Genomic DNA, 115,343 nt, shown 5'->3' on the forward strand with positions numbered 1-115,343 from the left:
TACAACACCAGACCAATTAATAATTGAATGTGAGTTACAATTAGGGTAAATAAAGCAATTCTAAAATCGTTATTTCCGTATTCCTTTTTACCAAAAAACTTAACGAGTGCATTTACTGTTCCTACCACTACCATGATTACCACTAAATAGGCCCAATACGAGTGAAGATCTTTTACTACTGTATACATATTTTTAAATTTTGATTATGTTAAGCAAATGTAATAATTATTAGTCATAAAAAAACCGCTTCATAATAATGAAGCGGTTTTTTATAAATACGATTATAATCGTTAGTTATTAAGGTATCTAACCCATTCGCCATCTTGCTTAATAAGATGCATACTTTCTTCTGCATTTCCACCAGAATAAATATTATATGTCAATAAGTATTTTTGACCTTCTTCTGCGTCAGGATACAGGTTATCTAATAAAATTGCCATGGCATTTAAAACCATATCATCACTCCAACCTGAGGCTCCTGTTCCTCTATTAAAATTACCGTAAGAATCCAAATTAGCTGCAGCCGCCTCATAACCTTCAGTTGTTAATAACTGAGAAGCAATATAAGAGTAATTAGCTCCAACTAAAGTGTATTTAACAGTATTATCTGGAACCCATACTCCATTATCAAAACCAAATTGAATAGAAGCAACACTTGGTGTCCAAACTCCGTTAACCACAGTATATAAATTTCCTTTTGTAACCGTACCAACACTACTTCCTCCATAGTATTTAAACAATACATAAATAGAATCTTCTTCTTGAGCAAAAGGATAATTAATATCTAAAAACGTAGGTAAGTAATCATTAGGTGAAACAGACCCACTGAAGTTGTTATATTGTCCTGGTTGCCCTGAATTTTCTCCCATAGAGTCATAATCTGCAGAAGTTAAATACTTCACATTATTTACAAGTTCCCATTCACCACCTTCAGTAAACTGATAGAAATCAGATAATGACAAGGTGTCTCCCTCTATACCAATGGTCTTAATAGCTAAAGATCCTACTCTCCATCGTCCTGAATCAGTAATTGTTGACTCGTATTTTAGTGCAATATTTACTGTCTGACCATCATAAGTCGAGAAATCATAATCTTCAGAAGGATCTAAAGTATCTACTCCTGGCGCTGTTGCTAGTGTAATTTCATCCCATGTTGCGGTTAAAACATCTCCTGAATAATCTGTAGAAACAAGAATTTTAAGCAACGAAGGATCGTCTGCATATTTAACAGCGTGAGCTATTTGAAATTTAACACCGGTTTCTGATGTTAAATCTATTTCTGGAGATACTAACCATTCTTCGTTAGCGGTAGAGACTCCTACATAGCCATTTCCTTGAACATATTGCGTATTTGAAGTCCAAACATCCTCAACCCCAGACTCTTCTTCTATTGTCCAACCTTCAAATGAGTCTGCAAACGTATACTCAATTATTGGCGCAAAGCCAACAACTGGTTCTTCAGTAAATTGTTTGTATTGTACTCGAATGACATCTCCTACTTCAGGAGAAGGTATTGCATTAAGTAAAACGTTTCCTACAGTTTCATCTGGATTTTCATTAGGATAAAAGGCGTTTGCATCAGCTGTTGGATAATCGTTGGATTCAAATTCATAAGTATCCGCATTAACGTAAGTTGACACGTCTGAAGGGTTACCATCATATAAATTAAAGTTAACTAGAACAGAAGATCCTTGCCCCCATAGCGGATATTTATTACTTAAAAATGGAGGTAACATTATTTCAGCGTCTTCAACAGAGCTAAATGCTTCAAAAGTCTCGTAATAATCAACTTCTTCACCTGCCCCTTGCTCTACAAGTCCAGCATAATCTTCAGAAACCAAAGTATACTCGTCGTCTCCAACTACCGGATTTGCTTGTGCATCGATTTCAGCATTAATATCATCTAATGGGTTACATCCAGTTAAAACCGAAACACCCACAATTGCCAATAAATAAATAATTTTCTTCATTTTATTTAATTTTTTTTTTAAAATTCTAGTTTCAGTCCAACACTAAACGTTCTTCCGTAACCATAATATACTGTAGAAGTTTGAGCATCTGAATTAGCACCGTCAAAAGCATCGGACACATATTCAGTATCAAAAACATTATTTACTCTACCTGTTAGTTTGGCATCAAAACTTCCAAATTCAAACCCGTGACTCAAAGCAGTATCAAAAATACCAAAAGCAGGAACCTCCCACGCATCTTTAGTATAAGTAATATCATTTCTATCGCTAGGGTCAAAATCTGCATATAAGTTTGCGAAATAATTATAATCTATAATAAATCTTGTTTTTGGAGCAAGTTTATAATCAGCACCTAAAGCAAAAGTTGTCTGAGCAGCATCCCCAACATGTAAATCTTCAATATATAGATTTACTGTTTGTACAAGTTGTTGGTCATCATTAAATATTTGAACATTTTCAATATTATTATCCCATTTCCAATCTCCTAAAGAAGCCACTCCGCTTAAGGTTAATTTATCTGTAGCTCTATATTTCACGTCTATTTCTACTCCTTGATGTATTGCGTTTACTCCTAAAACATTTGCCGATGCAAACGTACCATCTGGCTGATCAAACGATACCGTTTCCGACCTGTCTTTCCACATCGTTCTATAAACATTAATATTTGCAGTTATTTTTTCAGATCTAAACCCATATCCTAACTCAAAACTAGTAATTTTCTGATTTTCTGCATCATCAATAATATGTTCGTTATCAAACTGTGTAAATACCGCATCAAATAGTGGCGCTTTTTCAAAATAGCCTACGTTAGCAAATACATTATGATTATCATCGATGTTATAGTTAGCTCCACCTTTTACACCATAACCAAAAAAGTTATAACGGTCAGTTTCTTGTAATGGATCACTGTCCAAATAATTAAAATAATCAACTCTTCTATATGAAGTGTTTGAAGCAGAAAGCGAAATAAAAGTTGATAATGCATCCTTAGAGTATTCTAACTGTGTAAATGCTCCATACCATCCTACTAAACCTTCATTGTAATAACTTCTTTTATCTCCAACTTGCAATGCTGCATTAGGATTATTCACGTTACTATCATCTGCTAAATACTGCCCACCTAATAAGTCTGTTACTTCTTGAAAGTGAATTCCTTTATAGTTTCTGTAGTCAAGACCACCTAGAAGTACTAAATTATCATTTAAGTCTGTTTTTAATGTCGATAATACACCGTACCAAACATGGTCATTTCTTGACGCCCTTAACGCTGCTGTAGAACCATTAGCTCCATTAGCAATATTTTCATCAACAATTTTATCTAAATCGATAGGACCTAAATTTCCAATTCTGTAATCTGAACTTGATAAATCAAATTTAGACCTAGCATCTCCAGCAGTTCCACCACCACCTCCAGAACCGAAAGAAGCGTATGCTGCTGTAGAAACAGATGTTTTATCGTTGACTGACCAATAGTGGTTTAAAGAAATTTGCGGTTTATGATAAAAGTTATCCTCAACATGAGTTACCTCTCCATTTTTATAACCCCAATCTGGGTTAAATTTTTTACCTCTTTCACTTTGCTTATACGTCTCAATTGTGTTTCTATTTTGTCTTTGACCATGACGTTGTTTTGCTCCAAAAGCAGTAAAAGACAATTTATGATCATTATTTATTTCTTTAGATACATTTAAAAAATAAGAAGCTGCATTAAACTGTGTACCATCTACATAACCTTCTCCATCAGTTTTAGATCCCGATACTGTAGCGGCAAAACCATTTTCCATTAATCCTGTAGAATATGTAAAACCGAATTTTTTATAACCGTCATTTGCCAAGGTTGTATAAATATTACCTCCTTCTTCCGCATCTGTAGTTTTACTAATAATATTAATTGTTCCTCCTATAGAAGGCACCGCAACTTTAGAAGCTCCAAGCCCTCTTTGTACTTGCATAGAACTCGTAACATCACCTAAACCAGCCCAATTACTCCAATACACACGTCCATTTTCCATGTCATTAACTGGAACACCGTTAATCATAACGGCAACATTTTCAGATTGAAAACCGCGTAAGTTAATACGTCCATCTCCATATCCACCTCCTGATTTAGTCGCGTAAACCCCAGGTGTAGATTTTAAAACTTCAGGAAACTCTTGAGTTCCTAGTTTTAATTCTATATCGGCTGCTTTAATTGTAGATACAGCTACCGGCGTTTTTCTATCTACAGCGACAGAGGCCATAATATTTACTTCTTCTAATCCGAATTCACTAGGAGACAATACTATGTTTCCTAAATCTGTGCTTTCAGATACCGTAAACTCTTGAGTTAAGTAACTCACATAAGAAATAACTATTTTAGCTTCCTTTGCCTTAGTAACAATGTTAAAATACCCGTCGAAATCCGTAGATACTCCATTGGTTGTACCTGCTTCAATAACATTTACCCCAGGTAAAGGTTCGTTGGTCTCAGGGTCTAGAACAGTACCTGTTACAATACTCTGAGCCATTGTGTTAGCAGACAACATTAGCGTCACTGCAAAAAACAAAAATTTGATTGTGTTCTTCATTTTGTTAGATTGATTGTTGTTGTTTTTAAATTTTGTGCAAAATTACGGTTTATCTTAAAGTTATACTATTAACTTAAGGTTAACATTAATAATATTAATCAAAAATAATTCAACAATCTGTTAATCAATAATTTAAATGATTAACATATCAACAAAGTTTTCAACAAACTGCTATTTAAAGGACTTGTAGTGGGCTAAAAGCTGACTTGTAGACGTGTCATGAACGCTAGTTTTCTCTTCTTTTATCTCCGAAAGAATGGTATTCGCTAATTGCTTACCTAATTCTACACCATATTGGTCATAACTATAGATGTTCCATATAATACCTTGAACAAATATTTTATGTTCGTACATGGCTAACAACTCACCTAAACTTCCTGGTGTAAGTTTATTAATAAAGATAGAATTTGTTGGTTTATTACCTTTAAACACTTTAAAAGGAAGAATTCGCTCTATTGTCTCTTGGGCTACATTTTTAGCCTCCAAATCTTTAATAATATCCGCTTTCTTTTTGCCGTGTAATAAGGCTTCGGTTTGCGCCACATAATTAGAAATTAACTTATCGTGATGCGCTTGATTTCCATATAGGCTTTGAGCAAAACCAATAAAATCGACAGGTATTAACTTTGTTCCCTGGTGTATTAGCTGAAAAAAGGCATGTTGTGAATTGGTTCCTGGCTCTCCCCAAATAATAGTTCCCGTTTGATATTGAATGGGTTTACCCGTGCGATCCACACCTTTACCATTACTTTCCATAATACCTTGCTGTAAGTAACTCGTTAACTTATTTAGGTATTGAGAATACGCAATAACAGCTTCCGTTTCAGATTTAAAAAAGTTATTATACCAAACACTTAGCAGTGCTAAAACTACAGGGATATTAGATTTAAAGTCTTCAGTTTTAAAATGGGTATCCATTTTTTGAGCTCCTAGTAACAGCTTTTCGAAGTTTGAAAAGCCTAGAGACAAGCTAATTGTTAGCCCTACAGCGCTCCATAACGAAAAACGACCTCCAACCCAATTCCACATTGCAAAAATATTATCCTGGTGGATACCAAAAGCTTTAACTTTTTTAATATTGGAAGACACGGCAACAAAATGCTTTTCGATATCTTGCTGCGTCCCTGTTTTTAGAAACCAACTTTTCACAGTATTTGCATTGGCTAAAGTCTCTTGAGTAGAAAAACTTTTAGAGACAATAACAAAAAGTGTTGTTTCTGGGTTGAGTTCCTCTAGGGTTTCATTAATATGATCACCGTCTATATTACTTATAAAATGAGCGTTCAGATGGTTTTTATAATAGCGAAGTGAATCGACTACCATAGCGGGACCTAAATCGCTACCACCAACACCAATGTTTACCACATCGGTAAAAGGTTTACCTGTAAACCCTATTTGCTTTCCACTAACGATGCGCTGCGTAAAGTCTTTAATTTTTTCTTTTACCTGATTGATTCCAGGGATAACATTTTCTCCTTTAACAAAAACTTCAGACGAAGCACTAGCTCGTAAAGCGGTATGCAAAACGGCTCTGTTTTCGGTATGGTTAATAGCATCACCTGAAAAGTAAGACGCCATAGCTTCTTTTAATTTAACCTCATCGGCTAAATCTAAAAGCAATTGCATCGTTTCTTCGGTAATTCTATTTTTAGAATAATCGACATAGAAATCCTCCCATTTGATCGTAAACTTTTCAGCACGACTTGAATCTTCAGAAAACAAGGTGCTCATTTCAACCTCTTTAATAGCGTTAAAATGGTTTTCTAAAGCTTTCCAAGACTTTGTTTGGGTAGGGTTTACAGCGGGCAATTTCATTTTTTGGTTATTCTAAATTAGCAACAGTATCTGTACTTAAGGTTTCACTAAGTGCATTCTCTATGGTTTCAGTCTGCTGAATAGGAATGTACTCGATAGCCTCTAATTGTTGCTTTATTGGCTGAATATATTTTAAGAATTTAGTTTTTAAACTATCAGAAATAGGCTCTGCATCTGGTAAATCTTGTTTAAAAGGATCGACTTGCTTTCCATTTTTCCAAAAGCGATAACACACGTGTGGACCTGAAGTGTTTCCAGTCATTCCAACCCAACCGATAACATCACCTTGTTTAACATAATCACCAACTTTAGATTTTCGCTTACTCATATGAAGGTACTGCGTGGAGTAGGTTGCATTATGCTTAATTTTCACATAGTTACCATTACCACCACGTTTTTCTGAGGCGATTACCGTTCCATTTGCCGTGGCCATAATTGGAGTTCCGACAGCCGCAGCGAAATCGGTACCTTTATGCGGGCGCACTCTATTTCCGTATAAAGCAATACGTCTGTTTAAATTATAACGCGATGAAATACGCTTAAACTTTACAGGTGCCTTTAAAAAAGCACGTCGTAAGTTTTTAGCCTCATCATTAAAATAATCTTTTATTCCTTTAACACTATCTGTTTCAAACTCGAAAGCATAAAACGGTTGCTTGTTATGTTCGAAAAAGGCCGCTTTAATATTTTCTATTCCAGCATAAATAGAATCGTCAATATATTTCTCGGTATAAATAACTTTAAACTTATCATTTTTTTGAAGTCTAGTAAAGTCGATGGTCCACGCATACACATCGGCCATTTTATATGCTAAGGCAATACTTTTTCCTTGCGCACTCAAGGCTTCTGATATATTTGATGTAATCACACCAGAAATCTCTCTCTCGACATATTTTATAGGCTTAGAACTTGTATAAGCATGTATAGAATCTTGAAAGTTTATAACCACATAATCTGTTTTATTGGGCTGATAAATAAAACATTTTGGTTGTTGTAAAGAGTCGTTAGAACACAAAATAGTATAGGGCTTCCCGACCTGTAGCTTCCTAATATCGAAAGTGTCCCTAGCGCGTTCAGCGATTTTAAAAATCTCTGAATACCCCAATTGATTACGTTCTAATATCTGACCAAAACTATCGCCTTTCTTAACCGTATCTCTTTTAACTATATAATCATTAAGATTAAAACCGAATTCATAGACATCTTCTGGTTCTTCTATTAATGCTGTTTCTAAAGTATCTACGTGTTGCTCCTCCTTTTTACAACTGTAAAAGCTTATAAAAAGTACAACTAAAATTATACACCTTTGCCCCAATCTTCTTGCTCTTGTTCGCTCCATAAATCTGGAAAAAATATTCTTTTTTGGTATTTAGGGTGCATGTATTTTACCCATTCACTTCCTCCTGTTGCCTCTGCTGTTTTACCACCAATATTTAAATAGTGATTCGCCGTATTGTAGTGTGCCATAACCCAGGTAATATTAACCGTGTAATCTAAATGACGCATCGCTTTTACGAGCTTTTCATCTTCTCTAACCGCTTGAGGTAACCCTTTAAAGATAGACCACAAATTGTGCGTGTTATAGAATTCGACAAATCTAATAAATTCATCTTTGTATTTCTCTTCGAAAACTGTTAATGTATAGGATTTTTTTCCTGTTTTATAATCTTTTCCTGCTGCTTGCCAATACAAGTGCTCGAAAGCGTGTTCAAAAGAAGTATTGCGATCTATAGTTGCTCTAAATCGGTTATCGATTAAGTTAATTAACTCTGTAGAAGCAAATTCTATCTTTCTATACTGTGCACTTTGAAATCCGCTAGCCGGCGTTAAAGTGTTTCGAAACTTATTGTACTGCGCCACGTCCATACCTTCTCGCATGACATTAAAAGACGAAGTTAGCATATCAAAATAACGACTTACCCGCATAAGTTTATCCTCGAAAAATGCAGCATCTATAGCTTCATTTTTTGCGACCTGCTCAATTTCCCAAAGAATCATTTTAAACAACAATTCATTCACTTGGTGATACATTAAAAACACCATTTCATCTGGTAAGGTGGTGCGCTGATTTTGAAGACTTAAAAGGGCATCTGTTTGAATGTACTCCCAATAATTAATTGGCTTAGAATGTAGCAAGCCCTCTAAATGAACGTCTAAATCTTGATTTAATGCTTCGTATTTATCTTTAAGTTGGTTGGTTATATCTTTCTTGGTATTCATTAGTTATTTACTAAAATTTTAAATGGATGCTTAAGACCTCTAAAAGCGTCTAAATCTGCTCTTAAAGAACCTACAGCTAAATCTGCTTTGATGCGTAAAGGTACTTTATTTTTATCTTTTGATACCCATAGCGTTAAACTTTCTTCTTCTTTAAAAACACGGCCTGCCATAACATAAGGTCTAAATTTAAGGGATTCAATCTCACCAAATTCGGTATTTATTGTTTCCTCTCCTAGATATTGCAATTTAAAACCATAATTCTCTTCATCAAAAAACATATCGAGTTTTATTTCATCTCCAATTCTAAGGGTTGAAATATCTAGCTTATTACGTAAATAGTAAAAAGTAGAAACCATATCTTGAATATTAGGCTTGGTGGCAATGGTCTTTTTTGTATTGTGTTTTTTATTGTGTACTAAGGCTTCATTTTTCGCCTGATTAAAATCAATTTCTAGATTTTTTTTATGTCCGCCTTCGTTTATATCTCTAATAAACTTGTAAGGTAACATTGTACGCCTATCGAAAAAACTTTCATAACGGTCTTTCACTTTAAAAAACCACTTTGCCATTCCTGTGGTCCATCCTTTTCCCACAACATGATAAACATCTTTACCATCTAGAGCCGTTTCGCTAACAGACAAGGTGGCGTTTCCTGCTTTAAGAAAACCACTGTAGCTCATTTTAAATCTAAACCACTCACCTTCGCCAAAAGCACTTTCTTGAGAGACCGCAAACTGAATCGTTAGAACTGCAGCGATTAATAATATTATTTTTTTCATATCGATTGGATATTGTATTAAACTGTATTTAAAACTATTATACTCTAGAATACAATTACTATTCCAAAAGTATAAAACAAAAAAATGCCACCGACAAATGTGGTGGCATTTTTTAATCTATTTTTAATACTACTGTCTTAAAGAGTTCCTCTTAATTCTTGTTCTCTTTCTATAGATTCGAACAATGCTTTAAAGTTACCTGCACCAAAGCCTTTAGCCCCCATTCTCTGAATTATCTCAAAGAACAATGTTGGTCTATCTTCTAATGGTTTTGTAAAAATTTGAAGTAAATACCCTTCTTCATCGGCATCAATCATAATACCTAATTTCTTTAGGGCTTCTATATCTTCTCTAAGCTCATGACTATGCTCTTCTAATCGTCCTGGCACAGCATTATAGTACTCTTCTGGTGGGGTTGATAAAAACTCAATACCACGAGATCGTAAATCGGCTACAGTTTTAATAATATCATCTGTTGCCACAGCAATATGCTGCACTCCTGGGCCTTCGTAAAAATCTAAATACTCTTCAATTTGAGAGCGTTTTTTACCTTCTGCTGGCTCGTTAATTGGAAACTTAATTCGTCCGTTACCATTACTCATCACCTTACTCATTAATGCTGAATATTCGGTGTGGATTTGCTTATCATCGAAAGATAAAAAGTTAACAAAGCCCATAACGTCTTCGTACCATTTTACCCAAGTATTCATTTCGTTCCAACCCACATTTCCAACCATATGGTCTATAAATTTTAAACCTGTTGGCTCTGGGTTATAATCTGATTTCCACTCGACAAAACCAGGCATAAATGTCCCTTTGTAGTTTTTACGTTCTACGAACATGTGTACCGTTTCTCCGTAAGTATAAATTCCTGAACGCACGACCTCTCCAAACTCATCTTTTTCTACGGTTGGCTCCATATACGATTTTGCACCACGCTTTGTTGTTTCTTCGTATGATTTAGTAGCATCATCAACCCATAAAGCAACCACTTTCACACCGTCTCCGTGCTTAACAATATGATCGTTTATTGGAGACTTACTGTTTAAAGGTGTTGTTAATACTAAACGGATTTTATCTTGTTTTAATACATAACTCACAGAATCTCTAGATCCTGTTTCCAATCCTTTATAAGCATACGATTGAAAACCGAATGCTGTTTTATAAAAGTGAGCCGCTTGTTTTGCGTTTCCCACATAAAACTCTACATAATCGGTTCCTAATAAAGGCAAGAAGTCTTGTGCGCCTTCAAATATTTTCTCTAATCCGTATTCTACTGATTGTATTTCTTTTTTACTCATAATATATTTTAAATTTAATGATGAATTAGCAAACACCGAAATCATTTTGATGCTCTGATTGCGTTTGTAATGCCAATTTCATCTGTAATTGTGTTTTTATTTCTATGTCTAGCCCTGATTGATGCGACATCCTTTTTTATTTTCAAAAAAGATATAGCGGAAAGCAGGATCTAGCTCCTAATTATTTTATTCTAACCATGATTTAAAGTAATCTTCATCGGCAATTTTCATAGCTTCTTCGGTTACTTTTAAAGGCTTAAATGTATCTACCATAACAGCAAGCTCATCGGTTTTTACTTTACCAATACTGCGCTCGGTTGCTCCCGGGTGCGGACCGTGTGGTATCCCTGCGGGGTGTAACGAAATATGACCAGCATCGATATCGTTTCGACTCATAAAATCACCATCGACATAATACAACACCTCATCACTGTCGATATTACTGTGATTGTATGGCGCTGGAATACTGTCTGGGTGATAATCGTATAAACGCGGCACAAAACTGCAAACTACGAAGGCATCGGTTTCGAAAGTTTGATGTACTGGTGGCGGTTGGTGAATGCGCCCAGTAATGGGTTCGAAATCGTGGATTGAAAAGGCGTAAGGGTAGTTATACCCATCGTAACCTACCACATCAAAAGGATGTGTGGCATACACCATTTCGAAAATATCGTCCTGTTTTTTCACCTTGATAACAAAATCTCCGATTTCGTTATGTGTTTCTAACTCTTGTGGTTGGCGTAAATCGCGCTCACAAAACGGAGCATGCTCTAATAATTGCCCAAACCAGTTGCGGTAACGCTTTGGTGTGTAAATAGGACGTCGAGACTCGACAATAAACAAACGATTATCTTCGGTATCGAAATCTATTTTATAAATTATACCTCTTGGCACCAATAAATAATCGCCATATTTAAAATCCAAATTCCCTAAGTGCGTACGTAACTTACCCGTTCCTTTATGGACAAAAATAAGCTCGTCGGCATCTGAGTTTTTATAGAAGTACTCGGTTTGCAATTGTTTAGGGGCGGCTAAAATTATACTACAATCGCTATTGGTTAAAACCGTTTTACGACTTTCTAAGTAATCGTTTTCGGGCTTAACTTGGAATCCTCTTAATCGGTAGGATTGTATATGGTTTTCCTTCGCTATTTTAGGAGCAACACTATATTGCTTTCTAATTTCTTTAACTTGTGTTGGCCTGTGTTCGTGATACGAATTTGTAGACATCCCATCAAAACCTATGGTTCCAAATAGTTGCTCGGCATATAGGCTACCATCAGGTTTTCTAAACTGTGTATGGCGCTTGGGTGGGATTTTTCCTAACTTGTGATAAAAAGGCATGATAATCTAAATTAATAATTAAACAATGATTTGATTGTTAATTATATAGCGTCACTCAGGATTTCTTTTTATAAGAAATTTTAAATGCGAAAGTAAGTCTTGCCAAAAGTGTTTCATTACGAACAAATATCGTCATTTTTTTGGAGTTTATAAAATGTAATTCAAAAACCCTGACTTAGATTATACAAATCTGCTGATTTAGAATTACATATTAGACGATTCTATTTAAGGGCTATCTTAAAACCAGAATCCTAAATTAAAAAACCAATAGCTTTCTTTGGTATCTGGAGACCAAGTGTAACGCGCTTCTATGGGACCTAAAAACGACTCCATACCATAGCCTACAGCATAACCAGAATACTTAGGCCAAGAAAACCAATCTGCAGTTTCAAAAAGATCGTTTTCGACATTCGCGAAATTGGCAGCTAATAAAATATGATTTTTCCTAAACACCTCATAATCGGTTTGAATGGTAGATTTAATATAACTATTACCACGGATAGATAAAAAATCATAACCGTAAAAAGAAGTGAAATTATTTACGAAGTTTTTAGCATACCCTCCAAGAATAAAATCGAATGAAGAACTTTCATTAGAATTTATACTCAATCCTGCTTCTGTTTTTATGGATGCACTAAAGTTATTAGTAATACTATGGGCATAACCCATCTCACCGCTTAACACTGAAAATTCTGAAAAGTCTTTATTATAATCTGACGAATAGAGATAAATATTAAAATCACCATTAAAATAAAACCCTCTTGTAGGATAGTACTTATTATCGAAAGAATCATACCTTAAATTTCCATATAAACTTAGATAATCGCTCTTATCGAAAAATGTTTTTTTATTAGGGTCTAAAATCACTGTTTCTGTACTCACTTTTAAGCGTTGGTGTTGCGTTCCTAAAGTAACTTTTAAATCATTCTTATACTGTGTTTGCACAAAGAAACGATTGCTTAAGTCGGTTAATTTTGTATTTAATTTATTAACACCAGCTTCTGCGTATTGATCTGGGGTTAATAAACCCGATGCGGACACATTGGTCTGAAATTCGGAATATTTAGAACTCACCCCTATACTCCAATAATGTCCTTTATCTATATAATAATCAAAATTATACCGCACATTATCACCAGCAATTAAATCGAACGACAGCACATCACTTTTAAACAGTAATTGTTTACTGGTAATATTAGCTAAAACAGCACTCTTATATAAGCCGTCGTAGTGCAAGCCTAATTTTAAGGCGGTTGTTTTCTTAGTCTCTTTTAACTCTGCATATAAATCATAACCTTCCACTCCGTTTTTATTTGAGGGTTTTAATTTATAATTAAAACTATCAAAGTTGTTTGTTCCCACCAAGTTATTAGTACCGCTCACAAAGGCATTATAGCTTATTTTTTGATCGGGTCTAAATTTAAACTTACCTAACACATAAGAAATCGTATAATTATTTAAGCCTTCAAAATACACGTCATTAATCTGAAGACTATCCGGGACTTTGTGATCGGTAAATTCTAAAGGTGCTTTGATTTGTTTTTGCGCCAAGGCTTCTAATTCCGGTATTTTTAAAACCGCTGCAATCTTACCGTTTTCAATAATTTTTTCTCCCAAATCGAAAGACACTACAGTAAAATTAGTAATATCGGGTTTGATATAAATATCGGTTTTTTTAGATTTCACCTTCATATCATTAATGGTACGAAAGTTATTGATTTGAAACAGAATGGCTGCTGCTGAAGACAAATCGTTCCTATTCGCAAGACCATCTTGTACGTCGACACCGATAATTACATCCATACCTTTAACCTTTAACTCATCTAAAGGATAATTATTAACCACACCACCGTCTATTAATAACTCATTATTTATTAGTACGGGCTGAAATAAAGAAGGAAAAGCACCACTAGCTTTTACTGCTAAGGCTAAATTTCCTTTGTCTAAAACAACAGGTCGTCCGTTTTCTATATTTGTAGCGATACAGAAAAAGGGTATCGGAAGCTTGCTAAAATCTTCAACATCTGAAACATGAAGTGTTAATTTAGACAATAAATTAAATGTGTTTTGACCGCGAGACAAAGCCGATGGTAATTTTACCGAGAAGTTATCAAAGGGTAGGGTAACAGCATACTTTTCACTGTTTTCACGCTCATAAAAGGTTTTAGCTTCTCGAGGTATATTATCGTTAATAATAGCTCCAAAATCGACCTCTTTAAAAATAGAATCCAATTGTTTTCCAGAATATCCTGAAGCGTATAAAGACCCCACAATAGCCCCCATACTTGTACCAGCAACATAATCTACACGAATACCCAAGCTATCCATTACTTTTAACACTCCTATATGAGCTAGTCCTTTTGCTCCACCACCACTTAAAACCAAACCGACTTTAAGCTCTTTTTTCACAGGCTCTTGGGCATAAACACGACCGGAAAACACAACTAGGAATAGTGTTAAAATAAGTAATTGCTTCATGGGTTATTCTTCGTTTTTATGGTAATAATTATAAATTTTTTCTGCTCGTGACACACTAATAACAGCTTCTAACTCATCTAATTTAGCATTAGCAACGCGTTTCGCCGATTTAAAAACTTTTAACAAATCTACGATTGTTTTCTCACCAATACCCGGAATCGTTTCCATTTCTGTATTTAGCGCAGCTTTACTTCGTTTATTTCTATGGTGCTCAATTCCAAAACGATGCGCTTCGTTTCGCAACTGCTGAATTATTTTTAAAGTTTCACTCTTTTTATCTAGGTATAAAGGCACAGAATCGCCAGGATAAAACAGCTCTTCTAAACGCTTCGCAATACCAATAATAGCAATCTTACCTCTTAAATCTAAGGCCTCCAAACTTTTTAGTGCCGATGACAATTGCCCTTTCCCTCCGTCAATAATTATAAGTTGTGGCAAGGGTTCATTTTCTTCGAGCAACCGCTTATAGCGTCGGTAGACAACCTCTTCCATAGAAGCAAAATCGTCTGGACCTTCCACTGTTTTAATGTTAAAATTCCTGTACTCTTTTTTACTCGGTTTACCATTTCTAAATACCACGCAGGCGGCTACCGGATTTGTGCCTTGGATATTAGAATTATCAAAACACTCTATATGTCTTGGCTCTACACTTAATCGCAAGTCGGTTTTCATTTGTGCCATTATACGCTTTACATGGCGATCTGGATCGGTAATTTTCACTTGTTTAAAACGCTCCATTCGGTAATATTTCGCATTGCGAATAGACAAATCTAAAATATGTTTTTTATCTCCAAGTTGCGGAACAGTCACTTTTACCTCATTTCCTATATTGACGTTAAAAGGTACATATATTTCTTTAGAATTAGAATTAAAACGCTGCCTAATTTCAATGATTGCAAGCTCTAAAAGCGCTTTATCAGATTCGTCTAATTTCTTTTTAATCTCCAAGGTATGAGACCTAATAATCGAACCATAAGATATTTGAAGAAAATTAATATAACCGTAACTATCATCACTAACAATAGAAAACACGTCTACATTACTAATTCGCGGATTAATTATCGTTGATTTGGCTTGATAATTTTCTAAAACTTCTAGTTTCTCTTTTATTTTCTGCGCCTCTTCAAACTGCATATTCTGAGCAAACACCTGCATTTGTTCGCGAAACACACCTATAGAATCTTTAAAATTACCCTTTAGAATTTCTTTTATAGCTACAATATTTTCCTGGTAGTGCGCCTCTGATTCTAGTCCCTCACAAGGCCCTAGACAATTACCCAAATGATACTCTAAACACACTTTATACTTGTCTGCCGCAATTTTTTCTGACACCAAATCATAATTACAAGTACGCAACTGGTAGAGTCCTTTTATTAAATCTAAAAGTGTTGACACCGTTTTCATACTGGTATAAGGTCCGAAATACTGACTCCCGTCTTTAATAACACGACGGGTAGAAAAAATTCTAGGAAAGCGCTCGTTTTTAATACAAATCCAAGGATAGGATTTATCATCCTTAAGCAAGACATTATAACGCGGTTTGTGCTTCTTAATTAGGTTGTTTTCTAGTAAAAGGGCATCAGTTTCCGTAGCTACCACGATATGTTTTATACTTGCTATTTTTCTTACAAGCACCCGCGTTTTGCCACTATCGTGGGTTTTTGTAAAATACGAACTCACTCTTTTCTTTAAATTCTTAGCTTTTCCCACATAAATAATAGTCCCATCCGCATCAAAGTACTGGTATACACCTGGTGCGTTTGGTAAGGTTTTAAGCTGTAAATCTAAGGTCGTTTCACTCATTTTGTAAAGGTAATTATTTATCTGTTTTTAAAACGTATATTAAAACGCGTAGGACGTTAATTTTTTTTTAAAAATTAAATATGAAGCACTAACTATTTTACTACATTGCAACACTTTATTATCTTATAAAGATGGAAAAAAAAATTATTGGTCGCGTAGACAAAGTCGATTTCCCAAAACTTAATTTGTATTGTATTGACGTTAAGATAGATTCTGGCGCTTATACATCAGCCATTCATTGCTCAAAAATAAAAGAAGAAAACAACCAACTTAAATGTACTTTCTACAGTAAAGGGCACCCTAATTTTAGTGGTAAAGAGGTTATTTTTGACAGTTATTCTTTTACTAATGTGAAGAGTAGTAATGGCCAAGTAGAAACTAGATATAAAATTAAATCGGAAATTGTACTGTTTGGAAAAACATATAAAATTAATTTAACCCTAAGCACACGAGCAGAGATGAAATTCCCTGTTTTAATAGGAAGGCAGTTTATAAGTCGCAAATTTATGATAGATGTAGACAAAGAAAATCTATCTTATAAAAAATCACAAGAATGAATATTGTAATATTATCAAGAAACCCACATTTATACTCTACAAAACGCTTAATTGAAGAAGGCGAAAAAAGAGGTCATAAACTTGAAGTTATAGACCCTTTACGTTGCGACATTATTATTGAAAAAGAAAGACCTCGTATATATTACAAAAACAGATACCTTGATTATGTAGACGCTGTCATTCCTAGAATTGGAGCTTCTGTAACTTTTTACGGTTGTGCTGTGGTACGTCAATTTGAAATGATGGGTGTCTTTTCGACAGCCTCATCGGAAGCTATTTTACGATCTAGAGACAAACTAAAAAGTCTTCAGATTTTAAGTAAGGCGGGAATTGGCATGCCAAAAACAGTATTTACTAACTATTCTAGAGACGTTGAAGAAGTGGTTGCTCATGTTGGCGGAACACCTTTAATTATAAAACTTTTAGAAGGCACCCAAGGTTTAGGTGTGGTTTTGGCTGAAACCAAAAACGCAGCAGAATCTGTACTAGAGGCTTTTAATGGCCTACAAGCTCGCGTTATAGTACAAGAGTTTATTAAAGAAGCTAAAGGCGCTGATTTAAGAGCTTTGGTGGTAGATGGTCAAGTGGTAGGCGCTATGAAACGCCAAGGAAAGGAAGGTGAATTTAGATCCAATCTACATCGTGGAGGCTCGGCAAATATTATTACGCTAAGCGACGCCGAACTTGCTGTTGCCATGAAAGCTTCGAAAGCTTTAAAGCTTCCTGTTTGTGGGGTAGACATGCTACAATCTGCTCGTGGTCCACTTTTACTTGAGGTTAACTCGACGCCAGGATTAGAAGGGATTGAAATCGCAACCGAAAAAAATATCGCTAAAAATATTATTAGCTACATCGAAAAAAACCACAAACACTAATATGAAAGATAGCGCTACTATTTTAAAGATTCTTGGGGAAACTATAAAACCTGGGGAAAACAAAGAGGCGGCGCTAAATATCGCCAAACTCCACACGCAAACCCCTGTCGATGTTCCGGTAATTATTTCACGCTCTAAAAAACCAGGGCCTACCGTACTTTTTACTGCAGGCATTCATGGCGATGAGGTGAACGGTGTAGAGATTGTACGTCAGCTCATTGCCAAAGGCATTAATAAGCCTAAAAAAGGAACCATTATTTGTATTCCGGTAATAAATATTTTCGGATTTATTAATATGAGTCGCTCGTTTCCGGATGGCCGAGATTTAAACCGCGTGTTTCCCGGTGTAAAATCAGGCTCCTTAGCGAGCAGGCTGGCAAATGAATTGATTACGGAAATAATTCCGCACGTCGATTTTGTTTTAGACTTTCATACTGGTGGTGCCTTGCGTTTTAATGCTCCACAAATACGTATTGAAGAAGGCAATCCCGAATACGATGCGATGGCCGAATTATTTGGAGCGCCTTTTATCGTGTATTCAAAAAACCTAGGACGCTCATTTAGAAACACATGCAACCAAATGGGAAAACCTATTTTATTGTATGAAGGTGGCAAATCGCTACATATTGATGCCAATGTAACCAATACCGGTGTTAATGGAGCCAAGCGTATTTTACACCATTTTGGTATGTTACGCAGCAATTTTAAAGTCTCAAAACCTAAAAAAGATCCGATATACGTTACAGATAGTAAATGGATTCGTGCAAAATATTCTGGAATGTTCAAATCTATTACACGCATTGAAAAATTAGTTAAAAAAGGGGAAGTTTTAGGACACATTACCGATCCTTATGGTAAGTTTAATCACTTTGTAAAAGCGCCAAACACCGGGTATATCATCAATATTAACGACGCCCCATTAATTTATCAAGGAGATGCGTTATTTCATATTTCATTAGAACACGAAAAGCAATGAGATTATGACTAAAGCAGCATTACGAAAAAAGTATAAAACATTACGAAATCAGTTAACTGAAGACCAGATAGAAGCCTTTAGCTTAGAGATAGCCAATCAATTGCTTTCGCTTCCTATTTGGGAAAAAGATTTCTACCACCTATTTCTTTCTATTGAAACACAACGGGAGATAAACACCGATTACATTTTAAATATTTTATCTGGCAAGGATAAAAACATCGTCATTTCAAGAAGTAATTTTAAAACAACCACTTTAGAGAATGTACTATTAACCGATAGTACTCGAATAAAACTAAACGCTTATAACATTCCCGAACCTATAGGAGGCATTCCCATAGCGACTACTGCTATAGATGTTGTTTTTATACCCTTACTAGCCTTCGACGTAAAAGGGAATCGCATTGGATACGGAAAAGGCTTTTACGATAATTTTCTAGCAGATTGCAAAGCTGAAACATTAAAAATTGGACTTTCATTTTTTGACCCTGAACCCGAGATAAAAGACGTATACTCTAAAGATATTCCTTTAGACTACTGTATCACACCAAACAAAATTTACAGGTTTTAAACAGACTGCTCTACACCGGCCTCTTGCACAGGGAACGCTTTTTTATTAAAGAAGATAAGGAGGATAAACCCGATACTTATCGCCACATCGGCAATATTAAAAACCGGTTCGAAAAAAGTAAAAAATTCACCACCATAAAAGGGAATCCATTCGGGCAAATACCCTTTCCATAAGGGGAAATACAACATATCTACAACCTTACCGTGAAACAAGCTATCATAACCGCCTTCTTTAGGCAAAAAGCTTGCTATTTGAGCGTAACTATGATCGAAAATCACACCGTAAAACACAGAGTCTATAATATTCCCTAACGCCCCAGAGAAAATAAAAGACAACGCAATAATAAGCACACGAGAGCCTGCTTTTTGAAGTGTTGAAAACAACCAATAGCCAATACCAAAAATGGCTAATATTCTAAATAAAGTTAAGCTTAACTTGGCTAAACGATCACTAATAAATGGAAATATATCACTTAATTTTGTTCCCCAAGCCATACCGTCATTTTCGATAAAATAAATTCTAAATTTATCGAAAACAGTCAGACTTTCCCCCAGTTGAAAATGGGTTTTAATATACACCTTACTAATCTGATCGATAAGCAAAATTAAAAGGATAAGAAAAGTGGCTTTTTTAAAAGTCATACGAGGGATTTACAACAAAAATAAGGTTATTTTTCGATTTTTATTAGCTTAATATCACCGTGAATACTATTGAGTTCGATGGTATTGGCACCATAAACTAGTGGAACTTTAGTTAAAGTCCCATATTTTGAATGCGCTTTAACTCGGGCATAGTTGGTATGCACTTCGACATCACCATTAATTGTATTAATTAGAGCACTCCCAAAAAAGTCTGTTAGCAGACAATTTCCTTGAGCTAATTCTACAGTAAAAAATGTATAATCCCCTTTTGCTTTTACCGACCCAATATCACTTTTCACATACACTTTTAAATGTTTTGGAATTTTCAATACCACCTCTATAGACACTACTTTATGCGCGCTTAGTTTATCATTATGATTTGCAAAAGAAGGCTTGAATACGCTAGAAATATATAGCGTGCTGTCGGTAATTTGTTGGAAAACCGCAATTTCCGGAGTATACTCCCCTTCAATTTTAGTTAGCAATTGAACCATTTTAGAATCTTGAGTTTGTATGTCTATTTTAAACATAGAATTCCCATCAACTACAACACTATTCACTTCCGAGGCATCAAAAGTCTCATCTACTTGCTTTTGAGCTACAAGATACGAACTAAAACACAGACATAATACAATTAAAAAAGCCTTCATTTAGATGTTAAAATAGGAATGTAATATAAGGATTCAAAACACAAAACGCTTCAATTTAGAGTTGAAGCGTTTTGTAATGGTGTAAATTTAAAACAACGGTGCTGTATTACTTCTGCAAGTTTTTAGCTTCTATACTAAGCGTTGCATGAGGTACGAGCTCCAAACGTTTTTTATTAATAAGCTTACCTGTAACTCGGCAAATACCGTAGGTTTTATTCTCAATTCTTATTAATGCATTTTTAAGATCGCGAATAAACTTCTCTTGTCTAATAGCTAATTGAGAGTTAGATTCTTTACTATTAACTGCACTCCCTTCATCGAAGGCTTTAAACGTTGGCGAGGTGTCGTCCGTTCCGTTATTCTGATCGTTAATATAAGCACTCTTAATAAGCTCTAAATCGTGTTGTGCTTTTTCAATTTTATCTAGAATTAATGTTTTAAATTCTAATAAATCTTTATCTGAATATCTCGATGTGTTTTCTATTGTCATAATTTCTAAATTTTTTGAATAAACAACTTGGTATGTACTGTATCGAATTCAACATCTATACCGTTATTTAATTCGTCCATAATTACAAGCTCATTGGTTAAAGTTTCTGCTTTTATGTAAGCTTCATTCGCTTTTACCGCCTCATTAACTTGCTCGTCCTTTAGAAGTTTCACATTAATTCTATCTGTAACTTCAAAACCAGAATCTTTTCTTAAGTTTTGAATACGATTTACGAGTTCTCTTGCGACACCTTCTTTTCGTAATTCGCTAGATATGGTAACATCTAAAGCAACGGTGTAAGCGCCTTCATTTGCAACTAACCAACCTGCTATATCTTGTGAGGTAATCTCTACATCACTGACTTCTAAAGTAATAATTTTTCCGTTACAATTTACATCATGTTGCCCTTTTTGCTCAATATTTTTAATATCCTCAGCAGTCATTTTAAGTATCTCGCTGGCAATCAACTTCATATCCTTCCCAAAACGTGGCCCTAAAGCTTTAAAATTTGGCTTTACTTGCTTCACTAATATGTCTGAAGCATCGTCTAACAGCTCTACTTCCTTAACATTAACCTCGTGTTTTATTAAATCTGCTACCGCCAAAATCTCCTCACGTTGCTGTTCGCTATCGATAGGAATCATAATTTTTTGTAATGGCTGGCGTACTTTTATCTTCTCTTTAGCTCTTAATGACAACACTAAAGATGAAATGGTTTGCGCAGCTTCCATTTTACGTTCTAAAGCTTTATCAATAAACGCAGAATCACTTTCTGGGAACCTTGACAAATGTACACTTTCAAACGCTTCTGATTGTGTCGTTTTTGTTAAGTCTAGGTAAAGTTTATCCATAAAGAAAGGAGCTATTGGCGCACCTAGCTTCGCAATGGTTAACATACACGTATATAGGGTTTGGTAGGCCGATATTTTATCTGTTTGATAATCACCTTTCCAAAAACGCCTTCTACTTAAACGCACATACCAGTTACTTAAGTAATCTTGAGTAAAATTAGATATTGCTCGTGCAGCCTTTGTAGGCTCGTATTCGGCGTAGAAAGCATCTACTTTTTCAATAAGCGTATGTAACTCTGAAAGAATCCAACGGTCTATTTCAGGGCGTTCTTCTAGAGGCACATCGTCTTCAGCATACGTAAACTTATCGATATTTGTATATAATTGAAAGAACGAATAGGTATTGTATAAGGTTCCAAAAAACTTGCGTTTCACTTCTTCTATACCATCCACATCAAACTTTAAGTTATCCCACGGATTAGCATTTCCAATCATATACCAACGTGTCGCATCGGCACCGTAAGTCTCTAAAGTCTCAAAAGGATCTGTAGCATTCCCTAGACGTTTCGACATTTTTTGACCGTTTTTGTCTAACACTAATCCGTTAGACACCACATTTTTATAAGCCACAGAGTCGAAAACCATAGTTCCAATGGCATGTAGCGTATAAAACCAACCACGTGTTTGGTCTACCCCTTCCGCAATGAAATCGGCAGGAAAGGCTTTATTATCATCTATATTCTCTTTGTTTTCGAATGGGTAATGCCATTGTGCATAAGGCATAGAACCAGAATCGAACCATACATCTATTAAATCACTCTCACGACGCATTGGTTGTCCCGATGCAGAAACTAAGGTTATCTCGTCGACAATATTTTTATGTAAATCTAGTTTCGCATAGTTTTCTTCTGAGTTATCACCCACCTGAAAATCTTCAAAAATATCTTTTTCTAAAACGCCCGCAGCAACTGCTTTAGCCATTTCAGATTTTAGCTCTTCTACCGAACCAATACAAATTTCTTCTTTACCATCTTCGGTTCTCCAGATAGGCAAAGGAATTCCCCAATATCTAGAACGCGATAAATTCCAATCGTTAGCGTTTGCCAACCAGTTTCCAAAACGTCCTTCACCTGTAGACTTCGGTTTCCAGTTAATGGTTTTATTAAGCTCGTGCATACGATCTTTAACATCGGTAACTTTAATAAACCAAGAATCTAACGGGTAGTATAATATAGGCTTATCGGTTCTCCAACAGTTAGGGTAACTGTGTTTATATTTTTCAACTTTAAATGCTTTATTCTCTTCTTTTAATTGAATAGCAAGCTCCACGTCTACAGAACGCTCGGGTGCTTCACCATCGGCATAGTACTCATTCTTAACGTATTTACCGGCATACTCCCCCATTTCCGGTCTAAATTTACCTTGTAAATCTACTAAAGGCACCAGATTATCGTTTTCATCTTTAACTAGCATTGGTGGAATTTCTGGAGAAGCTTGTTTTGCTACCAAAGCATCATCGGCACCAAATGTTGGTGCGGTATGTACAATTCCTGTTCCGTCTTCGGTAGTTACGAAATCACCAGAAATCACTCTAAAAGCATTCTCAGGATTATCGTTTGGCAACGCATACGGCAGTAACTGCTCGTATTTAATACCTACAAGATCTTTACCTATAAACTCTTTAACCACGAAGTAAGGTATTTTCTTATCTCCATTGTTATAGTCTAACAATTCAGCTTTGGTTTCTACCCGCTTAAATTTACCGTCAAACTGTTTATTCACTAAGGGTTTTGCCAAAATCACATTCATAGGTTTAAATGTGTATTGGTTATAAGTTTCTACTAAAACATACTCTATTTTAGGCCCTACAGTCAAGGCTGTATTACTCGGTAAGGTCCACGGTGTGGTCGTCCACGCTAAAAAGAAAATATCGCCTTCATTCTGTAAAAAATCTGGTAATGTATTTTCTACGGCTTTAAATTGAGCAACCACAGTAGTATCGGTAACATCTTGATAAGTTCCCGGCTGATTCAGCTCGTGAGAACTTAAACCTGTACCCGCTTTTGGCGAATAAGGCTGAATCGTATAGCCCTTGTATATTAAGTTTTTATTATAAATTTCTTTAAGCAACCACCATACACTTTCCATGTATTTAGGCTCGTAAGTGACGTACGGATTATCCATATCAACCCAATATCCCATTTTCTGGGTCAGGTCATTCCACACATCGGTATAACGCATTACGGCTTTACGGCACGTTGCGTTATAATCTTCAACAGAAATTGTTTTCCCAATGTCCTCTTTAGTAATACCGAGTTCTTTTTCCACACCAAGTTCTATAGGTAAACCGTGAGTATCCCATCCGGCCTTACGCTTCACTTGAAACCCTTTCATGGTTTTATAACGCGGAAAAATATCTTTAATAGCACGTGCTAGAACGTGGTGCACACCTGGTAATCCATTTGCAGAGGGAGGTCCTTCAAAAAACACGTAAGGTTGGCTACCTTCACGTGAAGTAACACTCTTTTCAAAAATATCATTCTCCTTCCAGTAACTTAGAATTTCTTCTGCTACATTTGGTAAGTTAAGTCCTTTATATTCAGGGAATCCTGTGCTCATTTTTTCTAATTTCTGATTCGAGTTGCGAAATTAAGGAATTTTACGAAAAAAAGATGTGTGTTCCCGCTTAAAAACAGTCTATTATAAAAATTATAAATAGAGACCTAACGCGCTGATTTAAATTGTTTTTTAAAAAGTTTGGCTTTATTGAGTAGGATTTTCTCATAAGACTTGCTCAGATTAACTCGAGACAAGGTCGAACCCTTTTTAACATATAACTTTTTCGCAGCTTCCGAATTTGTATTTACAGTTATAAAAACCAATCTATTATCTTTATAGTAATAGTTTTCTGTAATGGTCCGGTCTGTTTTTTCAACATTTTTTATATGAAATAACTCCCGTCCATCCGGACTCATTCTTTCTTGATAACTAAAAGTTCCTACGTCATTAAATCCTGAATCGTCGGTTAATACCCCCTGGCTTAGGTTAGTTTTCAAACGCGTATCTGCAGCAAGTTTAGACACATATCTATCAATATCCTTGACATAGGCATCATTATTTATTTTGGGCCCACACGCGACGATACTTAAAGCTACAAGAACTAATAAAATAGAGTTTACTTTCATTTGTTGGTTTTTGAATGATTCTAAAAATAACATCTTTTTATGTTTTTGAAATAGTTATTATGATAATCTTAAGTTTTAATACGCCATAAACCCATCACATTCTCTTTCTTTTACCCTAGCCACCCTAACACACTCACAAAAAAATCACTGCTAAACCAAAAAATGGGTCCTAATTTAGTATCTTAAATGACGAAAACAATAGTCTAAAATCTACGCAATGCTTATACTCAATCTGGCATCTCAAAATTTCTCAGAAACCATCACACAATCTTTCGCTAATTTTTATACGGAATTTACCAACCAACTCCCGGGAATTGGAATGGGGATACTAATAGTCATTATTGGTACTTTAATAGCTACCTGGCTTGGTCAATTTGCAAGAAAGCGTATCGCTTTTAGAACCCAAGACCCTTTAATGAGCCAGTTTTTAAGTAAAGCTTTAAAATACACCTTAATAACAATTGCCATTATTTTAGCTTTAAAAGCAGCGGGCCTAGGTGCGATTGCTTCGGGGATATTTACAGCCGCAGGTGCTAGCGCCGTTGTTTTAGGGTTCGCCTTTAAAGATATTGGACAGAATTTTATTGCAGGAATCATCTTAGCTTTTAGCCGACCTTATGATATTAATGACACAGTGGAGATTGGGGAGAACTTCGGAAAGGTAAAAGCCCTAGAATTTCGATATACTAAATTAAAAACTTTTGATGGTAAAGACGTTTACATTCCAAACAGCGACGTCTTAACAAAACCTGTAACTAACTACACTGAAGACGGTTTTTTTCGTTGGGATTTTGTAGTTGGAATAGCTTATGAAAATAACATTACTGAAGCCAAGCAAATCATTCTAGAAACCTTAAAAAAGGAGCCGAATGTTATTACCGATGCCGATCATCAAAATTTTGTTGTAGAAGATGCTTTAGACACAAGCACCGTAAACTTAAAAGTCTATTTTTGGGTTGACACCAAGGACTTTAGAAAAATGGCGCTAACTACTAAAGGTTCGGTAATTAGAAGCGTAAAAGAAGCACTAATAGCCGGTGATTTTTACATGCCTGCCGATATTCAAGAAGTTAAAATCTATGGCGCCGAAAAAGATTTCCCTATCCGTATTTCTAGAGATGAAATTGAAGATATAAAAAACAACTAATCGATTTTTACTAATCTACAAACCCATACTAAAACTCTTAAAGCATAGTTATTCTAGCTCAGGTAATCGACTAAGTCTTCTACTTTAGAAATCAATTGTATTTTTATCGCGGTATTTTTCAGGGCTATCTTATTATATTTAGACACAAAAATGGTTGAAAACCCTAATTTTTCAGCTTCTAGAATCCGCTGTTCCACGCGTTGCACAGGTCTAATTTCTCCAGACAGCCCTACCTCTCCTGCAAAGCAGTAATCACTAGGCAGCGCATCGTCTTCATTAGACGATAAAATAGAAGCTACCACTGCCAAATCAATCGCGGGATCATCGACGGTTATTCCCCCAGTAATATTTAGAAACACATCTTTAGCCCCTAGGCGAAACCCTGCACGCTTTTCTAGGACAGCCAATAACATATTAAGACGCTTTGCATTAAACCCTGTTGCACTACGCTGAGGTGTACCATAAACTGCTGTACTTACCAATGCCTGAACTTCAATCATTAAAGGACGCATACCTTCAAGCGTTGCAGCGACCGCGTTACCAGAAAGCTCTTCATCTTTTTTAGAGATTAAAATTTCACTCGGATTAGTAACTTCACGCAATCCAGAGCCTTGCATTTCATAAATCCCCAATTCGTTAGTAGAACCAAATCGATTTTTCTGCGCTCTCAATATGCGAAACACGTGATTGCGATCGCCTTCAAAATGAAGTACCGTATCGACCATATGTTCCAAAATTTTAGGACCTGCTATATTACCATCTTTAGTAATATGACCTATTAAAATCACTGGTGTCGCGGTTTCTTTTGCGAATTTTATTAGTTCGGTAGTACATTCTTTAATTTGAGAAATACTTCCACTCGACGACTCGATATAATCACTATGGAGGGTCTGGATAGAATCTATAATCACAATATCGGGCTCTAATGCCTCAATTTGCTTAAAGATATTTTGCGTTTTTGTTTCGGTTAAAATGTAACAACTTTCATTATCAGGATTAATCCTATCGGCACGCATTTTAATTTGCTTCTGACTCTCTTCACCAGAAACATACAACGTTTTATAGGGTAATTGTAACGATATCTGCAGCAGCAGTGTACTCTTTCCAATTCCCGGTTCTCCTCCTAGCAAGGTTAATGAACCCGGTACAATCCCACCACCCATCACACGGTTAAACTCACCATCACGGCTGTCTAATCGGGCCTCCTGAGAGGCATCGATATCTTTAATTTTTAAAGGTTTTGATGCGCGTTTATTTGTACGTGAAGGACTTTTCCAACTGCTTTTTTCGGGCGTCTGAATCACTTCTTCCACGATAGTATTCCACTCTTTACACGCAGAACATTGTCCTTGCCATTTAGAGTATTGCGAACCGCAACTCTGACAAAAAAATGTTGTTTTTACCTTTGCCATAAATATAATTCCTTAAAACGAAAATTTTATAGGTTATAATCCGAAATCTACTTTTAATTGCTGAGAAAGCTCTAGCATTTGATCTTTAGTAATACCACCGACCTCTTGAAGCACATAGCCCGATTGATAGGTTTTCATCGCCTTTTTAGGATGCCCTGTAGTTTCATAATAGCGACCTAAATAATAATGACCTAGAAGTGTTTCCGGATATTGTTTCCTAGCTAATTTCCCTAAGTCCTCGAAGTAATCAAACTGCTCTGTTTTATTAATTGTAGCCGCAATAGCTCTAAAATCATTAATTGAAATTTGCTTTTTAATACCAAACAACTCCTCGATAGTTTCATACTTTTCTATCAAATAATCGACAGGGGAGCTATCCAACTTCAACAGGGTATTTTGATACTCTTCTTTTGAAATAGGCTGAAAGACTAAAAAGATACTTTCTAAAGCTTTTGGAAGCGCATAAGCCGGTAATGAGTAATGTGAAGGACCGTCGAAATTATCGTAGGCCTTTAATACATTTTTATTATCTATTGCCGCTAACTTTACTTGTAAGGCTTCAGTTTTTTCTTTTAAACTTTTTACATCGTTAGAAGACGTTGCTAAGTAATAAAAGATTTTAGACTCGATACCATTTAATCGATCGCTTAAAAAACTCTCCATATCGGGAGCTAAATCTGGACTTAAAGCAATATAAGCCTGAAATAAAGGGTCTTCTTTAAATAAAAAATAATTTATAAAGTTTGCAGTTTTATCATGACCAATAGCCACTTTAAACTTTTCGGTTCTGTACGTTTTATTTATGTAAGGCATCAACTCCTGACCAACAAAATTAAAAAAAGCTTCCCCTTTATCTATAGGTAAGGAATTTAACTCTGAAAAAGCAGTGTCGTCATCTCGCTTACTAAATTGGCTCACCCCAACAACGATGCACTCTGGAATATCATCCCAATAGGCATAGTAGTCAACAGTTCCTGCAACCAATTCAAATAAATAATCACCATCGAAAGTAAATACAATAGGATAGCTTTTATCGCTTTTATCGTAACCTCTAGGCAACTGAATTTTTAACTGTCTCGACTCCCCTAAAATTTGGGATTCAAAATTTTTATAACTTATTTGAGCTGTTATTTGTTGAAAAGAAAATACAACTATAAAAAGGAAAATGAGTTTTCGCATTAATCGTATATTTTTTGAATTTAAGTACGCAAGGTACAAATTATTTCTTTCGATTGTAGATCGGCAAATACAATAACGATGCTCCTCCTAAAACTATAATCATTAAGGTTTGTGAGGTCCACATAATCCAACCAAATGCGCGACTTGGATCTTCTGAAAGTCCGAATAATAAAAAGGCAATTACTATAGCTTCTGGATACGACCCAATACCGCCATTTGTAGCAGCAATACTAAAAGTCGCTAATATAAAACCCACTAAAATAGCTCCTACAGGCACCGCATTAAGCCCTGCAACAGATAAACTTGTAACATAAAACATTAACAAATACATCCCCCAAATAAAGAAGGTATGAAAAATGAACGCCCCTTTTTTCTTCATTTTAAAAATACTAAGAGCTCCTTCTATTATACCATTAACGAATTGCTTGATTTTTAACCCAATACCTGCTTTACTTCGTCTAATAAAGAAAAGAAACACCCCCATTAAAAGCAACAGTAAAACACCGCCGACTATTAATTTTGAAGAATCAAATTTTTCAATAAAAAAGGCATAGATAAAATCGAATTGTAAAAATAGAGTTACAGTAATAATCAATAGTAGAACAATTAAATCAGCAACGCGCTCGGCAACAATAGACCCAAAGCCCTTATCAAAAGGCACATTTTCGTAATTGGTTAAAATACTTGCTCTAGCAACTTCTCCTGCTCTTGGTATGGTATAATTTACGAGATATGTAGCAAAAACGGCCATTATACTATTTCCTAATTTCACTTTATACCCCATAGGCTCCAGCATAAACAGCCAGCGATAGGCACGAGACAAGTGACTTAACAAGCCTAAAAACAGACCTAAAACAATATAAGTGTAGTTGGCAGTTTTAAAGTAACCCAACAGGTCTTGAAAAGATAATTTTGACAACGAATAGCCTATTAAAAAAACTCCCAAAAGAATTGGGAGTAGTATTTTAAGTATTTTTAATAGGCTTTTATTCACGTATCTAATTTAATAGGTTAGTCTCCTCATTAGGAAAGACTAACGACGGTTTAAACACTTTAGCTTCTTCAATATCCATAAACGCATAAGTTATTAAAATAAGCACATCGCCTGGCGACACTAGTCGCGCTGCGGCACCATTTAAAGTGATTTCTCCAGAGTTTCTAGGTCCAGGAATAGCGTACGTTTCTAAACGCGCTCCGTTATTATTATTTACAATTTGAACTTTTTCGCCTTGAATAATATTTGCGGCTTCCATTAAATCTTCATCAATAGTAATACTGCCAATATAATTAAGATCAGCACCTGTAACTTTTACTCTGTGAATTTTAGATTTTACTACTTGTATTTGCATGTTGCAAAGATAATTAATTAAGTGCTAGATTATCTATTAATCTTATGTCGTCTGCGTATGCCGCAACAAAAGCACGATAGTTAGTATTATTTTCTTTTGTTTCAATAGGTTTTAAGGTCTTTACATCGGCTATTATAAAATATTCTAAGTCTAATAACTCATGCCTAGCAAACTCATCTTCAACCCATTTCACTATGTCATCAGCATTTTTTATGCCAAACTGCTCTTTGGCAGCCATTAGTGTTTTATAAATAAATGGAGCCTCTTTTTTATAATCGGGCTTTAGTCGCACGTTTCGAGAACTCATAGCTAAACCAGAAGCTTCCCGATGAATTTCACAACCTACGATATTGACAGGTATTTGGTGTTTCTCGACTAATTTTTTAATGATTGCTAATTGCTGGAAATCCTTTTCTCCGAAATACGCGTTATCGGGAGTAACAATTTCAAACAACCGTTTAACAATGGTACCAACACCGTCAAAATGACCATCGCGAAATTTTCCTTCCATTTCGTGTTCTAGACCATCAAAATCAAACTGCTCTGCTTTTGTTTGTCCTTCGTAAACATCTTCTACAGAAGGAGCATAAACGATAATGTTTTCAGATAAAGTTTTCAAAAGATCAACATCGCGATCCAATGTTCTAGGGTATTTTTCAAGATCTGACGCATTATCAAATTGTGTCGGATTGACAAAAATACTTACCACGGCAAAATCATTGTGCGATAACGCTTCATTAACCAACGACAAATGCCCTTCGTGTAGCGCCCCCATAGTCGGTACAAAACCAAACGTAAACCCTTCATACTTAAGTTTGTTAATATGGTTTTGTATTTCGACTTTATTATTGTAAACAGTCATATTTAATATAAAATTAACGGGTGCAAACTTAATATATTAGTGGCAATCTGCATAAAATTTTGTACTTTTGCGTGTTTTTTATTTTGAATTTCAAAAAAAACCATACAATTTATGAAAGATAAGAGAATATTATATGTGTCGTCTGAAGTGGTACCTTACTTACCTGAAACAGAAATTTCTTCAATGTCGTTTGAAACACCAAGAATGGTTAACCAGCAAGGGGGACAGATACGAATATTTATGCCTCGCTATGGTAACATAAATGAAAGAAGACACCAGTTACATGAAGTTATTCGTTTATCTGGAATTAACTTAGTTATTAACGATCTTGATATGCCACTAATTATAAAAGTAGCCTCTATACCAAAAGAGCGTATTCAAGTCTATTTTATTGACAATGACGAGTATTTTAAGAGAAAAGCAACTTTAACAGACGAGGACGGCAAACTGTTTAGCGATAATGATGAACGTGCTATATTTTTTGCGAAAGGCGTTATTGAAACCGTTAAAAAATTAAACTGGTCTCCAGATATTATACACATCCACGGATGGTTAGCTTCATTATTACCTTTGTACTTAAAGCAATTTTATAAAGACGAACCTTTATTTAACGAAAGTAAAATTGTAACCTCTGTATACAATCAAAGCTTCGAAGACACGTTAAATAAAGACATGATTAACAAAATAAAGTTTGATAATATCGCAGACGAGGCTATAAAAGTATTAGAGAAACCCACTTATAATAATATAATGAAAGTCGCTATAGACAATTCTGATGCCTTAATTATAGGGTCGGAAACTATACCTGATGAATTAAGTGATTACCTAAAGGACTCAAATAAACCGGTATTAGACTTTAAAGAAAAAGACGAGTTTGCGGAAGCTTACACTGAATTCTACAACACTAGTGTTTTAGATTAATTCGACCTCATTTACATTATGAAAAAAATAAAATTTAGCTATAAATCTTTAGCTTTTCTAAGCTTAATTTCAGTATTTACAACATCCTGTGACAAGGACTTTACTAATATAGAAAGTGGTTTAGAAGGTATTAAGAATTTCGATGGTTTAAGCCAGTCATTCCCCTTGGTAACATACACAAAATCAGCAACTCCTTTTTCCTCGAGTCCTAATGATTTAGTTGGTATTCAAACAAATAATTTATCAAGTGGCTTTTTAGGTGTTTACGCTGACCCAAATTTAAACGAATTTGGAAGAACGACTGCCTCAATAGTGACACAAATAATTCCTAATCAATTCAATCCTACGTTTGGAACAAATCCTGTTATAAAGTCGGTTGTATTAAACATTCCTTATTATTCAAATGCTTTAGAAACCGATGAAGACGGAAACACAACTTATGAACTGGATTCTGTAGTAGGTGACACTTCAGTAGCATTTAAAGTTGCTGTTTATAAAAATAATTATTTATTAAGAGACTTAGATCCTTCAACCAATTTTGAAGATCCTCAATCTTATTTTTCTAATCAAGAAGATCTATTTTACAGTCAACAAGGAGAATTGTTATTTGAGGACAATGCTTTTAAAATATCAAATTCAGAGACTAAGGTCATGAACCCGAATGACACTTCTCAAATTCTTGCCCGTTATGCCCCATCATTTAGAGCGGAACTCCATGATCCATTTGGAGCAAATGGGTCATTTTGGAACGATGCCATAATTGCTTTAGAAGGCGGATCAGAGTTAACCAACGCTAATAACTTTACCAACTATTTTAGAGGTTTAATCATCAAGATAGACCCGGATGGAATCGCGACAAATGGTAGTTTAGCTCTTTTAGATTTTAGTAAAGCAACCTTAACATTAGATTACACTAATGATGAAGAGATCGAACAAGAGATACAGGATGAAAGTGATGATGTAACACGTCTCATATTTAATTTAAATGGTAATCGCGTTAATTTATTAAAGACAACAAATAACACTGTCGACCTAAACGGAGACCCTAATGCCGGTGATGACAATTTATACCTTAAAGGTGGTGACGGTACAATGGCAGTAATCGATTTATTTAACGGTTATACTGAAGATGAAGAAGGCAACCTAATTCCTTCTCTTGAGTATTTTAAAAGCAAAAAAAATAAATGGATAATCAATGAGGCTAATCTTATATTTTACGTCAATCAAAATGAAGTGCTAGGTGACGAACCAGACCGTGTAACACTCTTCAATTTAAAAAATAACGAACCTATTATTGATTTTTATTTAGACGGAGGTATAAGCACAACATCTCCTATAGACTCAAAAACAAGTTTTTCTGAAGTTCTAGATAGAGACAGTAATGGCAATGGAGTAAAGTACAAGTTTAGACTAACTGAGCACATTAATAACATTTTTTTAAAGGATTCCACTAATGCTAAATTAGGTCTATATATTGCTTCTAATATAAACATAGCACAAACTTCAAAAATCCAAGGGAGTATTACTGATGAAGAGGATGAAACTGTATTAACGAAAATACCATCGACTTCTGTTTTATCTCCCAAGGGAACTATATTACATGGAAGTAAATCAACTTTACCTGAAGGGCAACGTGCAGAATTTGAAATTTATTATACTAAACCAAAAAACTAAATTAAGCTATTATGTGTGGAATAGTTGGATATATTGGCCATCGCGAGGCCTTCCCAATCGTACTTGAAGGGTTAAAACGATTAGAATATAGAGGTTATGATAGTGCAGGAATTGCAGTATATAACGGAGAGAACATTGAGCTTTGTAAAACCAAAGGCAAAGTTTCAGACTTAGAAAACAAAGTTAAGGCAGAGATGAATACATCCGGAACCGTTGCCATAGGTCATACAAGATGGGCTACTCACGGTGTACCTAACGATGTTAACTCACACCCACATTACTCAAACTCTGGAGAGTTAGTAATTATTCACAATGGTATTATTGAAAACTATGCGTCTCTAAAAAAGGAATTAATTGCAAGAGGCTATACCTTTAAATCGGATACGGATACTGAAGTTCTTATTAATTTAATAGAGGACGTTCAGAAGAACGAAAACGTAAAGCTTGGTAAAGCAGTACAAATCGCATTAAACCAAGTTATTGGTGCTTATGCTATTGCTGTATTCGACAAAAAGAAACCCAATGAGATTGTTGTTGCCAAACTAGGAAGCCCACTGGCTATTGGTGTTGGTGAAAACGAATTTTTTATTGCTAGTGATGCGACTCCATTTTTAGAATACACGAAAAAAGCCATTTACCTTGAAGATGAGCAAATGGCCATTGTACGCCTTAAAAAGGGTATTAAAATAAGAAAAATTAAAACAGATTCTGTTGTTGCACCTTACGTTCAAGAATTGCAAATGAATCTAGAGCAAATTGTAAAAGGTGGCTACGAGCATTTTATGCTTAAAGAAATCCATGAGCAACCAAATGCAATTAAAGACACCTACCGTGGACGTCTAAATGCAAAAGAAGGTTTAATTAGAATGGCTGGGATTGATGATAATATCGAAAGATTCCTAAATGCTAATAGAATTATAATTATTGCTTGCGGAACGTCGTGGCACGCAGGATTAGTAGCCGAATATATTTTTGAAGACTTAGCTAGAATACCTGTAGAAGTGGAATACGCTTCTGAATTTAGATATAGAAATCCAGTTATTACAGAAAACGATGTCGTTATTGCGATTTCTCAATCTGGAGAAACTGCTGATACCTTAGCCGCTATTAAATTAGCTAAATCTAAAGGAGCCTTTGTATTTGGTGTATGTAATGTGGTTGGATCATCAATCGCAAGAGAAACACATGCTGGTGCTTACACACATGCCGGTCCAGAAATTGGAGTAGCATCAACAAAAGCCTTTACGACTCAGATTACTGTATTAACACTAATCGCTTTAAAATTAGCTAAAGAAAAAGGAAGTATTTCACATTCTAATTTCCATTATCACTTACAGGAACTAGAGCTAATTCCTGCTAAAGTAGAGAAGGCTTTACTACAAGATGATCATATTAAGAAAATAGCAGACATCTATAAAGATGCTAAAAACTGTTTATATTTAGGAAGAGGGTTTAATTTCCCTGTTGCATTAGAAGGTGCATTAAAACTTAAAGAAATTTCTTACATCCATGCCGAAGGTTACCCAGCTGCAGAAATGAAACACGGCCCTATTGCTTTAATTGACGAGCATATGCCTGTATTTGTTATAGCTACAAAAAAGGGTCACTACGAAAAAGTAGTGAGTAATATAGAAGAAATAAAAGCACGTAAAGGAAAAATTATTGGTATCGTTACCGAAGGTGATGAAGCAGTTAAATCTATAGCTGATCATGTGATTGAGGTTCCTGAAACCTTAGAATCACTATCACCACTATTAACAACAATACCGCTACAACTCCTTTCCTACCATATTGCAGTTCTATTAGATCGCAATGTAGATCAACCAAGGAATTTAGCTAAATCGGTGACGGTGGAATAACCCCCTTAGATTTACAACTTATAAAAACCTCTAATTAATCATTTTAAAAATGATTAATTAGAGGTTTTTTTTTATTTGGAATTAGTATGCAAGCATAATTATATTAACTTTTTTTTAAGATAATGTTAAAAAACGTATATTGTTCTAATAATTTAACTAAATCTATATCATGAAAACAATTTTATCACTCCTTTTTATGCTTTTTTGCGGGGTCAGCTTTTCGCAAACAACACTCACTGGAACGGTTCTCGATAGTAACAGCCAACCCATACCAGGGGCCAATGTTATAGTGTTAGGATCTTCGGTGGGTACCGTAAGTGACTTTGATGGAAATTTCACATTAAAAGTCAACCAAGACCCTCCATTTACAGTGCAAGCAAGTAGCGTAGGTTTCTCTACAGAGAACATCGCGGTAACCTCAAGCAGTCAAACCTTAGACTTTATATTAAGCGAAGGTAGTATACTAGATGAAGTGGTAATCTCCGCATCACGAACACCAGAGCGTATTTTCGAATCGCCAGTAACCGTGGAAAGATTTGGTTTAAAAGAAATAAAAAACACGGCCTCGGCAGATTTTTACGATGGACTAGAAAACTTAAAAGGCGTAGATGTAAACACCAACAGTTTAACCTTTAAATCGATAAACACTCGTGGATTTGCAACTTTTGCAAACACACGTTTTATGCAATTAGTGGATGGTATGGACAACTCATCTCCAGCACTTAACTTTCCTATTGGTAACCTAGTAGGTATGATAGAAACCGATGTTCTTAGCGTCGAGCTTCTTCCAGGAGCATCATCAGCACTATATGGTGCCAATGCCTTTAATGGTATTTTATTTATGAGAAGTAAAAACCCCTTTGAACACCAAGGTATAAGTGCTTTTATTAAAAAAGGAATCACTTCACAAGAAGCTTCTGGAGATAATGATTACACCGACTTAGGGATTAGAATGGCACATAAGTTTACAGATAAATTTGCTGTTAAAGTTAATTTCGGATATTTAAAAGGTACAGATTGGGCAGCGACTAATGAAACCGACAAATTTTCTCCAGGCCGAACGCGTGCCGCATATAACTATGACGGTATTAATGTTTATGGAGATGAAGTTTCTACAAACATTCGCGCTGCTTCTGGTTTAGGAATTATACCTGATGTAGAAGTTTCTAGAACAGGTTATAACGAAAACGTCTTAACCGATTATAAAGCAGAAAGTATTAAAACCGACTGGGGACTTTACTTTAGACCTATTACAGATAACAGCTTAGAATTATCCTATGTGGGTAAATACGGTACGGGGTCTACAATCTATCAAGGAACTAACCGATATAATATTGATGGTTTCTCTCAGCAACAACATAAGCTAGAAGTTAAAAATGACAATTTTACTCTACGAGGCTATGTGGTTTCTGATAAAGCAGGAGATTCTTACGACATGGTATTTACTGGAATTAATATAAACCGCGCATGGAAAAGTGACAAACAATGGTTTCAGGAATACATCCAAACATTTGCAGGAATTAACCTTAGTGGAAATCCTTTAAATCTAACTGAACAACAAAAACATGATGCTTCTAGAGCCGTTGCAGACACCGGCCGCTACCTACCAGGAACTCCTGAGTTTAAAAACGCATTTAACAAATCCATTCAAGACCCTGATTTATCTACAGGATCACGATTTCAAGATCAATCAAAGTACTATCACGCGGATGGAAATTACAACCTCAGTCATTTAATTGATTTTGCTGAAATTCAAGTAGGTGGATCATACAGACGCTACAGTTTAAACTCTTCCGGAACTATTTATACCGATAAGGATGGTGCAATTGACTATTCTGAAGCAGGAATATACACTCAAATTCAAAAAAACCTTGATCTTAACGACACTATGGAGTTAAAACTAACAGGGTCGGTACGCTATGATAAATCAGAATTTTTCGACGGTTTCTTCTCTCCTCGTCTTTCTGCAGGTTTAACAGTTAACCGAGACCACAACATTAGAGCCTCGGTACAAACAGGTTTTAGAAACCCGACTACTCAAGATTTATTTATAGGATTAGACGCAGGTAGAGCTGTTCTTATTGGATCGGCACCAACAAATTTAGATCGCTATTCTAGAACATACGATGTTAGTACTGAAGGACAAATGGATGTCTCTAATGGTGGTGCAGGACAACCTTCTACACTAATCCAAACCGGACGAGCAGCATACGAGAATTCGTATTCAGCATCATCTGTTGAAGCCTTTGCTTTATCTGGAAACACTAATGATTTAAAAATTGGAAATTCAGCAATAGTAAAACCGGAACAAGTTACCTCTGCCGAAGTCGGATATAGAGGAAAACTTAACAAGGTCATCGCTGATGTTAGTGTGTACTACAACACTTATAAGGATTTCATTTCAGGAGAAAACGTTGTTGCGCCATTATATGGTAATGTTGACGCCAATGGTGATGGTGTTGTAGACTTAGACCCGATGGCACTTAAAGCTTTACAAAACGCAGATTTTAATGCTTACCAAACGTACACCAATTCTAAAGCTAATGTTAATTCTTATGGTGCCTCTTTAGGTTTATCGACTAAAGTATTAGGAGATTTTGATTTATCTGGAAATTATACTTTTTCAAAACTAGATTTTGATGAAAATGCATTTCCTGATTTCGAAACTAGCTTTAACACGCCAGAACACAAAGTAAAAGCCTCTTTTGGTCACACCAATTTATTCGAAAACTTCGGATTTAACTTGGCGTGGAGATGGAGTGATAATTATGTATGGCAAGCTACATTTGGTGACGGAGAAGTTCCTGCACACAATGTGGTCGATGCTCAAATCAACTATAAGATTCCTAGTTTAAAATCTACTTTTAAAGCCGGTGCTACAAATATACTAGGTGATGAATATTTCACAGCTTTTGGAACCGGATTTATCGGGTCTCAGTACTATGTATCTTGGACAATTAATAATTTATAATAGAAAATGACTATGAAAACTAAATATATATGGCTTCTTGCCGGAATTATTAGCTTTACAGCATGTAGTAGCGATGATGATGCTGCACTTTCTGTACAACCCCTACCAGAATTAACTCGCGGAAGCGCAAATTTCTCAACTTATGTTTCCTTAGGAAACTCGCTAACTGCAGGCTACTCTGATGGCGCCCTATTTAAAATAGCACAAGAAAACTCTATGCCACGCATTCTAGCCTCACAATTCGCACTTACTGGAGGTGGTGAATTCACACAACCATTAACCAATGATAATGTTGGCGGCTTATTAGCTGGAGGCTCACCACTCCCTGGCTTTGGTCCGCGATTGGTTTTTGATGGCGCCGGACCCGTGCCCATCACAAATCTTAACCCTGGGGCAACTATTACAACAGACATTGTATTAAATAATCCGACAGGTCCGTTTAATAATATGGGCGTTCCTGGAGCTAAAAGCTATCATTTATTAGCACCTAATTACGGTGAGTTATCGGGTTTATTTGCCTCACCACCAACAGCCAACCCTTATTTTGTAAGGATGGCTAGTTCATCATCAACCTCTGTGCTTGCCGATGCTATGGCTCAAGCACCAACCTTCTTTTCATTATGGATAGGAAACAACGACGTATTAGGTTACGCGGTATCTGGTGGCGATGGTACTAACCCAATTACAGACCAAGCGACTTTTGATTTTGCATATAACACCTTAATAAGCACACTAACCACAGGAGGTACAAAAGGCGTTGTCGCAAATATTCCAAACGTAGCTTCTACACCGCATTTTACTACGGTACCCTACAACCCTCTTTCGCCTTTAGACCCTAACTTCGGACCGCAAATTCCAACATTAAACATGGTATTTGGAGCTTTAAACCCAATATTTAGTGCGGTAGATCCGGATCGTGTGATTATTTTTTCAGAAACAGATGCTAGTGCAGTTGTTATTAAAGACGAATCGTTAGCAGACATATCAGGGATCATTACTCAACAACTAAATAACAGCCCGACATTTCCTGCGTTTTTAGCACAGTTTGGATTACCACCATCAGCAGCTCCAACGGTAGCCGCTTATTTAGGTAATGCTTACGGACAATCCAGACAAGCAACTCCAGAAGATTTATTTGTGTTACCAAGTTCTAAGGTTATAGGTACAATCAATACTTCATCGGTAGCCGCATTAATGCAGCAAGGCTTTTCTCAAGCACTAGCAGCTCAGTTTTCGGTAGAAGGCGTTACGCTTCCGCTAGAAGACAAGTGGGTGTTAATTCCTAGTGAGCAAGCAGAAATATCGGCAGCGACAGCAAGTTTTAATGCCACCATTCAAGCAGCAGCAAACAATGCTGACCTTGCTTTTGTAGATGCTAATAACATATTAAATCAACTTGCACAATCGGGATTACAATCGGGAGATTATATTTTAACATCCGATTTGGTAACTGGTGGCGCTTTCTCTTTAGATGGGGTTCACCTAACGTCTCGAGGCTATGCTGCGATGGCCAATGAATTCCTAAAAAGTATCGATGCAAAGTACAATTCCAATTTTGAAGCCTCAGGTCATTTAGTAAATATAGCAAATTTCAACACAAACTATTCGGCTGGATTGCAATAATTTACAATAAAATCCAAGCATTTTAAAGGCCTTTAACCGTGTAAAACAGTTAAAGGCTTTTTTGCTTTCAAAAAAGGTTTAAAAAACCACTTTATTTTTAAATTAAATCCACTATCTTTGCACGCGAAAACAAGTCGTGTTTTCTGTTAATTAAACAGCATAATATTAAATAGATAAGTAATGTCAAAAGTTACAGGTAAAGTTGCACAAATAGTAGGTCCAGTTATCGATGTTGAATTCGAAGCAGGTTCTGAACTTCCAAAAATTTACGATTCATTAGAAATTAAAAGACCTGACGGTTCTATTCTTGTATTAGAGGTACAGTCTCACATTGGTGAAGATACTGTGCGTACTATCGCAATGGACTCTTCAGATGGTTTAAGTAGAGGTACTGAAGTTCACACTACAGGAGCGCCAATACAAATGCCAATTGGAGGAGATGTTTACGGACGTTTATTTAATGTTATTGGTGATGCCATTGACGGTTTAGGAAATTTACCTAAATCTGGAGATAATGGTTTACCAATTCACAGACAAGCACCAAAATTCGAAGATTTATCAACATCTACGGAAGTATTATTTACAGGTATTAAAGTAATTGACTTAATTGAGCCTTACGCAAAAGGAGGTAAAATTGGTTTATTTGGTGGTGCCGGAGTAGGTAAAACTGTATTAATCCAAGAGTTGATTAACAATATTGCAAAAGGACACGGTGGACTTTCTGTATTCGCAGGAGTAGGTGAAAGAACACGTGAAGGAAACGATTTACTTCGTGAGATGTTAGAGTCAGGAATTATCAAATATGGTGATGACTTTATGCATTCTATGGAAGAAGGTGGATGGGATCTTCAAAAGGTTGACAAATCTGTAATGAAAGATTCTAAAGCAACTTTCGTATTCGGACAAATGAACGAACCACCTGGAGCACGTGCGCGTGTTGCCTTATCTGGTTTAACAATTGCTGAGTATTTCCGTGATGGTGCTGGTGAAGGACAAGGAAAAGATGTATTATTCTTCGTTGATAACATCTTCCGTTTTACACAAGCCGGTTCTGAGGTATCTGCATTATTAGGTCGTATGCCTTCTGCGGTAGGTTACCAACCAACATTAGCAACAGAGATGGGTGCGATGCAAGAGCGTATTACATCAACAAAAAGAGGATCTATTACTTCTGTACAAGCGGTATACGTACCTGCGGATGATTTAACCGATCCAGCTCCAGCAACAACGTTTGCTCACTTAGATGCAACAACAGTATTATCTCGTAAAATTGCAGAGTTAGGTATTTACCCAGCGGTAGATCCTTTAGATTCTACATCTAGAATTTTAGCTGCAGATATTTTAGGTGATGAGCACTATGATTGTGCAACTCGTGTAAAAGAGTTATTACAACGTTATAAAGAATTACAAGATATTATTGCCATCTTAGGTATGGAGGAATTATCTGAAGAAGATAAATTAGCCGTGAATAGAGCAAGACGTGTACAACGTTTCTTATCACAACCTTTCCACGTAGCTGAGCAATTTACAGGTATCCCAGGAGTTTTAGTAGATATCAAAGAAACTATTAAAGGATTTAATATGATTATGGACGGTGAATTAGATCACTTACCAGAAGCAGCATTTAACCTTAAAGGTTCTATTGAAGAAGCTATCGAAGCAGGAGAAAAAATGTTAGCTGAGGCATAATTAGTAGTGAGAAATTAGTACTGAGACTTATTAATCTCAATATTTCAAAATGACTAATCGCTCAATACACAATACTTAAACACTATGTATTTAGAAATTGTATCACCAGAAGCAACATTATTTAGCAGCGACATCGATTCTGTTACTGTACCAGGTATCAACGGTGAATTTCAAATGTTAAATAATCACGTTCCTATCGTATCGCTTTTAGCTCCAGGAACTATTAAAATTAGTACGCATAATCAAGGTCAAATCGCATCTGATAAATTACATGCTACTATTGTTCCGCATAAGGATGATAACAAAGTGCTTACCGTAGCTATACAGTCGGGAACACTTGAATTAAAAGATAATAAAGTTATTATATTAGTAGAATAATAATCCCATTATAAGGTATAAAAAACGCGAAGTTCTAAGCTTCGCGTTTTTTTTGTGTTTATATTTTAGTATTACAAACTATACTTTTTTAATCACATTCGTAACAATTCCCCAAATCACAAAATCGTTAGCATCGGTGATTTTAATTATCGGATAGTCTGGATTCTCAGGTTGCAACCAGACTTCCCCTCTCTCGACACGCAAACGTTTAACCGTAAACTCACCGTCTAAAAAACACACAGCTATTTTATTATTCGCTGGTTGTAAACTGCGATCAATAACCAAAAGATCGTTATCATCGAGCCCTGCTCCCACCATCGACTGTCCGCTAACCTTCGCATAAAAGGTCGTTTCCTTATTTTTTACTAGGGTTTCATCTAATGACAATCGGTTTTCAACAAACTCATCAGCAACCGATGGAAAACCAGCAGAAATACCTGCATCGACAAAATGAGCACCCAGCCCTTCAATATGGTCGGGTGTAAAAAATGTTAGGTGTTCTGACTTGTGTAAAATCATATAACAAGGATTTTTGGCGTATTAATGAAAAATTATCTCCTAAAGATACGGTATTTTAATACAGTTCTAAAAATGTAGAACAAAGATAAACAAAATAAGACTCGGCAAACCCATCTATAACCCCGCTATACTAATCTGCTACGTATTCCATAATATCACCGGGCTGGCAAGCCAAAGTCTCGCAAATCGCTTCAAGGGTAGAAAATCGAACAGCCTTTGCTTTACCCGTTTTTAAAATAGAAAGATTAGCCGTTGTAATCCCTATACGCTCCGCCAATTCGTAACTTTTCATATTCCGCTTCTCCAACATCACATCTAAATTAATACGTATAGGCATAATTAAATAGTTAGTTGATTTTCTTCTTTTGCTAGTTTCGCAATTTTGAAGGTTTCACTTAAGATTAAAAAAAACAGTCCTAAACAGATTGTAAATAAATACGGAATTATTCCTAGGTTAATTTGTAGCTCACTTTTTACTAATAAATGAAATAAAAAGAAAAATACGGCACTTAAAATGCCCGAAACAATAAGTAAATTTCCTATTTTCTTATAGGTGTTTATAACATAAGTGTCAAAAGGTTTAACCTGTTGAAAATAACGCAAAGTCTTCCTAAACAAATAAAAGCTATATATTAAAACATACAGCATTACCAATAGAAATACCGTCACCAGCTTTAAATACCATGGCGTAATAACAACACCTTGCTCTAAAACATTATAAATTTTTAGAGCCTCTACATCAAAAAAGATATATACGCTAAAAAATAAACCTAAAAGCAAAAAGGGTATACAGGATACAAACCAAATAAAGTCTACTAACGATTTTAAAATAATAAGTTTTCTCATACCATACCGATTTAAAAATTAATACTGACCAATTAAATTGACAGTCTAGGGGGAATAGAATAAAACAGCTAAGATCAGGTCGCTGTTATTCGGAACCTAAAACTTATCGTTTAACGATAACAAATATACATAAATTATTGTAAAACGATAATTTCCTATAAAAAATAGTTTACAAATTTTTAATTTAAGCCAGAACAGTCCTTCATTTAAAATATGAACCCATAAAAACTGATGCTTTATTATATATTTACTACATGGAAAAACGACCTGTAATTATTTCTGAAAGAAAACGTCCTTTTTGGCGATTAATACTTGCCTCTATTTGTTTTACATTGGCCTTTACCTATATTTTAGATTTTATTCTCCTTGTTTTTTTCGACTTATCCTTCCTAAATCATTCAACGCCACAACTTATTTCCCCATTGTATTTAATTGGTTTTGGGGTATCCCTAAGTATACATCAGCGTATTTACATTGACATAGAACATTCTAAATTTAGAACCACAAAAGAAATAGGCCCATTAAAAATTGGACGATGGATAACCATAAAAAATTATGAGTACGTGTCCTTATTCACCGAAAAATTACGTGATGGATCTACCACCTTTAGCGTTAATTTATGGTATGACAACAATTGCCATTTCTCCTTATACAGCGAACCTTATTTTGAATCGGCTTTAGAGATTGCCTATCATCTCTCAGAAGAATTAAATATTGATTTACTGGATGCTACAATAGCTCATGACTTCAAATGGATAGATAAAGAGGCGCTAAAAGCCCAAGAAACCACACCCTAAACACTTATGATTATAAACCTATAATTCTCCAATAGAAAGCTATTAAGTTATCACGCTCTTCGCTACCTTTGTAAAGCAACCGTTCTACATGTGGGACACAAGCCATTAATAAACAATCTAATATGAGTGACCTCTTCAAAACCATAGCGCGATTTCAATACTCCTCGGAAGCCCAGATTATTAAAGGCCGTCTAGAATCTGAAGGCATTCAAGTGTTTTTAACCGATAATTTAACTATTGACACCGACCCCTTAGTTAGCAATGCTATTGGCGGTGTAAAACTTAAAGTTTATGCAACGCAAGCATTAGAGGCTCAACATATTTTAGAAACCATAAGAAAATACGCCATAGACGATGAAGGTGATGTTATAACATGTCCCCAATGCCTTAGCAAAGGTATTTCTAAAATTTCAACCATTACCGACTTGAAGTCATTTACCTCCTTTTTATTAGGTTTTCTCACTGGTAAACTTCCATTTTATGCTAAAGACAACTATCAATGTGACAACTGCCATACCGTAGTTGACATTCATTAATACACTAAATTTATTTTATATGCAGTCCTTATTTAACACTTTCCTCGCAGTACTTTTACTTAGTAGTATTTCTACTATAGCGCAACAAGATCCTACTATTTTTGAAAAATTTGACTCTAAATATTACACCATAGATGGTTATAAAATTAATGTAGAATTAAAGGGCAGCGGTGATCCTATTTTCTTCTTACCTGGAGGTCCCGGGAATTCTCACGACTATATGCAAGGTAATTTTGGTCACTATTACAACACCAACACTGTCGTGTTTTTTGATTGGTTGGGCAGAGGGTTAAGTGATGATGCCAAAGAGCGTTCAGAATACACCGTAGAAAACGACGTTTTACTAATTGAAAAACTTAGAAAACTATTAAACTTTGATAAAATATCTTTAGTCGGACATTCTTATGGCACTGTTCCGGCACAAGCCTATTCACTACAATACCCTAATAATGTAGACAAAATGGTATTGATAAATGGCTTTCATTCCGGCGCGATGTGGCAAGCCAATTGTGATAGTTACAACCATTATGCAAAAACCCATTTTCCAGAAAAATGGAAAAAAGTAGACTCATTACGCGCTTTAGGTTATGTATCTAGCGAAGAGCCTTTAAAAACAGTTTACGGGAATTTCCCTACCAAATATATCTATTATCACAACACCCAATTAAAGCAAAATACACCTAAAAAAAGATTTAGAGGTTGGGCTAATGATGTGTATACTACAATTATTGGATTAGATGGCGACTTTCATGTGGCAGGGAGCATGATAAACCAAGATTACAGACGTCAATTAAAAGATATAAAAGCAAAAACGTTAATCATTGCTGGGCGATATGATGGTGTATCGACTCCTGAGTTTGCCGTACAATACAAAACCTTTATGCCACAAGCACAATTTGAAATGTTTGAAAAAAGTGGTCACAATCCCTATTTAGAAGAACCTGAAAAATTTTACTCGATATTTAATGTGTTTATGGGCATTAAATCGTTCAATTAGACTAGCAATTCATTATAGGCCATTTTTAAAATCTCAACAACAGTTTCTATTTCCTCTTCGTTTAAATGACCAAATCCCAAGCGAATGGCACAGATGCTCTTATTTTGATACAGTATAGTTTTAGGTAAGAACAAGTTTTTTTGTTTCGCGATTTCAGCTAGTTTTATCAGTGATATGGTAGGATAAAAATGCAACCAAATAGCTAAGCCTCCCGAAGGAACCTGCCAAGATGCACACCCTTTAAAACACCTTGTTAAACTCGCACACAAAACGTCTCGTCGTTGCTTGTAGACGGTGGTGTTTTTTTTAATTAATCGATGTATTTCGCCCTCTGTGATTAACTCTTGCAGGATTTGTTTCTGAATTAAATCTCCTTGTTTATCTAAGATTTGCAAGTAGTTTTTGGCTTCCTTAATTATATTCTCGGGGGCAACCACAAAACCTATTTGAAAGCTTGGAAAAAACGACTGTCCCAAACGGCCTAAGTAAATAACAACACCCTCACCATCGGCACTTGCCATAGGTAACATGGCAGAACTATCGAACTGGAAATCGTAATCAAAGTCGTCTTCTATTATAGCAAATCCATAAGCCTTTGCTAGTTTTAATAGCTTTAATCGGCGTTCGGCAGAAAGCGTAACCGTTGTAGGATATTGCCTATGTGCGCAAACATACACACAGCGAATACTATGTCGCGTAAAATTCTGCTCGATAAAATCGACATCAATACCCTGCTCATCAACAGGAATAGTAATAATGTTAGCCCCTGCCTGTTGGAAAATCATATTCGATTTATAATGACTTAAGCGCCCCACCAAAACAACATCATTTTTTTTCACCAAAAGCTGAGATACTATATATAAGCTCATTTCTGTACTTCGCGTACTTACACTATTTTGTGGTTTGATATGAAAACCACGGGTTGCATTTAAATAGTTACATAAAGCCGCACTAAATGAAGAGTAGGAGTGCTCTTGGGGTTGATTCCATTTAGAAATTAATGACGCGCGTTTCATAGATGCACTATACCAACGCGAAAACTGATGCGTAGGATGTAATCTCAAATCTGGCTGACCGTCATTAAGTACATACTTACAAGTAGACTCTTCTTCGGTAGACGCTAAATTAAAAGACGGTTGAAACGGAAATCCAGCCGTACTAGGATAAGCGTTTAATAATTCTAAACCTTGGGTACTTCCTTTTATAGCCGCCGTTTTCTTCTCAGGCTTTAAAATATAAGTCCCTTTATTTGCTACAATTTCAACCCAACCTTGCGAAGCCAACTCATCATAAACCGCAACAGCCGTATTTCTATTAATAGAAAATAGAGTACTAAACGTTCTAGTTCCAGGTAAAGCCGTACCTTCAGGGAGGTAACCTCGTTGAATAGCATTAATGATCTGTTGTGCTATTTGAATATAAATTGCCGTATTTGGCGACTTTTCAAAGTGTACAAGTGATTTCAGCATGGCATTAACCGGACTATCTATCATTTTAAAACTGGACTATTTTAATGATCCGGAAAGTTAGTAGTTTTGCCGCTCTTAAAAAAACAAGAATACTTAAAATTATGAAACGTCATCCCTTATTTATCTTGCTTGTACTACTTTCAATAACAACGCAAGCCCAAAAGCTAGACCAAGAACAGGTTTTAGATTCTGTAATAATCACTTCCAATAGAATTGATTTACCATTTTCTGAAAACTCAAGAACCATAACCGTTATTACCAAAGAGGATATAAAAAGAAGCGCCACTAATACTGTAGCGGACTTATTACAACAGTTTGCTGGCGTAGATGTAAGACGTAGAGGAACTGCAGGTATGCAAGCCGACTTATACATACGCGGTGGTGGATTTGATCAAACTTTATTATTAATTGATGGGATAAAAGTAGATGATGCTCAAACTGGTCACCACACCCTAAACATGGCTTTACCCATAGAGTTAATCGAACGTGTTGAGATTATTAAAGGCCCCGCAGCACGTGTATTTGGACAAAATGCATTTACAGGAGCCGTTAATATTGTAACCAAAAAGAATACTGGAGATCAAGTTTCGGTAAAGGCCCAAGCAGGTTCCTTTGGTCAACTTCACGGTTCTGTTTTAGTCTCTAACCAATTCGAAAACTCCTCACATATTGTACAGGTCTCTAGAAATACTTCGGAAGGGTACCGACATAATACAGATTATGACAACCAAAATTATTTTATAAAAAGTGCTTTCAATACGAAACACACGCCTATAAATTTAATTGCGTCATTTCAAGAAAGAAAATTCGGTGCCAATGGTTTTTATGCCAGTCCATCTGCTATAAACCAATACGAAGAAACACAAGCCAGTTTAGTTGGTGTTTCCACCGAAATTAGATCTAAGAATCTAATTTTAAGACCAAAACTTTATTGGAAAAGAAACCAAGACACCTACGTCTTTGTAAGAGAGAATCCGTCTATATACAGAAACTTACACCAAACCAATAAGGTGGGGGCAGCTGTAGATGCATCATACACTTCAAATATTGGTGTTACTGGTTTTGGTGTAGATGTTGCAAAAGTGTATTTATCTAGTAATAATCTAGGAGATAGAAACAGATTTATGACCACTCTATTTTTAGAACATCGCTTTAAAGTATTAAATAATAAATTAGATATTACGCCTGGAGTAGCTCTAAACTACTTCTCAGATTTTAAATTTCATGCGTTCCCAGGGATAGATTTAGGATATAGATTAAACGACGATTTAAAAATCTATGGAAACATAGGTTACACGTACAGAATCCCTACCTACACTGATTTATATTACAGTGATCCAACAACTATAGGAAATGAAAACTTAGACCCAGAAGAAGCAATAGCTGAAGAATTAGGAATAAAATATAACCACGGAAAATTTAATGCTTCAGTAGCCTTTTTTAACAGGGATTCTAAGAAATTAATTGACTACGTTAAGGAAAACGAAACCGATTTATGGGAAGCAACCAATACGAGAGATTTAAACACAAAAGGGGTAGAAATTAACACCTCATACGGCTTTAAACTTGGTGGCTTTAATCAACATATAAAAGCGGGATACACCTTTTTAGAAGATGATTTAAAAGCCTTTAATAATTTCTCTAAATACTCAATAAATTCATTAAAACATCATGCTACTGCCGCTTTACAAACGCAGTTTCTAAAAAACATTACTCACAATATTGTTTATAAATATGCAGAAAGAACCTCGGGAGAAAGCTACACTGTAGTAGATGCTGGCGTAAATTACACACTAGAAACACTAGAATTTTCTATACTAGCTAACAATATATTCAACACAGAATATACGGAAACCAATTTAGTTCCGATGCCAAAAGGGAATCTGCTATTTGGTTTGAAATATAATTTTAAATAAACAGCATCTTACTATTCTCTAGCCCTAAAGTTATAGTAACTCTAGGGCTTTTTACATACAACCTAGCTTTATATTCCCATGAGTAAACCAAAACACAATTGGTCCACCCAAGACATTCTAGATATTTATAATAAGCCAATGATGGAGCTACTTTACGAAGCAGCTACAATTCACCGTTTGCATCACGACCCCAATACTGTTCAAGTAAGCACCTTATTATCCATTAAAACTGGAGGGTGTTCGGAAGACTGTGGATATTGTCCGCAAGCAGCACGTTACCACACGAATGTAGAGGGAAACAACCTCATGACTGTACAACAAGTTAAAGCACAAGCCTTACGTGCAAAATCTGGAGGAAGTTCTCGCGTTTGTATGGGTGCCGCTTGGAGAAATGTAAAAGATGGTGAGGAATTTGATCAGGTATTAGAGATGGTGAGAACCATTAATAAACTGGATATGGAAGTTTGCTGCACCTTAGGAATGATTACAGAAAACCAAGCCAAAAGGTTAGCTGAAGCTGGTTTGTATGCTTACAATCATAATTTAGATTCCTCGGAAGACTACTATAAAGAAGTTATTTCTACCCGTGGCTTCGAAGACCGCTTACAAACCATAGATAACGTTAGAAAAACAAATGTAACCGTTTGTTCGGGCGGTATTATTGGAATGGGCGAAAAAATTGAAGACCGCGCCGGTATGCTAGTCGCACTTTCCACTTTAAATCCTCAACCCGAATCGACACCTATTAATGCCTTAGTGGCGGTAGAAGGGACGCCATTAGAGAACCAAGAGCCTATAGCCATTTGGGATATGATTAGAATGGTGGCTACCACTAGAATTGTTTTACCAGAAACCCAAGTTAGATTGAGCGCTGGTAGAACACAAATGACAAAAGAAGGACAGGCTTTATGCTTTTTTGCTGGAGCGAACTCCATATTTGCGGGAGACAAGCTACTAACAACTCCTAACCCAGACGTCGATGAGGATATGGAATTATTTAGAGCTTTAGGATTAACACCACAAAAGCCATTCACAAAAAAAACACAACCACAAACGGTAGAAGCTTCAGATTCTGAATACGAATCATTAGGCGAAAAACCGAAATGGACACGACCAAATCATAAAATAGAACGTAACGAGTTAGCAAAACATAAACATAAGACCCTAAAATAGTTAAAGTATTATTATAAGACTTTTGGTTTAATAACGTTTTCATAACTTTGTAGGCTAAACTTATAACACTTTAAATTTGAACCTTAAAAATATACCACGTGTAGAGACTATTTCGAAAGATGACTTTATACGTCATTATTTTAAGCCTCAAAAACCGGTAATTATAGAGCGTTTCATAGAAGATTGGCCAGCTTATTCCAAATGGAATTTAGACTATATGAAACAGGTTGCGGGAGAGAAAACTGTTCCGCTATACGACGATAGACCGGTAGATTACAAAGACGGGTTTAACGAACCTCACGCCACTATGAAAATGAGTGAGTATATAGATTTACTAAAAAGTAAACCTACGAAATACCGTATTTTTTTATGGAATATTTTAAAAGAAGTCCCCGAGCTGCAAAAGGATTTTAACTTCCCCGATTTTGGCCTAAAGCTAATGAAAGGCTTACCCATGTTGTTCTTTGGAGGAAAAGACTCCTATACCTTTATGCATTACGATATTGATTTGGCCAATATTTTCCATTTTCATTTTGAAGGTAAAAAAGAAATTATCCTTTTTGATCAAAATCAAAACAAGTACTTATATAAAATTCCTCATTCACTAATTACCAGGGAAGATATTGATTTCTCTAATCCTGATTTTGAAAAATGGCCAGCTTTAAAACAAGCAAACGGCTGGCACGGCGAATTAAATCACGGTGAAATCTTATACATGCCGGAAGGGTATTGGCATTATATGCGTTATATAACCCCCGGATTCTCTATGAGCTTAAGAGCCATTGCAAGACGACCTAAAAATTTAGGAAAAGCCTTATATAATATAATTGTAATGCGTAATTTTGACAACTTAATGAGACGTTTAAAAGGTCAGCAATGGATTGATTGGAAAAACGAAAAAGCATTAACTAATATTAATAAATCATAATTTAAACATGAAAAAAATACTACTTATAGCCCTGTTATTTTCTGCATTTATAGCAAATAGCCAATCGTTTACCGGTAAAGGTGACCAGAAATTTTTTATTGGAGCAAACTTACAAAATAATGCCTCCGGACTTAATATTGGGTACGATTACGGACTGGGAGAAAACTTCTCGATAGGTATGAATTCTACCTACGCTTTAAACGTATACAATGGTGTTGACAAAGCTTTTATTGAACGTTTCGATTTAAAAGCAAGGTTTAATGCAAACCTAGGAAATGTTGTAAACATTAGCGAAAACCTTGATTTCTATCCAGGATTAAGCTTAAGTTTAAAGAATTTTGGTGGGCATTTTGGTATGCGTTATTTCTTTACTAGTGGTTTCGGAATTTATTCAGAATTCAACACGCCATTAGCAAAATATGACACCGACCGTTTAACACCAGCAGAAAAAATTCACAATCAATTTACAGTAAATATTGGCGCTATTTTTAATCTTTAAGAAAGCCCCACTATAAAGCATAAAAAAAGTCTTTCAAGAGCATCTTGAAAGACTTTTTTTTTATATCCTTTACTTAATGAGCTCATTCACCTTATCAAATACCAAATGAGACTCCCAACCACGGTATAACAAATAATCAATTAGCTTTTTCTTTTTCTTATACACATCCTTTTCTTCTATCAAAAGTGCTTTTTTTTCGGCGAGTTCATTAAAGACTTTATAGTATTCGTCTTCATCGATTTCTTTCATTGCCTGTGTTACATTGTACTTAGAAATATCTTTCTTCTTAAGCTCTCTTGTTAGCCGATGTTTGCCCCATTTTTTTATATTAAACTTTCCGCGGACAAAGGTTTTAGCAAAGCGCTCTTCGTTAAGAAAATTGTGCTCCAATAAATGAACGATAATAAGATCGACCGCTTCTGGTATCATATTCATACCGTATAACTTTTGCTGTACCTCCTGGTGACAGCGCTCTTGATAGGCACAGTAATGCTCTAGCTTTCTTTTAGCCTCCTCTATGGTATAGGTCTTAGGGTTATGAAACATAGGGTAAAAATAAACTATTAGAACAAAACAACACGAAGTAGTAAGCCTGCTCTTCTTTTTACAGTGTGTATTTTAAGGATAAAATAAGATTTCTACCTGGAGCAGCAATTCCTGACGAATACGTTTTGTAACGCTCATCGGTTATATTCTCTAAACTAGAGGTTAACATAATAGCCTCGTTAACTTGGTACTGCAATCTAAAATTAAGTGTATACCACGATGGCGAATAGGGCTGACCATTAGCATCTAAGGCATAGATATAGTCTTTATTTATTTCTGAAGGTGCTAACTTGTAAAACGACAGTTCGCTATTGTATTTTAAATAGGCATCGGTAGTCAATTTATTATTTTGCCATATAAAGTGTGTATTTCCAAAATTGGGAGCAACGTGTCTTACAGGTACCTCAACAGTATTTGTAGTTTCAGAACCACTTACGACTGAGTACTGAGAGGTTATTTTAAAAGCTTCTGAAATATTAATTTTTGTCCCCAGTTCGAATCCGTAAATACGGGCCTCAGAAGCATTTTGAAGGGATTGTACTGTACTTAACTCGCCATTATACATAATCTCTGTCTCTCCGTTTAAATCACCATCTTTACGCACTAAAGCATCATCTAAATAGGTATAATACGTAGCGGCATCAAGTACCACCTTATCACTAAAGTTTAAAGTTAACCCCAACTCCCCACCATAGGCATACTCCGATTTCAAATTAGCATTTGGCACAACAACAGCACCAGGCTCAGAATCGAATACCTTACCTATATCATCAATATTCGGTGCTCTAAAAGCAGTCGATAAATTAAAGCGCCATTGCAGCGTTTCATTAGGCAACCAACTAACCCCTGCCGACCCTGTTAAGGCATCTGCCGTATTTTTAGACTCTGAAAAGGGTAAATTTAAATAAGCGTTATTGGCTTTAAAATCGGCAAAAGAAGTGATGTAATTATACCTCAAGCCCGTTTGAAAAACAAAGTTAGTATTGGGTTTGTATTTTAAACTCGAATAAATTGCTGCCGATTGCCATCGTGCACCATTAGGATATCTAGATACCGTGTGTGCCGTTTCGCCTGTTAGTATATTCTCCTTTTTAGCACTAGACCCCACGTGGTTATAAATATATTCTGCACCGTAATGAAATACGGTCTTATCGCTTAATCTTTTCTCTAAATCTAAATTAAAAGACAAGGCATTGACAGCTTCCTCTTTAATGGATCGTGAAATCGAATTAAAATTTCTATCTACCCTACTTTCTTGAAAATTTTGGAACGCCACAGTAGCCTGAATTTTATCGTATAAATTTGAACCACTACTTAGTTTCGTCACGTTTAAATTAGTCATAAACCATCGTTGAGGCCCATAATACCACTCGGCAGATTTTAAAACATCTCCCTTATAGCGAATCAAGCGATCGTATCTTGGAGTATTTGACGTTGTGGTATAAAACACTCCCAAATCAAAACTTAAATTTTCTTTGGGCTCAAAACGCACTTTTTGCATGAGATTGATTTGCTCGTAACCCGTTTGCTTTTGAAGTCTAGGGTTTGCATTTTTAATCACCACATCTTCTCCTTGTTGCGTCACAACATACTCTGGTCTTAAATAGTCCGTAGGTCCGTTTGTACCCATTCGCAAATCATCGAAATAGCTATAACTCACATGAGATAAAAACGCCCATTTTTCTTTTCCAAAATTAAAATCTACATGCGCTGTTTTTTCCTGATTTGCACTGGCATAGCGTATAACAGCTTGGGCTTTTGTGTATAGTTTATCTGAATAAGAGAGTTGCGGCTTTTGTGTATAAAAACTCATAACACCCCCGATAGCATCACTACCATAAATAATAGATCCTGCACCTAAGGTTACCTCCGTTTTTTGTATTGAAAAAGGATCGATAGCAATCACATTTTGAAGGTTGCCTCCTCTAAAGATAGCATTATTCATACGCACACCATCTACAGTAATCAAAAGTCTATTGGTCGAAAACCCTCTAATTATAGGACTACCACCACCCAACTGACTTTTCTGAATATACACTTGTCCGGTATTCTCTAAAGCATCAGCACTAGTTTGCGGATTACTTAAGGCTATAGATTTAGCATTTAAACTAATAATTTTATTGGGAATATCGCGCTTGTCCTGCTTAAATCGAGAGGCAGAAATAACTATTTCGTCTAGAGCTTCATTATTCGCTTCAAGAACGACTACTGACTTTTTAAGTGTTGATTTTTTAATTTTTTTTAGCTGATATGCTATATGCTTAAAATAAACTTTATCGTCAAAATTAAAACGTGAGAGATTAACTTCTCCCTTAAAATCACTCACCTCGCTTAATGTTTTCTCTTTATTAAAAACAGCAACTCCGGCTATAGGCTCATGGGTGTCGTGATCTACTATTTGAATCGTCTGTCCGTGTACCAAACATGAGAGTAACACTGCACATAACACACTAAAATATTTTTTATTTACACACTTAGCTAAATACTTCATTGAAGACTTGTAGAGATTTTGGTTTTTTAAATGCCCCTAAATGCAACTCAAAATACAGCAACATAACCCCTAAAAAGGCTTGCCGTTGAGACCCATTTATTTTCACTAATTCTAAAGCATCAAAATTTGTGCCCAATAGCTGTTTTAAAAGTATTAAGTTTTCTCCCGAAATGCAATACTTACTTTCTTTCAAATATTGGAACTCGCCATCATACAAATTAAAGTACGGTGCATCTATCGCTGTTTTATCGGGATAAAACCCAAGATGCTTAGATAGGTTTAATAGAAATAGCAGATGAAAATTAGCGTAAGTTTCATTAGTATCAAGCCATTGCAAGGTGGCCTCTAAAAAGTTAAAGAGCGTATCGTTTTGCTCTTCTTCTTGTAAAGAACTGGATAGCACTTCAGCTAAAAACATCACAATAGCACTTTTTAAAACATGCGTATGCAAAGTACTGTACAAGTAACTCGTTTTAACTTCTTTAATATATTGTAATCCGCGTTTCTCTTTGTGGTCGGTAACCAAATGAAGTTGTGATAACTCCTGAAAATAAGCGACTTTAGAATAGGCTTTTTTTGATTTGAAAACACCGCGTAATAAATAACTAACAATGCCCTCCTTTTGAGTATAGCATTTAACAATTAAGTCATTGTCTTTATACTTAATTTTCGATAGCACTATTGCTTTTGTGGCCGTAAACATTAGCGTACCACCATTATTTTTAGCACTTTGGTTTCAAAGCTATCTAAATCTGATAATAAAATGAGGTAAACTCCAGACGCCACGGTTTTACCGGCTAAATTTTTACCATTCCATAAGGCTGTTCCCCCATCAACTTCTAAATTATAGCCTCTAAATTTAGTATTCGTTCGCGATTCAGCTTCAGTCACTAAATTCCCTTCAATATCCGTGATTTTTATATTTACATTTTTGGTAAGACCTTTAATTTTTACTTTTTCTTGATTAATATTAAAGGTAGGACGTACTGGATTTGGATAAACAAATGCGTTTTCTAAACTTTCTTGTGCCTTGGAAGTATCACTCTTAAAGGACACAACACCTTTATCGGTAGCCATATAAACTATACCATTAACCTCATCTAAAGCAATATCTACTATGTTGTTTGATGGTAGTGGTGAGTTATCCATAGTAAAATGGTAAATGGTTTTCTGTCCATCGGCAGATAAATAGTACACCCCCGTTCCTAATGTTGAAATCCATTTATTATTAGATCCATCCACTTCGATACTCGTTATAAACTGCTGGTAAAGTAATTCGCTTGCCGTACCATTATCTAAAACAATAATTGAAGACACCTTAAAGTTAGGATTGCTAAAAAAATCTGATCCACTATAAATTACTCGCAATCCCTTTCCCGTACCTATCCAAACGGTGTTACTATTATCTACAGCAACACTATACACCTGGGCTATAGGCATGTTTAAGTCTTCTGTAGAAATATTTTTTAATAGGTTTTCACCTCCAGTATTATCGAAACCAATAATTCCTGATTTATAACCACCTATCCATTTCACTCCATTATCGTCCACATCCATATCGCCATATCCAAACTCCGAGTTTGCCGTAGGAAGTATCGCACTAAAATTATAACTCCCCCAAGCTCCAGTACTCATATTAAAGGACTTTAAAGGACTAGTCGTTTTTGCATTGGTACACCACAAAACACCGTCTTTATCGATTACCGAAGCACTATTGCGTATATCAATTACGGACGCGCTAGAGGATTGAAAACTACTATTATTCACACTGTATAATACTTCTGGAATGTCATTATTAACTTCCAACAAGCCATGTACAAAAGAGTTGATAAAAACCTGATTATAATTTAAAGGGTTTACATTAATCTTATTTAAATTCACTGCTCCTAACACACTATCGAACGGGATATTAACCCATTCGTCTTGTTTTAAATGACTAAATCCTCGTGTTCTTAAAGGAAAAGGATTAAAAGACACGGAATAATCACCATACGTTATCCATAGATTTTTATCTGCAGCAGCTATAGCAAAAGCATTATTTGAAATTGGGCTATCAGGATGAACTTCTTTATACTCTAAAGGCGCATTAAATGAAGCTTTTAAAACACCAAATCCAATACGTCCAGTATCAAAATCACCTTTTGTTCCAATATATGCATAGTCTCCGATACTAATTCCTGAAGTAAACTCTGTATTAAAGTCACTCACCACATCAGACTGCGATAGAAGGCTTAAATTTTCATCATAAACATAAAAGGATTTTAAGGTTGTAATTTGTAATCTATTTTCTTCAGATTGTATTTGAACAGACGTTGTATTATACGACACACGCTCAACGAATGTAGTATTTACCAATTCATATAATTTATTCACATTTCGCAATGCATAGAGTTTATTATTTAAAGACTCCACACCAACCCAATTAAAAGCATTAATTAACTGCCACTCTTGAAAATTAACCAAGTTAGGACTGGATACATCTGCTCTTCGCATTCCGGAAGTTGTAGCGGCATAAATAAAACCATCATTTATTGCCGTTTGATTCACCTTTAATTGCGCTCCGCCATTTCCAATAAAATAAGTGTCTCCAAACTCTAAATTTTGAATGTCGTATAAGGAAATTCCATAATCTGTAGAAATATAGGCAAAACCATTATACACTCTAAAATGGTTTATTTTTTTATCTATGGGAGGAATCGACGGTTTATTTAAAATATCGACAACCGTAGTAAATTTATTTGTAGACTCGCTATAGACTTGCACTAAACCATTATCAAAACCAATTAATAAAACACCTTGATTCTCGGCATATTTAATTGCAGAAATAGGCTCTCCAGACAACCCATTAATGGTAGAAAGCTTATCCATTTCATTGGTTTGAGTATTGTAAATAAAAATAGCATTATCTGCTGCACCAAACACCAGATTAGCGCTTTGAGAAATATCCTTAATATCTAAATAACTGAAATACCCTTGCCAATCTCTAGTAAAATCTTGAGCATAGTTTAATGCAGGAATTAAAAATAAAAGTATAAGTAAGGTTTTAATTTTCATGCGTTCAATATTCGATATATCTAGTATAACGTTAATTACTACAAAAATATATACAAAAAACAATAAAGCCCCTTAGAAGGAGCTTTTTATTACAGTTTAAACATGATCCCTATACCACGCCTTGTGCGATGATCGCATCGGCAACTTTTACAAACCCTGCAATATTAGCTCCTTTAACATAGTCTACACCTCCTATATCATTAACCCCATAAGTTTCACAAGAAGAGTGGATGTGCTTCATTATATCTTTTAGCTTGTTATCGACCTCCTCTTTAGTCCAACTTAACCGTATAGCATTTTGGCTCATCTCCAACCCCGATGTTGCTACCCCTCCAGCATTCGCTGCTTTTCCTGGAGCGAACAATACATTAGAATTCTGAAAAACCGCAATTGCATCGGGGGTTGATGGCATATTTGCACCTTCGGCGACCACCAGCACCTTATTCTTAACCAACACCTCAGCTTCTTCCTTATTTAATTCATTTTGAGTCGCACAAGGAATAGCAATATCACATGGAACAGCCCAAGGGCGCTCGCCGCTAAAATATTTAGCCTGTTTATACGTATTAAGATAGTCTTGAATACGCCCTCTATTTTCATTTTTTATGGTCATAATGACCTTTAACTTTTCAGTGTTGATACCTTCCTTATCATAAATATATCCCGAAGAATCAGACATTGCAACAACCTTCCCTCCTAACTCTGTTACTTTTTCACAGGCATACTGAGCGACATTCCCAGAGCCAGATATGACAACCGTTTTATTTTTTATGGCGTCATTTATCCGCTGTAACATACTTTGAATAAAATACACACAACCATAACCAGTAGCCTCTGGCCGAATTAAAGACCCTCCATAAGACAAGCCCTTGCCGGTTAACACACCTGTAAATTCATTTTTTAATTTTTTATAATACCCAAATAGAAAACCTATTTCACGAGCACCTACTCCCATATCTCCTGCTGGAACATCTGTGTTTTCGCCAATATGCCTATATAATTCACTCATAAATGACTGACAAAACCGCATCACCTCATTATCACTCTTTCCCTTAGGGTTAAAATCACTCCCTCCTTTACCGCCTCCTAAAGGCAGACTGGTTAAACTATTTTTAAAAACTTGTTCGAATCCTGAAAATTTTAGAATACTTAAATTAACAGAGGGATGAAATCGTAAACCACCTTTATACGGTCCGATAGCAGAATTAAACTCAACTCTAAACCCGCGGTTGACTAGCACTTTCCCTGAATCATCCACCCAAGATACACGGAACATAATTACTCTTTCGGGCTCGACCATCCGCTCCAAAAGCATCCTATTTTGATACTTAGGTGTTTGCTCAATAAAAGGAATTACTATTTCGGCTACTTCATAAACCGCTTGCAGAAACTCATCTTCATTACGATTCTTATTCTTAACCGCATTAAAAAAGTCTTTAATTTTAGAATCCATAATTAAAAAAGTTTAAATTAATTACCAGTAACACCACTAATTTATAGACCAAAACTTAAATTTATTGTATTACATTTCACCTTACATCAATTTAAAGCTTTTATTATAATAATGTGATAAGATCAATAACTTTATGAGTTATATTATTAATAACCTTTAAGTTACCATAATTTTAAATCTTTGTACTTTAAAGTACTCTAAATTTCTCATTTTTATGTTTCGAGATTTGTTTTTTCACAAATCAGAATTACCCATGAAACAGGTGTAATTATAGGTCCGGTCGCTTTTAAATCGGATTATGGTGTGCGTACCAACTGGGATACGAATGCTGGTAACGTAGGCTTAGGAATAGGGATTGTACACTTTTTAGAGTTCGCCTATAGATCTAATCGAGGTAGGTATACTGTCGATTATTTTTATGACCATTTTAAAATTAGAACAAAGTCATCCTGTAACAAAACCAATTTAGCAGGTTTCGGAATATTTGTAGATCCCTCAAAAACGAGTGATGAAGCGCAACGCTTACGAGACCACAAAGGGGAAGCGAATAATTTTAATGTCGGGATGCAATTAGAATATTTCCCATTAAACATTAGGGATTTTCAAGCCTTTTCAAGTCGTTGGGACCCATTTATAACTGCTGGTTTCATAATGTTTCTTAAAACCCTAAAGTAAGTACTTCATATATGGGGGAAGGTAACCCGGGTAATATTAAAAATCTAAATAACTTTTATACCCCTTGGTCCGCTCCTGGATTACCAAATCCAATTAATGTAAGCTCAGCAACCACATGGTCTACTGTAACCAGTGTAGTACGCTATAAATTAAATACCATGACGGATTTAATGATAGATCTGCGCGGTCAACATTACCTTAGCGATTGGGTTGATGGTTTAAACTATGGATTAAGCTATAATAAATACAACGATTGGTTGGTTTGGTTAAATTTTGACTACATTCTTTACCTGGATGAGTACTTATAAAACACTATCCTAAAGCTTGTTTTAAATCCTTTATTAAATCTTCTATATCTTCGATTCCTACACTAAGGCGAATTAAAGAATCTACCACACCTGTTTTTTCACGATCTGCTTTTGGAATACTTGCATGTGTCATACTCGCTGGGTGTCCGGCCAAAGACTCTACACCTCCTAAGGACTCGGCAAGAGTAAACAGTTTAAATCGCTCTACGGTTTTAATAGCTTCTTTATAATTATTGCCTTTCGTTGTAAATGAAAGCATCCCACCAAAACCAGTCATTTGTTCTTTTGCAATAGGGTGATTAGGATGTGTTTCGAAACCAGGCCAATACACGCTCTCTACTTTAGGGTGGGCTGCCAGATACTCCGCTACTGCTTTACCATTTTCACAATGGCGCTGCATTCTAATATGCAAGGTTTTAATTCCTCTTAAAACAAGAAAAGCATCTTGAGGTCCACAAATTGCACCACAAGCATTTTGAATAAAATATAACTGCTTCGCCAAGGCCTGATCTTTAACTACCAAAGCACCCATAACAACATCACTGTGCCCACCGAGATATTTAGTCGCAGAGTGCATCACAATATCGGCACCTAACTCCAAAGGTTGTTGCAAATAAGGCGTGGCAAATGTATTATCGACAGCCAATAACACCTTGTGTTTTTTAGCTATGGCCACAGCGGCCTTAACATCAATAATATTCAGCATCGGATTTGTAGGCGTTTCTACCCAAATTAGTTTTGTTTTCGCGTTTATATACTGCTCGATAGTAGATGGCTCTCCCATATTCACGAAATGAAACTTAATACCAAAACCTTCAAAAATAGAGGTAAACAAACGGTAAGACCCACCGTATAAATCGCTAGTTGAAATCACTTCATCTCCTGGTTTTAATAGTTTCATAACCGCATCTATCGCGGCTAAGCCAGAACCAAAAGCCAATCCGAACTCCCCATTTTCTATACTTGCTAAAGCATTTTCTAAAGCCTGACGTGTAGGGTTGCTACTTCTAGAATACTCAAAACCTTTGTGTCCACCAGGAGTAGATTGGGCATAGGTCGTAGTTTGATATATGGGTGGCATCACTGCTCCGTAAGCTGGATCTGGAGATTGTTTGCCATGAATTGTTTTTGTATTAAATTTCATCCTAATATTTTTTGATTACAACTAAATTAACGCTTAATTCGTTCTATTCAAATTCCATTAACATCTTTAAACTATGTTTAACAGTTTCGCATTAAAGCCATTTCAATACCTTTTAATCCTAATGCTTTCAATTAGCTTGTTGAGTTGTGAAAAAGATAACACACTCGTATTTATAACAACTGAAATCATTTCAGAAAACGAAACGATTGTGGAGATTAACATCCCCAAAGCTGAAGGGAATACGGAAGCTGCTAAAGCAATAAACAACGCACTAGCAAGCTACACCAATACTGCATTAACAGTCGACTCCGCAAATACCGCTCACCCAACAATAGAGGAAAACATTTCTGCATTTAACAAGTCTTATACTGCCTTTAAAACTGAAATCGGAAAAACACTTTTAACCGAACTTCCCTCTTGGGAAGCCTTAATCGATGGTGAAATAATATATCAAAACGAAGCATTAATTTGCATCGTAATGAACTCGAGTATTAATACCGGTGGGGCGCAAGGTGTTTTTAATATGAAATTCTTTAATTTTGATACAGAAACCGGTAAAGAATTGGAAACTACCGATTTAATAACCGACATTAACGCTTTTAAAACCCTGGTTAAAAAGTATTATGATAAAGAGTTAGAAACAGGGTATAAAGAAAGTAATTTAGAGCTTAACGACGATCCGTTTTCTCTTCCTGACCATTTAGGGTTTAGCGAAGAAGGCATAATTATTTTCTACGATCGCTTAAGTAGCCCTGCAAATGACCCTTTAGAATTTACAATTCCTTATACTGTTGCCAATTCATATTTAAAATTCTAAAGTGACTTTTTAAGCGCTAAAATATAGCCTAAGTGAATGCCCTCATGGAAGTTATTAAACGCTATTGCATCTTCTACATTACGAAGTGTACTATTTGTTGACACCGTATAAGCTGTATACGTTTTAAAACGTTGGTTGTTATAGTCCGTTGCCATTTGCTCTACAGTAGAAAACAACAAACTTTTAATATCGTCAACTTCTTCTTGGGAAGCCACATGCTCGGTTTTTGTTCCTTTTTTGTATTTGGCAACCATATCATCCGACACATTCATTGGTAATCCTGATAAGTTATACACCAATAACTGTTGGGTAACAACGGTATGTGCTATATTCCAAATAAGATTATTCTTAAACCCATCGGGTACTTTATTTAAATCCTCTAAGCTATAGTTTTCTAAAATACTTTTTAAAAGGGCTCTATTTTTTAAAGTAATATCGAATGCAAATGTCATAATTATAATTTTAGATAAAAGTACTCCTTTTTTGTTAAATTAAATTTATTTTGCACTCACAAACCCACCTGAAAGATGAAAAAAGTATACTATTTAAAAACGTGTAGTACCTGTTCTAGAATTTTAAAAGAATTGAATCTTCCTTCAGATTTTGTTTTACAGGATATTAAAAGCGAACCCATCACCGAAAAGCAATTAGAACAGATGGGAGAATTAGCAGGAAGCTATGAAGCGCTGTTTAGTAGACGAGCAACCTTGTACAAAACGATGGATTTAAAAAACAAATCCTTAACCGAATCTGATTATAAAAACTATATTTTAGAACATTACACCTTTCTAAGCCGCCCTGTTTTTATTATAAACAATACCATATACATAGGAAATTCTAAGAAAAATGTAGAAGCTGTTAAACAGGCTTTAAATGAAGTTTAGGGTTTGGGCGCTCATTGCTGCCTTTACAGTACAGCTGCTTTACGGGTTAAATTTTACCTTTGCTAAAGATGTTATTGCTGGAGGTTATGTAACGCCATTTGCCTTTATTATTTTTAGAGTTGGCGGGGCTACTTTACTGTTTTGGCTCTTTAGTAGCATGGGGCCTAAAGAAAAAATTCTTCGGAAAGATTTTCTTACCTTATTTTTCGCCGCTGTTTTTGGTGTAGCCACCAATATGCTACTATTTTTTAAAGGTTTAGAATACACCACCCCAATTCATGCCGCCGTAATTACCACCATTGTACCTATTATAGTTTTAATACTGTCCACTTTTTACTTGAAAGAACGTTTAACAGCGCTTAAAATTACAGGGGTTATTCTCGCCTGTATTGGTGCCATTGTTTTAACTGTATATGGTAAATCAACACGTATAGCCGACAATGTGCCACTTGGGAATTTATTGGTTTTAATAAATGCAATTTCTTATAGTATTTATATAATAATTATTAAAAAATTAACCGATAAATACCATCCTTTCACCTTTATAAAATGGGTGTTTCTATTTGGGTTAATCCTTGTAACGCCCTTTGGAATACGAGACTTTTTGGCTATAGACTACTCGTCATTCCCTTCTTATATTTACTTCTCTATTGCATTTGTAGTGGTTGGTGCTACGTTTGGAACCTACACCTTAAATCCGTTAGCACTACGCCATTTAAAAGCTTCAACAGTAAGTATATTTATATACATCCAACCCATAATTGCCGGACTATTTGCAATTATAATGGGAAGCGATAGTTTAAGTAGTGTAAAACTTATCGCTTCCGCTTTAATATTTTCGGGAGTCTATTTAGTGACTAAAAAACCAAAAGTAGAAGGTTAAACTATAGCTCCAAATTTACGGGTCTGCGTCCTTTAGCTCGCGCATCTTCTTTGGTGAGTATTTTAAAATCTTTCGACTTTGGGAAATGGTTGGCTATGTCCAGTAACTCCTGTGGTAGCTCTGTTATTTTTCGTTCTTTTAAATCGATCCAAGAGCCAAACATTTCACAAAATGCTAAATTTTCTCCTTTATGGTTGTAAAAATTATGATCAAATTTAAAAAACGAACCATCTTCACTCAAACCTGAAACTTCAAGACTCACCGTTATTGGCTGCCCCATAAACGCTTCTTTAAAATAAAACATATGCTCGTAAAAAACTACAGGACCAATATTATGTATTGCCAATTCTTTCATGGTAAACCCTTTCTCTATTAAAAAAGCCATACGCGTATGACTCATAAAGTTCGTATAAGCAGAATTTGCTAGGTGCCTATTCGCATCCACATCACTCCATCGTATTTCAAATTGTTTCGTGTACATTATCTTTTTTATTTTAGTTCAAAACTACATAATTTTACTGTGCATGCATAATAAATTAAAAGGTTTTCTATACACTCTGTTTTCATTACCTTTGCACAACTTTATACATAAAGCTTATGATACATTCCATGACAGGCTACGGTAAATCTGTAGTGCAGTTACCAACAAAAAAGATATCGATAGAACTCAAATCGCTAAATAGTAAAAACCTGGATTTAAATGCCAGAATGCCTTCTATTTATAGAGAAAAAGAACTCCCACTACGCAAATTAATTGCCCGAGAATTAGACCGTGGAAAGGTCGATTTTTCTATTTATGTTGAAACTACTGCCGAAGACACCTCAGCAAAAATTAACACGCCTGTTGTAAAGCAGTATATCGAACAATTAAAAGCCGTTGTAGATGGTGATGAAGTGGAGCTTTTAAAAATGGCGGTCCGGTTTCCTGATGCTTTAAATACAGAGCGTGAAGAAATCGACGAAACCGAATGGAAGACTATAGAAGCTGAAATTAAAAAGGCTATTGAAAGTATTAAAACCTACCGATTGGATGAAGGTAAAGTATTGGAAGCCGATTTTAGAAATCGCGTAGCATCGATTGCTAGTGTATTAGAGGAAATCATCGCAATGGATCCTGAACGAATCGAAGGCGTTAGAGAACGCTTAAAAAAAGGCGTTGAAGAACTCAAGGAGAAATACGATGAAAACCGCTTTGAACAAGAGTTAGTTTATTACATCGAAAAATTCGATATAACCGAAGAAAAAGTACGCTTAAAAAACCACTTAGACTATTTTTTAGAGGCTTTAGACTCTGAAGATTCTAACGGAAAAAAATTAGGGTTTATCTCTCAAGAAATGGGCCGAGAAATTAATACTATAGGCTCAAAAAGCAACTTTGCACCAATGCAACAATTGGTCGTGAAAATGAAGGACGAGTTAGAAAAAATTAAAGAACAATTACTAAACGTACTGTAATTAGCACGTACCAAAATTAAAATCTGTGACCACAGCAAACAACACAAAACAAGGTAAATTAATCGTTTTTTCTGCTCCCTCAGGATCCGGAAAAACAACAATTGTTAGACATTTATTAAATAACGACGCTCTTAACTTAGCGTTTTCTATCTCTGCCACCTCTCGCGAAAAACGCGGTGAAGAAGTAGATCAAGAAGACTACTACTTTTTATCGACTGAAGAATTTAAAAGCAAAATTAAAGCTGATGAATTCCTAGAATGGGAAGAAGTTTATAGAGATAATTTTTACGGAACTTTAAAAGCAGAGGTCGAAAGGCTTTGGGCTTTGGGTAAACACGTGATTTTTGATATTGATGTGTCTGGAGGATTGCGTATTAAACGAAAATTTCCTGAACAGTGTTTATCTATTTTTGTTAAGCCACCAAGTATCGATGAGCTAAAGATTAGATTAAAAAATAGAAAAACAGAAAGCGACGATAAAATTAATATGCGTGTAGCAAAAGCATCGGCAGAACTTGCCACTGCACCTCTTTTTGATGTGATTATAGAAAATGATAATTTAGACAAGGCGCTTGCAGAAGCAGAAACTACAGTTGAAAATTTTATAAACAGTTAAAATTAAAACACCGTAATTATGAAAATAGGTCTGTTTTTTGGCTCTTTTAACCCCATTCATGTTGGCCATTTAATTATCGCCAATCAAATGGCAGAAAACAGCGACTTAGATCAGGTTTGGTTTGTTGTCACACCTCATAGTCCGTTTAAAAAGAAAAGCACCCTACTCGATAACTACGACCGTTTAGAAATGGTGCATCTGGCAACAAAAGACTACGACAATCTAAAACCTAGTGACATCGAGTTTAATTTACCTCAGCCTAACTATACGATCAACACACTCACCTATTTAAAGGAGAAATTTCCAAATCATGATTTTTCCCTTATCATGGGAGAAGATAATTTAAAAGGGTTTCATAAGTGGAAAAATTACGAGCTCATATTAGAATACCATTCTATTTATGTGTACCCTAGAATCGCTGAAGGCACTGTTGATACCCAGTTTAATAGCCACCCAAAAATTCAACGGGTAGATGCGCCAATTATGCAATTGTCTTCAACATATATTCGCAACGCTATAAAAGAAGGTAAAAACATAAGGCCGCTAGTACCAGAACACGTATGGAAGTATATTGACGACATGCAGTTTTACCGCTAAAAGCACCTTCTAGCAAATGGTTTTATTCAGGCTTTAAATGCCTAATCACTATTGGGTGAATAACCATTAAATAGGCTGGGGAATCAGAAAAACAGCTCGTCTTATGAAAACGAAATTACAAATTTTTAAAACCGTTGCTAATCATTTAAGCTTTACAAAAGCCGCCGAAGATTTGTATATTTCTCAACCTGCGGTTTCTAAAGCGATTAGAACTTTAGAATCTGAATATAAATCCACCTTCTTTTTAAGACACCGCAATGCCATTGAACTTACAGAAAACGGCAAAGCCTTTTTAATTTATGCGGACAGAATTTTAGCCATTTATTCTGAAATCGACAATCAGTTTTTAAATTTAAGAGAAGACCTACCAAAACAAATCACTTTTGGTGTGAGTACCACCTTGGCCAATTATATCATTCCAAAAATAATTGCTAAGTTTAGACTACAATATCCGGAAATAACTTTTAAAATTAAAAGTGGGAACTCGGAAGATATCGAAGCGCTAATTGTAAACCAACACTTAGATTTTGGGATTACCGAAGGTAAAGAGTCGAATAGAATACTTCAGTTCACGCCATTTATAAAAGATGAAATTGTACTGGTCACCCATGCTAATAATCCCGATTTTAAAAACGGAATTATTAATCGTGAAATCCTACAACAATTACCTATAATAGAACGTGAGTCTGGCTCTGGCACACGAGATATTATGTATGACTTTCTAAACAAAAATGGTATTTCAAACCTCAATACTGTGGTCACTTTAAACAGTACCGAAGCTATTAAAAACTACTTATATTACTCTAACAACTATGCCTTAATCTCTATAAATGCTGTTAGTGAAGATTTAAAAAATAATAAACTTCGCATAATAGATATTTCAGATTTAACTATGGAACGCTGGTTTCATTTTGTCTGTCGCACTGGTTATCAGTCAAGAGTCATGGATACCATCGAAAAATTCTTCCGCAACAACCATTCATAACTTATAGTTATCCCACATCACTTTTTAATGTGCATAAAGGTTATAACAGTAGTGTAAATTTGCTGTTTTAATAATTTAGTCACAATGAAAACCCTGTTACACAAAACCCTTTTTTTTGTCCTTGCCGCTATTGCAATATTAGGTTTTATCGATAGTGTTATGGCCTTAGTTTTAGGTTTTAGCTTTGCTATACTTCTCAAAAACCCATTTAAGTCTCAAAGTAAAAAAGCGGTTGGCTACTTATTAAAAATAGCTATTGTAGGTTTGGGGTTTGGCATGTTTATAAAAGAAACCTTAGTAACGAGCACAGAGAGTTTTACGCTCACCCTCCTTTCTATTTTACTCACAGTGAGCCTCGGAATACTACTAACACATGCCTTTAAAACAGACCGGAAACTGGGGCATTTAATCACCTCTGGAACGGCTATTTGTGGAGGTAGCGCTATAGCGGCAATTTCACCCGTAATAAAAGCTAAGAGTGAAACTATTAGTATGGCTCTAGCAATCATTTTCTTATTAAACTCGGTTGCGCTACTGGTGTTCCCTCCTTTAGGGCATTATTTTGAACTCTCCCAAGAGCAATTTGGCCTTTGGTGCGCCATTGCCATTCATGATACAAGCTCGGTAGTGGGCGCTGCGTTAAGTTATGGCGACGAAGCGCTGCGCATTGCAACAACTGTAAAATTAGCGCGAACACTTTGGATTATCCCATTATCACTTTTTTCTATGCTCCTCTTTAAAACAAAAGGCGAAAAAATAAAAATCCCTTATTTTATACTTTTGTTTGTTGGGGCCATCTGTATTAATAGTCTACACCTCATTCCTGAAAATATAACCAACAGTATAGTTACGGTCTCAAAACGCTTATTAGTTCTGACCTTATTTTTAGTGGGTTCTACTATTTCAATTCAAGACATTAAAACAACAGGCATAAAACCAGTAGCATTAGCGATACTGCTATGGATTTCTATTGCCCTCTTTACTTTAGTGTATATTTTACATTAATGTGTCGTTACTTTTAAATATTATTTAACACAAACGAATTTTGACACAACAAAAAAAAGAGCGAGATTCGAGGTTCGATATAAGCACCTAATTAATACCGCTTTAATGGTGGCAACACCGATTTAAAAATGCAGTCGCAAAACTCAAAAATATTAAGCCTAAAGCTCCTAACACTTCCGTTACTCGCTTTGCTATTATTACTTTCGCCATGCTCGGTTAAAGGTGCGGTACAAAGTGCATTAGACCTTGAAGTGTCTCGATCACTCAATAAAAACAAAACAACTGCACCCCAATTAATTAGTTGTTATGTTTGGAATGATCAATCGCAATTAGAAACTGTAATCGCGACAAAGAAAACGCTTGATAAGAAAGATTTTAAAGCCTTTTCTCAGCAGTTTTTAGCAACGCATACAACTCGCAAACCATCATATTGGGTAGAACAGCATATTAAACGCTACTCAGAACTCCCACTATATATTTTATATAAAAGATTGAAAGTCTACGATTTAAACACGCTACATTTCGTTTAAATCTCAATTTTTTTAATATATAATTTATAGCAATGCAAGATCAAAAAATACTGCAGTCATATAATATGGCTGGCCTTTTTACTATGTCCCTACGTTTGGTAGTAGGATGGACTTATTTCTCTGCCTTTTGGCGTCGTTTAATTTTAGCGGACAAACTAGACCCTGAAGGGGTGGGGTATATTGGCGAAAAATTCAATCACTTTTTACCAAATGCCTTAGGAATAAAACCCCTTATAGAATACTTAGTTACCCATCCAGAAGCCCTATGGTGGTCTATGGCCATTTTTACAATTGTAGAAGCTATTGTTGGCTTATGTATGATGTTAGGGTTATTTACACGCCTTATGAGTATTGGCGTTTTCGGACTCGCTATGGGTATTTTGTTAGGTGCAGGATGGATTGGAACAACCTGTTTAGACGAATGGCAAATCGGGGTACTCGGTATCGCCACCGGATTTACCATTTTCCTTACCGGTAGCGGTAAATACTCATTAGATTACCTCTTGCTTAAAAAGGAGTCTAAAATCACCAAAACAAAAGTTTTTAGCTGGTTAGGATCGGGAGTACTTCCCATTAAATTAAACCTATTACATAAAATCGTTTTTACAGGTTCATTTTTAATTTTAGGACTCACCTTATTCACAAACCAGTATTTTCATGGTGGCGTATGGGGGACATTACACAACAAATCTGTTAAACCTAAAATAGAACTTAGTGGAGGTGTTATAAAAGACAACACCTTATCGTTTCAAGTTTTTAGAGTTGAAGGTGTCGATGTGTATGGTTCATTTTTAATTGGAATCGATTTAAAAAATGAGGCTGGAGAAACACTTTTAACTTTAGACGGCACACGTTTATCACAATTTCCAGAAGAGCAAATAAACAACGCCTATGTTGCCAAGGTAAAACCGGGAAAACACAGTATGATTATTCCTTTGGGCGCAAAAGCGACACTTTCTATTAAAGATCGTGCACTTGCGAATTTACCTGCCGGGAAGTATACCGTATACCTCACGGATATTAGCGGAACAGTTTGGCAAGAAACCATAAACATTTCTATTTAGTTTATAGTACAAGTAGCAAAGCTCAACCCTAACAGGTTGGGCTTTTTTTATGAGCAACGCGAAGTGCTAAAACTAGGATAAATCCTACAATTACGGTTTTTGCCGTAATGCAAAAACTCAAATAACAGCTGTTTTAGACGAAATGCAATAAATATCGATTAACGGTTGCCGGTAACTCGTAGGAATCCAATATTTTTATTCAAAATAGATAGATATGACGGTAGTAAACCCCTTAACTTTACTTCTAATGTTTGCTTTTTTATTTGGATACATTGCGTTAAGCATATGGTTTATCCTTAATAACGAGCAAAACACAACAAATAGAACATGCTGGATTTGCATTATTTTAGCGCTTCCATTTATTGGTTCTACTTTTTGTTTTTTAAAGTATTTTATCGACAGTGATTTTAAAGAGTTAACCACCAATAAAACCAACTGATTTTTTTATATTTATTTAGTTAATTAAAAAAAGCCAACTCAAATTGAGTTGGCTTTTTTTTTAATTGTGGTTATGTATACTTACTAATCTAACGTTGGAATACGTAAGACTTGACCTGGATAAATTTTATCTGGATCTGAAAGCATAGGTTTGTTCGCATCAAAAATAACTGGATATTTCATTGCATTTCCATAAAACTTCTTAGCTATTTTACCTAAGGTATCGCCACTTACAACCGTATGAAATTGCGCTTCTGGTTCTTTGTGCTCTACCGTCATTAAATCATCTACTGTAGCAATACCATCACTATTACCAACAACTAAAATCACTTTTTCGCGCGTTGATTGGTCTGCAGCCTTACCTGAAATAGTTGCTTTATCATCGTCAATTAAAATAGTCAGTCCTTCCACCTCTAATCCAAGATCTTGTACTGTTTCTTTTAATTTGTTAGCAGCCATTACTTCTAACTTTAGTTCTGCTGCTTCTGCTTCAGCTTTTTCTTCTTTATCAGTTTTACCTATTCCAAAGACTTTTGCTCCAGCATTTTTAATAAATGAAAATAATCCCATAATTTTTATTGGTTTTTAATATTAATAATTAATGTGTTCTATTCTTGTAAAGTTTAAAAAAATCCTATTCAATTCCTACTAATTTTAACACTTTATGGCGTTAAAATCTTATTAAAATTAACAAAACTACTCAACCTGTTAATGCGAAGTAGTTTTGTTATTATTATTAAAGTACACGAGAGTTCGTACGACTGTTCTCTTTTTTATCCGTACGTTGTTTTCTTTTCTTCTCTCCCGACGATTTAGATTTGTCTATTGTTGTTCCTTCCTTTAAATATTCAATATAGCCACGCCCCTTAAATCTATAAAGTGTACCAGAATCGGCGTGAAAAAGCTCTATAGTTTGATCGTTTCTAACATCAAGTTCAAAAAACTCATTATCAAAATAATCGTAGTCTAAAGTCAAAGTTTTTAAATACATATTACCTACAACATCACCTACTCCGTAATTACCTATATAATCCCAATATAACGCATAGGGTGCGGTACCTACTATATCCTGAGAACTTCTAAATGTGGCATCATTACCTCCCCCTAAAAACTGTAAAAAGTTTTCATCATCAAAGGCATTCAGTGCCCCGTAATTACTCGTATACGTTTTTTCCCAAGCTTCATATTCTTGTAAGAAATAATGAATATTGTCATAAAACACATAATCATAGTCAAATGTAGAGCGCTGAGATCCATTTAAAAAATAAGACGTATCGTTATATGGATTATAGAGTTCTATAGTATTATGGTCTATTTGATAAACGTCAAACGTATCAAGACCATCAATATCATGATCAACATCCAATACCATATTATAAGCGTTATAGTCCCCAATAGGGATTCCAAAACCATTACCTTGACTTCTAATACCTACTAAATTATTATTAGCATATAACACGCCATTTCTAAATGAAATGGTAAATGCCATTTGCAAGAAAGGCGTTTCACCATACCCTACGGTTTCGTTAATATCAACATACCACAACTCGTAGGCGTTTAACAATTGATTCACACTTAGTGGAGGCGGTGTGGTATTAACGTAATCATCGTGAACAATTACATCTGTATGGCAAGACGATACAACGACTGCCAAAAGCAGGAGACTTAAAATGTGTTTTAATTGTTTCATAACTGTCGATTTTAAAGATTGATAGTATACGTTTTCCAAAAGTTGTGCCAAAAACGTTAAAGCTCTTGTATCAAGGGGTTAGCGATCATTAATATTTTTGTATTTTTGAAGCCTACTTTAAAGACAGTATAGGTTTTAAAAAAGAGACTATGAGTAACGAATTGAAATATGCCGTTTTTGGATCCGGAAGCTGGGCCACTGCCATTGTAAAGATGTTATGCGAGAATCAGACCGAAGTTGGATGGTACATGCGCAGCGTGTATACCAAAGAACATTTAATAAAAGAACAACATAACCCGAGCTACTTAAGCTCTGTAGAATTTAATATAGAGCAATTAAAAATAAGCAACGATATTAATGAGATCGCTAATTATGCCGATGTTTTAATTTTTGTTGTTCCGTCGGCTTTTATTTATTCTGAATTAGAAAAACTAACGGTCGATATCACCAATAAAACGGTTGTTTCGGCGGTAAAAGGAATTGTTCCTGAAACCGGTTTGTTACTCGGAGAACATTTTCATGATATTTACAAGGTCCCTTTTCAAAACATTGCTGTTATTGCAGGCCCTTGCCATGCCGAAGAGGTCGCTTTAGAGCGTCTCTCTTACCTTACTATTTCTTGCGACGACGCTAAGAAAGCACAACATATTGCGAATGCCCTATCGAGCGATTATATTAAAACAAAAATTAGCGACGATGTTATTGGTACCGAGTATGCCGTTATGCTTAAAAATATTTATGCTATAGCAGCTGGTATTGCCCATGGTTTAGGTTATGGCGACAACTTCCAAAGTGTGTTAATGAGTAATGCTATTCGCGAAATGAAGCGTTTTATTAAGAAAAAACATAAAATGAAACGCAACATTAACAATTCGGCCTATTTAGGCGATTTGTTAGTCACTGGTTATTCCCTGTTTTCAAGAAACCGCATGTTTGGAAACATGATAGGAAAAGGCTACACGGTTAAATCGGCACAAATGGAAATGAGTATGGTTGCCGAAGGTTATTACGCTACAAAAAGCGCTCATTTAATCAACCAGAAAAATAAAAAGAAGACTAAAATGTATATTATAGACGCTGTTTATAATATTTTATACGAGGGAAAAGACCCGAAAAAGGAATTTATAAAACTAGCCGAAAAACTCGATTAGCAGACCGTTTTTTTTTCTTTTTCAGAACTTACTTTTTATGGGCGTTCCCCAAAGGGTCGGGCTTTACGCTACAATCTTTTGATGCGGGACGCTCCAAAAGGATTTCTGCTGCAATCCCTATCGCAAAACAGAGCTACAACAGTACGTTTAAAACCTTATATTAAACCTAAAGATTTCGTTTTAACTGCCCCAAAATTAATAAGGCAAAACCTGCTCCCATAAATAATCCCGTAACAAAATCGATACTGTCATTCTCCACAAATAAATGGAGCACAACCCCAACTACTAATAAGATAAACCCAATTGCTCGTATTTTTTTCATAGTCTATTTTTTAAGTAATATACTACAAAAATTAGGGTTTACATACTACTTTACTAAAACACCTCGTGCTTCCATTAATGGAACAGGCTGTAAGGCTTTTAAATTGATCGTGTTTTTTCTAAAGGTATACACCTTATCATACATCGTGTTACCCTTAAAATACGTGACTTTAAATTGATTGTTTACCGCAAATAATTCCTCTTGCATCAATTCAATTTTAGCATAACTCTTTTTAGGTAATACATCTATTTTCTTACGAAATTTAGAAGTTATCTTGTCTTCAGAATAACCGTCGGTAACAATAATTACCATCTCTAAAGCGTCATCATTATCATTAATAATGTAAGCGTTCCAGTCTTGAGTTTTATAAATGTCGTTGTATTCATTTACGATCGCCACGTAAACACCTTCAACTTTTGGGATATCAATATCTTGTTTCATACTGCAAAAATACAAATCTATTCAAAATAAGAATTAGAATAATTCATCGTTGTTATTCCACGCAAATTAAATATAACAACATGCTCCAAAATGCTGTTTAAAGAATAGGTTTCAAAAAGCGCATCCGATTTAAAAGCAATCGCATCCATTCTTAAAAAATACAACTCACAAATTAATCTAATATCCACTTCTGGTTTAATACAACCTTCAGATTTAGCTTGCTCTAATAAGCTAAATATCGTGCTAAAAACCAACGTTTTTCTAAAAGCCTCAAAAATTTGGTTGGCATTGGGGTAGTACTTTTTAATTTCAAACAAAAAAGAGGGTTTGAAGTATTTTAAATACTCAAACCCTTTTTTATAAATTAAGATAATGGTTACGATACTATCACCAGCATTTTGAGCTATAATCTGCTGTATTTCGCTATTAAAATCATCGATTAAAAACTGTATACTCTGAGCCACAAGATCCTCTTTATTCTCAAAGTGTTTATAAATCGTTTTTTTAGAAATCCCTAAAACTTTAGAAAGTTCGTCTAATGTAAACTGCTTGCTTCCAAACTTCGTGAAATTAACAATAGAACTTTCTATAAGGGTGGTTTTCGTAATCATTTTAAACGACTAAGTTATTTCCAGCCACCACCTAAAGCTTCATAGAGATTTACCATAGCAATAAGTTGTTGCAGCTTACTGTCCACTTTATTCAGCTCGGCACTCAATGCACTTTGTCTAGCCGTTAATAAGTCTAAGTAGTTAGCATAACCGTTTTTAAGTAATTCTTCAGAATTAGCTTCGGCATTCTTTAATGCCGCTGCTTCCAATTCTCTAAATTCTATTTTTTTAGTTTCAGAATCGTAAGCATATAAAGCATTAGACACTTCCGATCCGGCTACTAGTAGCGTTTTCTTAAATTGTAATAACGCTTGCTCCTGTTGCGCCTTAGCAACTTCATTTTGTGTTTTTATTTTACGCTGGTTAAGTAAGGGTTGGGTTACGCCACCAATAAGTGTTGCGAAAAGCGAGTTCGCGCTTAATAATTTATCTAATTCCAAACTCTGGAAGCCACCAGTCGCCGTTAATTTTAATGACGGATAGTAATTACTACGCGCTACGTTTGCTAGCTCAAAGGCTTGTATCAGTCCGTATTCGGCAGCCATAACATCCGGGCGATTACGCAATAGCGTTGCCGGAACACCTAAACGAATATCGGCATCTATATTTTGAAGATCCAACGCACTTCTTTCAAACTGCTGTGGCCCTTTACCCAATAAAATACTTAAGGTATTCTCCATTTTAAAAATAGCCATTTCTAAATCGACCTGTAGCGCCTTTGCATTATTAAATTGTGCAATATTTTGGTCTACAGCAACTTGAGTGACTTGCCCAGCATCTTTTAATGCCTTAATAGTCACCACACTACTATCGCGAGTAGCTATTGTTTTTTTGGTTATCTCTAACTGAGCATCTAAAGCCAACAGGTTGTAATACACGGTTGCGATACTAGAAATCAACTGTGTTTTCACCGCTTGATGCCCTGCAACACTTTGCAAATAAGCCGCTTGGGTAGCACGCTTATTACTTCTTATCTTTCCCCAGATGTCTGCTTCCCATGATAAACTAGCCGATAAGTCAAACTGATCTATAGAACCACCAGAAGATAGCGCTCCAAATTGGCCGTTTTCAGACAATTCTTGATGTGTGGCATTGGCTCCCGCATTTATAGTTGGTAAATACCCTGCTTTACCTTGCTTAGCATAGGCTTCTGCAGCAACCAATTGCTGTAGCGCAATACGCACATCGATATTGTTTTGTAAACCTTCATCGATGTACTGTTTTAAATACGGATCTGTAAATAGCGTAGTCCATGACACCTCGGCCATCGACAGACTATCGGTAGGCAAATTATCGGTGCGGTATAGCGCTTCTGTTTCTTCTAAAGTCGGTCTTTCATAATCTTTTGCTACAAAGCAAGAGGTTAACACCAAAGACATCCCTATAATAAGGGCTATATTATATAAACTTTGTTTTCTCATAACTAATTAATTTCTTGAGGAGTTTCGTTAGTATCTACTTCTGGAGCGCCAGAAACACGTTCTTGTAACCATTGGAAAACCACAAACAATACTGGAATGACAAACACCCCAACTACAGTACCTATTAACAACCCACCGGCAGCACCAGTACCAATAGAATTATTTCCTGCTGCACCTACACCTCTTGCTAACACTAAAGGCAATAGCCCTAAAATAAAGGCAAAAGAGGTCATTAAAATCGGACGTAATCTTACTTTTGCCCCATCAATTGCAGCATCAACTAACGATAAGCCTTGTTGGCGGCGTTGAATCGCAAACTCCACAATTAGAATCGCATTCTTTGCTAATAATCCTAATAGCATGATTAATGCAATCTGGAAATATATATTATTTTCAAGTCCTGAAAAATAGGTGGTTAAATAAGCTCCCGCAACACCAATTGGCAGAGAAAAAATAACCACTAATGGTAACAAGTAACTTTCGTATTGTGCCGATAAAAAGAAATATACAAACAGGATACTAATCATAAAAATAACCGCCGATTGTCCTGAAGACGCAATCTCCTCTCTAGTAATTCCTGAAAACTCTACTTTATAACCTTCCGGCAGACTTTCTTTTGCAATAGCGTTTATTTTAGCAATAGCATCCCCAGAACTATATCCTGGTGCTGTCGATCCGTTTACGGTTACCGCATTAAATAAGTTAAAACGGTTTACGGTTTGCGGACCATAAGTTCTATTTAATGTTACAAACTGCGAAATAGGCGTCATGTCACCACTAGGCGTTTTTACAAACATACTATTTAAACTTGCCTCGTCTGTTCTATCCTCTGGTAACGACTGCACAAATACACGGAACTGTTTACCGAAGCGACTAAAATCGGCTACATAATTACCACCTATATACCCTTGTAAGGCAGATAGAATTGCACTTGTTGAAATACCTGCTTCTTTAGCACGCTCAATATTAATATCTAATTCCAATTGCGGATAATTCGTACTAAATGAGTTCGATGCGAATCCGATTTCAGGTTGTTGGTTTAACAGGCCAACAAATTCGGTTGCTGTAGCATCCAATTCTGTTAACGGATTAGCCCCACGGTCTAATAATCGCATTTCAAAACCATCGGCACTACCAAATCCTGGTACACTTGGCGGGGTAAAGAAAATAATATTAGCATCAGGAATAACAGCTGCCTTAGCAAATAACTGTCCGATAATAGCATCAACAGATTCTGAATCAGAGGTGCGTTCCTCCCAGCTATCTAGAATAAGGAATCCCATAGCATTCGAACTCCCTTCTCCAGAGAAAAAGTTTCGACCGCTAATAAAGGTTGCTCCTTTAACACCTTTAATTTCTTTTATACTCTCATTAAGGATTTCAGTCACTTGGAACGAACGGTCTAATGAAGAACCTGGAGGCAACTGTGCATTCATAAAAATAACCCCACGGTCTTCAGCAGGTACAAATCCTGTACGAATGTTATTACTCATCCAAAAAATACCAAACACACTAATACCTAATATGGCAACAGTAACCCATTTATGTTTGATTAAAAAGCCTAATGAGGCCACATATTTATTAGTGGTTGCATTAAAACCAGTATTAAAAGCGTCGTAAAAACGCTGCATAAAGCTTCTCTTTTTATTCGGATCGTCATTATGTGGCTTTAAGAAAATAGCACATAATGCTGGCGTTAAAGTCAAGGCATTAATCGCCGAAATAAATATGGCAATCATTAAGGTTACACCAAACTGCTCGTAAAATACTCCCGAAGGTCCTTTTATAAAGGTAATAGGAATAAATACCGCCATCATCACTAAAGTAATGGATACAATAGCTCCACTAATTTCGCTCATGGCAGAGATCGATGCTTTTTTAGCATCAGTATATCCTTCTTCCAATTTAGCATGTACGGCTTCTACGACTACAATGGCATCATCCACCACAATACCAATGGCCAGAAGTAATGCAAAAAGTGTAAGTAAGTTTATCGAGTAACCAAAAAGATTTAAGAAAAAGAAGGTACCGACAATAGATACTGGAACAGCAATTGCTGGAATTAAAGTCGATTTAAAATCTTGTAAAAAGACAAACACCACAAGGAATACCAATAAAAAGGCTTCAATCAAGGTTGTTTTTACCTTACCAATAGAAGCTGTTAAGAACTTATTAGTATCGTAATTTACGATATAATCAATCCCTTCAGGGAAATCTTCTTTTAACTCGTCTAAGCGCTCATAAATTTCATTAATAATATCCTGAGCATTAGATCCTGGTGTTTGAAAAACTCCAAAACTTAATGAAGGATACCCTCTAGAACGAGATAAAGAAGAGTAAGAAAAGGCATCTAGCTCTACTTTGGCTACATCTTTAACTCTTAAAAACTGACCGTTTCCTAAGGCCTTAATAACAACATCCCCATATTCTTCAGCCGTTTTATAACGTCCTTTATATTTAATAACATACTCGAACGACTCACCAGCATTTTGCCCTAGAGACCCCGAAGCCGCCTCTAAACTTTGCTCGTTAATAGCCTGTGTGACTTCTCTAGGCTCTAATTTATAAGCCGCCATTTTAGCAGGATCTAACCAAATACGCATCGCGTAATTTTTAGCTCCAAAAGCATTTACAGCACCTACACCATTAATACGCTGTAGTTCTGGAATGACGTTAATATTTAAATAATTCTGAATAAAGGTATCGTCGTACTCAGGATTTGTAGAATATAATCCCGCATATAACAAGGCCGAATTTTGCTGCTTCGCTGTAATCACTCCCGCTCGTATTACCTCCGAAGGTAATAAGGCATTAGCACGAGACACACGGTTTTGAACGTTTACTGCCGCAATATCAGGATCATAACCTTGCTCGAAAAACACCTGTATAGATGCCGAACCAGAGTTACTGGCTGTAGAGGTGATGTAAGTCATCCCTTCTACACCATTAATTTGCTCTTCGATAGGAACGATAACACTTTCTAATATCGTTTCTGCATTCGCCCCTGGATAAGAAGCGTTTACTTGCACTGTTGGAGGTGCAATATCAGGGTATTGGGTCACCGGTAATTCGGCAAGTCCTAAAACCCCAAGAATTACGATGATAATGGATATGACCGTTGATAATACCGGTCTTTCAATAAATTTTTTGAACATACTTTTATTATTTAAAAACGGTATTAAACGATTTTACAATACTATCCATAGAAATTGGCATAGGCTTAATTTTACTTCCAGGTCCTAATTTATTAATACCCTTTGCTAAAATAGTTTCTCCTTTTTCTAATCCGCTTTCAACGATATATAATCGGTTTGCAGTTGCTTTAATTGCAATTGGTCTTGTAACTAACGAATCACCTTGTACTCCATAAACATAGTACTTACCTTGTCTTTCAAACGTAGACTCGGCTGGTACAACTAAAGCATTTTTAAAGGTATTTGGAACTAAAACCGTACCACTACTTCCGTTTCTTAACACACCCGATGCATTCGAAAACTTCGCTCTAAAAGTGATTGTACCTGTTTGCTGATTGATATCACCTGTAATTGTTTCTATAGTTCCTTCTTGTTCATAAAACGCATTGTTTGCCAATTTTAATTTTACTTTTGGAAAATTCGCGATTTTATCTTGATACGTTTCGCCTTCAGCCTCAGCAATAAAATCGATAAATTGCTTTTCGTTCATTGAGAAATAAGCAAACACATTATCTATAGACGACACATTGGTTATAGGTAAAGGATCTTGAGCACTTACTAACGCACCTTTTCTATAATTTATAGATCCTACAACACCATTTACCGGACTTTTTACATTAGCATAGTTAATATTAGCAGCAACACCATTATAGGCACTTTTTGCTTGTGCTAATCTTGCTTTAGCAGTTTCTAACTGCACTTTGCTAATAATGTTTTTTTCTACTAACGGTTTAAGTTTATCAACCTCAACTTGTGCAGCATTAACATTCGCTTTTGAAGCCTCTGCATCTTGACTTAAAGCAGCCGTTTCTAATTTAAATAATAGTTGCCCCTGTTTTACAACATCACCCTCGTCCACTAATACATTTTTAATATATCCTGATACCTTAGGTCTAACATCACTATTAACTTCTCCTTCAATACGTGTTGGAAAACTATTATACGATGTAATGGTTTGATTTTCGACTTTCACCACTGGGTAAGGCATGACACGAGGTGCTTGTTGTTGTGGTTCCTTTTCGCCACAACTTGATAAAATAAGCACTAAACTTAGCACAAACAGACTATGTATTGAGTTGATTTTCATTGATTTGGTGTTTATAGTTAAGATTTATTATTCTTGTTTTCTAATTTTTGTTTTAAATGTTTCATGGTTGCCGATGCTTCTTCGATAAATTTTAAATAATCGTTATGAAAACTTAAATCGAAACGCTCCTCTTCGGTACTTGACTCTAAAGCATTAATAGACTCTTTATAGCTTTTAACTTCCAAGTGCAGTTGTTTTTCTTCATCCCATCCCATTAACATTTCGTCTATATTTCGGATGATATTATCATGATTAACCACAAAATATTTTTTGCGATCGCCCACTTTTGTGAAGTATTTTATACGATTTGCATCTTGTAAGTGGTGTAAATGTGTAGAAATTGTACTTTTACTCGCTAATAACCGGTTTACTAAATCTTCGAAAGTAGTTCCTACTTTGCCTGTTAGGATAATATAGGCTAAAACCCGAGCAGCAACCGGAGCTAAATGCTCTTTGTTCTCAATATGAACTCCCAATTTCTCGACGAGTTCTGTTTTTTTCTCACAAATAGGTACTGCCATTTTTATATACTATTATAAAATTTAAAAGTACAAAAATACAATACGTTCGGTTTCATCCGAACCAAACGAAGTTAAAAAAACGTTAAATAAAAAAAAAACCGATATCGCTATCGGTTTATAAGGTTATAATAAAACGTAACTAAACGTTATAAAGCACTTTTAAATTGTTTTAAGAAACGCACATCATTTTCGCTTAACAGTCTAATATCGCTAATTTGATGTAATAGCATCGCAATTCGATCTATACCTACTCCAAATGCAAAACCAGAGTATACCTCAGGATCGATATTACAGTTTGTTAACACATTAGGATCAACCATACCGCAACCTCCAATTTCTAACCATCCAGTACCTTTTGTAATCTTATAATCGGTTTCTGATTCTAGTCCCCAATACACATCAATTTCTGCACTAGGCTCTGTAAATGGAAAGTATGACGGACGCAATCTAATTTTAGATTTCCCAAACATTTCGGTTGTAAAATATTGTAGTGTTTGTTTTAAATCGGCAAAACTCACATCCTTATCTATATATAAACCTTCTACTTGGTGGAAAAAACAATGTGAACGCGAGGAAATAGCTTCGTTTCTATACACGCGACCTGGAGAAATAGTACGAATAGGCGGTGTATTGTTTTCCATATAACGCACTTGTACCGAGCTGGTATGCGTACGCAATAATATATCTGGATCGGTTTGAATAAAAAACGTGTCTTGCATATCACGTGCCGGATGGTATTCTGGCAAGTTCAATGCTGTAAAATTATGCCAATCATCTTCTATTTCTGGCCCTTCACTAACGTTAAATCCAATATTAGAAAAGATATCGATAATTTGATTTTTAACAAGTGAAATAGGATGTCTCGCTCCTATAGAAATAGGATCACCAGGTCTTGAAAGATCGCCATTTAGAGACGCTTCCTCTGTACTTTCCAACTCACTTTTTAAAGCATTTACTTTATCTTGAGCTGTATTTTTTAGCTGATTAATGGCTTGACCAAATTCTTTTTTCTGATCGTTAGCAACATTCTTAAACTCTGCAAAATACGTATTAAGCAGTCCTTTTTTACCTAAATATTGTATTCTAAAGGCTTCTACTTCTTCTATAGATTGCGCTGTAAAAGCTTCTGCTTCTGCTATAAGTTCTTTTATCTTATCTATCATAATATCTTGTGATTACCGATCACTTAGTAATTAAAACGGCTGCAAATTTACTGTTTTTTTTGTGATTTTTGCGTTAAGGATAGCAGCGATATCCTTTTTGCGCTTTTTGCAAAAAGATTTAGCGCATAGCCTGACCCTTTGGGTAACGCCCTAATATTTATTGTATATAATCGTTTTCTACAAAGTAATTAACCAAGGCTTCTTTCATTAAAACACTCTGTTCACCAGCTTTTAAATGTGGCAATTCTTCTTTAATAGTGTAATGTGGCCAGCCTTCTTCGTCGACATAATCCAGTTCATAATAGCCGTAAGGGCTGAGTAATTTGCAGATGGCAATATGCATTAAATCGAGTTTGTGGTCTTTTTTAAAACGACGGTGTAGTTGCCCTAATTCCTGAACGCCAACCAAGTAAATAATTGCGTCTAAGTCTAGGGGGTCTCCGTCGGCAAACTGTGCAGAAAGCCTATCTACAAGCAATTCCCAACGTTCTTTTAATTGTGTGTCTCTTGACATATATGAATCCTGATTTCAGGAGGTCTTTTTAATTAGTGATATTTTATTGATAATTAAACCTAAAACAGTGGTTTTTGAGTCTAAATCATGAATTTACAACGTAAAACACAAAGGTATTTGGTTGCAGTGGCAAAGTTAATTTATATTTGTTAAAATTCTAAAGTATTATGAGTGTTATTGATATTGTACTAGCGGCCTTATTACTATTTGGTTTGGTGCGTGGTTTTATGAAAGGGTTATTTGTAGAGATAGCCTCCTTGGTTGCGCTAGTCGCCGGGGTTTATGGAGCCATCCATTTTAGTCACTTTGCGAGTACGTATTTAGAATCTAAAACAGAATGGAACGAGCAAACAATTAGCATTTCCGCTTTTGCTATAACCTTTGTAGTGATTATTATTGCCATTTCTCTGGCCGGAAAAGCACTGACTAAGCTCGCTAGCTTTGCCGCTTTAGGTATTTTAAACAAATTACTTGGAGGGGTTTTTGGAGCTTTAAAAATAGCACTGATTTTAAGTGTTGTATTGAGTGTTTTTAACACCATGAATAATACCTTGCCTTTTTTATCTGAAGAAGAAATCGAAGACTCAATGCTTTACGAACCCGTAAAAAGTATAGCGCCCTTAGTACTGCCTACTATTATTAAATCTTATGAAGACCAACAAGAGGATGACAGCTTAAAAGCTGGAGAAACGATAGAACCAGATGCTGACCTAAATACAGAAAAGGATTTTACAAACTAACAGTCTTGATTTTGAGTTTACTTCTCAGTTAAATCACCTTTAGTTTAAAAAAAACCTATAATCGATATCATCTACAGTTAAAAATCTGCTACTTTTTTTATTCAGGATTAAGTCCTTTAGTTCTTCAATTTCGAACCGATTAAACATAAGTACCAAATTCTCTTGCTCCGATGGTATTGGAATTTTTCTATTAATATCGGCATTGGCGTATTCCGTTTCCCAATACGTACTATCTACTTTCAATAAAAAACACCTAAACTGTTTAAACTGCTCGTTATTAAACTCAAAATAAAGATTATTAAATTCTAAGTAGTAAATATCGCAATCTTGGCAAACAGAAAGACTTCCACTTTTCCCTTTTGATAAAATTTTTAGTCTATGGCACATCACGATAATTTTTAGATGATTAATAACAATCCATTTTTAATTGCTTTTTGCTCTGGTAATAGCGCAATGGCTTTTGGTTGTACTTCTCGCAAATCACATTTAAGACTTGTAAAACCCCCTTTTGCATCGCTAAGGAGCCACAAAGCATTACAACCCCATTATTTTTAAGGGTTTCGGCTACAAAAGGAGCATCTTCTAGTAATAAATCTTGCACATATTGTTTGTTTTCTACTCTAGAAAATGCCAAATGCAATTGTGTTAACTGCTTTTTTTGTAAAGCGCTATCCAAATCTTTTTTGTACACATTTAAAGACTGTTTTTCTCTCAATCCGTAATACAAATGAGTTTCAATTTTAGAGGTGTTTTCGTGTGTCATCCCTATAAAAGGTGCTATACCAGTGCCATTTGCCACTAGAAGAACTCGTGTTGTTTTTGACGGAAAATGGAAGGCTGAATTTCTAATAATTCGTGCTTTAAAAACTGCGTTTTCCTGAAGCGAATTAATATAATTAGAACCAAAACCATTTCTGTAATGCTTGACACTTAACTGGACATTCCCGTTTACTTTACCAATTGAATATAAACGTTCTCGATAATCGTTTTCTGGATATACCGCCAATAAATCGCCCGAATTAAAACGCTGTTTTCTGGATGGTTTTAGTGTAATAATAAAGGTATCGTCTGGATTAGATACAACATCTGTTTTACTTATGACCTGTAAAGCTTTAGTCTGTTTTGGTGGTGATACTAATTTTTTCTGCGGAATTTCTAATACTAAACCAGAGGCTTTGTTAAAGGAATAAATCCATTGATTAAAAGCTTCCAAAGAACGATCGTTAATTTTAAAAGGTGGTAAAAACTGATGCGCTTTCTTGGCTTTAAAACCTCGGTCTACATCTAATGCAAATTGGCAAAAATCTGGGTAGGCATACGACCCAAAACCAACTACCGAAAAAGAAATAGGATACAATTGCTCGGTACTTTTTAATTGTTCTAAAAAAGTGTTCGCATTTGTTGGCGGCTCGCCTTCTCCATAAGTTGCAGTAAACACAATAATATGTTTTACTTTTTTAAACGTTTCGTACTTATTAAGCTCGGTTATATAAACTTTTTTTCCTGCTTTAATTAACTGTTTGTAAAAGGCATTAGCGAAAGGAATGGTACTACCGTTTTCTGAACCTACCAAAATAATATACTCACATTTGTGTTTTTTAAACTTGTTTCTCAGTTTTGCCTTTTGGCGTTTTAGCGTCATTGCAAAACCAGAATAGATAAAAAACAAAATATTTAAACAAGCGAATGCTAAAATTAAAGACCAAATAATGCTGCCTTTTCCGGTGTGGAGATTAAGACTTAACGCTGAAATAAGTGTGACTAAAGGATATTTAATCTCACTTAAAACCTCACCGGTAAATTGGTTAACAACAATTTCTTTGTCTTTTAAATAAATGGTGTAGTAATCTTCAACATCACTAGAAAACGGAAATTCAACGGATTTAACATCGGCAAGAGGAATGTTTTTAAAAACAGTAAATGCTTCAATTTCTTGTATTGGAGTTTCCGAAATAGCTTCGAAATCTACAGTATGCGAAGCTTTACTTTCGGGCAACAGATTAAATTTTAACAGCGATAAATACACACCAGTAATCGTGATTACTATAATAGGAATTAAAGATAATCGACCTAAGACCACGTGCCAATATTGCGCAAAATTGTCATTCACAATTTTTGAAAAAAACTTTTTAAAACTCCGTTGTCGTTTAATAATTAAAATAGCACCAGAAACGGCTATTAAAAAGAGTAAAAAAGAACACAATCCTACAAAAAAGCGCCCGACCCCTTTTAAAAATAAAGAACGGTGCAGTGTAGTTGCAAATTGAAAAAGTTTTGAGGGTTCTACTTTTTCACCGAGATACTCGGCTGTAATGGGATTAAAATAACCATTCAAATTTTTGTTATCTTCGGTAATTACCGAAGCAGAAACAAAATCATTTTTGTCTATTTCTAAAGCTGTTACTTCAGGGTATGTTTTTTTAAACACCGATAAGGTCTCAGCTAAAGAAGCGGTATCAAAACCATCACTTTTAAAAGGCTGAAGTTGTTCTGATATTGGCTGAAAAGCTAAAACGATTCCAGTAACGGACGCAAGAAAAACAAACACAAAAGAAGATACAGCTAAAGCAAGGTGGCTGTATCTCCAAATTGAAATAGTCATATTAAATACCGTATAATTTAGTGTTATTAATTAGGCATCATACGTACGTAACGTATAAATCCGGTGCCCTGTTGTTTACTTTTTACGGTCTCTGAAGTTAAAGGAAACTCGACATCTTTAGTATAGTATTCTTGATCTTCGACTGCGGTTTCAAAACGAATACTATAGCCAGAATCAATTTTGGAATCCTCGATATCGACAATACTTATATTTCGAGCACCACCTGCTATTGTTGCGCCAGTAATAGCATCAATATTAGTGCGCTTTTTTCCGTAGAATTTCCACCATTCGGAAATATCGTGGTACCACTCTTCATCATCCCCCTGCACATACAACGTTTTTTCGTATTCCCCATTCGGGTTGATTAATGAAACGACCACATACGCAGACTCACCTGTGTAATTTATCATCTGAATCATACATTTATATTTGGTGCTTTCCGATGCTATCGTAAAAGAAAGGAGGCCGAATAATACCACTCCTAAATTGAGTAACTGCTTAAAAGCTTTCATTATTTATTGTTTTTTAAAAATTCGATTGCAATATTTTTCGTCTTTAAAATTTCATTCTCGGACGCTAAGTCGTAAGCCGTTTCTCCAAAATCGGTTACAGCTTCTTTTTTAGCACCTATAGATACCAAATACTTAATCGTTTTAGTATCTTTAGCTAACATAGCGGCTTTATGCAATGGCGTTAATCCTTCGTTATTTTTAGCATTTACATCGGCATTAAGACCAGCTGCAAACTTGACTAGATCAAAATTATTAGTATTTAGAGCTAAGTGAAATACAGAATCACCATTTTTTTGAGTTTTTGAAACCTCTAACCCATTTGCCGATAAAACGTTCAGTTTACTTTCAAAATCATTTTTTCTTGAAGCTTTATATGAGTTTAATAAATACGGTGTTAACGAATTTCCATTGGCATCGGTTACCATAACATCAGCTTTATTAGCGATCAAAAACGCTACGACTTCTGGTGCATTGTATGCCACAGCCAAAGTTAAAGCAGACTCTCCTTTCTTATTTTTATGATTAATGTTTCTGACTTCTTTAAAAAGTGTTTGAACAATCTCAATATTATTACGTTGGGCTGCATTTAAAAAAGCCGTAGCACCCGATTTATCTTCTTGATTTACATCCACTCCCTTATCGATAAAATAAGAAATGGTAGCTACATCTTTTGATCTTGAAGCCAAGGCGTGCAATGGAGTTTCTCCATTAACAGAAGTTACATTTGGGTTTAAGCCAATACCTTCTAAATACCTAAATACGTCTAAACCGTTTATTTTAGAACGCGTACCTTGACTTGCTGTAATAAAAGCATTATCGGTACCGGTTAAGCCTTTATTTGCTAATTGCTTTAACAGCTCTATATTTCCGCTTTTAGCAACATAATTAAAAAGACCGTTACCATTTTCGTCAACACTATCTACACTTAAACCCTTTTGTATAAAGTAATCGATTAAAGTAAAATCTTCTGTAGACTGACCTACTAACAGCAAGGCGTTTGCGCCATTTGGTGTGAGATCTTTCTGAAGATTTGCTCCGTTAGCTAAACAGATATCGTACACTTTAGTGTCTCTCTGCCCTGCTCCAGCAGCAAAATTAAGAACCGTATTTCCTTTATCGTCACGTATATCTGTTTTCGCGCCGCGACTCAAAAGAAACTCCATTATTTCTGTATTCCCTTTATATGCTGCCCAAAAAATATAAGTTCGTCCATCGTGTGTTAACTTATTAACAGCATTACCTTCTTTAGAAATGATGTGTTTAATGGTTTTGTTTGAGACCCCTTGTAAAATAGCAAATACTACAGCATCAAAATTATTACTATTGGCTTCTGCTATATTATTACCTTCTCTAATTTTTAAATCTATTATATCTATTGAGGGGTTTCCCTTCCAAAAGTCGCGATTTAAAAAAATATTTTCTTGTGCTTGCGCTGTAATCCCAAATTGAAGAATTAAAGCAATAACAAGTCGTTTTATATTTTTCATTTTACTTTTTTTACAAATGATTCTATTACTGGATATATTTGTTCTGCTGTTTTATAATTCTCGTCGTCGAACAAGTATTTAAACAATACTTTATTATCCACTTTCTCTGCTAATATTAAGTCTTTATTTCTTGCAAAAATAGCGTCCCATGTATTACGAACAACAGCCCATTTTCCGGCATTCTTTTTCCAATATTCTTGTGCAGCAACACATTTACTATCTGCTACTTTTACATATTTATTATATCCTTTCTCTTGAGCGATAATAACATCTTTCTTTCCTGTTTCACGTAAAACCTTGTCATTATCTTGGTCGTGAACCCAGCCTGAACCTGTTATCTCATGTCTATTTGTTCTTACTGTTACATTGTAATCACTGCGTTGTGTATACTCGCGTCTTGGTAATGGTGCGGAGGTCGTGTTTTCCCAATAACTTTTTCCGTCCACGTGAACCCAGGAAGCCGAACCTTCGTAGCGCGGACTATCGTCTACTTGAAATACTTTTTGGGTCCATTGCCCTTTTACATCTTTCTTAGGACGTTTTTCAAAATGCCATTTGTTATTGTGGTCGTAGGTATATAACTCTGTGTTTTCGAATAGCCAATCTTGCCTCCAATGTTTTACTATATATGGCCCTTGCTTAGTTTCTACAATTAATAAATGTTGCATTACAATCTCATCTTTATCATCTTTTACCAACTCAACCCATTCTAATCCACGGTCGTGTTTTACCTTAGAAGGCACATACGTAGAGTCTGTATCATAATTAAACGTTTCTGCGAAATTAAAGGACACTTCATAGCAGCCACACATATCCTTTATGGCTTTGTGGTCTTGTTTTTTCTTGTTTTGAGCATTTATATTAAATATAAAAGCAATACTAAATAGGGCAAAAATTGTTAACTGTTTCATTTTGAAAATGTTGATTTATTAGTGTGAAAAAAAAAATTAAAAAACTCTATTCTTATTTAGACTGAATTAAAATAAGATTATATATTTGCGGCAAATATAAAATAGAATGAGTCTAAATAAAAATTATAATTATACTTTTTTGTTGTTTTTTTTAAGCCTTTCGTGTTTTTCACAATCCATAGCAAAGGATTCCACACAGGCTGAGTCACTTAGAGAAGTTATCATCACCGGACAGTATAATCCGCAATCCATAAAAAAATCTATACATAATGTTACTGTTATAAAAAGAGAACAAATTGAAAGTCAAGCAGCAAATAACTTAGCCGATTTATTAAACTTTAATTTAAATCTAACAGTAATCCCTAATAGTCTAACCGGAAAATCTACCGTGTCTTTCTTCGGATTAGACTCTCAATATTTCAATATTTTAGTAGATAATATTCCTTTAGTTAGCGATAACGGCCTTGGAAACAATATCGATTTAACCCAAATTAATCTTGATGATATTGAACGTATTGAAATTGCCGAAGGTGCAATGGGTGTAGAATACGGTGCAAATGCTGTTTCGGGAGTAATTAATATTATTACTAAAAAATCTATAGATACAGATTGGGCTATTACCGCATCTGTTCAAGAAGAAACCATAAGTGACGAGTATGAGTGGTTTAATGAAGGTAGACATATACAGTCTTTAAGTGTAGCACATAATATTAACAACAAATTACTTGCAAGAGTTGGTGTTAATCGCAATCAATTTGCTGGTTTTTTTAATGGTAAACAAGGACGAGATTATTATAAAAACGACGGATTACGTGGATACGATTGGCAACCTAAAGCACAAATTAACACCAATGGTTTGTTAAACTATAAGTTAGACCACTTAACGGTTACTTATAAATTTGAATACTTAAATGAAGTCTTAAATTTTTACGATGCTTCTGTGAGACAGAATATTGATGTTGTCTCCCAAACAAGCAATCCATTGGCCAGTGACAGAATATTTACCACCAATAGGTTTATAAATAATTTAAATGTAAACGGACATCTTGAAAGCGGAGCAAACTACAGCGCTGCTTTTTCTTACCAAACGCAAAAACGCGATTTAAACAAATTTACCTATTTTATTCTTTCTGGAGATAAAACAAACGAAACTGACGACACCTACCAATCTAGTGAGGTCTTTTTTACAAAAGGGCGCATAAATAATCTTGTAAAAAGTGATTTCTATAATTTTGAACTCGGATACGAAGCCCGCTACATAAAAGGATACGATACTCAAGCTTCGGGAGATATTACGAAGTTAGAAAAAGAGCGTTCGCAAAGTAATTATGCTGCTTTTGCTTCTACAGAATTGAACGTAACCAATACACTCTCTCTTCGTCCTGGTGTGCGTTACGAATACAACTCTAAATTTAAATCGAAAGTATTGGCCTCTTTTAGTGCACGCTATTTATTAAATAATGGTTTCGAGTTACGTGGTAATGTAGGTACCTCCTATAGAACACCAAACTTTGAGGAACTCTACTATTATTTTGTAGACTCCAACCATGATGTTCAAGGAAATGAAAACTTAAATCCTGAAAAGGGGTTTTCAGCATTTTTAAACCTAAAAAAAAGAAGTTGGTTTAATGATATATCGCTAGTAAACGCCTTAAAATTAAGCTATATAGATGTTGAAGACAAAATTGACTTGGCCATTATTAATGCAAGCCCTTTACAATACCAATATATAAATATCGATGCTTATAAATTATGGAGTATAAGCTTAGAAAACACTATTAAAAAAGGACATTGGGCTTTTAATTTAGGAGCAACGTTACAAGGTGCTTCTAGAATAGCAAACAACGAAGTCAATGCTGTAAACGATTTTCTATACTCTTTTCAAGTAAATACAAGCGGAACGTATGCCATAGAAAATTGGGACACTGCTTTAACCATCTTGTTAAAATATAATGGTGAGCAAAAAGACTATGTCGCCACCGGAATGGACACCTATGGAAACTCTTTATTTTCAAAATCTTCAACAGAAGGCTATAGCTGGTTGGATGCTTCAATAAAAAAATCATTTCTAAACAATACAATTCAAGCCACAATTGGTGGCCGAAACTTACTGGACGTTACCAATGTTAACATAAGCACACAGGCATCTGGAGGTGCACATAGCGTTTCAAATAACTCGCTTTTATTAGGCTACGGACGTTCGTATTACTTAAAACTATTATATAATTTAAATTTTTAAAACTTTATTACAATGATTAACAAATTATTTACTCTATTCTTATGTGCATCAGTACTTGCTTTTACAAGTTGTAGTAGTGATGACGACACTATTACGGGCACTGGCCCCATTGATGTTCTTGTTGAAGGGGCTTTAGTGTCTCCACAAATTGGTGGTCCCAACGAACAAAACCAAGTGTATATAGATTTAAGCACTAACGTATCTACAAATGTACAACGCGATACTTGGGATCTTGGCTTTTATTCTGGTGATGACTTTAGGGTAACCATTAATGGTTCTATTTATATGGCAGCTGCTGCTTTAACCAGTACAGATATCGATGCTATTAATTCGACTAATACTGAAGTCCAGAATTTACAACCCGATGTGAAAGTAGGTACTTTTAATGCTATTAGCGGTACGTATATTGACGCTCCAAATGGAGATATAAACGGTACTGCGATTTCGGAAATTTCTGTTTCCAATAGTGACAATCCTGTTTACCTTGTAAATTTAGGCAATGAAGTCGGCACAACAGTTCCTGCGGTTGGAAGCGTAAATACGCAAGGAGATTCTAGAGGTTGGAAAAAAATTAGAGTATTAAGAAACGGAGACGATTACGTTTTACAATATGCAGATTTAGACGCTACAACACATGAAGAAGTGACTATTTCTAAAACTCCAAATTATAATTTCACACATTTTAGCTTTAATACCAATAGTATTGTCAGTGTAGAGCCTATAAAATCCGAATGGGATTTAAACTTTACTGTATTTACTGATATAATTTCCGGATATGGAGCCTATGGCTATAGCGATTTTGTAGCTATTAATTCTAAATCTGAAGTTGAAGCCTATAAAATAGAAACAGAGGCTATTTCTTACGATGCGTTTTCTAAAACAGATATAATTAACAATAATTTCTCTAATGACCAACGTATAATTGGTACGCATTGGAGATCTGGTGGAGGTCCTAATTCATCTCCCGCACTATATGAAAACGTATTTTTTATACTCAAAGATGGTGATGGAAACTTCTATAAAATTAAATTTATAAGTATGTATAACGCTGCTGGAGAACGCGGACACCCAAAATTTGTATACGCATTATTACCATAGATGAACAATCATCATGTAATAAAAAAGTCGTCTTAACATACTATTTAAGACGACTTTTTTATTTTAATCTAAGTGATAAATCTCTCTAATTTCATCTAGAATTTTTTCAAAATCAATTTTTAAATCGATTAACTTTCCAGAATGAATATCGAAAACCCAACCGTGAACCACGAGCTCACGATCTCTAATAGCTTTTTGAATAACCGCTGTTTTAATTAAGTTTACACATTGCTCTTGAACATTCAACTCTATTAAACGGTTGTATTTCTCGCCTTCATTCTCTATAGCATTCAATTCTTTATTATGAAGACGATACACATCGCGGATACTTCGCAACCACGGGTTTAGAATGCCTAAATCGGCCGACTGCATAGCGGCTTTTACTCCACCACACCCATAATGTCCACAAACAACAACATCTTTTACTTTTAAATGACATACAGCATATTCCAAAACAGACATCGCGTTTAAGTCGGTACCAATAAACATATTCGCAATATTACGATGCACAAATACGTCTCCAGGACCTAATCCCATAAGTTCTTCGGCCGTTACACGGCTATCGGAACATCCTATAAAAAGTAATTCTGGGTTTTGACCAGATCCCAATTTATCGAAATAGGAACTATCTTCAGACAGTTTGTTTTTAATCCACTCCTTATTGTTATCAAATACGTTCTTTAAATTCATGGTTTTATATTTTGTTCACACCAACTCAAAATAAGCACTCTATCCACACAGTTAATAAGGCTGTTTTTGGGTACTAAACTTTGGTTTGTGAAGCAAATCTACAAAAACAAGGTGAATTCTTTTTTGTTTTTTACAGCATGCAGAAACAACAAAACAGAATAAAAAAAACAAGAAAGTATAATTTATAGTTTATTAAAAACGGAATACCTTTTAATACTAGCACATATTAAGGCATAAACGAGATCTAACATCTAATTACATTATAGCTATAAATGTAATTAAATTGGAAATATTAAGATCTTATAAAGTTATAATTCTTTAATATCCTCTTTTTTTATCCAACCGGTTTTTCCATCGGTTAACTTAATTTTATTCCAATCGCTTAAGGTATCTAAAATCTGTACTTTAGTTCCTTCATGCAGCATAAAAGCCTCTGTACTTCTAGGGTTAGGCTCTGTTTTTATACTACTAGACGCAGCAAACACAATGGCTGGTTGATCATTCTTTGATAAATTATAATTGTGAATTGTTAAACCCAAAGTAACAAACACCAACAGAGCAGCGAGGATACTACTCGTAAAAAACAAGCGTTTTCCGGTTGTAGAATAAGAAAAATAATAGGTTAAAAACAGCACTACAAAGACAACAACAAAACCTACAGACACTTTGGCCCAGCTGTTATAAGACAATTTATTAGTGAGGCTTGTAACATATTTCGCTAGCCCTACTTCGGGTACGACTGCAATAGCATCTATAGTCATATTCTTAGCAAAAGCCATATTATTATCTATATCCTTATCATTTGGTGCTAACTGCTTCGCTTTTTCGTAATAATAAATACTAGGAGCTATATGGTTTAACTTATAATGGGCATTGGCGATATTAAAATATAAAGCCGCCGAATGCTTATTACTTTTCTCTAAAACAGAGGTGTATTTATCTAAAGCTTCAGCATATTTCCCATCGTTATATAAGGTGTTTCCTTCCTCGAATAACACCTCGCTCTGTGCAAACGACAAACTACTTACTAAAAATGATATGATTAAAAAGACGTATTTCATAATTTTAGAAAACATTTAATGGGCTTAAAGTGGTGCTAAACAAACTTATTTTATCTGCTTATCTATCGTGTGAATTGTTCGTGACGCTTTATCATAATCTTGTTGCATTGCCACACTAGTAATAGGTGTGTATCGCGCCAATTCACAATGTTCTAAAAGGGTATCAAATTCGTTAATCGCGAACTGATCAACCTGTCTCTCCTCTAATAGTTCTTTAATTTTTTCCTTACTAAACTCGTTGGTTTCAATATTTAATTTTGCTTTTAAATAGTTGTGTAATGCTTTTTCTAAAGCCACATAAAAGGCCTCTTTATTACCCAATGCTTTTTTAGCTTCACTTAAATAACGCTTCGCCAATCTATCGGCTTTTCGCAACCTATTCCCAACGATATCATTAGCGCGTTCTTCCTTTTTTCTTCGGAAGGCAATCGCCAACGGAATAGCTAATAAAGGTCCTAATAAGCCGGTCCAAAAACCTGTAGATTTAAAGAAATCGCTAGATTCCTTCGGTACTAAATCGGCTTCCGTTTTAACAAAAACAAACTGATCATTACTTAAAATAACCTTTTGTTTATCTGTCCCTTGAGCAACAATATTATTATCTGACGCACCGTAAACTGGTCCTTCTAGCACGTCGATTACAAGTTCTTCTGAAGAGATACGCTTATAGCTTTCTGTTTTAAGGTCGAAATAAGAAAACGAAACAGTAGGTATTGGGTATTTACCTTTATACTGTGGCACCACGGTATAAACATCTGAAATGGTTCCCTGCATACCGCTTAAATACGTATTAACTTTCTCACTGTGCTCAGGCTCATAGACCTCTAATGAACTTGGCATGGTTAACTTTGGAAGTTGAAATAATTTTAAATTTCCCTTTCCTGAAACCTCAACTTTTGCCTGTAACGACTCGTTTGCATTTAATGAATTCTTAGAGGTTGTTACATTAAAATTAAAATCTCCAACAGCGCCAGAAAAATCTAGAGGCCTTCCCGCTTCAGGAAGCGGCTTCACTTTAATTGTACGACGTCCTGCAGAGACTGTTTTATGTGCTTGCGACATTAGTCGCCCGCCAAAAATATCTCGACGGTTAGTAGGGATATCGATAGTAATATCTAAAGTTAAAGGTTCAATAGCTAACTCTCCAGTTTTTTGAGGATACAACACGGCCTTTCTAAGCACCACATAACGATAATCTTCTCCTTTGTACGTTCCATTTTCAATTTTAAGCCCTTTAATATCTATGTTCTGACTCCAAAAGTCATTGTATTTCGGACTATCGATTTCTCGCCAATTACTAACTCCTGTCGTTGGAGAGACGTAAAGTTTGTATACAACGGTAATCGCTTCGTTTAAATAAGGGTTTGTCTTGGAAACCTCAGCTACCAAATGAATACTGTTTTCTGGGACTGTATTAGGGCTGTTTGGGTCGTTAAAAGTACTGACTGCTTTGGTAACTGTAATAGCAATGTCCGACGTAGAATAGGTTTCACCCTCGATCTCTATTGTAGCTTGACCAATATTAAATTGCCCTTGCTGCTTAGGAGATAAAAAATAACTATATGTTTTTTTAAAGGTGCGCTTCCCGTTAATCCAAGAGTGACTCACCGATTGGTTTGGACCTCCAATAATATGAAAATCATCAAAACTCGGCGGATTAAAATTATCGCCATCTTCATTCATACTAAAATCTACACGTAAACGCTCGTTTACCCCTAATTTTTTCTTACTTACTCGCGCTTCGAATTCTACTTGAGAAAAGGTAAAACTCGTACTTAGCAGAAGTAATAGTACCGTAATATGTTTAAATAATTTCATTTGTTATCGCTTTGAATTCTTGCTAAAACAAGACTTACAAACTTATGTTCTCTCCCTACCAGTCTTTATCCGTTTGCACTTTCACACCCTTGGCTTTTTCGGCATTCATTTTTTCCTGCACTTTCTGCTCTTGGTTATTCATAGCCTCAAGCAGATTTTTTATTTGCTGTGGTGACATTTGCCCAGGCTGCTGCTGTGGCTTTTGCTGTTCTTTTTTATCGTCCCCTTGGTCTCCCTCATCCTCTTGATCATCGTTTGGCTTACCGTCCTCCTCATTTTCATTTTCACCGTCTTTTTTATCTTGATCGCCAGAATTATCGTCGTTCTCTTTATTTTCGCCTTCGTCTTTGTTTTCGTCTTTATTCTCGTCTTCCTTTTTATCCTTATCCTTATCGTCTTTGTCATCTTCCTCTTCTGGTGGCTGCTCGTTTTTAGCACAATCTTGAGCTAATGCCAAATTATAACGCGACTCATCATCGGTAGGATCATTTCTTAAAGCATTTTTATAAGCCTCAACCGCTTCTCTACATTTCTCATTCTTCATTAAAATATTTCCTATATTATGAAATGCTTTGTGTTTCTCGGCTTTTGAAGTCGCATTTTTTATCGCTTGCTGATGACGATAAAGTGCTTCTTCGAAATTACCCTCTTTAAAATACGCATGCCCTAAGTTATATGCACCAGCAACCAATTCAGGTTGCTCTGACAAAGCCTTCCGGTATTCCATTTCGGCAGAAACAAACTCATCATTGTTTGCTAAGGTATTTGCTTCGTAGACCAAAGCATTTGCTTTTTTAATAGCTTTTAGCTTTGCCTTGTCTGTATCTTGTGCGAATACACTAGCAAAACATAAAACCAACACATATAAAATACTCTGTTTCATAATTAATTTTGGATACAAAAATGATTTGTATTTTTCAACTCTAAAGGTATTAAACTCCTATTTTTCTTATAGTTAAAGGTTTTATAAATTCTCGTTAAATAGATTTAGTTTCCTCAACCAAGCGGTTTTACGTTCTAATAAAAAGACATCTAAAAACAACAATAGAAAGCCCAATCCTAAAAACCATTGAAATTGAGACTCATAATCGGCAAACTGCTGGGCTTCAAACTCTGTTTTATCCATAGTATTCAGAATATCTCGGATTTCAGAGACCACTTGATCGGTATTATCGCCTTTTATATATTTTCCGTTTGCTTGACTAGCAATGCCTTTTAAAGTATTTTCATTTAAACGGGTAATTACAGTTTCGCCTTGTCTGTCTTTTTTATAACCTTGTAATACCCCATTTCTTTTCATGGGAATAGTTCCTCCTTTTGTACTACCAACCCCTATAGTATAAATACGAATGCCTTGTTCTCGGGCTTCCTCTGCAATTGCATCAGAAGACCCTTCATGATCTTCTCCATCGGATATAATAATAAGCACGCGATTGGTTTGCTCATCATCGTCGTAATAGGTTTTTGATAATTCGATAGCCTCATTAATGGCTGTTCCTTGCGAAGACATCATATCGGTATTCATGTTCTGAAGGAACATTTTTGCCGAACTATAATCGGTAGTAATTGGCAATTGCGGAAAAGCTTTTCCTGCATACGCAATAATCCCAACACGGTCACTCGCTAGGTTATTTATAATTTGAGTCACTACCTGCTTAGATTTCTCTAATCGGTTTGGAGCAATATCTTCGGCCAACATACTTTTAGACACATCAATGGCAAAAACAATATCTACCCCTTCGCGCTTAACGGTTTCTAAAGTAGACCCCACTTTCGGGTTTACTAAAGCAATAGCTAAACTAGCGAATGCTAGACAAAGCACCACTATTTTTAAAACCGACTTAAATAAGGAGCGATCAGGACTTAATCGTTCTAACAATTTTTTATCAGCAAATTGACGTTGCTTATTACGTTTCCAAAGCTGAAGCGCTAAAAACACGATGCAAATTACCGGGATAATTAGCAATGCCCAAAACCATATTTTTTCTTCTAATTGAAACATTCTTCAGTTGTGTTTTGCATGTATTTACGAATTAGATAAAACTTCTAAAAACCGTATATCTTAAAATAAACTCTAACAATAAAAGTAAGCCTGCGATATACACGAAAAATCGGAATTTTTCCTGATAATTGTAGTACTTAAACTCTTCAATCTCTGTCTTCTCAAGTTTATTAATCTCGTCGTAAATCTGTTCTAATTTCTTGTTGTTTGTTGCTCTAAAATATTTCCCTCCGGTCACTTGAGCAATCTCTTTTAATAAAACCTCATCAATCTCCACCTGCACTCTACCATATTGAAATTGTCCGTTAGGTCTTAAGGCAATTGGAGATAAAGCCATACCATTACTCCCCAATCCAATAGTATAGGTTTTTATACCAAATTCAATAGCCAATTCACTCGCTATCTTCGGGTTAATAGTACCAGAATTATTAACCCCATCGGTTAATAAGATTATAATTTTACTTTTTGCTTTACTATCTTTTAAACGATTCACAGCGGTAGCTAACCCCATACCAATAGCAGTACCGCCTTCTATAATTGTATTGTACTTGATATCATTTAATGATCTAAGCACAATATTTTTATCGCTAGTAATAGGTGTTTTCGTATAGGCTTCTCCAGCATATTCTACAATACCGATACGATCGTTTGGTCGTCCCTTAATAAATTCTGATGCCACTTCCTTAAGGGCTTCTAGACGGTTTGGCTTTAAATCTTTAGCCAACATACTGGCCGAGACATCTATAGCCATAACAATATCGATTCCTCGTGTTTTTTTTGTTTTGGTTGATACATCTACCGTCCTTGGTCGTGCTAAAGCGACAATAATACATGCTAATGCCACTAATCGCAGTGCGAACAACAGATGCCTCAATTTAGGCAATATTGATCCTGATGTACTAAATCCCTTTAGACTTGACATTTTAAGCTGCGCAGTTTGTTTTTTATGCTTTAAAACATACCAAAGCACGGCTATTGGCAGCGTTAAGAACAACCAGAAAAAGGCTTTATTTAAAAATTCTATTCCTTCAAACATTATTCAGCTTTTGGTTTTAATTCTATTGAATCGAGGATACGCTCTATAATATCTTCGGCATAATCATCATTATCTTTCCATGAAAGCAAGACTTGCTGAAGTATATTCTGACTTGTAAAACTCAAAATAGCATACTTTCCTTTTTCAGTTTTATCGGACAATAGCGAAGGTAAGTCGGCTGTTCCAAATGCTTTTAAGCCTTCGGCACCTCGAGGGGTTACAAATTTCTCTTTATTCAGCACGATATTGATCGCACCACTTTTCTCCCAATGACTCAGCACAGCGTCTACAGCTTGATTTAAGTCAATTTCTGGCTCCTGATCATTAGTTTGCATTTCCTGTTGCTGTGGCTTAGTGAATGTAGTGGTTCTTACTACAATATTTAGCTTGTCTATCAAGCTACCATAGCTAAACATCGTACTTTTATACTGTTCTTTTAGAGCTTCTGGCGTTGGTACTTCGGTACGCTTTAAAACCTTTGGCGTAGAGATTGTAATTGGTGGATACCCATAATCGCTCGTCACCCAATTGCCTTCTAAAAGAGATTTACTTTCATGACCAATAATCGTATCTTTCACATAAGTAAATCCGTAAGTCGCAATAAACCCAATTAAAGTTGCAAAAACAAGTGCTAACGATAGGACTACAGTAAGCACAATTTTCTTATTCTTTTTACGGCGCTCCTGCTCTTCTTTATAGCGTTTATCTTGAAGCTTTTCGGCTTCGGTAGGTTCTGGAAGCGCACTTTTTACTTGGTCGATTTCTAAATCTACCGTTTTTCTATCCATTTCAGCTAAAGCAACATCTGGAGCTGATTTAGCAAACTTCACTAAATCGGCACGCTTTAAAATAGTTTCAATATTTTTAATGTCGTTAGCACTCAATTCTATTTGGTTTCCATCTTTTAAAAGTTTCAACCTGTAAACCAACTCATCGGTCGTACTTTCTAGGGCACGATCGTATACTTTTTCATCTAAATATTTTCTTATAATAAACGTCAGTTCTGAGTAATACTCTTTTAGATTTTCAGTTTGAAGATAATTACTCTCATCTAATTTCTTTAAGGCCATTTTTGCGCGATCATAAGGTGGTAACAGCGCAATTTCTTCGGCTTCAGTTAATGGTTTTTGTCTCCAAATAAACCAATACATTAAAAAAGCAACCAATGCCACACTAGCTATAGCAATTAAGAGGTAAATCCACCAATCCCCTATTTCTTTATCAACAGCCATCACCGGTTTAATGTCGTATAAACCTTGTTTTGTTGTATCAACCATAACGGCTTGGACTTCTACATGAAGCGAATCGGTAAAAAATGTTTTATCGTTGATAATTATTTTTTGCTTGGGAATGGCGTAAGCCCCGGAGTCGAATTGCGTAAGACCGTACTTCTTAATTAATCGAAAAGTAGCATCCCGCTTTGTGGTGTCAATTTCGTAAGAAGATATCATTTCCAAAGGTGAAAATGATTGCCCTTCTGGAAACACAACCAAGTCGGTTGAATCCGTATTAACTTCAATTTTATAAATGATTTCTTCTCCAATTTTAATTGAAGTAGAATCTATTGAAGAGGATACCTGCGCATAAGAAACCAAAGAAAAAAACACAAAGAAAAAAACTAGGGTTCCGGTTTTTTGTTGCATTATAGATCGCGTCATCCTATGTAATTTTAAAGTCATCATCTGTTTATCCTCTGCGTTTAAAATACCCTAATAATTTTTTTACATAACTTTCATGGGTGGCACAACTTATAGCTCCAGCACCAGATTTAGAAAAGCTATTTTTATAGTATCCTACTTTCTCATTGTAATATGAACTATAGTCTTTACGTACTTTTTTAGACCCTGTATTAATGTATTGCAAAACACCCGTTTCGGCATCTTCCATTTGCACCAAACCTAGGTTAGGAAGTGACTCCTCTTTGGTATCATATACTCGAATACCTGTTACATCATGTTTTTTAGCCGCTATTTTAAGCGTTTGATTATAGTCATCAGCAATAAAATCACTCAAGACAAAAACAATTGCTTTTTTCTTCATGACATTATGTAAAAACTTCAATGCTTTAGCGACATCTGTTTGTTTGCTTTTAGGTTTAAACTCTATAAGTTCACGAATAATTCGCAACACATGAGAGCGTCCCTTTTTTGGTGGAATATACAGCTCAATATCATCTGAAAACAAAATGAGTCCGATTTTATCGTTGTTTTGTGTGGCCGAAAAGGCTAATGTAGCTGCTATTTCGGTAGCCATTTCATTTTTAAATTGGTCTTGTGTTCCAAAGGCGTTAGATGCCGACACGTCGACAAGAAGCATCATGGTAAGTTCGCGTTCTTCTTCAAAAACTTTAATATACGGTTCGTTGTATCGTGCAGTAACGTTCCAATCTATATTTCTTACATCATCACCAAATTGATACTGTCGTACTTCAGAAAAAGTCATACCGCGCCCTTTAAAGGTAGAATGGTATTCTCCTCCAAAAATATGATCAGACAAACGGCGTGTCTTAATCTCAATTTTACGTACTTTTTTTAGTAATTCTTTAGTATCCATTCTAAGTAAAACTCTTTATAAGTTGGAGTTTTTAATGTTTTAATCCTTTATTAGTCTGCAGTTAAAATGTTTTAATTCTAGACGTCATGAAGATTAAAATTTATGGCACTTCGATAACGTTTATAATTTTGTTGATAATGTCTTCTGAAGTAACATTCTCTGCTTCGGCTTCGTAGGTTATTCCGATTCTATGGCGTAACACATCGTAAACGACAGCTCTTACATCTTCTGGAATAACATACCCACGACGCTTTATAAACGCATAACATTTTGCTGCTGTAGCAAGGTTTATACTTCCACGAGGAGAGGCTCCAAAAGAGATTAGTGGTTTTAAATCGTTTAATTTATACTGTTCTGGGTAACGTGTTGCAAAGATGATATCTAGAATATATTTTTCTATTTTCTCATCCATATACACTTCACGAACCACCTCTTGTGCTCTTAGTATTTGCGACACAGAAACCACCGGGTTTACTTTTTCCCAAGACCCTTTTAAATTGGCTCTCATTATAAGTTGTTCTTCCTTTTGCTTTGGGTAATCGATAACTGTTTTTAGCATAAAACGATCCACCTGCGCTTCTGGTAATGGATAGGTTCCTTCTTGTTCTACTGGGTTTTGCGTTGCCATCACTAAAAATGGCTTATCTAGCACAAACGTTTCATCGCCAATAGTAACTTGCTTTTCTTGCATGGCCTCTAATAGCGCAGACTGTACTTTCGCAGGAGCTCTGTTAATCTCATCTGCCAATACGAAATTAGCAAAGATTGGTCCTTTTTTTATCGAAAAATCATTCTCTTTCATGTTGTAAATCAAGGTTCCAGTAACATCTGCTGGCAATAAATCTGGAGTAAATTGGATTCTACTAAAACTACCATCTACGGCTTGCGCAAGCGTGTTAATAGCTAAGGTTTTCGCTAGTCCTGGCACACCTTCTAATAAAATATGACCACGACCTAATAAGCCAATAAGTAAACGCTCGACCATATCCTTTTGGCCAACGATTACTTTATTCATTTCTAACATTAATAAATCTACAAAAGCACTTTCCTTTTCAATTTTCTCATTTATAGATTTAATATCTACCGTACTTGTATCTTCCATTATTTATATTTTTTTAAAGGCTCGAATATACTATTCTTACTAAGGTCATGCAAATTGTTGATTTTTTTACTTGAACGCTGTTAATAATTGGTTAAAAATTAAAGAGCAGCACGAATCGTGCTGCTCTTTAACAAATATTTAGATATAAAGCCTCTAACTAGCTCAAAGTCACCGCTCCTAAATCGGTAGTCATTCCTAAAACGACCTCAACATCAGCAATTACTGTCGCCGACAATCCAGACGCCACGTCGGGAGTTATTGTTACGTTATAAACTCCAACTGGAATCCCTTCCAAAACAAAAACACCTTCAGCATCTGTTTCTACAGAGTAAAGTGTACCATCTACTTCTAAAGAAACAGTGGCCATTACTCCCGTATTTAATACCGTTCCTGAAATAGAACCAACTGCTAACTGAACATCACCAAGCGTAGTAATCTCACCGTTTACAACAGTCACATCATCTACTGAAACAGTCGCATATCCAGAAGCTGGATCTGGAGTAAAAGTCACTGTATAAACACCTTCTGGCACCCCATTAAGTACAAATGAACCATTTGCATCGGTGTAGGCAGAAATTATATCTCCATTAACATCAATCGAAGCTACAACCTGATAATCAAAAGGAACAACTGCCCCCTCTATACTACCTGAAGTGTATTGCGTTGCCGCATGTATTACAGGTTTTAAATTGATATTTCCAGAATTCCCTGCCACAACTATAGATTGATCGACATCAAAGTCCAACACAATATCATACGTGTAACCAGGTAAAAGTTCCTCATTAATTTTAACTTTTAATCCCGATTGCTGTGCACTTGGTGTATTTAATGGAAAAGTCTCCCCATCAATAACAATCGAATTATCTTCTCCTAGCACTAACCTAATTTGATTAAGTGTTCCTGAAGGCACTTGAAAGCCATCAACTAACAACACATTAATACCACCTGTAAGCTCTAAAAGATCATACACACCGGTATTAATAGCGCCTGCACTTTGCCAACCGCTCTCTCCCGTACTCTCATCATTAACTTTTACCATAACATCAACAACCTCTACATAAACATGATCATAATCACCCGGATTATCAGTAAGTCTAACAGAAATATTAGAAGTTCCTTCTGCTACTGCAGAAGCATCATCATCACTACAGTTAAATAAAACAATAGATAATAGTGATAGAATAAAAATTTTAATTGGCTTTAATAGTCTCATAAAATATATATATTTTGATTCATTAGAATATACGGGATACAACCTCTAATTAGATTTTTTTTGTCAGAAAACTTTTAACTTATAAGAAAACTCACACTCTATAAAATCACGCAACTCCCTACATCCTCTATACGTCTGCCAATTTTAAATCGGAAATTAAAATTTTGTTAAAATCTTAAATAGGCCACTATAAAATAATCACAAATTTCGCGACAGAAATACTATAACATATCGTCTTAAATTTAAATACGAATAAGTACTTTTATAGTTAAATAACACATCCACGTTAAAAAAACATCTTCAAAAAAGAGAACTTATTATGAATAAAACAGCATTAATCACAGGAGCTACTAGCGGCATAGGCAGAGCTACCGCATACGCATTTGCAAAACAAGGCATTACACTAATATTGTGCGGCAGACGGCAAGAGCGTCTAGACGCTTTAAAAGCGGAGTTATCTAAATATACCCAAGTACATACTTTAACGTTTGATGTTAAAGAAAAAGACGCCGTTTTCAATGCCATCGACAGTCTGCCAATAGACTTTAAAACAATTGATATTTTAATTAACAATGCTGGAAACGCTCATGGATTAGACCCAATACAAGAAGGCAACCTCGACGACTGGGATGCTATGATGGACAGTAATGTAAAAGGCTTACTTTATGTTAGTAAAGCAATAATACCCCAGATGACTGCAAGACAATCCGGACATATTATTAATATTGGATCGTCGGCAGGAAAAGAAGTTTATCCAAAAGGCAATGTCTATTGTGCGAGTAAACACGCTGTATTGGCATTAACAGAAGGCATGAGAATAGACCTTAATCCTTTTGGTATTAAAGTAGGCGCTATAAATCCAGGTTTGGTAGAAACCGAATTTTCTAAAGTCCGTTTTAAGGGTGACACCGTTGCTAACTCAGTTTACAAAGGCTATAAAGCGCTTCAGCCAGAAGATATTGCCGATATAATTTACTTTGTAGTCACACGAGCTCCACATGTTAATATTGCCGATTTATTAGTCTTTCCAACCGCTCAAGCGAATTCTACTTTAGTAAAAAAAGAATTGTAACTTAGAAAGATAAACAAGACGTGCTTTTAGTTTCTAATTGATTATGATTAACAAACGTTTACTTATTAAAAACCTACTCGCTCATAATGACGAGAATAGCTTTTATGATAAAAAACGCAAAATTGATATTAGCCATAAGGAAGGAAAAGCTAAGTTTTTAAAACACATCTGCGCCTTAGCCAATAGCAATCCCAAAAACAACGCTTACATTGTAGTTGGTATAGAGGATGAAGATAGCACTATTGTTGGTGTTGATTTTTTTGACGATTCGAAGATTCAAAACCTAGTAAATGCTTATTTACACAATCCGCCACTAGTTCAATATGAAAATGTATCGTTTCCGCACTTAGAAGACCATAAAGTTGTAGGGTTAGTAACTATTAGAGCAACGGAAGGCTTAACCTCGCTTAGAAAGAACATTTGGAAGTATTATGGCGGCGCTGTTTTTTTTAGAGAAGGCAGCATAAGTATGCCCAAGGCCTTTAAAAGCGATATTACCGATGTTAATTCCAAAACTGTTTTCGCCATTGAAAAACACTCACAAAACACAATAGAATACACATTAGATGGGGTCTTCGATTTTATGAAAAAGCGAAAAGACTACAGTCCGCAATACAAAGTCTTTAAAGAGTATTTTGTAATATGTTGGGCAGCCGAAAAAAAACAAATGCCCAATGAGACCTATCTTTCTAGGGTTGACATAGAACTTATAAACGAGCAAGTGCGTTTGTTTTATTCTAATTTAGACAAGGTAACCATTACAATCACAGAGGACCAATTTATGATTGTGGAGTATGTTAACTTAGGACTCCAAGACAATTACAAACATTATCCTTTAGAAGAAACTCGTATACAATTCAATAATAACCTGAGCTATTCTATAGAGTCCACCTTAGTATTTGAAGCACCACAATTCGACAAAAAGATCCTACATCATATTTACAATATAAATAACACTCTACTTGAACGCTTAAAGCGAAACGCAACACTTACTAACGAAGAGGAAAAAGACTTACTAAACTTACCAGCAACTTACCTCATTTGCTATTTAAATTTATTTCACGAAGCCATTGATAAATTAGAGGAGGCTAAGCCGTATTTAAAGGCGTATAGCAGCAATGCCTATTCAAATTACAAAGAGGCTACGCGCATCCTTAGAAAAGTAAAATACAGCTAGATTAATTCGCTACCAATTATACACTATTTAATACCAAACACACATTAGGCCCCATTTAAAGCAAAAACATTCCCCATCTTTACAATGCTATTAATCAATTTTACACCTTATTTCTCCCAGTAAAACTGGCATTGAAATAAGGTTTACACCAAAAAAAGAGTTCAGCATATATATACTGAACTCTTTTTTATTTCTTGTTAATGCGGGTTAAAACCAAACCGTTTTATTGCCCTTTATCTAAGACATCCTGCCACTCTTTCAATTTTTGCCATTGACCTTCGTGGGCTAATTTTGCCTGCTTAGGCCAGGTAAATGGTTTATGAATTTCAAAACGCTTACCGCCAGCGCGCAATATCTCTGTACATTTCTCTACCGTACATTGAGACAAATCATACCATGTTTTTATATTATGAGAATGAAACAACTCTGCTATTTTAGGACCAATACCTTCCACGACTTTCAAATCGTTATCTTTAACAGCTTTACCCATTGCTGCTTTTGCAGCAACAGCATCAAAGGCTACCGCGCTAGAAGACGATGGTGACGGACTGTCTACTGACGCCTGTGGCGATACAAAATTTGAAGTCATCATACTCGAATCAGCCCCAGCATTCCCTGCTCCAGAGGGTTTTCCTGCCGGTTTTTTAGACGTTAATTTACTTGCTTTACACGCTTCTAAATCAGCTTCAAGTTTAGCTATTCTATTTTTAAAAATATCTGTATTGGTCGATTCTGTTTGCGGACTTGCTCCGCCAGAGATTTTACCAATTAGGTATCCAAATATTGCACTTAAAAGCCCTACTATTAAAGGAATTAATATACACCAGTTCATAATTTTTGTGGTTTTTAGTTAATGGTTACGACTACTCTTCGGTTTTTAGCACGTCCTTCGTCGGTATCATTACTCGCAATAGGAGCATCAGGACCTTTTGATGACGTTTCAATTTTAGTATCAGAAATAGCGTTATCTACAAAATACTCTTTTATAAAGCCCGCTCTTTTTAAAGCTAATTCTATATTACTTTTTCGATCCCCTGTATTATCTGTATGACCAATAATATGCAGTTTAGCATTCTCCGATTTATCTATATACCGCGCTATTTTTGCTACCTTTTCACGTTGAGATTTAGAAAGGTTTATCGATGTATCTCCTATATCGAAATACATCACTAAGGGATTGGTTTTTATTTCGGTTTCAAGGGCTTTTAACTCGTCTTGAAGACTAGTATCGTTTTCGGCAATGGTACTCACACGGTAGCGCAATGGGCCAAAAAAAGTACCATCTTGGTCAGGAATCATTTCAGCATTTAATTCACCATAGGCATTTATAGACCTTGAAGACACCCCTTGAGACATGCAGTAGCTTTTAACGGCATGAGCTCGTGCCAACCCTAAGTTGGGAAAAGCCGTGTTATTTATTTCATCATCACGATAAAAACCTGTGATTTCAGCAACTTTTCTCGGATTTTCATTTAAAAACCCGGATAACCTATCCAACTCATGTTTTAAACCTTCAGATACAGGTTGAAGAATTTGAGCCTTGGAATGCGCAAAGTTAAAATTAGACATCGCGCTAAAGGATACACCACTCTTATTGTCTTCCATAGAGAACTTATTCTTAGTTGCGGGCGCAATGACTTCTTCAACTACAACCGTTTCGGTTTCATCGGGCATTACCCCATCAACATCTAAGGATGAACAACAAAGATTATAATACAATAGGGTCCCAAAAATAATGGTTAATAAAAGACCTAGGATATACGTTGTTTTTTTATTCATTATCATTTGGGTTTTTAGATTACTGACTATTAAGTTATTAAAAAAAACAATATGAATTCCACTATTGATTTAATCATTCATTATTATTCGACCAATAACACGATTCTATGGGCAAACGCTTATTAAAATGTATAGAAAACAAAAAACCCGCAGCTTTCGCTGCGGGTTTTTTAAAATTATAAATCGATAGACTACAAGTCGAATTTAATCCCTTGAGCAAGAGGTAAATCGGCTGTATAATTAATCGTATTTGTTTGACGTCTCATGTAAATTTTCCAAGCATCAGATCCAGACTCACGTCCGCCACCTGTATCTTTTTCACCACCAAAAGCACCACCAATTTCTGCTCCTGACGTTCCAATATTCACGTTAGCGATACCACAATCCGATCCTTGAACCGATAAGAAGGCTTCTGCTTCACGTAAATTGTTTGTCATAATTGCAGAAGACAATCCTTGGCCAACTCCATTTTGTAATTCTAAAGCATCATGAACATCTCCTGAGTACTTAATTAAGTATAGTACAGGCGCAAATGTTTCGTGTTGTACAATTTCGAAATCGTTTTTAGCTTCAGCAATTGCTGGTTTAACGTAACATCCAGACTCGTAACCTTCTCCAGAAAGCACGCCTCCTTCTACTACAATGTTACCACCTTCTTCTACAACCTTTTCTAAAGCCGCTTGATACATTTTTACAGCATCCTTATCGATAATTGGTCCAACGTGATTGTTTTCATCTAAAGGATTTCCGATACGCAATTGACCATAAGCTTTAACCACCGCTTCTTTTACCTTATCGTAAATAGATTCGTGAATAATTAAACGACGCGTAGAAGTACAACGTTGTCCTGCAGTACCTACAGCCCCAAATACAGCACCAATAACGGTCATTTTAATATCGGCATCTGGAGTAACAATAATTGCATTGTTTCCACCTAATTCTAATAATGATTTACCTAAACGACCAGCCACTTCTTGAGCAACAATTTTACCCATTCTAGTCGATCCTGTTGCTGAGATTAAAGGTACGCGTTTGTCCTTAGTCATCATCTCACCAACTTTATAGTCACCGTTAATTAAGTTACTAATTCCTTCTGGTAAACCGTTAGCTTTAAAAACTTCGGCTGCTATATTTTGACAAGCTACACCACACAACGGTGTTTTTTCACTAGGTTTCCACACACATACATCACCACAAACCCAAGCTAAAGCTGTATTCCAAGCCCAAACAGCAACTGGGAAGTTAAATGCAGAAATAATTCCTACAACTCCCATTGGGTGGTATTGTTCGTACATTCTATGTCCAGGACGCTCTGAGTGCATCGTTAAACCGTGTAATTGACGCGATAATCCTACTGCAAAGTCACAGATATCAATCATTTCTTGAACCTCACCCAAACCTTCTTGGTAAGATTTACCCATCTCATAAGAAACAAGCTTACCTAAAGCTTCTTTTTTCTCTCTTAATTTATCTCCAAACTGACGAACTATTTCTCCACGTTGTGGTGCAGGCATTGTTCTCCAATCTTTAAAAGCAGAAGTTGCAGCATCCATAATCTTATCATAGTCTGCTTGCGTAGTTGCTTTTACTTTTCCTATCAATTTCCCATCTACTGGAGAATATGATTCTATAACCTCCCCATTCGAGAAGTTATCTGACCCTGTAGATGATCCTTCATTTATATCTTTTACACCTAACTCTCTTAGTGCTTCTTCTATTCCGAAATCAGCTAAATTTGCTGCCATATTTAATTGTTTTTTACGAATTATTAAATTATTTATGCGAATATACTAATAATTAAGAGTTTTATAGGTTATAGATATCTTAAAATCCTATGAAACCACAGACTTTTTAAAAGCGTTCAAATATTCGCTAACTATTCCTTTTTTTAACCTTCCTTTATATATTATCTTACACTTAGCAACTTACTATATCTAACGAATTCTACTCCTTTTATAACGGATACTTGTTAAGAAGAAACACTTTCTATAAAAAGCTATCTAATTAGGTATATATTATTTAGTTTTATAAAAAAATTAATCCATGTCCATCAAATCCATTTTTAGCTTCATACTCTGTGTAACAATCTTATTTTCATGTAAAAAAGACCCTGTTGAAACCGACAATCTATTTAAATTTAGAGACTACATTAGCTATACTACTTCGGGAAGAATTTCGGCTTCGAGTCCGATAAAAGTAAGTTTAAGCAACCCTGTAGACGGCTGGGAAATGGATAAAGAACTACCCGATGCTATTTTTTCTATTCAACCCCACGTTCAAGGACAATTAATTGCGAACAATACACGTGCATTTTCATTTATACCCGATGAAACCCTAGAAGCAGACACCGAGTACACCGTAACTGTGTCTTTAAAAAAAATCTACGGTACGCTACCAAAAGCGTTTAATAGCTATACTTTTAAATTTAAAACTATAGCACCAAATTTTAATATTGTCACCAACCAATTACAATCATACAGCAAAGAATGGCAATACCTTTTAGGTGTTGTAAAATCTGCCGACTATATTTCATTAGAACAAGCAAAACAATTAATAAAAGCTTATCAAGACAAGAAACAACTACAGTTAGAATGGAATGAGTTAAGTGAACCTGCAAAGCAATTCGAATTTAAAATTGATAGCATACACCGTAAAATAGACGACACCCATATTAAAGTATCGTGGGACGGCAAAGCTATTACTGCTGACACAAAAGGAGAAAACACCGTTGCGATTCCGGGCATTAACAACTTTATAATCACCAAAATCGATGTTATTCAAGAGCCAGAGCAATACTTGTCAATCAATTTTTCTGATCCTTTAAAAAAACAACAGAATTTTGATGGTCTAATTACTATTCAAAATAGCAAAAACCCTAAATATAGTGTAGACGGAAATATTTTAAAAGCATATCCTAGCACAAAAATAAACGGCAATGTTCAAGTTGATATTTTTCAAGGTATAACAAATACTTATGGCTATAAATTAAAACAACCGTTTTCTGAACTCATTTCTTTTGAAGAGGTTAAACCCGAAATACGCTTAGTCAATAGCGGAGTCATCTTACCAAATTCTGAACAATTAAAATTCAATTTTGAAGCGGTTAACTTAAAAGCAGTTGATATTCGCGTCATTAAAATTTTTGAAGATAATGTTCTTCAGTTTTTACAAGACAATAACTTACATGACAATAATAGTTATGCTATTCGCCAAGTTGGTAGACGTGTTGCAAAAAAAACAATAACACTTTTACAAGAGGGCGAACCAAATACAGGCAAATGGAAAACCTACAGTGTCGATTTATCCACGTTATTTAAATCTAGTCCTGGAGCTATTTATCGAGTAGAAGTCAGCTTTAAAAAGAACTACTCGCTTTACGACTGCGCCGTAAATAGAAATATTACTAACGTTGAAAATAACGAGAACTATTTTGAAGACGAGTACTATGAAGATGACACCTCGATCTACAACGAATTGAGCCCCGAAGAAGAAAACCTTCGCGAGGAAAATTACTGGGATAATTTAACGTACAACTACCGCTCTAACAATTACAATTGGAATGAACGTAACAACCCTTGCCATGACGCTTATTACAATCAAAACAGGGAAGTAGCTCAAAATTTAATCGCTTCAAACCTTGGTGTTATTGTTAAAAAAGGAGCGAACAACAATTACTTATTTGCAGTAACAAATCTTTTAAACACCCAAGTGGAACCTAATGCGTTAGTAACCCTATACAACTTTCAACAACAAGAGATCACTTCAAAAAAAACAAATACCAATGGTATTGCAACTATCGACACAAAAAGTCGTGCCGCTTTTGCTGTAATTACCAAAGGCAATAATACTACTTATGTAAAATTAGATGATGGAAATTCACTATCACTGTCTAAGTTTGATGTTTCAGGAAATCAGTTACAGCGCGGTTTAAAAGGCTATATCTATGGCGAACGTGGCGTATGGAGACCTGGAGACTCCCTTTATTTATCTTTTATACTTGACGATAACGCTAATAAATTACCAAAAGGGCATCCTGTAAAGATGGAAGTAACAGACCCTAACGGAAAATTAGTTTACAAAAATAGTTCTTCTCATCCTGTAAATAGTTTTTACACGTTTACCGTTCCAACAAGCACCGAAAGTAAAACCGGTAACTGGAATGCTAAAGTTAGCGTTGGTGGTGCTCATTTTTACAAACCCCTAAAGGTCGAAACTGTTAAACCGAACCGATTAAAATTAAAAGTTGATTTTACAGATGCAATTTTAACTAGCAGAAAACCTCTTAACGGTACTCTGCAAGTAAACTGGTTACATGGGGCACCCGCAAAACAAGTAAAAGCTGAAATTAAAGCTAAGTTTAGTAATGCCTACCAACCTTTCCCTAAATATAAAAAATACACCTTTTCAGACCCGTCTAGAAGATTCTCTTCGGAAGAAATATCGATATTCGAAAGTCAGGTTAACGCCGATGGTTTTGCTAAAATTGACAATACTTTAGCGATAGGAAAGAACGCTCCCGGAATGCTAAACGTTCAGTTCTTAGCTCGAGCCTTTGAGAATGGTGGTGATTTCTCTATGGATGCATTTACTAAAAAATATGCTCCATACGCATCGTTTGTTGGACTACAATCCCCTGAAGGAAAAGCCTATGGCTCTTATTTCACAGATCAAAACCACACCTTTGATATTATCACTGTTGATAACCAAGGTCAGCCAATACAGCAAAATAACTTAGAAGTAAAAGTTTACAAGGTAGAATGGCGTTGGTGGTGGAATTCCTCTGAAGATAATTTATCAAAATACACGACAAGCGCATACCACAAACCTTTTATGGAAACAGTGGTAAACACAGATACTAATGGTAAAGCGCAATTTAAAATAAACGTCCCTGAAGAAGAAAGTGGACGCTACCTTATTCGTGTTTCCGACCCTAAAAATGGTCATGCTACTGGAAGAACGGCCTATTTTTATAAAAACTGGTGGACTAAACAACCTAGCGCCGACAAAGAAGCCGCAAAAATGCTTGTTTTTGCTGCCGATAAAGAAAATTATACCGTTGGTGAAACTGCCAAAATCACCTTTCCGTCAGGCACTGCTGGTCGTGCATTAGTGAGTATTGAAAATGGTACCGAAGTGTTAGACCATATATGGGTTGAAACCTCTAAAGGTGAAACCGTTGTCGATATACCTATTACCAAAAACATGACTCCTAATGTATTTGTAAACATTTCTTTATTACAACCACATGCTACAACAGCGAACGATTTACCTTTACGATTATATGGCGTTATCCCTCTTTTGGTAGAAGACAAGAACACGAAACTTGAACCGGAAATAAAAATGCCTGACGTCTTGCGTCCAGAAGAAGAGTTTAGCATAACCGTTTCAGAAAAAAATGACAAAGCAATGACTTACACTATTGCCGTTGTTGAAGAAGGCCTTCTAGATCTAACGCGATTTAAAACGCCAAACGCATGGGATGCTTTTTATGCCCGCGAAGCATTAGGTGTAAAGACTTGGGATGTATTTGATGATGTAGTAGGTGCTTATAGTGGTAGTATAGAACAAATTTTCGCCATCGGAGGAGATGGTAACGCTGCTGCCGGAAAAGCAAAAAAAGCCAATCGATTTAAACCTGTTGTTACTGTTTTAGGTCCATTTAGCTTAAAAGCCAATAGTAAAAAAACACATACTATTAAAATGCCGAATTATATTGGCGCCGTGCGCACCATGGTAGTAGCTGGAAATACTGCAGATGAAGCTTATGGTAGTGCAGAAAAATCTGTTGAAGTAAAAAAACCACTAATGGTTCTAGCTTCTTTACCAAGAAAGTTAAGCCCAGGTGAAAAAGTAACGCTTCCGGTAACCGTTTTCGCAATGGAACCTCGCGTAAAAAATGTAACTTTAAAACTTAAACTAAGTGACGGCATTACAGCGACTAGTGACACTTCAAAAACAATACACTTTGACAAGCCTGATGAGAAAATGGCTTATTTTGAATTGGATGTTAGTAAGGCTAATGGATTAAATACGGTTGAAGTTATAGCGACTGGAAATGGAGAAACAGCAATTTACAACGTGGAAATAGACGTTGTAAACCCGAACCCTATAACTTCTAAAGTTATAGATCAAACCTTAGAAAAAGGCACTTCAGAGACCTTAAATTTCGACACATTTGGCGTAACAGGATCCAATTTTGCAAGCGTAGAATTCTCAACGATGCCACCAATGGATTTTACACGCCGTTTACAATTTTTAATGCAATACCCGCACGGGTGTTTAGAGCAAACGACCTCTGCTGTATTCCCACAATTGTATTTAAATTCTATTTTCGATTTGCCATTAAAAAAGAAACAAGAACTCGAGTCTAATATCAAAAAAGCCATCAAACGCTTAGGAAATTTCCAACGTCCAAATGGCGGTATGAGTTATTGGTTAGGAGAGAATCACGTTAACGATTGGAGCACAAGTTATGCGGGACACTTTATGATAGAAGCTGAAAAACAAGGATACGTTCTCCCAATTACCTTTAAAAGTAATTGGTTAAAATACCAAAAAGAAACAGCAAGAAACTGGAGACCGAGCTATAAAACTTACAATAGTGATTTAGCACAGGCGTACCGACTATACACTTTGGCTTTAGCGGGGAGTGCCGACTTAAGCGCAATGAACCGCCTTAAAGAATTCACAGAACTTTCTAACGAAGCCAAATGGAGATTAGCAGCAGCCTATGCTCTAGCGGGGCAAAACGAAGCTAGTAACGCTATTGCTAAAACGGCTAATATTGAATTCGAATCACCAAGGTATAATTATTACACTTATGGATCGGTAGATAGAAACCGTGCGATGGCCCTAGAAACCATGGTTATAACTCAAGACAAGAGAATGCATAGTTTAGCAAAAACTCTCGCTAAAAACCTATCTAGCGACCGCTGGATGAGCACACAAACCACAGCTTACAGCTTGTTAGCGCTTTCAAAAATGGTTAAAGCTAATGGAGGGAAATCGTTAGATATTATCTATACTATTAATGGAAAAACGGAAACCATAAAAACAAACAGCGCTATTGCTCAACGCGAACTCAAAGTGAATTCCGGAACCCAAAAATTAAGCTTTACAAACAATCAAGATAATGTGGTTTATATTCGCGTTTTAAATTCTGGAAAATTACCATTAGGTGACGAACATAAGGAGCAACGTGGTTTAAGTGTTGGAATTGTCTATAAAGACTTAAAAGGAAACCCTGTTACAATCGACAAATTAAAACAAGGTGACGATTTTATGGCTACAGTGACCGTAACGAACCTTAAGCACGAAAAGGTTAACGACATTGCATTAACACAAATATTTCCTTCGGGATGGGAGATTGTTAACACACGATTTACAGCTTTCGGAAATAGCATAACAAGTCAAGCGCGTTACACCGATGTTCGTGAC

General features: G+C 35.6%; 101 protein-coding genes (2 of these 101 cut by a window edge). 39 read left to right on the forward strand and 62 right to left on the reverse strand.

The window, feature by feature from the left end:
* The 11 genes from BLV64_RS06430 to uvrC all read right to left on the reverse strand — a co-directional run.
* Window positions 1–188, reverse strand: the beginning of a protein-coding gene (locus BLV64_RS06430) for a hypothetical protein (protein ID WP_092133378.1). The gene continues 247 nt to the left of window position 1, outside the view; 188 of the gene's 435 nt are visible here — the first part of the coding sequence; the start codon lies at window positions 186–188; its stop codon lies off the left edge, out of view.
* A gap of 102 nt (window positions 189–290) precedes the next feature.
* Window positions 291–1,970, reverse strand: coding sequence for a choice-of-anchor J domain-containing protein (locus BLV64_RS06435; protein WP_092133379.1), 1,680 nt, complete (start codon window positions 1,968–1,970; stop codon window positions 291–293).
* 17 nt (window positions 1,971–1,987) lie between these two features.
* A complete protein-coding gene (locus tag BLV64_RS06440) occupies window positions 1,988–4,537 on the reverse strand; it encodes a TonB-dependent receptor (protein ID WP_092133380.1) in 2,550 nt (849 codons plus the stop codon).
* A gap of 171 nt (window positions 4,538–4,708) precedes the next feature.
* On the reverse strand, window positions 4,709–6,352 hold the full coding sequence (gene pgi, locus BLV64_RS06445) for a glucose-6-phosphate isomerase (RefSeq protein ID WP_092133381.1): 1,644 nt from the start codon (window positions 6,350–6,352) through the stop codon (window positions 4,709–4,711).
* 7 nt (window positions 6,353–6,359) lie between these two features.
* A complete protein-coding gene (locus BLV64_RS06450) occupies window positions 6,360–7,691 on the reverse strand; it encodes a M23 family metallopeptidase (RefSeq protein WP_092133382.1) in 1,332 nt (443 codons plus the stop codon).
* Complete coding sequence (locus BLV64_RS06455; protein ID WP_092133383.1) at window positions 7,649–8,572, reverse strand: tryptophan 2,3-dioxygenase family protein; 924 nt, start codon at window positions 8,570–8,572, stop codon at window positions 7,649–7,651. Before BLV64_RS06455 ends, BLV64_RS06450 begins: the two co-directional genes overlap by 43 nt.
* Window positions 8,572–9,351, reverse strand: a complete 780-nt coding sequence (locus BLV64_RS06460; protein ID WP_092133384.1) for a DUF3108 domain-containing protein — start codon at window positions 9,349–9,351, stop codon at window positions 8,572–8,574. The genes BLV64_RS06455 and BLV64_RS06460 overlap by 1 nt, the downstream gene beginning before the upstream one ends.
* Window positions 9,352–9,488: 137 nt before the next feature.
* Window positions 9,489–10,652, reverse strand: a complete 1,164-nt coding sequence (gene hppD, locus BLV64_RS06465) for a 4-hydroxyphenylpyruvate dioxygenase (RefSeq protein WP_092133476.1) — start codon at window positions 10,650–10,652, stop codon at window positions 9,489–9,491.
* Between the two features lie 186 nt (window positions 10,653–10,838).
* Window positions 10,839–11,996 carry a homogentisate 1,2-dioxygenase gene (locus tag BLV64_RS06470; RefSeq protein WP_092133385.1) on the reverse strand — a complete coding sequence of 386 codons (1,158 nt, stop codon included), beginning with the start codon at window positions 11,994–11,996 and terminating at the stop codon, window positions 10,839–10,841.
* 237 nt (window positions 11,997–12,233) lie between these two features.
* Complete coding sequence (locus BLV64_RS06475) at window positions 12,234–14,474, reverse strand: patatin-like phospholipase family protein (RefSeq protein ID WP_092133386.1); 2,241 nt, start codon at window positions 14,472–14,474, stop codon at window positions 12,234–12,236.
* A 3-nt stretch (window positions 14,475–14,477) separates the two neighbouring features.
* A complete protein-coding gene (gene uvrC, locus BLV64_RS06480; protein WP_092133387.1) occupies window positions 14,478–16,277 on the reverse strand; it encodes an excinuclease ABC subunit UvrC in 1,800 nt (599 codons plus the stop codon).
* A 131-nt stretch (window positions 16,278–16,408) separates the two neighbouring features.
* Between uvrC and BLV64_RS06485 the strand changes: the two genes are divergently transcribed.
* From BLV64_RS06485 to BLV64_RS06500, 4 genes are read left to right on the forward strand one after another with little or no spacing between them, the layout of a single operon-like run.
* A complete protein-coding gene (locus BLV64_RS06485; RefSeq protein ID WP_092133388.1) occupies window positions 16,409–16,834 on the forward strand; it encodes an ATP-dependent zinc protease family protein in 426 nt (141 codons plus the stop codon).
* Complete coding sequence (gene rimK / locus BLV64_RS06490) at window positions 16,831–17,709, forward strand: 30S ribosomal protein S6--L-glutamate ligase (protein ID WP_092133389.1); 879 nt, start codon at window positions 16,831–16,833, stop codon at window positions 17,707–17,709. The genes BLV64_RS06485 and rimK overlap by 4 nt, the downstream gene beginning before the upstream one ends.
* Window position 17,710: 1 nt before the next feature.
* Window positions 17,711–18,685 carry a succinylglutamate desuccinylase/aspartoacylase family protein gene (locus BLV64_RS06495; protein WP_092133390.1) on the forward strand — a complete coding sequence of 325 codons (975 nt, stop codon included), beginning with the start codon at window positions 17,711–17,713 and terminating at the stop codon, window positions 18,683–18,685.
* 4 nt (window positions 18,686–18,689) lie between these two features.
* The gene (locus BLV64_RS06500; protein ID WP_092133391.1) at window positions 18,690–19,253 is read left to right on the forward strand and encodes a 5-formyltetrahydrofolate cyclo-ligase; all 564 of its coding nucleotides are present in this window, start codon (window positions 18,690–18,692) and stop codon (window positions 19,251–19,253) included.
* On the opposite strand, the gene BLV64_RS06505 is transcribed toward BLV64_RS06500, so the two are convergent.
* From BLV64_RS06505 to BLV64_RS06525, 5 genes are all read right to left on the reverse strand, one after another.
* A complete protein-coding gene (locus tag BLV64_RS06505) occupies window positions 19,250–19,894 on the reverse strand; it encodes a lipoprotein signal peptidase (RefSeq protein ID WP_092133392.1) in 645 nt (214 codons plus the stop codon). The two genes, BLV64_RS06500 and BLV64_RS06505, sit on opposite strands and share 4 nt — an antisense overlap.
* Window positions 19,895–19,920: 26 nt before the next feature.
* The gene (locus BLV64_RS06510; RefSeq protein ID WP_092133393.1) at window positions 19,921–20,544 is read right to left on the reverse strand and encodes a DUF4097 family beta strand repeat-containing protein; all 624 of its coding nucleotides are present in this window, start codon (window positions 20,542–20,544) and stop codon (window positions 19,921–19,923) included.
* Between the two features lie 106 nt (window positions 20,545–20,650).
* Window positions 20,651–21,034 (reverse strand): TraR/DksA family transcriptional regulator, encoded by a 384-nt coding sequence (locus BLV64_RS06515; protein ID WP_092133394.1) that lies wholly within the window; start codon window positions 21,032–21,034, stop codon window positions 20,651–20,653.
* 5 nt (window positions 21,035–21,039) lie between these two features.
* Window positions 21,040–24,444: an isoleucine--tRNA ligase gene (gene ileS / locus BLV64_RS06520; protein ID WP_092133395.1), complete on the reverse strand. Its 3,405-nt coding sequence runs from the start codon at window positions 24,442–24,444 to the stop codon at window positions 21,040–21,042.
* Between the two features lie 104 nt (window positions 24,445–24,548).
* Complete coding sequence (locus BLV64_RS06525; RefSeq protein WP_092133396.1) at window positions 24,549–25,043, reverse strand: hypothetical protein; 495 nt, start codon at window positions 25,041–25,043, stop codon at window positions 24,549–24,551.
* A 184-nt stretch (window positions 25,044–25,227) separates the two neighbouring features.
* Here BLV64_RS06525 and BLV64_RS06530 point away from each other — a divergent pair, with 184 nt between their 5' ends.
* A complete protein-coding gene (locus BLV64_RS06530) occupies window positions 25,228–26,157 on the forward strand; it encodes a mechanosensitive ion channel family protein (RefSeq protein WP_092133397.1) in 930 nt (309 codons plus the stop codon).
* A gap of 53 nt (window positions 26,158–26,210) precedes the next feature.
* On the opposite strand, the gene radA is transcribed toward BLV64_RS06530, so the two are convergent.
* From radA to panC, 5 genes are read right to left on the reverse strand one after another with little or no spacing between them, the layout of a single operon-like run.
* A complete protein-coding gene (radA, locus tag BLV64_RS06535) occupies window positions 26,211–27,569 on the reverse strand; it encodes a DNA repair protein RadA (protein WP_092133398.1) in 1,359 nt (452 codons plus the stop codon).
* Between the two features lie 33 nt (window positions 27,570–27,602).
* Window positions 27,603–28,748 carry an alpha/beta hydrolase gene (locus BLV64_RS06540; RefSeq protein WP_092133399.1) on the reverse strand — a complete coding sequence of 382 codons (1,146 nt, stop codon included), beginning with the start codon at window positions 28,746–28,748 and terminating at the stop codon, window positions 27,603–27,605.
* A gap of 40 nt (window positions 28,749–28,788) precedes the next feature.
* A complete protein-coding gene (locus BLV64_RS06545) occupies window positions 28,789–29,742 on the reverse strand; it encodes a lysylphosphatidylglycerol synthase transmembrane domain-containing protein (protein WP_092133400.1) in 954 nt (317 codons plus the stop codon).
* A 4-nt stretch (window positions 29,743–29,746) separates the two neighbouring features.
* Window positions 29,747–30,097 (reverse strand): aspartate 1-decarboxylase, encoded by a 351-nt coding sequence (panD, locus tag BLV64_RS06550; protein ID WP_092133401.1) that lies wholly within the window; start codon window positions 30,095–30,097, stop codon window positions 29,747–29,749.
* A 13-nt stretch (window positions 30,098–30,110) separates the two neighbouring features.
* Window positions 30,111–30,959, reverse strand: coding sequence for a pantoate--beta-alanine ligase (panC, locus tag BLV64_RS06555; RefSeq protein ID WP_092133402.1), 849 nt, complete (start codon window positions 30,957–30,959; stop codon window positions 30,111–30,113).
* A 111-nt stretch (window positions 30,960–31,070) separates the two neighbouring features.
* Between panC and BLV64_RS06560 the strand changes: the two genes are divergently transcribed.
* The 7 genes from BLV64_RS06560 (at window position 31,071) to BLV64_RS06590 (ending at window position 42,074) form a co-directional block, all read left to right on the forward strand.
* Entirely contained in the window at window positions 31,071–31,880 is an 810-nt protein-coding gene (locus BLV64_RS06560; protein ID WP_092133403.1) for a glycogen/starch synthase, read from the forward strand.
* Window positions 31,881–31,898: 18 nt separating this feature from the next.
* Window positions 31,899–33,554 carry a BamH family beta-barrel-assembly machinery protein gene (locus BLV64_RS06565; RefSeq protein WP_092133404.1) on the forward strand — a complete coding sequence of 552 codons (1,656 nt, stop codon included), beginning with the start codon at window positions 31,899–31,901 and terminating at the stop codon, window positions 33,552–33,554.
* Between the two features lie 11 nt (window positions 33,555–33,565).
* A complete protein-coding gene (gene glmS / locus BLV64_RS06570) occupies window positions 33,566–35,413 on the forward strand; it encodes a glutamine--fructose-6-phosphate transaminase (isomerizing) (protein ID WP_092133405.1) in 1,848 nt (615 codons plus the stop codon).
* Between the two features lie 169 nt (window positions 35,414–35,582).
* Window positions 35,583–38,384 (forward strand): TonB-dependent receptor, encoded by a 2,802-nt coding sequence (locus BLV64_RS06575; RefSeq protein WP_092133406.1) that lies wholly within the window; start codon window positions 35,583–35,585, stop codon window positions 38,382–38,384.
* Window positions 38,385–38,396: 12 nt separating this feature from the next.
* Window positions 38,397–40,007, forward strand: a complete 1,611-nt coding sequence (locus BLV64_RS06580; RefSeq protein WP_092133407.1) for an SGNH/GDSL hydrolase family protein — start codon at window positions 38,397–38,399, stop codon at window positions 40,005–40,007.
* A gap of 180 nt (window positions 40,008–40,187) precedes the next feature.
* Window positions 40,188–41,696 carry a F0F1 ATP synthase subunit beta gene (gene atpD / locus BLV64_RS06585; RefSeq protein ID WP_092133408.1) on the forward strand — a complete coding sequence of 503 codons (1,509 nt, stop codon included), beginning with the start codon at window positions 40,188–40,190 and terminating at the stop codon, window positions 41,694–41,696.
* An 84-nt stretch (window positions 41,697–41,780) separates the two neighbouring features.
* Complete coding sequence (locus BLV64_RS06590) at window positions 41,781–42,074, forward strand: F0F1 ATP synthase subunit delta/epsilon (protein ID WP_092133409.1); 294 nt, start codon at window positions 41,781–41,783, stop codon at window positions 42,072–42,074.
* A gap of 78 nt (window positions 42,075–42,152) precedes the next feature.
* Here the strand turns inward: BLV64_RS06590 and BLV64_RS06595 are convergent, their stop codons facing one another.
* The 3 genes from BLV64_RS06595 to BLV64_RS06605 all read right to left on the reverse strand — a co-directional run bounded on the left by BLV64_RS06595 (window position 42,153) and on the right by BLV64_RS06605 (window position 43,439).
* Window positions 42,153–42,593, reverse strand: a complete 441-nt coding sequence (locus tag BLV64_RS06595) for a LexA family protein (protein ID WP_092133410.1) — start codon at window positions 42,591–42,593, stop codon at window positions 42,153–42,155.
* A gap of 130 nt (window positions 42,594–42,723) precedes the next feature.
* Window positions 42,724–42,930: a helix-turn-helix domain-containing protein gene (locus BLV64_RS06600; RefSeq protein ID WP_092133411.1), complete on the reverse strand. Its 207-nt coding sequence runs from the start codon at window positions 42,928–42,930 to the stop codon at window positions 42,724–42,726.
* Window positions 42,931–42,932: 2 nt separating this feature from the next.
* A complete protein-coding gene (locus BLV64_RS06605) occupies window positions 42,933–43,439 on the reverse strand; it encodes a DUF2975 domain-containing protein (RefSeq protein ID WP_092133412.1) in 507 nt (168 codons plus the stop codon).
* A gap of 254 nt (window positions 43,440–43,693) precedes the next feature.
* Between BLV64_RS06605 and BLV64_RS06610 the strand changes: the two genes are divergently transcribed.
* The 3 genes from BLV64_RS06610 (at window position 43,694) to BLV64_RS06620 (ending at window position 45,769) form a co-directional block, all read left to right on the forward strand.
* A complete protein-coding gene (locus tag BLV64_RS06610) occupies window positions 43,694–44,236 on the forward strand; it encodes a hypothetical protein (RefSeq protein WP_092133413.1) in 543 nt (180 codons plus the stop codon).
* A gap of 122 nt (window positions 44,237–44,358) precedes the next feature.
* Window positions 44,359–44,772 (forward strand): putative signal transducing protein, encoded by a 414-nt coding sequence (locus BLV64_RS06615; RefSeq protein WP_092133414.1) that lies wholly within the window; start codon window positions 44,359–44,361, stop codon window positions 44,770–44,772.
* A gap of 19 nt (window positions 44,773–44,791) precedes the next feature.
* Window positions 44,792–45,769 carry an alpha/beta fold hydrolase gene (locus BLV64_RS06620; RefSeq protein ID WP_092133415.1) on the forward strand — a complete coding sequence of 326 codons (978 nt, stop codon included), beginning with the start codon at window positions 44,792–44,794 and terminating at the stop codon, window positions 45,767–45,769.
* Here BLV64_RS06620 and BLV64_RS06625 read toward each other — a convergent pair.
* Complete coding sequence (locus tag BLV64_RS06625; protein WP_092133416.1) at window positions 45,766–47,262, reverse strand: aminotransferase-like domain-containing protein; 1,497 nt, start codon at window positions 47,260–47,262, stop codon at window positions 45,766–45,768. The two genes, BLV64_RS06620 and BLV64_RS06625, sit on opposite strands and share 4 nt — an antisense overlap.
* Before the next feature lie 77 nt (window positions 47,263–47,339).
* Between BLV64_RS06625 and BLV64_RS06630 the strand changes: the two genes are divergently transcribed.
* From BLV64_RS06630 to BLV64_RS06645, 4 genes are all read left to right on the forward strand, one after another.
* Window positions 47,340–49,154: a TonB-dependent receptor plug domain-containing protein gene (locus BLV64_RS06630; RefSeq protein ID WP_092133477.1), complete on the forward strand. Its 1,815-nt coding sequence runs from the start codon at window positions 47,340–47,342 to the stop codon at window positions 49,152–49,154.
* Between the two features lie 78 nt (window positions 49,155–49,232).
* Window positions 49,233–50,327 carry a biotin synthase BioB gene (gene bioB / locus BLV64_RS06635; RefSeq protein WP_092133417.1) on the forward strand — a complete coding sequence of 365 codons (1,095 nt, stop codon included), beginning with the start codon at window positions 49,233–49,235 and terminating at the stop codon, window positions 50,325–50,327.
* A 76-nt stretch (window positions 50,328–50,403) separates the two neighbouring features.
* Window positions 50,404–51,255, forward strand: a complete 852-nt coding sequence (locus BLV64_RS06640; RefSeq protein WP_092133418.1) for a cupin-like domain-containing protein — start codon at window positions 50,404–50,406, stop codon at window positions 51,253–51,255.
* Between the two features lie 7 nt (window positions 51,256–51,262).
* Window positions 51,263–51,754, forward strand: a complete 492-nt coding sequence (locus tag BLV64_RS06645) for a DUF6646 family protein (RefSeq protein ID WP_092133419.1) — start codon at window positions 51,263–51,265, stop codon at window positions 51,752–51,754.
* Between the two features lie 69 nt (window positions 51,755–51,823).
* Here BLV64_RS06645 and BLV64_RS06650 read toward each other — a convergent pair whose 3' ends face one another.
* From BLV64_RS06650 to gdhA, 5 genes are all read right to left on the reverse strand, one after another.
* Window positions 51,824–52,300, reverse strand: a complete 477-nt coding sequence (locus BLV64_RS06650; protein ID WP_092133420.1) for a regulatory protein RecX — start codon at window positions 52,298–52,300, stop codon at window positions 51,824–51,826.
* A gap of 58 nt (window positions 52,301–52,358) precedes the next feature.
* A complete protein-coding gene (locus tag BLV64_RS06655) occupies window positions 52,359–54,791 on the reverse strand; it encodes a TonB-dependent receptor (RefSeq protein ID WP_092133421.1) in 2,433 nt (810 codons plus the stop codon).
* Window positions 54,775–55,494 carry a DNA repair protein RecO gene (gene recO / locus BLV64_RS06660; protein ID WP_092133422.1) on the reverse strand — a complete coding sequence of 240 codons (720 nt, stop codon included), beginning with the start codon at window positions 55,492–55,494 and terminating at the stop codon, window positions 54,775–54,777. The genes BLV64_RS06655 and recO overlap by 17 nt, the downstream gene beginning before the upstream one ends.
* Window positions 55,494–57,845, reverse strand: a complete 2,352-nt coding sequence (gene porZ, locus BLV64_RS06665) for a type IX secretion system anionic LPS delivery protein PorZ (RefSeq protein WP_092133478.1) — start codon at window positions 57,843–57,845, stop codon at window positions 55,494–55,496. The genes recO and porZ overlap by 1 nt, the downstream gene beginning before the upstream one ends.
* Before the next feature lie 109 nt (window positions 57,846–57,954).
* The gene (gene gdhA / locus BLV64_RS06670; protein ID WP_092133423.1) at window positions 57,955–59,298 is read right to left on the reverse strand and encodes an NADP-specific glutamate dehydrogenase; all 1,344 of its coding nucleotides are present in this window, start codon (window positions 59,296–59,298) and stop codon (window positions 57,955–57,957) included.
* A 270-nt stretch (window positions 59,299–59,568) separates the two neighbouring features.
* Between gdhA and BLV64_RS14705 the strand changes: the two genes are divergently transcribed.
* Together BLV64_RS14705 and BLV64_RS14710 are read left to right on the forward strand one after the other, a co-directional pair.
* The gene (locus BLV64_RS14705; protein WP_449374823.1) at window positions 59,569–59,973 is read left to right on the forward strand and encodes a THC0290_0291 family protein; all 405 of its coding nucleotides are present in this window, start codon (window positions 59,569–59,571) and stop codon (window positions 59,971–59,973) included.
* 11 nt (window positions 59,974–59,984) lie between these two features.
* A complete protein-coding gene (locus BLV64_RS14710; RefSeq protein WP_245705877.1) occupies window positions 59,985–60,281 on the forward strand; it encodes a hypothetical protein in 297 nt (98 codons plus the stop codon).
* Between the two features lie 4 nt (window positions 60,282–60,285).
* Here the strand turns inward: BLV64_RS14710 and BLV64_RS06680 are convergent, their stop codons facing one another.
* On the reverse strand, window positions 60,286–61,425 hold the full coding sequence (locus BLV64_RS06680; RefSeq protein ID WP_092133424.1) for a cystathionine gamma-synthase: 1,140 nt from the start codon (window positions 61,423–61,425) through the stop codon (window positions 60,286–60,288).
* Between the two features lie 73 nt (window positions 61,426–61,498).
* Here BLV64_RS06680 and BLV64_RS06685 point away from each other — a divergent pair, with 73 nt between their 5' ends.
* Entirely contained in the window at window positions 61,499–62,242 is a 744-nt protein-coding gene (locus tag BLV64_RS06685) for a PdaC/SigV domain-containing protein (protein WP_092133425.1), read from the forward strand.
* Here the strand turns inward: BLV64_RS06685 and BLV64_RS06690 are convergent.
* Window positions 62,239–62,694, reverse strand: a complete 456-nt coding sequence (locus BLV64_RS06690; protein ID WP_092133426.1) for a DinB family protein — start codon at window positions 62,692–62,694, stop codon at window positions 62,239–62,241. The two genes, BLV64_RS06685 and BLV64_RS06690, sit on opposite strands and share 4 nt — an antisense overlap.
* 75 nt (window positions 62,695–62,769) lie before the next feature.
* On the opposite strand from BLV64_RS06690, the gene BLV64_RS06695 reads away from it, so the two are divergent.
* The gene (locus BLV64_RS06695; protein WP_092133427.1) at window positions 62,770–63,126 is read left to right on the forward strand and encodes an arsenate reductase family protein; all 357 of its coding nucleotides are present in this window, start codon (window positions 62,770–62,772) and stop codon (window positions 63,124–63,126) included.
* Window positions 63,116–64,009, forward strand: coding sequence for a DMT family transporter (locus tag BLV64_RS06700; RefSeq protein WP_092133428.1), 894 nt, complete (start codon window positions 63,116–63,118; stop codon window positions 64,007–64,009). Before BLV64_RS06695 ends, BLV64_RS06700 begins: the two co-directional genes overlap by 11 nt.
* A gap of 1 nt (window position 64,010) precedes the next feature.
* Here the strand turns inward: BLV64_RS06700 and BLV64_RS06705 are convergent, their stop codons facing one another.
* Window positions 64,011–64,490 (reverse strand): acyl-CoA thioesterase, encoded by a 480-nt coding sequence (locus BLV64_RS06705; protein WP_092133429.1) that lies wholly within the window; start codon window positions 64,488–64,490, stop codon window positions 64,011–64,013.
* A gap of 116 nt (window positions 64,491–64,606) precedes the next feature.
* Here BLV64_RS06705 and BLV64_RS06710 point away from each other — a divergent pair, with 116 nt between their 5' ends.
* The 8 genes from BLV64_RS06710 to BLV64_RS14870 all read left to right on the forward strand — a co-directional run bounded on the left by BLV64_RS06710 (window position 64,607) and on the right by BLV64_RS14870 (window position 70,700).
* The gene (locus BLV64_RS06710) at window positions 64,607–65,464 is read left to right on the forward strand and encodes a YicC/YloC family endoribonuclease (RefSeq protein ID WP_092133430.1); all 858 of its coding nucleotides are present in this window, start codon (window positions 64,607–64,609) and stop codon (window positions 65,462–65,464) included.
* 25 nt (window positions 65,465–65,489) lie between these two features.
* The gene (gmk, locus tag BLV64_RS06715; protein ID WP_092133431.1) at window positions 65,490–66,080 is read left to right on the forward strand and encodes a guanylate kinase; all 591 of its coding nucleotides are present in this window, start codon (window positions 65,490–65,492) and stop codon (window positions 66,078–66,080) included.
* Window positions 66,081–66,098: 18 nt separating this feature from the next.
* Window positions 66,099–66,677: a nicotinate (nicotinamide) nucleotide adenylyltransferase gene (gene nadD / locus BLV64_RS06720; RefSeq protein ID WP_092133432.1), complete on the forward strand. Its 579-nt coding sequence runs from the start codon at window positions 66,099–66,101 to the stop codon at window positions 66,675–66,677.
* A gap of 103 nt (window positions 66,678–66,780) precedes the next feature.
* Entirely contained in the window at window positions 66,781–67,662 is an 882-nt protein-coding gene (locus tag BLV64_RS06725; protein ID WP_092133433.1) for a LysR substrate-binding domain-containing protein, read from the forward strand.
* Between the two features lie 84 nt (window positions 67,663–67,746).
* Complete coding sequence (locus BLV64_RS06730; protein WP_092133434.1) at window positions 67,747–68,667, forward strand: YeiH family protein; 921 nt, start codon at window positions 67,747–67,749, stop codon at window positions 68,665–68,667.
* Between the two features lie 128 nt (window positions 68,668–68,795).
* Window positions 68,796–69,197, forward strand: coding sequence for a hypothetical protein (locus BLV64_RS06735; protein WP_092133435.1), 402 nt, complete (start codon window positions 68,796–68,798; stop codon window positions 69,195–69,197).
* A gap of 32 nt (window positions 69,198–69,229) precedes the next feature.
* Window positions 69,230–70,261: a TQO small subunit DoxD gene (locus BLV64_RS06740; RefSeq protein WP_092133436.1), complete on the forward strand. Its 1,032-nt coding sequence runs from the start codon at window positions 69,230–69,232 to the stop codon at window positions 70,259–70,261.
* Between the two features lie 247 nt (window positions 70,262–70,508).
* On the forward strand, window positions 70,509–70,700 hold the full coding sequence (locus BLV64_RS14870; protein WP_394332343.1) for a PLDc N-terminal domain-containing protein: 192 nt from the start codon (window positions 70,509–70,511) through the stop codon (window positions 70,698–70,700).
* Window positions 70,701–70,783: 83 nt separating this feature from the next.
* On the opposite strand, the gene lysM is transcribed toward BLV64_RS14870, so the two are convergent.
* Together lysM and BLV64_RS06755 are read right to left on the reverse strand one after the other, a co-directional pair.
* Window positions 70,784–71,269, reverse strand: a complete 486-nt coding sequence (gene lysM / locus BLV64_RS06750; protein ID WP_092133438.1) for a peptidoglycan-binding protein LysM — start codon at window positions 71,267–71,269, stop codon at window positions 70,784–70,786.
* Between the two features lie 166 nt (window positions 71,270–71,435).
* Window positions 71,436–72,389: a nicotinic acid mononucleotide adenyltransferase gene (locus BLV64_RS06755; RefSeq protein ID WP_092133439.1), complete on the reverse strand. Its 954-nt coding sequence runs from the start codon at window positions 72,387–72,389 to the stop codon at window positions 71,436–71,438.
* A 149-nt stretch (window positions 72,390–72,538) separates the two neighbouring features.
* On the opposite strand from BLV64_RS06755, the gene BLV64_RS06760 reads away from it, so the two are divergent.
* Complete coding sequence (locus BLV64_RS06760) at window positions 72,539–73,540, forward strand: NAD(P)H-dependent glycerol-3-phosphate dehydrogenase (protein ID WP_092133440.1); 1,002 nt, start codon at window positions 72,539–72,541, stop codon at window positions 73,538–73,540.
* A 166-nt stretch (window positions 73,541–73,706) separates the two neighbouring features.
* Here the strand turns inward: BLV64_RS06760 and BLV64_RS14535 are convergent, their stop codons facing one another.
* The 9 genes from BLV64_RS14535 to BLV64_RS06800 form a co-directional block, all read right to left on the reverse strand.
* Entirely contained in the window at window positions 73,707–73,862 is a 156-nt protein-coding gene (locus BLV64_RS14535; RefSeq protein WP_177165303.1) for a hypothetical protein, read from the reverse strand.
* Window positions 73,863–73,907: 45 nt separating this feature from the next.
* Window positions 73,908–74,303 carry a hypothetical protein gene (locus tag BLV64_RS06765; RefSeq protein ID WP_092133441.1) on the reverse strand — a complete coding sequence of 132 codons (396 nt, stop codon included), beginning with the start codon at window positions 74,301–74,303 and terminating at the stop codon, window positions 73,908–73,910.
* A 17-nt stretch (window positions 74,304–74,320) separates the two neighbouring features.
* A complete protein-coding gene (locus BLV64_RS06770) occupies window positions 74,321–74,914 on the reverse strand; it encodes a TetR/AcrR family transcriptional regulator (RefSeq protein WP_092133442.1) in 594 nt (197 codons plus the stop codon).
* A gap of 14 nt (window positions 74,915–74,928) precedes the next feature.
* Window positions 74,929–76,335 (reverse strand): efflux transporter outer membrane subunit, encoded by a 1,407-nt coding sequence (locus tag BLV64_RS06775; protein WP_092133443.1) that lies wholly within the window; start codon window positions 76,333–76,335, stop codon window positions 74,929–74,931.
* Window positions 76,336–76,337: 2 nt separating this feature from the next.
* Complete coding sequence (locus BLV64_RS06780; protein ID WP_092133444.1) at window positions 76,338–79,490, reverse strand: efflux RND transporter permease subunit; 3,153 nt, start codon at window positions 79,488–79,490, stop codon at window positions 76,338–76,340.
* A gap of 7 nt (window positions 79,491–79,497) precedes the next feature.
* The gene (locus tag BLV64_RS06785) at window positions 79,498–80,616 is read right to left on the reverse strand and encodes an efflux RND transporter periplasmic adaptor subunit (protein WP_092133445.1); all 1,119 of its coding nucleotides are present in this window, start codon (window positions 80,614–80,616) and stop codon (window positions 79,498–79,500) included.
* Window positions 80,617–80,633: 17 nt separating this feature from the next.
* A complete protein-coding gene (locus tag BLV64_RS06790) occupies window positions 80,634–81,137 on the reverse strand; it encodes a GbsR/MarR family transcriptional regulator (RefSeq protein ID WP_092133446.1) in 504 nt (167 codons plus the stop codon).
* Between the two features lie 146 nt (window positions 81,138–81,283).
* Window positions 81,284–82,300, reverse strand: coding sequence for a phenylalanine--tRNA ligase subunit alpha (gene pheS / locus BLV64_RS06795; RefSeq protein ID WP_092133447.1), 1,017 nt, complete (start codon window positions 82,298–82,300; stop codon window positions 81,284–81,286).
* A 157-nt stretch (window positions 82,301–82,457) separates the two neighbouring features.
* A complete protein-coding gene (locus BLV64_RS06800; RefSeq protein ID WP_092133448.1) occupies window positions 82,458–82,814 on the reverse strand; it encodes a hypothetical protein in 357 nt (118 codons plus the stop codon).
* Between the two features lie 167 nt (window positions 82,815–82,981).
* On the opposite strand from BLV64_RS06800, the gene BLV64_RS06805 reads away from it, so the two are divergent.
* Complete coding sequence (locus BLV64_RS06805; RefSeq protein ID WP_092133449.1) at window positions 82,982–83,554, forward strand: CvpA family protein; 573 nt, start codon at window positions 82,982–82,984, stop codon at window positions 83,552–83,554.
* A gap of 39 nt (window positions 83,555–83,593) precedes the next feature.
* Here BLV64_RS06805 and BLV64_RS06810 read toward each other — a convergent pair whose 3' ends face one another.
* Genes BLV64_RS06810 through BLV64_RS06830 form a run of 5 tightly spaced genes read right to left on the reverse strand, consistent with a single transcriptional unit; the run spans window position 83,594 to window position 89,066 of the window.
* Window positions 83,594–83,941: a DUF6686 family protein gene (locus BLV64_RS06810; protein WP_092133450.1), complete on the reverse strand. Its 348-nt coding sequence runs from the start codon at window positions 83,939–83,941 to the stop codon at window positions 83,594–83,596.
* A gap of 19 nt (window positions 83,942–83,960) precedes the next feature.
* On the reverse strand, window positions 83,961–86,156 hold the full coding sequence (locus BLV64_RS06815) for a PepSY domain-containing protein (RefSeq protein WP_092133451.1): 2,196 nt from the start codon (window positions 86,154–86,156) through the stop codon (window positions 83,961–83,963).
* A gap of 26 nt (window positions 86,157–86,182) precedes the next feature.
* Window positions 86,183–86,668, reverse strand: a complete 486-nt coding sequence (locus tag BLV64_RS06820) for a DUF2271 domain-containing protein (protein WP_092133452.1) — start codon at window positions 86,666–86,668, stop codon at window positions 86,183–86,185.
* Window positions 86,668–88,155: an ankyrin repeat domain-containing protein gene (locus BLV64_RS06825; RefSeq protein ID WP_092133453.1), complete on the reverse strand. Its 1,488-nt coding sequence runs from the start codon at window positions 88,153–88,155 to the stop codon at window positions 86,668–86,670. Before BLV64_RS06825 ends, BLV64_RS06820 begins: the two co-directional genes overlap by 1 nt.
* Entirely contained in the window at window positions 88,152–89,066 is a 915-nt protein-coding gene (locus BLV64_RS06830; RefSeq protein WP_092133454.1) for a DUF6607 family protein, read from the reverse strand. Before BLV64_RS06830 ends, BLV64_RS06825 begins: the two co-directional genes overlap by 4 nt.
* Window positions 89,067–89,172: 106 nt before the next feature.
* On the opposite strand from BLV64_RS06830, the gene BLV64_RS06835 reads away from it, so the two are divergent.
* Together BLV64_RS06835 and BLV64_RS06840 are read left to right on the forward strand one after the other, a co-directional pair.
* Window positions 89,173–91,305, forward strand: coding sequence for a TonB-dependent receptor plug domain-containing protein (locus tag BLV64_RS06835; RefSeq protein WP_092133455.1), 2,133 nt, complete (start codon window positions 89,173–89,175; stop codon window positions 91,303–91,305).
* Window positions 91,306–91,317: 12 nt separating this feature from the next.
* Window positions 91,318–92,403 carry an HmuY family protein gene (locus BLV64_RS06840; RefSeq protein ID WP_092133456.1) on the forward strand — a complete coding sequence of 362 codons (1,086 nt, stop codon included), beginning with the start codon at window positions 91,318–91,320 and terminating at the stop codon, window positions 92,401–92,403.
* Between the two features lie 63 nt (window positions 92,404–92,466).
* Here BLV64_RS06840 and BLV64_RS06845 read toward each other — a convergent pair whose 3' ends face one another.
* The 10 genes from BLV64_RS06845 to BLV64_RS06890 all read right to left on the reverse strand — a co-directional run bounded on the left by BLV64_RS06845 (window position 92,467) and on the right by BLV64_RS06890 (window position 103,878).
* The gene (locus BLV64_RS06845) at window positions 92,467–93,093 is read right to left on the reverse strand and encodes a carbonic anhydrase (RefSeq protein WP_092133457.1); all 627 of its coding nucleotides are present in this window, start codon (window positions 93,091–93,093) and stop codon (window positions 92,467–92,469) included.
* Window positions 93,094–93,401: 308 nt separating this feature from the next.
* Entirely contained in the window at window positions 93,402–94,154 is a 753-nt protein-coding gene (locus BLV64_RS06850; protein ID WP_092133479.1) for a tetratricopeptide repeat protein, read from the reverse strand.
* 45 nt (window positions 94,155–94,199) lie between these two features.
* The gene (locus BLV64_RS06855; RefSeq protein WP_092133458.1) at window positions 94,200–95,972 is read right to left on the reverse strand and encodes a BatD family protein; all 1,773 of its coding nucleotides are present in this window, start codon (window positions 95,970–95,972) and stop codon (window positions 94,200–94,202) included.
* Window positions 95,973–96,027: 55 nt separating this feature from the next.
* Window positions 96,028–96,855 (reverse strand): tetratricopeptide repeat protein, encoded by an 828-nt coding sequence (locus tag BLV64_RS06860; RefSeq protein ID WP_092133459.1) that lies wholly within the window; start codon window positions 96,853–96,855, stop codon window positions 96,028–96,030.
* Between the two features lie 81 nt (window positions 96,856–96,936).
* A complete protein-coding gene (locus BLV64_RS06865; protein WP_092133460.1) occupies window positions 96,937–97,974 on the reverse strand; it encodes a vWA domain-containing protein in 1,038 nt (345 codons plus the stop codon).
* Window positions 97,975–98,005: 31 nt separating this feature from the next.
* Window positions 98,006–99,010, reverse strand: a complete 1,005-nt coding sequence (locus BLV64_RS06870) for a vWA domain-containing protein (RefSeq protein ID WP_092133461.1) — start codon at window positions 99,008–99,010, stop codon at window positions 98,006–98,008.
* Window positions 99,010–100,689, reverse strand: coding sequence for a hypothetical protein (locus BLV64_RS06875; RefSeq protein WP_394332344.1), 1,680 nt, complete (start codon window positions 100,687–100,689; stop codon window positions 99,010–99,012). Before BLV64_RS06875 ends, BLV64_RS06870 begins: the two co-directional genes overlap by 1 nt.
* A gap of 7 nt (window positions 100,690–100,696) precedes the next feature.
* Window positions 100,697–101,563 carry a DUF58 domain-containing protein gene (locus BLV64_RS06880; RefSeq protein ID WP_092133463.1) on the reverse strand — a complete coding sequence of 289 codons (867 nt, stop codon included), beginning with the start codon at window positions 101,561–101,563 and terminating at the stop codon, window positions 100,697–100,699.
* Between the two features lie 100 nt (window positions 101,564–101,663).
* On the reverse strand, window positions 101,664–102,665 hold the full coding sequence (locus BLV64_RS06885) for an AAA family ATPase (RefSeq protein WP_092133464.1): 1,002 nt from the start codon (window positions 102,663–102,665) through the stop codon (window positions 101,664–101,666).
* A 157-nt stretch (window positions 102,666–102,822) separates the two neighbouring features.
* The gene (locus tag BLV64_RS06890) at window positions 102,823–103,878 is read right to left on the reverse strand and encodes a DUF4382 domain-containing protein (RefSeq protein ID WP_092133465.1); all 1,056 of its coding nucleotides are present in this window, start codon (window positions 103,876–103,878) and stop codon (window positions 102,823–102,825) included.
* A 319-nt stretch (window positions 103,879–104,197) separates the two neighbouring features.
* Here BLV64_RS06890 and BLV64_RS06895 point away from each other — a divergent pair, with 319 nt between their 5' ends.
* Both BLV64_RS06895 and BLV64_RS06900 read left to right on the forward strand, forming a co-directional pair.
* On the forward strand, window positions 104,198–104,950 hold the full coding sequence (locus BLV64_RS06895; RefSeq protein WP_092133466.1) for an SDR family NAD(P)-dependent oxidoreductase: 753 nt from the start codon (window positions 104,198–104,200) through the stop codon (window positions 104,948–104,950).
* 43 nt (window positions 104,951–104,993) lie between these two features.
* Window positions 104,994–106,127: an ATP-binding protein gene (locus BLV64_RS06900; RefSeq protein ID WP_092133467.1), complete on the forward strand. Its 1,134-nt coding sequence runs from the start codon at window positions 104,994–104,996 to the stop codon at window positions 106,125–106,127.
* 223 nt (window positions 106,128–106,350) lie between these two features.
* Here BLV64_RS06900 and BLV64_RS06905 read toward each other — a convergent pair whose 3' ends face one another.
* From BLV64_RS06905 to amaB, 3 genes are all read right to left on the reverse strand, one after another.
* Window positions 106,351–106,959, reverse strand: a complete 609-nt coding sequence (locus tag BLV64_RS06905) for a hypothetical protein (protein ID WP_092133468.1) — start codon at window positions 106,957–106,959, stop codon at window positions 106,351–106,353.
* A gap of 14 nt (window positions 106,960–106,973) precedes the next feature.
* On the reverse strand, window positions 106,974–107,906 hold the full coding sequence (locus tag BLV64_RS06910; protein WP_092133469.1) for an OmpA family protein: 933 nt from the start codon (window positions 107,904–107,906) through the stop codon (window positions 106,974–106,976).
* 191 nt (window positions 107,907–108,097) lie between these two features.
* Window positions 108,098–109,651, reverse strand: a complete 1,554-nt coding sequence (gene amaB / locus BLV64_RS06915) for an L-piperidine-6-carboxylate dehydrogenase (RefSeq protein WP_092133470.1) — start codon at window positions 109,649–109,651, stop codon at window positions 108,098–108,100.
* Window positions 109,652–109,949: 298 nt separating this feature from the next.
* On the opposite strand from amaB, the gene BLV64_RS06920 reads away from it, so the two are divergent.
* Window positions 109,950–115,343 carry the 5' portion of an alpha-2-macroglobulin family protein gene (locus BLV64_RS06920; RefSeq protein ID WP_092133471.1) on the forward strand. It continues 186 nt past the right edge of the window, so only the first 5,394 of its 5,580 coding nucleotides appear in the window; its start codon is at window positions 109,950–109,952; its stop codon lies beyond the right edge, outside the window.

Origin of the sequence: Bizionia paragorgiae, from assembly GCF_900107625.1 — a bacterium.
Taxonomy (GTDB): domain Bacteria; phylum Bacteroidota; class Bacteroidia; order Flavobacteriales; family Flavobacteriaceae; genus Bizionia; species Bizionia paragorgiae.

Bases quoted from the DNA above. Each gene is read 5' to 3' on its own strand.
- BLV64_RS06900 (WP_092133467.1), top strand. From the start codon at position 104,994: ATGATTAACAAACGTTTACTTATTAAAAACCTACTCGCTCATAATGAC.
- BLV64_RS06820 (WP_092133452.1), bottom strand. From the start codon at position 86,668: ATGAAAGCTTTTAAGCAGTTACTCAATTTAGGAGTGGTATTATTCGGC.
- BLV64_RS06620 (WP_092133415.1), top strand. From the start codon at position 44,792: ATGCAGTCCTTATTTAACACTTTCCTCGCAGTACTTTTACTTAGTAGT.
- BLV64_RS06730 (WP_092133434.1), top strand. From the start codon at position 67,747: ATGAAAACCCTGTTACACAAAACCCTTTTTTTTGTCCTTGCCGCTATT.
- BLV64_RS06895 (WP_092133466.1), top strand. From the start codon at position 104,198: ATGAATAAAACAGCATTAATCACAGGAGCTACTAGCGGCATAGGCAGA.
- BLV64_RS06450 (WP_092133382.1), bottom strand. From the start codon at position 7,691: ATGGAGCGAACAAGAGCAAGAAGATTGGGGCAAAGGTGTATAATTTTA.
- BLV64_RS06815 (WP_092133451.1), bottom strand. From the start codon at position 86,156: ATGACTATTTCAATTTGGAGATACAGCCACCTTGCTTTAGCTGTATCT.
- BLV64_RS06600 (WP_092133411.1), bottom strand. From the start codon at position 42,930: ATGCCTATACGTATTAATTTAGATGTGATGTTGGAGAAGCGGAATATG.
- BLV64_RS06725 (WP_092133433.1), top strand. From the start codon at position 66,781: ATGAAAACGAAATTACAAATTTTTAAAACCGTTGCTAATCATTTAAGC.
- BLV64_RS06455 (WP_092133383.1), bottom strand. From the start codon at position 8,572: ATGAATACCAAGAAAGATATAACCAACCAACTTAAAGATAAATACGAA.
- panD (WP_092133401.1), bottom strand. From the start codon at position 30,097: ATGCAAATACAAGTAGTAAAATCTAAAATTCACAGAGTAAAAGTTACA.
- nadD (WP_092133432.1), top strand. From the start codon at position 66,099: ATGAAAATAGGTCTGTTTTTTGGCTCTTTTAACCCCATTCATGTTGGC.
- BLV64_RS06540 (WP_092133399.1), bottom strand. From the start codon at position 28,748: ATGCGAAAACTCATTTTCCTTTTTATAGTTGTATTTTCTTTTCAACAA.
- BLV64_RS06790 (WP_092133446.1), bottom strand. From the start codon at position 81,137: ATGGCAGTACCTATTTGTGAGAAAAAAACAGAACTCGTCGAGAAATTG.
- BLV64_RS06510 (WP_092133393.1), bottom strand. From the start codon at position 20,544: ATGAAGGCTTTTTTAATTGTATTATGTCTGTGTTTTAGTTCGTATCTT.
- BLV64_RS06710 (WP_092133430.1), top strand. From the start codon at position 64,607: ATGATACATTCCATGACAGGCTACGGTAAATCTGTAGTGCAGTTACCA.
- BLV64_RS06505 (WP_092133392.1), bottom strand. From the start codon at position 19,894: ATGACTTTTAAAAAAGCCACTTTTCTTATCCTTTTAATTTTGCTTATC.
- BLV64_RS06610 (WP_092133413.1), top strand. From the start codon at position 43,694: ATGGAAAAACGACCTGTAATTATTTCTGAAAGAAAACGTCCTTTTTGG.
- BLV64_RS06860 (WP_092133459.1), bottom strand. From the start codon at position 96,855: ATGAAACAGAGTATTTTATATGTGTTGGTTTTATGTTTTGCTAGTGTA.
- BLV64_RS06700 (WP_092133428.1), top strand. From the start codon at position 63,116: ATGAAGTTTAGGGTTTGGGCGCTCATTGCTGCCTTTACAGTACAGCTG.
- BLV64_RS06835 (WP_092133455.1), top strand. From the start codon at position 89,173: ATGAGTCTAAATAAAAATTATAATTATACTTTTTTGTTGTTTTTTTTA.
- BLV64_RS06695 (WP_092133427.1), top strand. From the start codon at position 62,770: ATGAAAAAAGTATACTATTTAAAAACGTGTAGTACCTGTTCTAGAATT.
- BLV64_RS06740 (WP_092133436.1), top strand. From the start codon at position 69,230: ATGCAAGATCAAAAAATACTGCAGTCATATAATATGGCTGGCCTTTTT.
- BLV64_RS06765 (WP_092133441.1), bottom strand. From the start codon at position 74,303: ATGAAACAAGATATTGATATCCCAAAAGTTGAAGGTGTTTACGTGGCG.
- pgi (WP_092133381.1), bottom strand. From the start codon at position 6,352: ATGAAATTGCCCGCTGTAAACCCTACCCAAACAAAGTCTTGGAAAGCT.
- atpD (WP_092133408.1), top strand. From the start codon at position 40,188: ATGTCAAAAGTTACAGGTAAAGTTGCACAAATAGTAGGTCCAGTTATC.
- BLV64_RS06530 (WP_092133397.1), top strand. From the start codon at position 25,228: ATGCTTATACTCAATCTGGCATCTCAAAATTTCTCAGAAACCATCACA.
- BLV64_RS06645 (WP_092133419.1), top strand. From the start codon at position 51,263: ATGAAAAAAATACTACTTATAGCCCTGTTATTTTCTGCATTTATAGCA.
- pheS (WP_092133447.1), bottom strand. From the start codon at position 82,300: ATGATAGATAAGATAAAAGAACTTATAGCAGAAGCAGAAGCTTTTACA.
- BLV64_RS06475 (WP_092133386.1), bottom strand. From the start codon at position 14,474: ATGAAGCAATTACTTATTTTAACACTATTCCTAGTTGTGTTTTCCGGT.
- BLV64_RS06525 (WP_092133396.1), bottom strand. From the start codon at position 25,043: ATGTTATTTTTAGAATCATTCAAAAACCAACAAATGAAAGTAAACTCT.
- BLV64_RS06580 (WP_092133407.1), top strand. From the start codon at position 38,397: ATGAAAACTAAATATATATGGCTTCTTGCCGGAATTATTAGCTTTACA.
- BLV64_RS14535 (WP_177165303.1), bottom strand. From the start codon at position 73,862: ATGAAAAAAATACGAGCAATTGGGTTTATCTTATTAGTAGTTGGGGTT.
- BLV64_RS06630 (WP_092133477.1), top strand. From the start codon at position 47,340: ATGAAACGTCATCCCTTATTTATCTTGCTTGTACTACTTTCAATAACA.
- BLV64_RS06830 (WP_092133454.1), bottom strand. From the start codon at position 89,066: ATGAAACAGTTAACAATTTTTGCCCTATTTAGTATTGCTTTTATATTT.
- panC (WP_092133402.1), bottom strand. From the start codon at position 30,959: ATGACTGTTTACAATAATAAAGTCGAAATACAAAACCATATTAACAAA.
- BLV64_RS06910 (WP_092133469.1), bottom strand. From the start codon at position 107,906: ATGAATAAAAAAACAACGTATATCCTAGGTCTTTTATTAACCATTATT.
- BLV64_RS06470 (WP_092133385.1), bottom strand. From the start codon at position 11,996: ATGCCTTTTTATCACAAGTTAGGAAAAATCCCACCCAAGCGCCATACA.
- BLV64_RS06785 (WP_092133445.1), bottom strand. From the start codon at position 80,616: ATGAAAATCAACTCAATACATAGTCTGTTTGTGCTAAGTTTAGTGCTT.
- BLV64_RS06590 (WP_092133409.1), top strand. From the start codon at position 41,781: ATGTATTTAGAAATTGTATCACCAGAAGCAACATTATTTAGCAGCGAC.
- lysM (WP_092133438.1), bottom strand. From the start codon at position 71,269: ATGGGATTATTTTCATTTATTAAAAATGCTGGAGCAAAAGTCTTTGGA.
- BLV64_RS06875 (WP_394332344.1), bottom strand. From the start codon at position 100,689: ATGACTTTAAAATTACATAGGATGACGCGATCTATAATGCAACAAAAA.
- BLV64_RS06880 (WP_092133463.1), bottom strand. From the start codon at position 101,563: ATGGATACTAAAGAATTACTAAAAAAAGTACGTAAAATTGAGATTAAG.
- BLV64_RS06435 (WP_092133379.1), bottom strand. From the start codon at position 1,970: ATGAAGAAAATTATTTATTTATTGGCAATTGTGGGTGTTTCGGTTTTA.
- BLV64_RS06565 (WP_092133404.1), top strand. From the start codon at position 31,899: ATGAAAAAAATAAAATTTAGCTATAAATCTTTAGCTTTTCTAAGCTTA.
- bioB (WP_092133417.1), top strand. From the start codon at position 49,233: ATGAGTAAACCAAAACACAATTGGTCCACCCAAGACATTCTAGATATT.
- uvrC (WP_092133387.1), bottom strand. From the start codon at position 16,277: ATGAGTGAAACGACCTTAGATTTACAGCTTAAAACCTTACCAAACGCA.
- BLV64_RS06890 (WP_092133465.1), bottom strand. From the start codon at position 103,878: ATGAGACTATTAAAGCCAATTAAAATTTTTATTCTATCACTATTATCT.
- BLV64_RS06650 (WP_092133420.1), bottom strand. From the start codon at position 52,300: ATGTTTCATAACCCTAAGACCTATACCATAGAGGAGGCTAAAAGAAAG.
- BLV64_RS06850 (WP_092133479.1), bottom strand. From the start codon at position 94,154: ATGAAATACGTCTTTTTAATCATATCATTTTTAGTAAGTAGTTTGTCG.
- BLV64_RS06760 (WP_092133440.1), top strand. From the start codon at position 72,539: ATGAGTAACGAATTGAAATATGCCGTTTTTGGATCCGGAAGCTGGGCC.
- BLV64_RS06840 (WP_092133456.1), top strand. From the start codon at position 91,318: ATGATTAACAAATTATTTACTCTATTCTTATGTGCATCAGTACTTGCT.
- BLV64_RS06735 (WP_092133435.1), top strand. From the start codon at position 68,796: ATGCAGTCGCAAAACTCAAAAATATTAAGCCTAAAGCTCCTAACACTT.
- porZ (WP_092133478.1), bottom strand. From the start codon at position 57,845: ATGAAAATTAAAACCTTACTTATACTTTTATTTTTAATTCCTGCATTA.
- BLV64_RS06440 (WP_092133380.1), bottom strand. From the start codon at position 4,537: ATGAAGAACACAATCAAATTTTTGTTTTTTGCAGTGACGCTAATGTTG.
- hppD (WP_092133476.1), bottom strand. From the start codon at position 10,652: ATGAGTAAAAAAGAAATACAATCAGTAGAATACGGATTAGAGAAAATA.
- BLV64_RS06775 (WP_092133443.1), bottom strand. From the start codon at position 76,335: ATGAGAAAACAAAGTTTATATAATATAGCCCTTATTATAGGGATGTCT.
- BLV64_RS06800 (WP_092133448.1), bottom strand. From the start codon at position 82,814: ATGTCAAGAGACACACAATTAAAAGAACGTTGGGAATTGCTTGTAGAT.
- BLV64_RS06780 (WP_092133444.1), bottom strand. From the start codon at position 79,490: ATGTTCAAAAAATTTATTGAAAGACCGGTATTATCAACGGTCATATCC.
- BLV64_RS14710 (WP_245705877.1), top strand. From the start codon at position 59,985: ATGGGGGAAGGTAACCCGGGTAATATTAAAAATCTAAATAACTTTTAT.
- BLV64_RS06885 (WP_092133464.1), bottom strand. From the start codon at position 102,665: ATGGAAGATACAAGTACGGTAGATATTAAATCTATAAATGAGAAAATT.
- BLV64_RS06770 (WP_092133442.1), bottom strand. From the start codon at position 74,914: ATGATTACGAAAACCACCCTTATAGAAAGTTCTATTGTTAATTTCACG.
- BLV64_RS06865 (WP_092133460.1), bottom strand. From the start codon at position 97,974: ATGTTTCAATTAGAAGAAAAAATATGGTTTTGGGCATTGCTAATTATC.
- BLV64_RS06500 (WP_092133391.1), top strand. From the start codon at position 18,690: ATGACTAAAGCAGCATTACGAAAAAAGTATAAAACATTACGAAATCAG.
- rimK (WP_092133389.1), top strand. From the start codon at position 16,831: ATGAATATTGTAATATTATCAAGAAACCCACATTTATACTCTACAAAA.
- BLV64_RS06625 (WP_092133416.1), bottom strand. From the start codon at position 47,262: ATGATAGATAGTCCGGTTAATGCCATGCTGAAATCACTTGTACACTTT.
- BLV64_RS06755 (WP_092133439.1), bottom strand. From the start codon at position 72,389: ATGAAACAATTAAAACACATTTTAAGTCTCCTGCTTTTGGCAGTCGTT.
- ileS (WP_092133395.1), bottom strand. From the start codon at position 24,444: ATGAGCACAGGATTCCCTGAATATAAAGGACTTAACTTACCAAATGTA.
- amaB (WP_092133470.1), bottom strand. From the start codon at position 109,651: ATGGCAGCAAATTTAGCTGATTTCGGAATAGAAGAAGCACTAAGAGAG.
- BLV64_RS06680 (WP_092133424.1), bottom strand. From the start codon at position 61,425: ATGAAATTTAATACAAAAACAATTCATGGCAAACAATCTCCAGATCCA.
- BLV64_RS06460 (WP_092133384.1), bottom strand. From the start codon at position 9,351: ATGAAAAAAATAATATTATTAATCGCTGCAGTTCTAACGATTCAGTTT.
- recO (WP_092133422.1), bottom strand. From the start codon at position 55,494: ATGTTTACGGCCACAAAAGCAATAGTGCTATCGAAAATTAAGTATAAA.
- BLV64_RS06870 (WP_092133461.1), bottom strand. From the start codon at position 99,010: ATGTTTGAAGGAATAGAATTTTTAAATAAAGCCTTTTTCTGGTTGTTC.
- BLV64_RS06685 (WP_092133425.1), top strand. From the start codon at position 61,499: ATGTTTAACAGTTTCGCATTAAAGCCATTTCAATACCTTTTAATCCTA.
- gdhA (WP_092133423.1), bottom strand. From the start codon at position 59,298: ATGGATTCTAAAATTAAAGACTTTTTTAATGCGGTTAAGAATAAGAAT.
- BLV64_RS06825 (WP_092133453.1), bottom strand. From the start codon at position 88,155: ATGAAAAATATAAAACGACTTGTTATTGCTTTAATTCTTCAATTTGGG.
- BLV64_RS06905 (WP_092133468.1), bottom strand. From the start codon at position 106,959: ATGAACTGGTGTATATTAATTCCTTTAATAGTAGGGCTTTTAAGTGCA.
- BLV64_RS06560 (WP_092133403.1), top strand. From the start codon at position 31,071: ATGAAAGATAAGAGAATATTATATGTGTCGTCTGAAGTGGTACCTTAC.
- BLV64_RS06605 (WP_092133412.1), bottom strand. From the start codon at position 43,439: ATGAGAAAACTTATTATTTTAAAATCGTTAGTAGACTTTATTTGGTTT.
- radA (WP_092133398.1), bottom strand. From the start codon at position 27,569: ATGGCAAAGGTAAAAACAACATTTTTTTGTCAGAGTTGCGGTTCGCAA.
- BLV64_RS06705 (WP_092133429.1), bottom strand. From the start codon at position 64,490: ATGTACACGAAACAATTTGAAATACGATGGAGTGATGTGGATGCGAAT.
- BLV64_RS06595 (WP_092133410.1), bottom strand. From the start codon at position 42,593: ATGATTTTACACAAGTCAGAACACCTAACATTTTTTACACCCGACCAT.
- BLV64_RS06485 (WP_092133388.1), top strand. From the start codon at position 16,409: ATGGAAAAAAAAATTATTGGTCGCGTAGACAAAGTCGATTTCCCAAAA.
- BLV64_RS06575 (WP_092133406.1), top strand. From the start codon at position 35,583: ATGAAAACAATTTTATCACTCCTTTTTATGCTTTTTTGCGGGGTCAGC.
- BLV64_RS06805 (WP_092133449.1), top strand. From the start codon at position 82,982: ATGAGTGTTATTGATATTGTACTAGCGGCCTTATTACTATTTGGTTTG.
- BLV64_RS06615 (WP_092133414.1), top strand. From the start codon at position 44,359: ATGAGTGACCTCTTCAAAACCATAGCGCGATTTCAATACTCCTCGGAA.
- BLV64_RS06845 (WP_092133457.1), bottom strand. From the start codon at position 93,093: ATGAATTTAAAGAACGTATTTGATAACAATAAGGAGTGGATTAAAAAC.
- BLV64_RS06855 (WP_092133458.1), bottom strand. From the start codon at position 95,972: ATGAAATTATTTAAACATATTACGGTACTATTACTTCTGCTAAGTACG.
- BLV64_RS06495 (WP_092133390.1), top strand. From the start codon at position 17,711: ATGAAAGATAGCGCTACTATTTTAAAGATTCTTGGGGAAACTATAAAA.
- BLV64_RS06690 (WP_092133426.1), bottom strand. From the start codon at position 62,694: ATGACATTTGCATTCGATATTACTTTAAAAAATAGAGCCCTTTTAAAA.
- BLV64_RS06810 (WP_092133450.1), bottom strand. From the start codon at position 83,941: ATGTGCCATAGACTAAAAATTTTATCAAAAGGGAAAAGTGGAAGTCTT.
- glmS (WP_092133405.1), top strand. From the start codon at position 33,566: ATGTGTGGAATAGTTGGATATATTGGCCATCGCGAGGCCTTCCCAATC.
- BLV64_RS06655 (WP_092133421.1), bottom strand. From the start codon at position 54,791: ATGAAGTATTTAGCTAAGTGTGTAAATAAAAAATATTTTAGTGTGTTA.
- BLV64_RS14870 (WP_394332343.1), top strand. From the start codon at position 70,509: ATGTTTGCTTTTTTATTTGGATACATTGCGTTAAGCATATGGTTTATC.
- BLV64_RS06515 (WP_092133394.1), bottom strand. From the start codon at position 21,034: ATGACAATAGAAAACACATCGAGATATTCAGATAAAGATTTATTAGAA.